A 115,343-nucleotide genomic window follows, 5' to 3' on the forward strand; every position below is an offset into this window, starting at 1 on the left:
TCGTTTATAACGCTGATACAGGTATTCTTACTCTAACGGGTAAGGCTTATCTGTTGCAGGATGGCTCAAGTATTCGTGGTAATAGCTTAAAATACAGTATGAACAAAGGTGATGTTGAAGCACAAGGTTCTTCAAGCAATCGTGTGCAAATTATTATTCCACCTTCAAGTTCAAAAAGTTTTCCAGGGGCGCGTGATTAATGGAACAATCGGTGCAGCAACCGCAAACGCTTTGTATTAAGCACTTAGCTAAAAACTATAGTAAACGTTGGGTGGTAAAAGATGTGTCTTTTACCATGCAAAGTGGGCAGATTGTGGGTTTGCTTGGACCGAATGGTGCTGGTAAAACTACGAGCTTCTACATGGTCGTTGGTCTTGTTCGTATGGACAAAGGCGAGATTCATTTAGATAACCTTGACTTGTCCGACCTCGCGATGCATGAACGTGCGCGCAAGGGCATTGGTTATTTGCCGCAAGAAGCTTCTATCTTTAGAAAGTTGACGATTGCTGAAAATATTATGGCAATTTTAGAAACGCGTAAAGATTTGAATAAGCAACAACGCCAACAACGTCTGAATGAACTGTTAAGTGATTTTAAAATCAATCATATTAAAGATTCATTGGGAATGAGCGTGTCAGGTGGTGAACGACGTCGTGCGGAAATTGCACGTGCACTGGCTGCCGATCCAAAGTTCATGCTGTTGGATGAACCTTTTGCTGGTGTTGATCCAATCTCTGTGGGTGATATCAAAGATATTATCCAGACGCTTAAAGATCGTGGGATTGGTGTGCTGATTACCGATCATAACGTGCGTGAAACTTTAGCGATTTGTGAGAAAGCTTATATTGTGAGTGAGGGTTCTGTGATTGCAGAGGGGACACCACAAGAAATTTTAGATAATGAGCAAGTGCGTAAAGTGTATTTAGGTGACGACTTCGTCGTTTAAATCAACCGATTGTCACTTTTTAAAGAAGAACCGTGAGGTTCTTTTTTTATGCCGAAATTTTTAAAAGCTTGACTTGCCTAAATGGAAATATGAATTTTTTTAAATAATATATTGATAGATAACTATTTTATAAATTGAATCATTTAGGCATAATCTATAAAAATGTGAACTGATTTACAAAAATATACACATATCTAGTGATGAAATTGTGTGTCGAACGTAGTGTTTTTTATAAAAAAATGCTTAAAATGAAAATGCTGAAATGATAACAATACGAAAAAAATATGAACTTGCAGAACGATATAAAAGTGAATAATGGATCATGGAAAAAAAGTATGGATTTTAAGTGGTTACTTTATGTAGCAACATTATCTGTGCCAATGACACATGCAACAACACCGAGTGAACAGTATCACACTTTAAAGAACAATATTTCTAAGCTTTTTGTCCCCAAAAGTAGTGATGAGTTTAAAGTGGCTCAAATGCAGAAACTGAGTAAATTTTCTGTAGATACTTCATTGGGTGGTGATTTGCCTGTCGTTGGTTCTGGGCGTCCACAAGATACAGTTCCTGCCGCTTTTTGGCAAAATCAACGGAAAGTATTGAAAGATGCGGTACAGATTGCGGTACAACGTAATCCAGAAATCTCTCAAGGGATTGCAGCATTGGCTTCGCAAAATGCAAATATTGATGTTGCAAAAGCGGGTTACTACCCGCAAGTAGGTGGTGGGGTAAGCACAGGTGATTTAGGTAAAAAAAGTACGCGTGGTCAACAGCTACTGACCTTAAGCGCCACTCAAATGATCTATGACTTTGGTAAAGTTAAGTCTGGGGTTGATGTCGAAAAAGCCAAAGTTTTGGTTGGGCAAGCCAATGTACTGGTGAAAATTGACGACATTTCCTTAGATGCTGCCCAAACCATCATTAATATTCAGCGTTATCAAAAGTTAATTCAAATTGCCAATCAGCAGATTGCAGGGATTAAACGTATTCAAGAAATGGCAAACCTGAGAGCCAATGCAGGGATTAGCAGTCAGGCCGATCCAATACAAGCACAGTCCTACTTGCAATCTGCACAATCCGCGATGATCGCGCAGCAATCCTTATTGAGTCAATACCAGCAGCATTTGTATACCTTGTTAGGTTTTGATGCGCGTAATACACAATGGACAATTTCAGATGATTTTGTGAAACAGTCCGATTTATATGCAGCGCCACAATTCAATACGATTCCACAAATGATTGCAGCACAGGCTGGAATTGAAGTTGCTCGTAATCAAAAATTACAGACACAGGTGAGTAATTATCCAACACTCGCTTTAAAAGGTGAGCTAAGTCAGGCTTTGCATGGACGAAATCCAGGCAATGATAAAGAGGGTGGATTTGATAGTGCCATTATGTTTGAAGCCAGCAGTCAGTTTTATCAAGGGGGAGCAACCTCCTCAAAAACAAGAGCTGCCAGTTTTGCTGAAGAGGCAGCAAAAGCACAAGTCAATGCAGTTTATTTAAAGGTCCTGGATCAAATCAGAACCAGTCGAGAACAAATTGAAAATAAGCAACGCCAAATGCAGGTGTTGGCAGGACAACAAGCAACAACAATACGAACCCGAGAACTTTATCAAGAACAATATAAATTGGGAACCCGAACTCTGGTCGATCTGCTCAATGCAGAACAAGCGATTCATAGTGCGAATTCAGAGGCAGAAACAGCACGTTACGACATTTACAGCAGTATTGCACAATACATCGCTGCGACAGGACGTTCTCGACAAGCCTATGACCTCAATAATATAAAAATCCAAGGATTTGAGGTACAGCCATGATTACAAAAATAACTTATCAGCCATGGTTACAAGCAATTTTAACCATTGCCAAGCATTATCGAATTGAACCCTCTGAGGAACGGATTCGTTTACAACTTGACTGGAACCAGAACCAAAATTTGGATGAAGTTCTGGTACTTATTAGTCGACAGATTGGCTTAAACCTCAGAAAGGTTGCTTTTACCAATGAGGTGATCAACCCTTGGAGGTTGCCTGTTCTCGTCGAACTGGCTGATGGACAAGTGGGCGTCATTGATAAGGCTGACGGAGCGGGTCATGTCAGTATCCAGCTCAGTGGTGATCAAGGCTTATCGCAGAAATTTGCTGTTGGTGCGTTAAAACATATTATCAAGAATGTGTATGTCCTTCGCCCTGAACAGTCTGTTCCCGATGCGCGTGTTGACGAATATATCAAGCCTTTTGAGCAGAGTTGGTTCTGGTCTATTGTATTGCAAGACTGGAAACGTTATATCGATATCATGTTGGCATCGATGATCGCCAATATCTTGGCATTGGCAACCATCATTTTTTCCATGCAAGTCTATGACCGTGTGGTGCCATCGCAATCCATTCCTACGCTTTGGGTCTTGGCGGGTGGTGTACTGATTGCAGCTATTTTTGAGTTTGTACTCAGACTGTCCCGTGTTTACATTTCCGACATTATTGGTAAACGTGCGGATTTACGCATTTCGGATCGTGTTTTTGGTCACGCACTAAGAATTAAAAACAGTGAACGCTCTAAGTCAACAGGAACCTTTATTTCACAAATTCGTGAATTAGAAGGTGTACGTGAGTTGGTGACCTCAACAACGATGGGGGCAATTGCAGATCTGCCGTTCTTCTTTTTATTCCTTGTAATTTTTGCAGTGATTGGTGGCAACTTATTCTGGGTCATGTTGTTGGTGGTTCCTCTAATGATCTTACCTGCGATTTTGGCTCAAAAGAAATTGGCGCAGTTGGCACAGGAAGGGATGCGTGAATCTTCGATTCGTAATGCAATCTTGGTCGAAGCTGTACAAGGAATTGAAGATATTAAGTTATTACGCGCTGAGTCTCGTTTCCAAAACCAATGGAACCACATGAATGAGGTGTCGGCTGATATCAGTATGCAGCAGCGGAAAATTGTGGGCATCCTCACGGCTTGGACACAAAAAATTCAAGGTTTAACCTATGCTGCCGTGATTTTAGTGGGCTGCTTTGCGGTGATGAAAGGTGATATGACGACGGGTGCATTGGTTGCTTGTTCGATTTTATCTTCTCGTATGTTGGCGCCTATTTCACAAATCACAGGTATTTTAGGTCGTCTACAACAGGCAAAAGTAGCGAAAAAAGGCCTTGATGAATTAATGAAAAAACCTGTCGATCAGGCCGATCAAGCACATTTGGTCCATAAAGAAGTATTGCATGGTGACTACGAACTAAAAAACGTTGCATTTCAATATACGGAAGATGATCCACGACCAAGCCTTGCGATTCCTCACCTTAAAATTCGTGCAGGTGAGCGTATTGCGATCTTGGGACGGAATGGTGCTGGTAAATCAACACTTCTACAAATTTTGTCTGCGATGCAATTTCCGAATGCAGGTTCGGTGCATTTAGATGATTTAGATATTAGTTTGATTGATCCTGCTGATGTCCGTCGTGATATGGGATTGCTCAACCAAAATTCGCATTTATTTTATGGCACCATTCGTGAAAACTTGACCCTTGGCGCACCTTTAGCACGTGATGAAGACATTCTGAAAGCCTTAAAAGTCACTGGGGCGCTGAGCTTTGTACATGAGAAAAAAGAAGGTTTGGACCATTTGGTTTTAGAAGGGGGCGTTGGTTTTTCTGGCGGGCAACGACAAGCTTTATTGCTTGCACGATTATTAATTCGTCAACCGAATATCTTATTGTTAGATGAACCAACGGCTTCGATTGATGATGTGGCTGAGAAACAACTGATTGATCATTTGAGAACTTGGTTAGGTTATCGAACCTTAGTCGTGGCGACGCACCGACGTGCTGTTTTGGAATTGGTTGACCGAATTATTGTCATGAATGAAGGCAAGATTGTCATGGATGGACCAGTAGACCAAGTTTTACAACAATCATCTATAAAACAAAAAATAGTTTAATATTAAGAGGAAAATGTATGAGTGAACAACAACAAAACAGCAGTCGTCCAATGAATGTAACTTATAAGGAACCTAAGTTACCTCGTTCGACACTCGTTGTTTGGATGATTGGGATTGGCTTACTTTCACTCTTAATCTGGGCGTGGTTATTTAATCTAGAAGAAGTTTCAACAGGTACCGGTAAGGTCATTCCATCTTCAAAAGAACAGATTATTCAGTCACTTGAAGGTGGAATTCTAACTAAGCTCGATGTGAATGAGGGGGATGTAGTTGAAAAAGGACAAGTCCTTGCACAGCTTGACCCAACGCGGCTTGCATCAAATGTTGGGGAGTCGAAATCTTTATTGATTTCTGCACAGGCAACCGCAGCGCGTTTACGTGCTGAAGTAAATGGTACGCCTTTAAGTTTCCCAGAAGAAGTTCAAAAAAATCCTAAACTTGTACAGGAAGAGACGGCGCTGTATTTGTCGCGCCGTGCCAATTTAGATCAGTCAATTGAAGGTTATGAACAGGCTTCTAAATTAGTGCGCCAGGAACTTGCAATGACTGAGCCCTTGGTTGCGAAAGGTGCTGCCAGTGAGGTTGAAGTATTACGCTTAAAGCGTGAAGCCAATGATTTAAGCAATAAAATCAATGACACACGCAATCAATATTATGTAAAGGCCAGAGAGGAATTGTCTAAGGCCAATACCGATATCCAAACTCAGCAACAAGTGGTGAATGGTCGAAATGACAGCTTGTCACGCGCAGTGTTTAAAGCACCTGTACGTGGTGTGGTGAAAGAAATTGACGTTACTACAGTGGGAGGTGTCATTCCTCAAAATGGCAAGCTCATGACGATTGTACCTTTAGAAGATAAATTGTTGATTGAAGCACGTATTTCACCGCGAGATATTGCATTTATCCATCCAGGGCAAGAAGCTTTAGTTAAAATTACAGCTTATGATTATTCTATTTATGGGGGTCTAAACGGAAAGGTCACGGTGATTTCACCAGATACCATTCGTGATGAGGTGAAGCAGGATCAATTCTATTATCGTGTATATATCCGTACCGACTCAGACCGTTTATACAACAAAGCAGGTAAAACTTTTAGCATTACCCCGGGTATGGTAGCAACCGTTGATATTCGTACGGGGCAAAAAACCATTATGGATTACTTGTTGAAACCGTTTAATAAAGCCAAAGAAGCGTTACGCGAACGCTAATTTCTATGGATCAAAAACCTCGCTCAATGCGAGGTTTTTTTGCGCTCGACAAAGATGAATTTTGGAAAAAAGGCATCTCAAATAACAAGATTACACCATTCAAATATTGATCAGTTCTGATAAAGTAAATTGAATTACTGGAAAATTCATGTAATTGAGAAGGAACTGAAAAGCTAAAAAAGGATGGTTATGCAAAATAATGTAATTATTGACGAACTTAAAGATGTATTGAAACCACATCAGATTCTCACCACAGCAATCGCGAAGGCACCTTATTTAAAAGGGTTCAGGGTTGGAAAGGGTGAAGCTCTAGCGGTGGTTATTCCTGACAGCTTATTAGAGCTTTGGAAAATATTGGAGTGTTGTGTCAAACATGATGTGATCATGATTCTACAGGCAGCGAACACGGGTGTTACAGGTGGTTCAACTCCAGATTCTAATCATTATGACCGTGATGTTCTGGTCATCAGTACACGAAAATTAAAAGGCTTACAGTTATTAGAACAAGCAACTCAAGTGATTGCTTTTCCTGGAACCACACTAACCGAATTGGAAAATGCACTCAAACCTTATCAGCGAGAACCGCATTCAGTGATTGGCTCTTCATGTATTGGTGCTTCCGTAATCGGTGGTGTCTGTAATAATTCAGGAGGTTCTTTAATTCATCGTGGGCCGACTTATACTGAAAAATCTTTATTTGCCCAGATTGATGACACGGGGAAGTTAATTTTAGTCAATCATTTAGGTATCGATTTAGGTGACACACCTGAAGCAATTTTTGCCAATTTAGAACAGCAAAACTATGTTACGGGCCAAACAGCTACATGGTCAGGACGAATTTGGGCAGACAATTATGCGGATAATTTGCGTGATACTACTTCTCCAACACCGACCCGATTTAATGGCAATCCTGAATATTTACACGAGAGTGCAGGTTGCTCAGGTAAATTAGCGGTCTTTGCTGTTCGATTACCGACCTTTGAAGCCGCAACACAAACCAGCACCTATTTCATCGGAAGTCATGATGCGTCGGAACTAATTCAGTTACGCAAATATCTATTGCAGCATTTGTCTGTACTTCCCAGCCAAGCTGAATATATGCATAGACAGAGCTTCGAACATACCCAACGTTATGCCAAGCATATGTACAAGGCGATTGAGATCTGGGGGGCTGAAAAAATTCCGATGCTCTTGGCGCTGAAATCACGGGTAGATGCACTTTTCAAACGTGTGCCGATACTGCCAAGCAATATGACAGATCGTTTGATTCAGTTGTTTAATCGTCTCACACCAACGTGGGTTGAGCCGAGATTACAGGCATTTCAGCAAAAATATCAGCATCTACTGATGCTGAAAATCGATATGCAGCAAAATGATGAGTTAAAGCATTTATTCATGGGTTTTTTCGAAGGGAAAACAGAGCAATTTTTTCAATGTAATGAAAAAGAAGAGAAAAATGTTTTTCTGATCCGTTTTGCTGTTGGCGGCTGCATGGTTTATTACTGTGATCGTGAAGCAATTGATCCCAATGAACGATTGGTCTCGTTTGATGTTGCATTTAGACGTAATGACCAGCAATGGTTAATCGAGCTACCTGAGCATCTTCAGCAACAGGTGATCATGGAAATTAGTGCAGGTCACTTTTTTTGTTTTGTTTTACATCAAGACTATCTGCTCAAACAAGGCGTGGATGCTCAGCAGTTTAAGAAAGAAGTGCTGAGCTATTTACAGCAACGAGGTGCTAAATACCCAGCTGAACATAATATTGGTCATCTTTATCAAGCGTCTTCTGATTATTCAGCACATTTAAAACAATTGGATCCGACCAATAGTTTTAATCCAGGGATAGGCAAAACCAGTAAATATAAGCATTGGCGTTAAGGTCTAACACAATCAGACTTTTTGTAAGCTGAGTGATCTCTACGATCAGTCCTCATCTCGTCATTTGCTAAGCCCCTAGCACTATATGAGGTTTTTTATTTAGGTCGTAAAAAGCTATAATCTTGTTTTAAATTTTATATTTATGTTTTATGCCATTCACCATTGCCAGTTCAGTTACTTTTGAAGAAGACATTAAAAAAAGTCGTTTCCAAGCGATTGCGGCAGTTGTTGAAAATGAACAGCAAGTAAAGACCTTTTTAGAAGAAACCAAAGATTTATCCACGACCCATCAATGTTGGGCATGGAAGATAGCTCATCATGTTCGTTTTAATGATGATGGTGAACCTTCGGGAACAGCAGGGCGGCCCATACTTGCTACCATTGAAGGGAATGATCTGACCAATATCATTGTATTGGTAAATCGTTGGTATGGCGGTATTAAATTGGGTACTGGCGGTTTAGTACGAGCTTATGGCGGATGTGCAGGGCAATGTTTGCTTCTTGCTGAAAAAATTGAGCTGATTGAAAAAAAACAAATCCGCTTCAGCTGTTGGTTTAATGAATGGGCCATTATTCAATATGAATTAATGCAACAACAGATTGAGTACCAAGAGAATTATACTGAAACAGGTGTTGCTATTGATGCACGTGTTCAAGTCCATCAGATTGAGCCGTTAAAACTCAAACTTCAAGATGTCACGAGAGGCCGTGAGCAAGTGCGATTGGTTGATGAGGAGCAAGATAAAAATGAGTGATCCTTTACTAAAATACCGAGAGCAACATAAGCAACGCTTGAATTATATGCCTTGGCTGTATTGGTCTTTGAAACCGAAACATCGGGAATGGGCCGAAGCATGGCAGGCAGAATATCAGGCTTATTTGATGGAAATGGAAACTGTCGAAATTGGTCAGAACTGCTTTATTTCACCTTTGGCTCATATTTTTGCAGAGCGTGGTCGCAAAATCAGTATTGGAGACAATACTTTTGTCGCTGCAGATTGCACTTTGCATGGCCCCTTAGAGATTGGCAATGAAGTGGCCATTAACCATCATTGCATTTTAGATGGGGGACGTACGGGGATTAGGTTACATGATCAGGTTCGGATAGCTGCCTATAGCCATTTATATGCGTTTGATCATGGGATGGAAATGGATCGTCCAATCTATCAACAACCTGTGACTTCCAAAGGCATTGAGATTGGCCGTGATGTCTGGCTTGGGGCACATGTGGGTATTAAGGATGGAATCAAGATTGGCGATCATGCCGTGGTGGGTATGAACAGTATGGTAACCAAGAATGTTGAAGATTATGCGGTTGTTGCAGGGAATCCTGCAAAATTAATTCGTTATCGAACTGAATAAAAAAGCGTATGAGATTCGATACATAAATTTAACCCACCACGCTTTCATCTATGCTAAGTTAAAAATAAGTAGAAGACCTAAGGTATATACCTAGAGAGAGGCGAAAATGAACCGTGTAATTGCATGTATTGATTCTTCACCCTGCATTGATGCTGTTGCAGAAGCCGCAGTGTGGGTTGCGAAACAAACGCAAAGAGAGTTGGTACTGTTGCAAATCTTGGACTATTACCCAGCTAGCTACCATTTAGGTGAAATCAGTGGCGTGATTGGCTTTGAAAGTAATGCCATGCTACTCAAAGAACTTGCGGAGTTGGAACAAAAACAAAGTGAGTTGGCACTCGATTATAGTAATAATTTACTTAAACACATTTCCGAACTAATCGAAAAACAATATGGCTTAACCAGCACCAAGATTCAGGAAAAAGGTGATTTTCTTGAACAAAGTTTTAATATCCTGAATGAAAATGATGTTGTCATCATGGGACGGGTAGGTGAACGTGCTGCCGAGAAGAACAAACCGATTGGAAGTAATGTTGAAAACTTTATTCGTGGTGCAAATTGTACGGTGATTACCGTTGGGGAACATTTCCAGCCACCGAAACGCTTTATCTTCGCTTATGAATATTCACCAACCTGCCAAAAGATGCTGCAACGTATCGCGCAGAGTGACCTGTTGAAGAAACTGCAATGTCATTTACTGTATGTTGGTGATCATCCTGAAATGCTGGCTGAGCCTGAGAAGTATCTGACGGATGCAGGATTAGAGGTAGTATCGGTTTACCGTTATGGTGATGTGGCCCAAAATATCCTTGAATATCAAAGAGAACATGATATTCAATTGATTGTACTGGGTGCATTTAGCCACAGTAAAATTCATCAATTCTTCTTGGGCAGTATCACTACAACGATCTTCCGTAATGCCAATGTTCCACTATTAGTTGCTAAGTGATTCATTTTATTCCATATAGTTATCCGCAATTCCTGTGGATAACTGTATGGAAAAGCACTGGAGATAAATATAATTTGTTGATATTGCACAACTAAATTAAATAGGTTGTTTTTTAATCTCTACTTGACGATTGCAATGGCAAAACCATCGTGGCCTTTTGAACCAACGGTTTGCAAAGCTGTACAAGAAAGCAGTTGAGGGTGATCTTTCAACGCCGTGAATGCTTCACGGATTCCTTCAATACTTGGTTTCTTGTTATTCTCATCCAGAATATCTCCTGCACGAATCACATTATCCAGTACGATAATGGTACCTGAGTGAGCAAGTTTTAAACTTAATTCAAAATACTCACGGTAACTTTGTTTATCCGCATCAATGAAAATCAAATCAAACGGCTCACTACCTTCTGCGATCAATTGGTTCATGATATCTGCACCACGACCTTTTTTGAGCTCGATTGTGGTTGGCATATTGGCAAAATCAATATTTTCCTGCGCAATGATGACATGGGTATCACGGCCTTCAACGGTGAGTAGATAACCATCTTCAGGAAGGGCCTTGGCCAGCCAAATGGTACTATAAGCTCCAAAAGTACCGAGTTCCAATACACGTTTGCATTGATTCATCTGAATCAACATTTGCAAAAACATGCCTTGATTTGGTGCAACAGCCAAATGATTAGAAAATCCCTGAGTATCAGTATTGTCTAATGCATGTTGAAGTCTTGGGTCTGTGGGAATTAAATGTGAATTGATATAGTCATCAATCTCGGTCCACATCTGTTGCATAATCAAGTTTACCTATGAATCTGTTAGCTGCATTTTAAACATTTATGCTCAGAGTGCAATTTGATTGGCACATGAAACATCATCATGAAACAAAAAAGAGATCATTTAGATCTCTTTTTCTTGTGATATCTGGTTTAGAAATTACACATTGAGCTGTTTCGGGTAAGGTCTGGCCCCCAAGTACGGTAACCTTGGGTATCGATATGGATTTGACCTGAACTATATAAACCAATGCCTAGGTCTAGGCTTTGACCATGCTGAGCCCAGAATTGGCAGAGCTTGAATTTAGTTTGCTCAATAAAAGCATAATCTTGTGGCTGTGGGTATTCTGGCCCAATACGGAAATCGATGGCTGAGTTGAATAAATGTTTTGAAGAACCTGCACCGCCAGCACACTGGTTCAGTGGCAAATCACGATAGACAGAAGTGACTTCAAAATCCGTTAACACTTTTGCTGCGACAAGATATTTAAAGGCACGTAAGGTTGGAAGGGCATTACCCCATAACTCACGGTTCGGCACCATATATTCTGAACGACCACATTTTTGCCAGTCTCGTGCAGTACGGAGTAACTCAAAACTTGGAACAATATGGGCAACATTATTACGGTTTAGGAATTGCTCGTATTCACGGACACGTGCGTAGTTATCGCCTTGATTGAGCCATTGGCGGTAAGAGGCTGGTTCAACTTTATTGGGAATCGGGCGTGTAAAAGTGACTTGTTCTTGCGGGATATAAATTCTTTTACCTTGGTTTTGATTTACTTTTGTTGTGGAACTGGTACAACCCACCATCATCACAGGGATGATAAATAATGATAATAGACCCTGTAATTTATTTCGCATCATAAAAAGGCAGTTCAAATCTGTAGGCGTATTATTTTAATGCAAAATGGCGCATGAATAATGATGTAATTGCAAAGAAATGTGTGATTCAGGTATAAGAAAGGCCAGTATTACTGGCCTTTTCAATTATTTTTCTAAATATTGCAGCTTGTCTGGTTTACCGTTCCAATCTTCACGGTCAGCTGGTTGTTCACCAATTTGCGTGATGTTATTGCCTGCCCATTTTTCTGATAATTCAGCATTGAGCTCAATAAAGACTTCTTGGCCTTCTGGTAACTCGTCTTCAGAGAAGATTGCATTTGCAGGGCATTCAGGCTCACACAGCGCACAATCAATACATTCATCTGGATTGATCACAAGGAAGTTAGGACCTTCGTAGAAGCAGTCAACAGGACAAACTTCAACACAATCTTGATATTTACATTTAATACAATTTTCAGTGACAACGAAGGTCATGGCGGCAGCTACCTAAAAAATATGGTTTTCATTTTCAATGGTGTATTTTAGGCAAAAAAGACTGACATAAACAATTCCTTTTATTGATATTTATTATTCGTATCAATGAAATGGACTTATTTATATGACTTTTGTTGATAATAACTCTCAAAAACAGACTTAATGACTCGATTTTTGTCTCTTTTTTAACCCGCCACCATCTTGCTTATTGACCGTTGCCCAAGCAATCCGTTCGGCTTCTTCTTGAGAGTGACCTTGCTCTAATTCACTTTCCTCAATATGTTTTGCTTGTCTTTTCTGTTTTGCTGTATAAGCAGATTTATCGCCACGTGACATGATTATTTCCTCTATATATAGTTTTAATACAGGATTAGCATGCTCGGTGGGGGCAGTTGGTGAGCAATTGTTCGTTTTAAGGTCGGCTATGTAAATAAGCTCTATCATGAATGATAGAGCTTATTGAAGGATATCAGCTTTCAAGTGTTTGACTTGTCTTAAATAAAGCCTTTAATTGATAGAGTTGCTCTAGGGCTTGACGTGGTGTCAGGTCATCGACATCAATATTTTGTAACAACTCTAATGCTGGAGATTTTGCTTCAACCTCAACCACTTTCTCAATAACTTGCGTTTCGATCTCATGCTCAACAGCACTGAATAAATCATTTTGCACGCTACTTTGCAAATGTTGATGCTGTTGTTTTTCCAGAATCTTCAGGCGCTTTTGTGCTTCTTTAATCACATTGGCTGGAATACCTGCCAACTTTGCCACTTGTAAGCCATGACTTTGACTCGCGGGCCCATGTTGAACTTTATGTAGCAAAATCAGATTACCATTCAGTTCTTGTGCGGTGACGTGATAGTTATCAATACCTGCTTCGCTACCCAGTTCTGTCAATTCAAAATAGTGTGTTGCAAAAAGACAGAGACATTTTACACGTTTGGTTAAATCAACCACACAAGCCCAAGCTAAAGAAAGACCATCATAAGTACTGGTGCCACGACCAACCTCATCCATCAACACTAATGACTGACTGGTTGCATGATGCAAAATTTGTGAAGTTTCAGTCATCTCGACCATAAAGGTTGATTTACCGGTCGATAAATCATCGGCAGAACCGATTCGGGTAAAGATACGGTCAATCGAACCCAGTTTTGCCGATTTAGCTGGTACGAAACTACCGCAATAGGCAAGTAAGCTAATCAACGCGGTTTGACGCATAAAGGTCGATTTACCCCCCATGTTTGGCCCTGTGATGATCGCCATACGATGTTGGGTATCTAAAAAGGTATCATTCGGTGTAAATGGAGCTTTGTTTAAAGCTTCAACCACAGGATGGCGACCTGCCTGAATTTTGATACTGGTTTCAGGTGTATACTCAGGTCTCGCCCAATTGTTGAGTCGAGCTTGATGTGCGAAGTTTGCGAGCACATCAATATATGCAATCGCAGCACTCATCATCTGTAAATGCGCGATGTTTTGACGTAATTCATCTAACAACGATTCAAACAACAGCTTTTCGCGGGCGAGGGCACGGGATTCACTGGAAAGAACTTTATCTTCAAAGCCTTTGAGTTCTGGCGTGATATATCGCTCAGCATTTTTGAGGGTTTGACGACGAATATAGTCGGCCGGTGCTTGTTCTGCTTGTGCACGAGTCAGTTCGATATAATAACCACTGACACGGTTGTAGCCGATTTTCAGGGTATTGATACCAGTACGTTCACGTTCTTTAATTTCTAAATCTATTAAGAATTGTCCTGCATGATCACGGATTTTCCGTAGCTCATCCAGTTCATCATCATAGCCTTCTGCAATTACATTGCCATCACGTAATAATACAGGTGGACTCTCAACAATTGCTGCAATCAAATGCTGGTGCAGACTTTTGAAGTCACCCAGTTCTTCATCTAATTGGGTTAACAGTTTAGATTGCTGTGTTTTTAAAACAGGCCCGAGTGCATGACGCAAGAATGGAATCTGTGCGCAGGCTTGACGCAGTTGAACCAAATCACGTGGACGGGCACTGCCTAAAGCAACTCGACTCAGTACACGTTCAATATCCCCAATTTCTTTGAGCACCAAACGTAATGGTGACTCATGGTAGCCTTTTAACAATTGCTCGGTTGCATCGAGACGCGCATCTAAAACAGCAGTATCACGAATTGGCTGCATTAAAGTACGGCTCAGTAAGCGTCCGCCCATCGCTGTTTGGCAATCATTAATCAATTGGAACAGTGATGTACCATGATCAAACAAGGGTTCAATAATCTCTAAATTGCGACGTGTGATTGGATCCAGTGCTATAAAATCGGTACTTTGTTCAATCTGAATAGAACGAATATGGGGCAATGCTGTTTTTTGGGTTTCTTTGGCATAGTGAATCAACGCTGCTGCCGCTGCTTTAGCGAGCGGGACAGGGTCTAATCCAAATCCTGATAAGGTTGATACAGCAAATTGATCACATAAGGTTTTTTGTGCATTGTTTAAATTAAAATCAACATTTGGACGCTTGGTAATTGGACAATCTAAATTTTTCTTAATTTGTTCAATAATATTCTTATCAATAAGATCTTCGTCAATCAGGATTTCGCTCGGCATTAAACGTGCCAGTTCAATCGCAAGCTGTTCTGGTTTATAGTCTTGTTGTTGAACTTTAAAAATACCGGCACTCAAGTCGAGTAAAGCAAAACCAATTTGATTTTGTTGAATACACAATGCAACCAGATTTGACGATTGATAGCTACCAAGTAGTGCATCATCAGTTAAGGTTCCTGGCGTTAAGATACGGACAACTTTACGCTCAACAGGGCCTTTGCCTGTGACTTCACCCACTTGCTCACAGATCGCAACAGTACGGCCAGCTTTGACTAAACGCGCGAGATAACCTTCAGCTGCATGATAAGGTACACCAGCCATTGGAATTGGTTGACCGCTGGCTTTGCCTCGATGCGTGAGGGTAATGCCTAAAAGTTTGGCTGCTAAATGAGCATCTTCAAAGAAAAGTTCATAAAAATCGCCCATACGGTAGAACAGCAATGCATGTTGATAGTCTGTTTTGACTTTGAGATACTGCTGCATCATTGGTGTGTGGTTGGAAAGGTCTGCTATGCTATTATTATCATTCATTGTTATTAATTCCTTTATTTTCAATATTTTTAATAGTATATGACATAAACAGGATATCCGAAGGTGTAGGAGAAAATCTAAGTAAATACAGCCTAAGCTAAAACATTAGTGTAGGTTTTAGTGTAGGTTATTTTAGTTTAAACTAGCCATCATTCCTTATCAATATTGGAAAATGGACAGCTTGAAAGGATAACAAATAATTCAATCTTCTTGTGAGGTTTAAAGTGGTTCGCTCAATAGATCAACAAACGCCAATAAAAAAAGCACTTTCAGCCAAAGCCATTGAGAAGATGAAAATTGGTGATCCTGACAAGGCAGATATTGGGGAATATGTAGGGCTACGGGTACATTGCGGAAAAACAGGAATGAAGACTTTTTTCTACCGTTACCGTAGCCCTATGGATGATTCAATTAAACAATACAAGATAGGAACTTTCCCTCAAGTTACATTGGCTGAGGCAAGGATTGAACTCACTCGTTTAAAAGCTGAAAGGAATCAGGGGATTTGTCCAAAACATAAAAAAGAGCAGGAAAAGCTTCAACAACAGATTGAACAGGAGCTTGCACAAAAAGATATGTCTCAACTCACTGTGTCTCAGATGATAGAGATGTATTTGACTGAAGTGATTGAAGATCACTGGATTACTGATCCTCGAACAGGGGAAAGGAAAAAGGTTTTGGGGGTGCGAAAGCCTAAAGGTCAATCTGAAACACGACGAACTCTGTATGGCGATGCGGTACGGGTTTTGGGAAATCGGGTTGCTTTGGAGGTAACTAGAAAGGATGTGGTGGCTTTAACCAAAGAGATTATTGATCGTGGTTCTAATGTGCAGGCTGGACGGGTATTGTCCGAATTAACATTGGCTTATGAATATGCCATCGGGTTAGAGCGATTTCCTGCCAATTTTGCCAATCCTGCCTTATTAGCAAAAATGAGTATTAAGCAGTCAAGGCTGAAAGTAACTTGTAAAAAGGGTACACGAGTTTTAAATGATCAGGAATTAAAACGTGTATTGGCTTGGTTGCCCACATCCGGATTTACAACCCATCAAAAACATATCCTTTATTTAACGTTGTGGACAGGTTGCCGTACTGGAGAATTGTGTGATGCACAATGGAGCGATTTTGATTTAGATCAAGGTATATGGCATCTAAAAGCTTCAAAAAATAGCACTGAGCGTTATGTTCAGTTATCAACCCAATGCGTTAATTTCTTATACACATTCTACAAACCTGATCAGAAATATTTATTCGCTTCGAGTCGAACAGGGCTTCCTATTCAGCAAAAGTCTTTGAGTGAAATGAAATGGCAACTGAAGAATCCAGAGAAAGTTCAAACGAAATATCGTCCTGAGCAACTTTGGTTAGAAAATATGGATGATTGGAATCCACATGATTTACGGCGGACGGTTAGAACAGGATTGTCTAGGTTAGGCTGTCCTACAGATATTGCAGAAGCAGTTCTAGGGCATTCCAAAAAGGGAATTGAGGGAACGTACAATCTGCATAATTATGAAGCGGAATGTGCGGAGTGGTTGAAGAAATGGGCGGATCATTTGGATAGCATTAGAAAGAGGTAACCCCTTGATAGAGGATTGTCGGCAATCTCGGTCTTTGCCAAACACTAAAAAACTCTTGAAGCCCTTGTATATACAAGGGCTTTTTTATACAAAAAATAGTTGTAAAATTTGTATATATTTGAAAATTTTTGATTATTTAAACTTATTAAATATTGAATAAAATAGAAGTCTTAAATTTAATTTATTTTTGAGAATTTTTAGGTTCTAAACTTGTATTTTAGAATAATTCTAATATATTTAAATCAATTGGTTAATGAGTTTTTGATATGGATTTTAATACAAAAATTAGAATTGAGAATTTTGATTTTATTGAACAGCTAAAAAATCTTTATTTAGATATTAAACTCACTGGTAACGGCGAGGAACAATTTTTAAATTTTCAAGATGCTCTTAATGTTTATCAGTTATTGGATAGAACAATGCCTGTACTCGTTTCGAGTTATGATGGAAGTGATGAGAGCCTAGAGAAATGTTTTGAAGATGAGCGAGTAGAAAAGCTGATCAGTGCTATAAAAAATGTAAAAATTTTCCCAAATACGAATTTGTATAAGATCAATCAAAATTATTTCTATGAATATAGAACTTTTTTAGAATTTGCCTCTCAGGTGCGTTCTAAAAAAACTCTAAAGGTAGCTAATGGTAATATTCTTTTATTTGATGAAACACAGGAATGTTGGAATTTTTCGGAAAGAAACTATGCAAAAGAATTTTTAAAAGCATATATTTCTGAGCGGTATAAAAATCATCTAGAAGGATCAAATTCATCCAGCAGTAAAAAAAGACTTAGTGATAAACAGGATAAGGAGATTGAAAAACTACAACTTAGATTTGAGCAAGATACTGCTTCACTACTTGTCGCTACAGGCATGCTTTATGTTGTAGCTGTCAAAGTCAGCTTTAAAGATTTAACAGGTGATCCTGAAAAATTTAAGATGCTTAGTGAAGTAATAAATATTTTGATAGGAAATTTGGAAAATATAAAAAGTATTGTTCAGATACGCTACTTACCATTCTACAATGCAAATGGTCATTCAGAATATTTTGTGATTTTTTTGGTTCAATCACCAATACCGCTTGATGAAGAAGATTGATATACGCTGAATTATCAGGAGACTTTCCCTTGGGAGATTCTAGGCAGCCAACTTATAAAAGTCTTCGGCCATTTGATTTGGTGTCTTAAAACCCAAACCCTTTTGAATTCTTCGATGATTATAAAATAACTCAATGTATTTTATAATATCTGCTTTGGCTTCTTCTCTAGTTTGATAGTTGTAATGATGAACTAACTCATTTTTCAATATTCCCCAAAAGCTTTCAATCGGTGCATTATCGTAACAGTCTCCGCGCTTGCTCATTGAACCTTGAAAACCATATTGCTCAAGTATATTTCGATATTCATGGCTGCAATATTGACTTCCTCTGTCTGAATGCACAATCAGTTCTTTGGTTGGTTTTTGATTGTGAATAGCCATATTTAGCGCATTACAAACAAGCTGTGTTGTCATGCGCTCATTTAAGCTATAGCCAACCACTTGCTTCGTGTAAAGGTCTTTTACCGCTGCTAAATACAGCCATCCTTCAACAGTCCATATGTACGTAATATCACTTGACCATGCTTGATTTGGTCTAGTCATTGAGAATTGTTGCTCCAGCAGGTTTTCATAGATCGCTCGATTATGGTCACTATTCGTAGTCCTTTTAAAACGCTTGTGTCGCTTACAATACAGGTGGTTCAGCGCTTTTATCTGACGTACAGCGTACATACTCATTTTTATACCCTGAGCTTGTAAGTATTTGGTTAATCGAATATAACCATAGCTCTGCCTTGTCTCCTCATGGGCTATTTTCACCAATATCGTCTGTTGATTTCGTTGAATCGTTCTTTTGCTCACGCCTCTCTTGAGCCAATCATAAAAACATGAAACTGAAACATGAAGTAATCGAGCCATTAAGGTAATTGGAAAAGAATATCTTTTTTGTTTCATATAGGCGTACCTTACTGACTTTCTTTGGCAAAGTACGCTGCTGCCTTTTTTAAAAATTCACGTTCCATTTCAGCTATTTTGAGCTGTTGTTTGAGTTTTTTATTTTCTTCGAGTAGAGCGTTTAGATCAGGTGAATACTGTTTTGTACCTGCTAAAGTTCCAGCCTTTGCTTTGGTATTCCAATTTGAAAGAGTTTGCATTGAAATGCTAAGTTGTCTAGCTGTTTCCGAGACATTGCCTTGATTGGCTTCAATTAATTTGATGGCTTCAGCTTTAAATTCTGTGGTGTAAGTCTTGTGTTTCTTGCTCATGGTAAACTCCTGATGAGTGTGTTTAGTTTACCAAGTTAAAACCTCCTGTTTTTTCAGCACACATCAGATTTTATAAGACAAATAAAAAGCGAATTAGAAAAAGCGGTTGTGCTACTTGAAAAAAAGAATTTGATGCTAGGTGTAGACTGTCAAAATCTAAACAATAACTTTAGACAGACTACCTTGACACCATTTCAAGAAAAGAATTTCATTCTTGTGAATGCTTTGTATGATTCAAATGAAATTGTAAAAAAATGGTTCTTTGATTTTCTATATCAATTAGAAAGATTTGGATGTTTATCAAATCAACATATATCCCCTACATCGATTGCTGAACTATACGTTGATCGGAGGCATTCCAAAAGTAAGTCTTTAGAAATAACTCATATCATGGGCTTAAAAACTCAGCAGTTTCAAACACTCTTATCTTTGGATCTAACAGCTAGAATAAAGTTTATCTGGAAGTTGGATCATTTATCACCACAGGCAAAAACGTATATCCAGCAAGTATCCATGATATATCGAGAGCAATTTGCTGTATGGGGTTTTGAGTATTACTACGATTTGGCAATTCAACTTGAAATTTTTATCTTGTCTTTACGTGAAAGTCCATTTAATGCTTTTAGTCCCATACTTGAGGTAACACGAAAAAGACCTAGGCAGGCGATAGATTTTGAAAGAACAATGATGTGTGCTGAAAAAACAGGAGGTTTTAACTTGGTAAACTAAACACACTCATCAGGAGTTTACCATGAGCAAGAAACACAAGACTTACACCACAGAATTTAAAGCTGAAGCCATCAAATTAATTGAAGCCAATCAAGGCAATGTCTCGGAAACAGCTAGACAACTTAGCATTTCAATGCAAACTCTTTCAAATTGGAATACCAAAGCAAAGGCTGGAACTTTAGCAGGTACAAAACAGTATTCACCTGATCTAAACGCTCTACTCGAAGAAAATAAAAAACTCAAACAACAGCTCAAAATAGCTGAAATGGAACGTGAATTTTTAAAAAAGGCAGCAGCGTACTTTGCCAAAGAAAGTCAGTAAGGTACGCCTATATGAAACAAAAAAGATATTCTTTTCCAATTACCTTAATGGCTCGATTACTTCATGTTTCAGTTTCATGTTTTTATGATTGGCTCAAGAGAGGCGTGAGCAAAAGAACGATTCAACGAAATCAACAGACGATATTGGTGAAAATAGCCCATGAGGAGACAAGGCAGAGCTATGGTTATATTCGATTAACCAAATACTTACAAGCTCAGGGTATAAAAATGAGTATGTACGCTGTACGTCAGATAAAAGCGCTGAACCACCTGTATTGTAAGCGACACAAGCGTTTTAAAAGGACTACGAATAGTGACCATAATCGAGCGATCTATGAAAACCTGCTGGAGCAACAATTCTCAATGACTAGACCAAATCAAGCATGGTCAAGTGATATTACGTACATATGGACTGTTGAAGGATGGCTGTATTTAGCAGCGGTAAAAGACCTTTACACGAAGCAAGTGGTTGGCTATAGCTTAAATGAGCGCATGACAACACAGCTTGTTTGTAATGCGCTAAATATGGCTATTCACAATCAAAAACCAACCAAAGAACTGATTGTGCATTCAGACAGAGGAAGTCAATATTGCAGCCATGAATATCGAAATATACTTGAGCAATATGGTTTTCAAGGTTCAATGAGCAAGCGCGGAGACTGTTACGATAATGCACCGATTGAAAGCTTTTGGGGAATATTGAAAAATGAGTTAGTTCATCATTACAACTATCAAACTAGAGAAGAAGCCAAAGCAGATATTATAAAATACATTGAGTTATTTTATAATCATCGAAGAATTCAAAAGGGTTTGGGTTTTAAGACACCAAATCAAATGGCCGAAGACTTTTATAAGTTGGCTGCCTAGAATCTCCCAAGGGAAAGTCTCCTGATAATTCAGCGTATATCATGTTGTTCTCGCCCCGCGATAAAGATATTTCCAATAGATGCCATTTTCTAACCCTAAATTTTAATTAATGATAATGATCATGCCTAAGAGAGATCACATTTTTTGTATGGTTTTGGGAATAGCATAATATGCAATCTAATTGAGAGCTATAACTCTATGTGTTTATTATTATGATTCAAAATAATATCAAATACATATTACCTCCATGAACAATCAATTTTCGTGGAGTAATTTATATGGCACATTTAGTTGAAACAATGGCATTTGTTGGACAAACCCCTTGGCATGGTTTAGGTAATCAACTCACCCCAAATCAACCGATTGAAGTCTGGGCACAACAAGCAGGAATGGATTGGCGTATTGAATCTTCTGACGTTAGTTATATGGCTCAGAATGAAAAAGGTCAGAGTATTATTATGCCTTTTGAAGAACAACGGGTTTTGTATCGATCTGATACCCATGCACCGTTATCTGTGGTTAGCCAACGTTTTCAGGAGGTACAACCGAGTTCTATCTTGGAGTTCTATCGAGACCTCACTGAACAATCAGGCTTTGAGTTAGAAACTGCTGGTGTACTTAAAGGCGGCAAGAAGTTCTGGGCATTGGCTCGGACAGGGCAGACCACAGCTTTAAAAGGCAAGGATGTCAGTAATGGCTATATTTTATTAGCAACAGCTTGTGATGGAACCCTAGCTACAACAGCTCAATTCACTTCAATTCGAGTAGTGTGTAATAACACGTTGGCAATTGCCCTAAAAGCACAGAATGGTGCAGGCGTTGTTAAAGTTCCGCACAGTACCAAGTTTGATGCAGAAAAAGTGAAACAGCAATTAGATATTTCAGTCCGTACATGGGATGAGCATATGTATGAGATGAAACAATTGAGCCAACGGAAAGTAACACAGCAGGAAGCAGCAGCTTACTTTGATGCGGTATTTAACAATACTAATCTAAGTATTGCGGAGCAGGATGAAAGCATAATTCAATTCTACCGTAATACTGCGATGTCTAATCAACCGAGCTTACCTCGATCAGATAGTAAAACTGAACCGAATGGACGAGCCATGTCTAAAGTCATGACGATGTTTAACGGGCATGGTCGTGGGGCGGAACTGAGCTCTTCCAAAGACACAGCCTATGGATTGCTCTGCGCCATTACAGAATTTTGTGATCATGAACGACGAGCCATGAGTACCGACCATCGATTGGATTCTGCTTGGTTTGGTATGGGGGCAGTTATTAAGCAACGTGGTTTGGAACAAGCGTTAAGAATGGTAGCTTAAATTCAACTCAACATATGTAAGGATAGGTTTAGTAAATGAATAGCCTAAGCTAAACCTTTCCTGAATCAACCAATTTTAATGAATAGTTTTTCCTTTTGCCGCACCTCCCCCAGGTGCGGCTTTTTTTATGCCCAAATTTTAATTTTTTACAGATATGGAGAATATGATGAATCCAAATACTCAAACCTCATCAAGTCATGCAAGCACTCATCTACCTTTAACCCTAAATCCACCGCAAACAACTTTGACTTCTAGATCACAGCAAAATTCAGCTAAACGTTTGGCTAAAACTAAAGGCATGAATCGAGAACAATGGTTACAGATACGAAAGCAGGGTATTGGGAGTAGTGATGCCGCAGCAGCTTGTGGTTTAAATCCACATATGTCGATGCTGGAATTATGGATGATTAAAACAGGTCGGATGCAAGTCCCTCCAGATCAACCTCTTAAGAACCACTATTCACCTCTGTATTGGGGTAATAAGCTTGAGCCATTGATTGCAGATTATTATCGGCAGCGCACAGGTAATAAAGTTCGTCGGGTCAATGCAGTATTACAGCATCCTGATGAAGACAAAGCCTTTATGTTGGCCAATCTAGATTATGCGGTTGTAGGTAGTGATGAAGTACAGCTTCTGGAATGTAAATCAGTCGGAGAGTGGGGAACCAAACATTGGAGGGAAGGAGTTCCTTTGTATGTGCTCATTCAAGTACAGCATCAATTGGCTGTTACTGGTAAACAAGCAGCACATATCTGTGCCTTAATCTGTGGACATGAAGCCAAGATATTTAAAGTTGAACGCAATGAAATTGTGATTAAAAGGCTGATTGCGTCAGAGAAAATCTTCTGGTCTTGTGTAGAAAATGATATGCCGCCGCATGTAGATGCCAGTGAGTCAGCAGCAAAAGCTTTACAGCTCTTATATCCTCAGCATATCCCTTTACAAACTGTGGATCTCTCCACGTTATCAGGACTAGATCAATTGTTTACTGATTTACTCATTGAGGAAAAGCATCTAGCGCATCATCAAACCAAATATGACTACCTCAAACATCGTATTCAGATATTAATGAAAGATGCAGAAAAAGCCATATTTAGTCGGGGCAGTGTGACATGGAAGAAATCCAAGGATAGTGTGGTTTTAGACCAGAAAGCATTGCTCCAAGCACAACCCGAATTATTACAGCAATATCCTCAATCCCGTAGTGGTAGTCGTAGATTTAACATTCATCCACGTCACTAAACAATTTTAGTAATACCCTTTAAACCTAAAAAAGCGCAAAGCTACCCCACTTGCCCTCCCTCCAAATAACAGAGAAAGGGCGTTGGAGCAGCTTTGCGTAAATCTTTGATGCACTCAATCTCTTGTGACCGATGAATAACGATAGGTGATTGATCAGGCTGAACAGGAATAGGTGAAGAGGAAGTGCTTTACGGTAAATACCGTGACTTCGTAAATATTTAACAAAACAAGGATTCATCTCATGATTAAAGGCCTAGCAATCACACCACCTATACTTGGACGTATCAGTATCGGCAAGATCGTAGAAAAGAATGGTAAACGACTCCCTGAAAAGGATGACCAATTTACCATTACCAGTCAAATTCAAGGAAAAGACGGATGGATTAAGCATCCATTAGATGAACAGCTACGTGCCAAAGCCCCTAACCAAAACCAGAAACTGAGAACTATTCCAGTCCGAATGCTCTTTAATGATCCTGAACTGAATCTACGAGCTGAATATACTTTATTTGACCGTCAGACAGGACGGCCCATCTGTACAGGCAATGGTGAAACCTGTCAGCGAATCGGACAAAACGGGGTTGAACAACACCCATGCCTATCACCTGATTTATGTCCACTAGCACAAGGAGGCTTATGTAAACCTTATGGACGACTCTATGCGAACCTAGATGATTCAGATGAATTTGGAACCTTCATTTTTAGAACTACAGGTTTTAATAGTATCCGCACTTTGGCAGCCCGTCTTCGTTACTACCATGCCGCATCGGGTGATCTTCTGTCATGTCTACCTTTACAACTCACTCTGAGAGGTAAAAGCACCACACAAAGCTATCGCACTCCGATCTACTACGTGGACTTAACTTTACGTGATGGAATCAACTTGCAAGAAGCAATTATTTCAGCCAAGCAAATCGATGAACAGAGCAAGGTAGCAGGGTTTTATCAGGAGGCTTTGGATCATGTTGCACGGCAAGGTTATGGGAATGCCCGTTTTGAGGTAGGAGGTGAAGAGGGCTTGGATATAGTAGAGGAGTTTTATAGTGATCAGCAAAATGCTGTTGAGGTACAGTCTGATTCGGCATCTATTCATCAGGCAATGGATGATGCTACAGGCATAAAACAAAGTCTTAGGCAAAGTGTACGAGCTGTAAATTAGCTCAAGTCTATTGGCAGAAAAATACAGAACTCGGGTTTGTATTGAGAGAACCACCTCTCGATCACAAACTGGGAGTAACACAATGATTCATTCTACTGAATACCAATACCAAGTTTTTAATATCAAAGCTGTGATTGAAATTACAGCTTTAAGCCGTTCAACCATCTATGAGCTCATTAATCCAAAATCTGATTACTACGATTCAAGCTTTCCTAAACCACTTCATTTAACTCAGAATCGAATCGGTTGGATATCTCAGGAAATCTATGATTGGTTAGAACTGAAAATCGCTCAGCGAGCAGAATAAGGGGGAATGCCCCCTTATTTTTTTGTTTTGAATAGATTAGCAAGATTAGGAGTGGTGCAACTTAAATAATCAGATCCGATGTTCAAAGGAAAAACCACTAATAAGCACGACAAATTATGTCTTTTATCTTGCAAATGTAGCTGAAAAATAATTAATTTTCGGTAAACTATTCACGTTTCATTCTTCTATGTGGATTTTTATAACAATGACCCAAGTACAACTGCAACAGCTACAAAAACAACTATGGAATATTGCCAATACCTTACGTGGCAAAATGGGTGCAGACGAATTTCGTGACTATATTCTTGGGTTTATTTTCTTTAAATATTTATCTGAAAAAGCGGTTAATTTTGCCAACGAGTTGTTGGATGGCGAAGACATTAGCTTTTTAGAGCTTGATGAAAATAACGCTGAGCATGTGCCATATATTGAAGAAATTAAAAAGAATGCCATTGAAGAAGTCGGCTATGCGCTGACACCAAAGCAACTATTCCATACGCTTGCTGAACGTGGTCGTAAAGGTGAATTTATTTTAGATGACTTGGCTGCCACGCTGAAAGCCATTGAACAAAGTACGCTGGGTTCTGACTCTGCCGATGACTTCGCCAATCTATTTGAAGACCTCGATCTAAATTCCACTAAGCTAGGAAATACGGCGAGTGACCGTAATGAGCTAGTGGCTAAGGTTCTCAGTCATTTAGACGATATTGATTTTGATATTTCCAATACTGAATCGGATGTATTGGGTGATGCTTATGAATACCTGATTGGTGAGTTTGCATCAGGTGCAGGTAAAAAAGCAGGGGAATTCTATACGCCTCAAACGGTATCGACTTTACTGGCGAAGATCGTGACGCAAGGAAAAACCCGTTTACGTTCTGTTTATGACCCGACTTGTGGTTCTGGTTCGTTGTTGTTACGTGTAAAGCGTGAAGTGCAAGATGTGGATATGATTTACGGTCAGGAAATGAACCGTACTACCTACAACTTGGCTCGTATGAACATGATTTTGCATGACGTGCATTTTGCCAAGTTCGATATTAAGCAAGAAGATACCTTGATTCGTCCTCAGCATTTGGACAAGCGTTTTGATGCAGTGGTTGCCAATCCGCCATTTTCGGCAAAATGGTCTGCTGATCCGTTATTTTTACAAGATGAACGCTTTGCGGCTTATGGAAAACTTGCGCCAAGTTCTAAAGCGGATATGGCATTTGTTCAGCACATGCTACATCAACTGGATGAGCATGGCACGATGGCTGTTGTGCTGCCACACGGTGTTTTATTCCGTGGTTCGAGTGAGGGTGTAATTCGTCAATACTTGATTGAACAGCTCAATGTGATTGATACCATCATTGGTTTACCTGCCAATATTTTCTATGGTACGTCGATTCCGACTTGTATTTTGGTGTTGAAGAAAAACCGTGAGCATAAAGACAATATTTTGTTTATTGATGCCAGCAATGAGTTTGAGAAGCAGAAAAATCAAAACAAGTTATTGCCTGAGCATTTGGATAATATTATTGGGGCATTTGAAAACCGTCAGAATATTGAAAAGTATGCCTATGTAGCGACTTTAAAAGAAGTTAAAGACAACGACTTTAACCTGAATATTCCGCGATATGTCGATACTTTTGAAGCTGAGGATGAGATTGACCTAAATGCCATTGCACAAGCGTTGCAGGCTTTGGAAGTTGAAAGTCAAAAGACTGATTCAGTGATTTCAGATTTCTGTAAAGAGCTTGGAATTGCTTCGCCGTTTGCGGAGGTGAAGTGATGTCTGTACCTAAATTACGTTTTAAAGAGTTTAATGGGGATTGGAGGGGCAAGAAAATAGGCGATATTTCACAATGTATTGTGCCGGGGAGAAATAAACCTAAATTGTTTGATGGTGATATTCCTTGGGTTACAACACCTGATCTCAAAGGAAAAACCTATGTATCAGATACTGGAAGTAACTATTATATTTCAGAAGAGGAAGCTAAAAGTGTAGGAAGTAAAATTGTTCCTATAAATTCTGTGATTATGTCATGTGTAGGTGATCTAGGCTTATTTGCAATTAATACAAAGCCAGTTGTAATTAATCAGCAATTACACGCATTTATATTAGATGATTATAAATATAGCTCAATTTTTGTATTAAATGCTCTTTCTAAAAATCAAGACTATATTGAAAAAGTAGCTACTAAAACAGCGTTACCTTACTTAAATAAAGATAACTGTAACTCTATTCCTTTGTTTCTGTGCACTTTTCAAGAACAAACCAAAATCGCCTCTTTCCTATCCGAAGTCGATGAAAAGATTAGCCAACTTACTCAAAAACATGAGCTACTTAGCCAATATAAACAAGGTATGATGCAGAAGTTGTTTAGTCAGCAGATTCGATTTAAAGCGGATGATGGAAGTGAGTTTGGGGATTGGGAAAATATTTCGGTTAAAGAAATTTTTGATGTAACTAGGGGGCAGGTTTTAGCGGTTTCTAATACGGTATCAGTTGCAGATACAGATTATAAATACCCAGTTTTTAGTTCTCAAACTAAGCAAAAAGGTTTGATGGGATTTTATAAAAAATATTTATTTGAAGATGCACTAACATGGACAACTGATGGCGCTAATGCAGGTGATGTAAATTTTAGAAAAGGCAAATTTTATTGCACGAATGTTTGCGGTGTTTTATTAAGTAAGAAGGGATACGCAAATCTTTGTATTGCTGAAATATTAAATAAAGTGACTCACAAATACGTTTCCTATGTCGGTAATCCCAAATTGATGAATAATGTGATGTCAGAAATTCCTATTACTATCCCAAGTAATTTAGAAGAACAAACCAAAATCGCCAATTTCATCTCTGCGATTGACCAAAAAATTGAAGTCGTGGCACAGCAAATTGAGCAAGCTAAACAATGGAAAAAAGGCTTGTTGCAGCAAATGTTTGTTTAAGTTTTTAAAGCCAAATCTTATAAGGAGGTTTGGCTTTTTTATTTTTTAGATGAGGGAAACATGGCTGAATTAGACGATAAAGAATTACAACGATATGAAAATTTATTGCTTAAAGCACAGCAATATAAAATTCCTGAAAGGGAAATGACAATTTTTGATACGGCGTTAAAAAATCATCACGAAAATCCAATTACTGAGCTTCTATCATTTTTTCTTAATCCAAATGAAAAGCATGGATTAGGAACGAGTTTTTATGATGGCTTCATCAATAGCTTGAATTATAAAGAAGAGTATGAAGATTTTGATTTTGGAAGCTTTTTAAAGGTATCTACACAACAAAAAACAGATAAAGGTAACTTTATTGATCTATGGGTAGAAACAGATACAGCATTAATTATAGTTGAGGTTAAGGTCTATCATTATCAGAAAAACCCTTTCCCAGATTATTTGGCATGGGGTGGAAAAAAATTAAAAGAATTTAGTAATCTAACAAAAAAAGAAGAAAGCTATTTTGAAAAAGAATTAGTCCCCCTCATTTTATGCCCAGATGGCATAAGCTATGCGGAGCAGTGGTTAGGCTTGGCATACAATGATTTGACTTTGGAAATAAGAACAGCATTGGCGCATGAGTTCTTCAAAATTTCTATAAATAAGTGGGGAATATTTGCGCGTGATTTTTTATTACATTTAGATAGCTTTGTAGACTTATTGGAAACGAATATGGAAAGTATAAATTTCGTAGTTCAGAACATGAAAAAAATTCAAGAGCTAGTGGAGTTGAGAGATAGTGTCTATCAGGAAATCATTGATTATATTAATAATGAAATAAAAAATAAGCTTGGTGAAGATTTTGAACCTATTGTGAAATGGCATACTTGGGCAGAAAACCATCCAGCTATACGTTTTAGTGGCAGTAATTGGAAAGATAAGTGGACAGATACAACTTTGAATCTACATATAACTAAAAATCCAATGAGTTGTTCAGTCCATATCCATATTGAAAATCAAAATGATGAACTTATCAAAAAGCTCAAGCAATATTTAAGGAAAGTGAAATTTCAAGCTAGTGAGCCTTGGTATGAAAGGAATAAGAAATTTTGGTGTATGAAATGGGATTTTGATGAATTTAATCTTGAAGAAATCTCCCAATTTTTAGTGTTTACTCAAGTAGGACTCAATAAAGTTGAAACAGAATGGAAAATAAAAACAGAGTGCTAATGCACTCTGTTTTTGAGTCTTATATAGTCTTTCTAAAAGCAATTAATTCTGATTTGTTAAAGACAGGAGAGAGGGCATTATTTTGATATTTCGTGGGATAGTCCATATAACGCATCCGAATGCGACCAATATCATTAAATTCCCCGTTAATAAGCATATCCAGTAATTCAATTAAGGTAGCTCTTTTAAATGTATTGCTTCCATTGATCGAATATTGAAAATATCCCTTATCTTTTCCACGTGTCACCACATAGGGATGAGTGATAACCCCTTGGGTATTAATGCCATGAACTAGGGTAAGAAAAGTAAAGCCTTTTGAATTGATTAGCATTTGAATTTAAGCATTATGTGTAAACCTTTAAATTTATACTAATCAACAATTTATTTTCAACATTAAGTGAATTAATATCATAGACATAAATGACATATAAAGAATTAAATAGGGTAAGCATGACAGCGCAAAGCGAAGCACAACTTGAAAATGAACTCATAGCACAACTCGAACGCTTGGGATTTAGCAAGGTTGTTATCAGGGATGAAGCTCAGCTTTTGGCTAACCTCAAGTCTCAAATTGAAAAAACCAACGGATTATCACCACTTTCAGAAACTGAGTGGAAGCAGGTCATTAGCTTTCTAAATACAGGCACAGTATTTGAACGCGCAAAAAATCTACGTGATCAGTTTCCTGTCAAATTTGATGATGGTTCAAGCAAGCACATCTTCTTTTTATCAGATTACCCAAGCAAAAATGTATATCAAGTCACCAACCAAATTACGGTAGATCATCGTGATTTTAATGGTCGAACCAGCCGTTTCGATGTGACATTATTGGTGAATGGCTTACCTTTAGTTCAAATTGAGCTGAAAAAGCGCGGTATGGAAATTGCCGAAGCTTTCAATCAAACGCAACGCTATATTCGTGAAGCGTATTGGGCAGGGCAAGGGCTGTTTGGTTTTATCCAGCTTTTTGTCATTAGTAACGGTGCAAATACTCGCTATTACTCAAATGGTACGACTGGGATTGAGTTTGCATTTCCGTGGGCAGATGTTGCCAATAAACATATCAATGAAATTGTCGATTTTGCTGATGCCTTTTTAAATCATAAGCATCTTACAGACATGCTGACTCAATACATGGTAATGCTGGAAACCAGTAAAAGTTTGATGGTATTACGCCCATATCAAATTTACGCCGTGCAAAAGATTATTGCCCATGTACAGAATTCAGAGCAAAACGGTTATATCTGGCACACCACAGGTTCAGGTAAAACACTGACCTCATTCAAAGCCAGTCAGCTCATCATGAAAATGCCTGATGTTGAAAAAGTACTGTTTGTGGTGGATCGTAATGACCTTGATACCCAGACTTCACGTGAGTTTAATGCTTTTAAAGCCGAGAGTGTGGATAGTACAGACAGCACGCATACTTTAGTGAAGCAACTCGATCAACGCCATGACAAACTGATCGTGACCACCATTCAAAAGTTAAATCGAGCCATCAGCACTGATCGATATTTAGAACACATCAATTATCTAAAAGACAAAAAAGTGGTGTTTATTTTTGATGAATGTCACCGTAGTCAATTTGGTGATACTCATCAAAACATTAAAAAGTTCTTTAGTAATGCGCAGATGTTTGGATTCACGGGAACACCGATCTTTGAGGAAAATAGTCAATCCAAAGCAGGTTTGAGACTCACCACAGATTATTTATTCAATCATTGTCTGCATCAATATGTCATTGTAGATGCAATTCGAGACCGCAATGTATTGCAATTCCAAATAGATTATCGTGGCAAGTATACTGCTAAAGGTATGCAGAATAACCTCGATTATGACGAAGATGTTGAGGGGATAGATACCAAAGAGCTTTATGATAATCCACAGCGATTAGAAATGATTGCCCGTTATATCGTTGAGACACATGACACCAAAACCAAGAACCGTGAATTTACGGCGATGTTTTGTGTCAGTTCAGTAGATACCTTGACGCAGTATTATGAACTGTTTGAAAAGGTACAAGCTGAGAAGCAGCAGCAAGATGAAGCACTAGGTCGATTATTTAAACCTCTCACCATTGCGACTATTTTTTCCTACGGTGCGAATGAAGCTGTTGAGCACAATGACCAAAATGGATTGATTCAAGAAGAATCAACTGATGCTCCGAACCAAATAAATCAGTCTAGTCGTGATAAATTGGATCGCTATATTGCCAATTATAATGCTCAGTTTGGCACTAACTATAACTCTGGTGATGGATTCTATGCTTATTACCGTGATATTGCTGATCGAGTAAAGAAAAAGCAGATTGATATCTTACTGGTTGTGAATATGTTCCTCACAGGTTTTGACTCAAAGCCTTTAAATACCTTATATGTCGATAAGAACCTTAAATATCATGGTCTAATTCAGGCTTTTTCACGTACAAACCGTGTCTATAATGATAAAAAGCCGTTTGGGAACATCATTAGCTTCCGTAATCTTAAACGTGCAACAGATGAAGCATTAGCATTATTCTCAAATAAAGAAGCCAGAAAAACGGTTCTTGTCCCAAGTTTTGATGAAATCAAACAAGATTATGAACAAGCGGTAGAAAAGCTGTTTGCCATTACTGCTGATTATCAAGCCGTGGATGACCTGCTGACTGAGGATGAGCAACTAGAGTTCATCAAGGCATTCCGTGAAGTGATGCGCTACAACGCCCAGCTACAGACCTTCATTGAGTATGATCAAGACGACACTAGGCTTGATAAACAGCACTTTGCGAATTTTGCATCTAAATATGCCGATCTCTGTCGTGCGATTCGAAAAACGACCAAGAAAGAAAAAGTCTCTGTGTTGGATGATGTCGACTTCCAATTAGATTTATTGCACAGTGATCGTATCAATGTGGGGTATATTCTGACTCTGCTACAGATGGCAGTGAATGCTGAAACAGATGAGCAGCGTAAGAAATACGAAGCCCAAGTACATGATCTGATCGGCAGTGATATTAGCTTGCATGATAAGCAAGACTTGATACAAAAATTCATCGAAGAAAACATGCCAAAAATGATTAATGGGCAAAGTGTACAAGTGGCTTTTGCTCAGTTTTGGGATGCGGAAAAAGAGCAAGCCTATCAGCACTTTTGTGAACAAGAAAATCTAAAGCCTGAAGTAATGAAGCAAGTGTTAGATAATTATGAATTCAATAAACGCTTACCAAGAAAAGAAGAAATGAAAGAGTTGCCAAACTATAAAGTCAAGTTGTTTGAAAGAGACAATGTGTTGAGTAGTTTATTGATTAAAACACGTCAGTTAATAGAAAAATTTGATACAAGTTCTTAATGTGAGTAATTTAAGCACTACTTTGATGGTTGAATTACTTAAATATATATTTAAGAAGGTATGGTAAGGAAGTTCTTAACTCGGAAAGTGTGCTCTTATTTGGGTCAAATTCATTACTTACTTATTTTGTATTTTATAGATTAAATTTGATGGATATATAATTTAAATGAAAACAATGGATTATTACAATATTTATGCAGAGGAATTTGCGGAATCTACGTTTAATCTAGATATGGAAAGTTTGTATCAGCCATTTTTAGAGCACTTACCAAACGCAGCAAAAATATTGGACTTAGGCTGTGGATCGGGGCGAGATAGCTTTGCTTTTAAAAAACAAGGTTATGAAGTTGAGGCGAGTGACTACGCTGAAGAACTTGTAAATAAAGCGCATGAATTAACTGGTATTAATGTGCGCCATTACAGTTTTTATGATCTGGACGAAGTTGAGCGTTATGATGGTATTTGGGCTTGTGCATCATTGCTACACTGTGAGCGAGATCGATTGGCTGAAGTGCTTCAAAAAATGCTTTGTGCACTAAAAACAAATGGCGTGATCTACATGTCATTCAAATATGGGGATTCAGATCGAGAGAAAGATGGGCGGGAGTTTACAGATTTGAACGAAATACAAGCTGAAGCACTACTTAGACAATTTAATAATGTCAGCTCGATAAAGCAGTGGCTTACAGTAGATCAGCGTCCTGATCGGCAAGAGCAATGGCTCAATTTGCTTTGGAAAAAATATGCGTAGTGTAATTCCTACAGCACAAGAGCAACTTAAATTTCTAAAGAATATTCAGCTAATTCTCCAGTCAGGTAGTTTTAGTAGTACCTATAAATTTGCTTTACTAATTAGCCTAAGCCGTTTGAGTATTGAAAAAGGTGAGGACGAGGGTGGTACTTTAATTCTAGAGTACATAGATATCGCTGAAAAATTTATAGAGTTATATTGGAAGCAAGCCGTCCCTTATGCCTTTCATGAAGATGGGCAACTGATTTTGAATCAGAATAATGGTAAGCAAGCAGCGATCGTAAACCAAATTATTTTACTGAGACAAAGTTATTCGTCACTTGGTTTGTTGCGTCGGGACACATCTGTTTGGTTGAAGCTACTAAAACAGGTGGCAAAAACTGTAAAAGAAATGCCAGTACGATATTTGCAAAATATCAACAGTCAAAACTTTGAGTTTTTATATCGACTAGAATACTCGAATACGCAATTAACACTTTTGCCGCAAGTCATGTATTGCTTAAGGCAATTTAGTGAAATTATTGAAGAACTTTGTCAGAAGCGATGGATTGATTACATTCGTAAGAATAACTGTAATGCGCCTATCCTAAATAAGCTGCCAAACCTTGAACAGTTTATGTTTGAGCCGAGTCGTAATCAGCTGAATGCTGTTGCTAATGTATTGGTAGAACTACAGGAATGTAAGTGCTTTTACTGTAATAAAGAAATTAAAAGAAATAATTATGCTGTCGATCATTTTATCCCTTGGTCGATGTACCCATCTGATACTGGGCATAACTTTGTATTAGCTGACTCAAGTTGTAATTCTAAAAAAAGTAATTTGCTAGCTTCAGATGAGTTTCTGCATAAATGGCAGGAGCGGAATGAAGAGCAAGACTTAATTATTGTAGATAAGATATCTGTACTCGGTTTTCTAACAGATAAAGAACGATCATATAAAGTGGCGGAATGGGCTTATGAAAAAGGAAAAGAAAATAATTATTTAGTATGGTATGGCTTATAAATTTTAAAATGATTGTTAATTGAACAATTGGATGCTTCGCTGGAATTTTATGTATCATTATTAAAACATCTATTTTTTCTATCTAAATAGGAATTATTTCAATTTATTTAAGGAAATAATGTCCTATATAAACTTAACTTCGGTTGTTGCTGAGATTGCTACGACACTTTGTGTCGTATTGAGCTTTTATGATTATTTAAAATTTAAAAATATGATTTAAATTAAGATTATGTTTTCCAAAAGTTAAAAAATTAACAGTATTATAGTCAATACGTAAATTTCCTATAAGTTGTACTTTGCAGCATTGGAAAACAAAGCTGCTATTATCTGAGCAAGTAAAGCAAATGCTTTTGAAATGTTAACTTTTACTTGTTTATTAATTTATAGCTTTTAGTATTTATAAGATTAAATTATTTAGAGGACTAGAGATGTTAGCTTTTGCTGAATTTCTACAAAATTATTTTATAATTCCAATATCAATGCTTATTTTTGTTTTGTGGATTGGATTTAGATTCTTTACAAAGTATATCCAACCTGCAAAAAATCTAAATAATAAATTGTTGACGATAATTAACGCATTACAGGCTGCTAAAAAAGATGCGAGCTCAAGTAAAAATATCCTAGATTCAGAGTTTGAACATGATACCCCTCTACAACATGCTTGGTTAAATTATAAGAACTCTTTTCATGATATTTATGAAACAGTAGATGGTGAAGATTTATTGGTATCTTCTAGAGCTACAGCTTCTAGTGATGTTTTCTTTTCTCAAACAGTTATTGTTGATACCCCTTTAAAAGTTGAATTTTATAAGCACTTACCAGGAATTATCACAGGTGTTGGTATCATCGCCACATTTGCTGGTCTTTTATTTGGTTTGTTAGCATTTGATCCTGCAGGAGATCCATCAAAAGTTCAAGATAGTTTGGGTCTATTATTGGCTGGTGTGAGTGAAGCATTTATGGCTTCAGGTTTAGCGATTGCAACAGCTATGATTATTACTTGGAGAGAAAAGTCGTGGTTAAGAAAGTGTTATGAAAGTCTAGAAACTTTAACCACTGAAATAGATCAAATTTTTGAAACGGATGCTACTGGTGAAGAATATCTAGCTAAGCTTTTAAGGTCGTCAGAAGCAAATGAAACAAATGCACGTCAGTTAAAAGATAGTCTTGTGAATGACTTAAAGGCAATGATGACTAATTTGGTAGAGGAGAACAAGAAGAATCAATTAGCATTTACTGCACAATTAAGTGAAAGTTATACAAAAACAAGCCAAGATATGGCGACACAAATTGGGCAATCAATTACCGATACTTTACAAGCCCCATTAGATAAAATTGCTGCAAGTGTTCAGCAGGTTAGTGGTGATCAAGGCTCTGCAGTACAAGAGTTAATGACCGATGTACTAACTGCATTTATGAGTAAATTAGAGTCAACATTTGGCAGTCAAATGACAGGTATGAGTGAGATGATGACTCAATCTGTGTCTGCAATGAGAGAGATGCAGTTCGGTTTTTCTCAATTGTTGACAGAAATGAAGACGAACAGTGAAGCTTCGACCAAGACTTTAGAAACTCAGATGTCAAAAATGATCGAGGAAATTCAAGTAAAACAAAATCTAATGTCTGACCAGATGAATTTAATGGTTGAGCACTTATCTCAGAGTACTGTTAAAATTGGAGAACAGGGTCAACAAGCTATTGAGCAGTTAAATTATAAAGTATCTGAATTGATGATGGGACTTGGTGGCACTATGTCTGAATTAATGTCAGATGTTGCTAGGCAACGTATGGAACAAGACCGTGTAGTTATAGAAAATCAGCAAAAACTTCATGAACATTCATCAATTTTGATTGATAACCTTGGCTCTGAGATTAAAGATCTTATTGTTCATAGTCAGGATGCAGTTCAAGCATATAAAGAAAATATTCAAAAAATTGCTCAAGTAACGACAGAAAGTATTACAGGCATGAACAATGGTGCTGAAAAAATACGTTTAGCCTCTGATAAGTTTAATACAGCAGGTGAATCATTAATTACTGTGGCTGATAAAACCACTCGTTTAATTGGTGAAGTGAGTACTACATCAACACATTTAACAACAGCAAGCAGTAATTTAATCACTTTATTAAATGAATACAAAAATTCGCAAGACAGTATTAAGCAGGCAATCAGCACCTTAGATAGCTTGATTAAACAGGCCCAATCCGAAGCGAGTATGAGTACTGAAATGCTTAAAGATATGAATCAGATGACAGTTGCTCTTAACCAAGTTAAGAAAGAAATGCAGGATTATCTTGAACAGGTCAATGATGTATTGGTTAAAAGCTTTGAAAGTTTTGGTGCCTCTGTTGAGACGAGCTTAAATCATTCTTTGGGTGCTTTTGATAATACATTAGATCAAGCAGTAAAACGTCTTTCTACTGGTGTAGATGCCTTGAGTGAGTTTGTTGAAGATCTGGAAGATCTTGTACATAAAAAGAAAAACTAATTTTGGAGTGCATGATTAATGTTAGGTAATAGGTACTCTAAAAAACCACGCATAAAAGATGAGGGTGAAAAACCTTTTTGGATTTCTTTTGCAGATTTAATGACTGCGCTCATGACATTGTTTCTAGTGGTGATGGCAGTTTCATTGATGGTCGTAACCAAAAAAATTAATGAAGCAACACAAGCGGAGAAAGAGAGGAGCTCAGAGATTTTAGATATTTGTACGAGTATCCAAAATGATGCAGCGTTAAAAAATAAAATTATTACTGTAGATTGCAAAGATAATCGAATCAATTTTGGTGAGGCTGGGCGCTTTGGTCATAACGATTACAGGTTGAATGCTGCAGGGATAGAAGCTTTAAATACTCTAGTACCAATAGTGTTGGATGCTGCGAATAGTGAAAATGGAAAAAAATGGTTTAAGCAAATTGTCATTGAGGGTTTCACAGATACGGATGGTTCTTATCTCTATAACTTAAATTTAAGTTTACGTCGTTCTGAATGGGTGATGTGTAGTTTACTTGATCCAAAATTTAGTCAGGGACTAAGTTTGACTGACACACAAAAGAATCTGGTTAAGCAATTATTCTTAGCAGGTGGAGTTTCTTTTAACTCAGCAAAAGATAGTAAAGAAGCTTCACGGCGTGTTGAACTTCGTATGCAGTTTTATGGTTTAAAAGAAAAAGATAATGCTGAGCCTCAACCACATTTTGTTTCAGCACCTGTTGAAACATGCCAATTAGCAAGGTGATAAGATGAGCATTGTTAATTTAAAAATGCGGATGCAAGAAAAAATAAATCAGATGTCTGAACCAAATCACATACAAAATAAATTTGTTAAACCGCAACGTTTATTGAAAACACTTTCAGCTATAGAAAAAAAAATTGATGATTATGAAAATGCTCAGCCATTGGATGAAAAAATATTTAAAACGATTAATCGCCTAAAAAAATATGGATTTAGGGATTTGACTAAAAGGGATCTAAAAAACTTAGCTTGGGCATTAGGGAAAAAATTGCCAAGTGATAATGAAAAAATGTTATTTAGCCAATTGGGCAAAGAAATAATAAATTATTTTGATCAAGCTGATTTTGAATTGTTGCGTTTCGTTTATTTTCCATTGCTTTATACATACTTTTCTTTTGAAAAAAATGAGATAGAAAAGACTCCCACTTCATGGATTCAGTTAAGAAATATTCTTAGCCAAAATAAATCTAAAATATTTAATTCTGTACCAAAGCCTAAAAAGTGGATGAATACCCTGATAGATCATTCAGAAATACTATCTGATCAACCTGCAAAGAAGTTTGTACGAGATTTTTTACAAGATAATCATCAAAATAAGATTTCTCCCGAGCTTGAAAGTTTAAGAATATCAGCTAGTAGCTGGTTTTGGGATGACTTAATACGATCTTCAATTAAGTCTATTAAAGATATGAAAGAAGATGAGTATTTTAAGATTATTCCAAGATTTTTAGAACTTATAGAAAAAAATAAAATATATACAACTGATATTTTGGTAGCACTTCTTGAACGTTATGCTAACAGTTCAGATCGAGCAAAAGTACATGAGGAGCTGAAAAATATTGCTCTTAATCAGTGGGGAAATCCTCAATATGAATCATCGGCAGGGTGGAATAATGTGAATACAGATACTAAAAAAATGGTAATTCAATGGTTCGTTAGGGCTGACTTGGAAGCTTTCTTTAGATTGTTTAGCCGTACAGCTGACGTTGATAGATTTAATTATTGGATTAAATTTATTGATAAAATATCAGTTTCTCAGATATTTCTTGGTCCAGCAGCTACTAAATCTACTCAAGCTGAACATCGTAAATTTCGAGAAATAAATAGGGGACGTTTGAAAAGACTTTCAGGATCAACACAAACAAACAATGCCTTTATGTTGAAAATTGAGAATATTTATGTGTTTGACTTTTCAGATATTGGTAATGCATGTTATATATTAAATAAAATTCCTTATAATCAAGCACGTGCTGAAGTTCATATTGATACCCTTAAACCTTGGGAACATATTCTTAAATTAAGTCATACGTCAGGATGGCAAAGAAAATTTGATGAGAAATTAGCTGAATTAGGTATTTTTGCAAATCGAAATATAAATTCACGATATGGCAGATAAGTTAAAAAGGGATAGTCATGAAGTTAGCATTCTGGAAAAAGGAAAAAGATACTAAATTTGTTACTGAAATTAATTTGGTAGACAGTGTAATAACGCCTTTACAATACGATGAAGTTGGATTGCTCTATACTTATAAACAAAATGCTAAAAATGATGCAGACTTTTATTGGCAAAGCCTAGAAGAAGAAGATATCGCTTATCGTATTGATGGGCAGTATGTATTGCCTTGGGAGGATTTTTTTCAACTTCAACAAGATCCTGATCATTCGAATGTACTTCCTTTATTAAATTTGCCCAAGCAAACAAAGTTGTATCCAGTTCTTCGTAGTGAAGGGGGGTTAAGCAACTCTGATTTTAAAATTATTCTTGATGGGTGGCGTGACCAAAATGGAATTAAACTTAAAGGGATAAAACGAGGAGGTGCAGTACTTGACGTTGAAGGTGAAGAGCAGTTAATAGATGAAATAACTTGGAAGCTAGTTGAGAAAATAAAAGAGTTTTCTCGGTTAGTAGATAAAAATTATAAACAAAATCAAAAATATTGGGCACAAATACGAAGCTTAGCTAATCGTAGTCAAGCAAATCTAGATGATTTTCTGAAAAAAACAGTGGTACTTGCACCTGAAAAATTACAATTAAATTTGCGTAAAAATGAGATTAGCACAGAGTCAGTTGTTGAAGTACAACCAGATTTTGAGGAGGCACCATCAAACTGGCTACAAGTATTTGATAAATATAATCAAGTGCAAGACCAGTACAGTATAAGTTTACCTGATGGTGGGATAGCTCATGTAGTTATTGATCCTCAAGTAAAAAATGTACTCAATGAAATTAAAAAAATGCCGAATAGGCGAGTATCTGGTGAGCGTGCACAAACTTTTTTACATAACCCTTTTGCACAATTAGGGGATGATGCCTCAGAGGTTATTTCTCCTGAAAGTTTTGAGCAATCCAAGCAAGAAGCAAAAATTTATAGTTATAGTTTGCAATTAGATAAACGATATAATGAGGTAGGGCATTATGTTTCTTCTCATCTGCATCTTAATGAAAATTCAGATCGTGATCAACAACCTATAATATTAGAGCTCGTTAATCTAGAACAAACAAAATATTTTATTGATGCTTTTGATAAGCCCTCACCAGTTTTCCTTTGGGCAGGTTATGCAATAGATAGAACAAGCTATCTTGATCATCAAATTCAAGATCTTAAAAGTGACATATTAGAAATTCAAAAATTCCAAGATGAATTGCAAGCTAAACAAATACTAGATTTATCAAATTATAGTGAGCGTGTGATTGGTATTGGGGAGGCTCAAAAGTTAAATCCAGGATTTGTCCAAAAAGACAGTGGTGAATCAGTATGGTTACCGCAACATTTGGTGGAGCTAGAGCAGCACTTACAAAAGAGCTCTGAAGATCAAACATTTCAATTGCTTGAGCAGCTTATAAAACAGGCTGAACAAGTAGGCAAAGCTCGTGTTGTAATTCCAAATACAGATACTGAAGTTTCTATCGATGAAGCCAAGGAATTATTAAATAAATTAAAAACTTCCAAAAAAAATAGTCTTTTAGAGCTGGAAAAAGAGCCTTTAGAAAATCTTCAGAAAAAAAAGAAAGATACTTTGCTTATCGCAAGTAATATTGAAGAAGCAGAATTCACTAAACAAAGAATGGAACTGCTAACTTTGGATAAGGTAAGTTTTCCACCACCAAGATTACCTTCAAGTTTTAGAAAGCAGGAATTTAGTTTAAAGCAGCATCAAGAGTATGGTATTTCATGGTTGCAGAATCTCTATCAATATGCACCAGAAAATGTGAGTGGTTGTCTCCTGGCTGATGACATGGGGTTAGGTAAAACACTTCAATTGTTGTGCTTTATTGGTGAGTATTTAGAAACTGCAAAACAGAAAAAGCCAGTATTGATCGTCGCTCCAGTATCTTTGCTTGAAAATTGGGAGGCTGAAGCAAATCGTTTCTTTAGTGCAAAATTTGCAAAAATTCTAAGTTTGTATGGAGAAAATTTAAAAGATCGAAAAATTCCTAAACTTTTGATTTCTGCTCAACTTCGTGAAGATCATGGAATTACAAATTTACTTGAGGAAGATTGGCTAGGCGATACAGATATTGTATTGACGACTTATGAAACTATGCGTGATCTAGAGTTTTCTTTAGCACGAGTTGATTGGTCAATTATGGTGTGTGACGAAGCACAAAAAATCAAAGTACCTACAGCCATGGTCACAAAAGCAGCTAAAGCTCAAAAAGCTGATTTTAAAATTGCTTGTACTGGAACACCTGTAGAGAATTCCTTGGTAGATCTTTGGTGTTTGTTTGATTTTATACAGGAAAATTTACTTGGATCATTAAGTGCATTTAATAAAACGTATCGTCGCCCGATTGAAAGTGGTGAAAATGCAGATAGCCAATTATTAGAGCAACTACGTGAGTTGATAAAACCACAAGTTCTTAGACGTATGAAGAAAGAAGTAGCTGATTTACCGAATAAAAATGAAGTTAGTGATTGTAAGAAAATTGGAATTTCAATGCTTCAGCGTCAATTATATGCTGAAGTAATTAATCGTTATCAGAAGTTATCTACTGAAGGTAATCAAGGGGCAATGTTAGCATCATTGCACAGCATGAGGATGATCTGTGCACATCCTTTACAAATTCGTCCTGATGCTTCGATTCAAGATTCACCTAAAGTTGATTGGTTAATAAAAACCTTAGAACAAATCAAAGCAAAGAATGAAAAGGTAATTATTTTTACTGAATTTAGGGATATTCAGGTTTTTCTCAAACGTATTCTTTTAGAAAGGTTTGGGTTGAATATTACTACTGTTAATGGTGATTCAAGTACAAGCAGTAAAAAAGGTTTATCACGTCAAAATTTAATCGATAAATTTCAAAATACAGTTGGCTTTAATGTCATTATTTTATCCACTGTTGCTGTGGGTTTTGGTGTGAATATACAAAAAGCTAATCATGTTATACATTACACGCGGAGTTGGAATCCTGCTAAGGAAGATCAGGCAACTGACAGAGCGTATCGTATAGGGCAAGACAAAGAAGTATTTGTTTATTATCCATCCATATCGGCTCATGATTTTGATACATTTGAAATTAAGTTAGATTACCTTTTATCAAGTAAGCGTGCTCTTGCAGATGACATGTTAAAACCAAGTACTGATTTAACTAAAGAGTTGAGTAAATTAATCTAGGGTAACTCGAGCTAATATTCTTTAAGATTTGACCAAAACCCGGAATTAAAATACTTCATAGGCTCATTTACTATTCTAATTCATGCTACATAATCAATTGTTTTAGCTAGGCTTTGGTTAGAGTTATTTTTACATTCCACATATTGTAGTTTACTGTAGCTGATTTAAAAAATTGTGAATCGATTGATCTTTGTTCAGTTATTAAGGTAGGTTTTTTTCTGACTAAAAAGCGAGTTTATCAGATGCGAATTTGTACTTTAGGCAACAGAAAAGGATATTCATATTAAATATATTCAACCTTTCAAGTTGCTATTAGCTTAACCTGATACCTCGTATTTCTTCCTCCTCCTTCAAGTTTCACAATACAGCCTTTTTCGAGTAAATCAGTGAGATGGCGAGTTGCAGTAGCTCGACTGACTTTCGCTACTTTCTGATACTGGGATGCACTTATTCCGTGCACAAAACCATTCTCCCCTCCATCAAGTAGTCGATTTAAAACTTTGCGTTGTCCTTCATGCAAATCCAATTCTGAAAAAACCTGCCAAAATGTACTTTTAAAAAGAGTTCTTTCAATACGCTCTAATGTCTGCTCAAGGCTTTCATTAAGTGCTTGTAAAAACCAAAGTAACCAGTCAGTAATATCAGAACCACTTTTTTGAGTGGCTTCAAGAATTTCATAATAGCTTTTACGCATATTTAAAATGATAGGTGACATCGCATATAGACGAATACTTTGCTGATCCATTTGAGCTAGAGCTAAGTCAGTCAGTGTACGTGTAATACGTCCATTACCATCATCAAAAGGATGGAGTGTCACAAACCATAGGTGAGTAATACCAGCTCGAATCAATGGATCAAGCAGACTATCGTCTCTACTGTTATTAAACCATTGTATAAATTCATTTAAACGTTGTTCTAAACCTTCTCGTGGAGGAGCTTCAAAATGCACTGTAGGGTAGTCCATCCGTCCAGATACTACCTGCATAGGTTCATGTCCACGTAATTGACCGATTCGAATACGCTGTGTTGTCCAGTCACTTTCATTGAATAGCCATTGGTGCCACTGAAATAATCTTTCAGCAGATAGGTCTTGTTCAAAGTTATTTAAGGCATCTAGCATGATATTGGCTAGACCATCTGATCGTTCTGAGCTTGGATAGGGTTGTTCTAGTGATACACCTAAACGCTTTGCTAAAGATGATCGAAGTGAATAAACATTGAGAGTTTCATTCTCAATCGCTGAAGATGAGACAAGATTGGCAATCAGGTTGTCTAAGGTAAGGTGGTCTTTTTCTGGGTTATATTGGCTTTGCCCAAGTAGAATTCCAACTTTTTGATGAATATGTCTGGTGAGTGGAAGAATCTTTTCCTCTTTCCATGTAAAGGTTGTCCAGTCAGGCTGTTTCCAAATCCAGTCATCATACATATTTGGCCATTCCTTGAAGTAGTTAGAAATAGGAGTGAGCAGATTATAGTGTATATTTGACTCAATAAATGAGTCAAATAAAATTGTGATTCAGCTCATCTAATTATTCAATCTAATGACTTATTTTGTGGGCATAAAAAAGATGGTGTAGGTTGCTTGAATGATTTTGAAAAAGTGTAGGTTGTTGTATAGGTTTTGAAATTTTGTTAAAAATTTATGTTATAAATCAATGTAAAGGTATTTATGCATCATCGGCGTATGAGATGAAAGATCAGCCATGATTTCAGCGCTATTCATTTATGTTAAATCCTTAAATTTAAATAATAAATAAGTTTAATTCTAAAGCTCAGCTGCCTTACTAATGCGAACAGCCAATGCACAATTTCGACTTGAATGAAGAAAGAAGTATACCTTTCTGTGTACTTCTTTTCTGTCAAAATCGAGTCAACAGTGTATGAGAAATTGAATGATTTACTCAGTATGATCATCTTAACAAATTGAGAAAGATTCACAAAAAGGAATCCATGACGTGTGAAGAAATAAACAACAAAAAAAGTTGCTCAGTCAGCTTTTATAATAGAAAAGTTTTAGCGCATGAAAAAATGGCTATGGATCGTCAGTGATGTAACACATGAATTTGAAGCTCTTGAGGTGGAGGAGATCCAAACAGAACATATTCATTAATGTAAAAAATTGCATTTTTAAATATTTCAGAAGATTGGAGGCGCTTAGTTGTTCTAATCACTTCCAATCACATATTTTAAAAGAGCGAAAATTAGAAATACTTCAGCAGAGTGATATGTTTATTTCTATGTTTAAATTCAGAAAATTTATAAACAAGAGGGTACAGTAATACACTGAGGACAATAGCAATCGTCCAAAGCGTTGAAACGCTTTCTACACCGTAATATTCGCCATAATTTGTACCAAAAATATTGACAGCAATAAGGTATAAAACTTTTAACACATATAAGTGGACGATATAAAAAAACATGGGCACAGAGCCAAATACAATGAAAGGTTTAACCCAATGCTTATTTTCAACTTTGTGCAATAAAACTAATAGAATCAGTCCAATACCTACATTGAAGAGCGTGAATAGAAGTGAAGGTGGGTATTTAGTAAGATTTATAAAACTCATCGCAGTATCAGTAAATGAAGGCATCGAAATCCAAGCTTGATCGCCATAAAAATTCAAATACCGTAAAAGAACAAAGGTTCCGACACTCGCTAGACCAAAGCTGAGTAATATCTGGTTCTTCTGATGCATTGTTTTGGATTGATGAAATACTGTTGTACCAATGCAGTATCCTAGTGTAATGATACCGATCCAAGGCAAAACAGGATAAGAAGTCCTAAAACGAATGACATCTCCAAAAATAATCCAGCCTCTTTCATGGAGGATTAACCACAAGTGATGCAGAATTGGAGCATTTTCAAATGAAAGATGATCGAGTAAGTTGTGACCAAAAATGATCAGCAAGCTAATGAACCAAAGCAATTTTTTTGGTAACCCAATGAGAGCTGCTAGAGCGAGCATGCTAATACCAATTGCCCATATGACTTGTAAATAAACAACGTCAGGCGGGAAGGTTCCAGTCCATGCAAAGTTAATGACAATTAATTCGAGGAAAATTAAGAATAATCCCCGCTTTAAAAGAAACTCTCTTGTCATCGCTAGATTATTCTTAGCTTGATAAAGATAAGCGGATAACCCAGTTAAAAGTACAAAAACAGGTGCACATAAGTGTGCCAATATTCGACTTAAGAAAAGCGGGTCTTCAGTATCTGGGACAAGCATTGGATCAGGTACTTGATAGTGAAGGTAAAAAGTTTCTCTAACGTGATCGACCATCATGATTAAGATAACCAAACCTCTAAGAGCATCAATTGCTTGTAAACGTTGAGAAGATATAGACATAAATTAAGTAAGAAATTAATGGTATGTTATAATGTATCATATTGTGATTTAAGATCGTTTAACAAACAATAATTAGTTTCGAGAGAGAAGATGAGGTAGATATAGTTGAGGCGTTTTATATGGCTGAGTTACTGCAAAAGTAATAGGCTTTACGATATTTAAAAGTGCTTGTTGCGGCTAGCCTGGGCTTTGAGTTTTTTGTTTAATTCCGATTAGATCTTATATTAAATCAATGTGATTAGCACCTAACAGCGAAATAAGAATGTTAAGCCTTATGATGAGGTGTAATAGCGTAAAAATTTACGCAAATTTTACGCGGCCAATTTTTTAAGTTTATTAAAATACACTTTGCAATCGTTCTTATGGATAGGTTAATGGGTTTCTTTAATACGTCTGATCAAAGCAATCATTTTCATAACATGCTTCTTAATAAAAAAGACATATTCAATGGTTATAGCGTAGAAATGCTGGCTGAAAAGTACGTAGATGCACCGAAAGAAATACAGCAGATTATTGTTCAGATTCTTAAAGAGAGAGGGTATTCTTCACAAGAAATAGAGCATATGCTTAAACAAACGAATGAAAAAAGTTTTGTCCTATAAACGCTAAAGAAAACTAAATATGCAGAGTACTACAAAAAAAGCAGCATTGCCTGCCACAGCTTTGGCAGCCCTCGGGGTCGTGTTTGGAGATATTGGAACAAGCCCGCTATATGCATTAAAAGAATCCTTCCATGCCGCCCATGGTTTAGGCATTCAACCTGATAATGTCTTAGGTATTTTGTCTATTATTTTTTGGTGTTTAATGCTGATTATAAGTATTAAATACATCGCTATCGTCATGCGTGCTGATAATAATGGTGAAGGCGGGATCATGGCATTATTAGCATTGAACCTGCGTAAAGCGAAATTATCAGATACAAAAAAGATCTATCTCATCGCAATCGGTTTTATCGGGGCATCTTTATTTTTTGGAGATGGGATCATTACTCCAGCAATATCTGTTCTTTCTGCGGTTGAAGGCTTGTCCATTGCGACCAATGTGCTTGACCCCTTTATTTTGCCGATCGCGATTGTGATCGTAACCACGCTATTCATCATGCAAAAACATGGTACAGCCTTTGTGGGTAAGTTCTTTGGACCCATCACCTTAGTCTGGTTTCTGTCACTTGGTATTTTAGGTATTGCCAGTGTAGTACAGACACCTGTTGTACTGGGGATGGTCAGTCCACATTGGGCAATACAGTTTATTTTTACTCATCCTGTACAGTCTTTCTTTATTATGGGGGCAGTGGTATTAACGGTCACTGGTGGAGAAGCACTCTATGCGGATATGGGACACTTTGGTCCACGACCCATTCGTTTTGGATGGTTCAGTGTCGTGTTGCCTTGCTTGGTCTTAAACTATGCAGGCCAAGGTGCATTATTACTGCGTAACCCAACCGCGATTGAAAACCCATTCTATTTGTTGGTGCCAAGTTGGGCGCTCTACCCGATGATTATCTTGGCGACGATGGCAGCGGTAATTGCGTCACAGGCGGTTATTTCTGGGGTGTTCTCATTGGCACGCCAAGCCATTCAATTGGGCTATTTACCACGATTAAGTATTAAACATACGTCTGACTCAGAAGAAGGGCAGATTTATGTGCCTTTTCTAAACTGGTTATTGTTGATTGCAATTTTAATTCTGATTTTAATTTTTCAAACCAGTTCAAACCTTGCCAGTGCTTATGGTCTAGCTGTGACATTAACCATGCTGTGCGATACGATTTTGGTTGCCGTCTTTATTTACTATGCTTGGAAATGGAGCCTGCCAAAGGTATTTCTCCTTATTATTCCATTCTTCATTCTTGAGTCAGTTTTAGTTGCGGCTGCATCTTTAAAAATATTCGCAGGCGGTTGGGTGCCATTATTAATTGGCGCTGTTGCAATGGTTATTCTAATGACTTGGAAGCGAGGTCGTGAACTTACTTTTGCCAAGCTTGAACATGACACCTTATCGCTCGATTTATTTTTAAGAAGTATTGGTGATAATGTGCATCGTGTACCTGGTGATGCAGTATTCCTAACAGGTACGCCGAATGTGGTTCCACATGCCATGTTGCACAATATTAAGCATAATAAAGTGCTACATGAGCGTAATATTCTGGTGACTGTGGTGATTGAGGATGTCCCGTTCGTTCCACAAGAACAACGGATTGGTGTTGAAACTTTAGATAATCATTTTTATCGGATCAAAATTTTCTATGGCTTTAAAGACGAGCCGAATGTACCACGAGCATTGGCTCAAGCTTATGAGCAGCTAGAGTTTGAATATGATTTGATGCAGATTAGTTTCTTTATCTCACGCGAACGTATCATGCATAGTGTCGGGGATGGGATGGCGCCTTGGCGGGAACATCTCTTTATTTCAATGCAACGTAATACCAGCCCTGTCAGTGATTTCTACCAAATTCCTACCAATCGAGTGGTAGAGTTGGGTAGTCAGATTGAAATTTAAAAAAATGACATGCTCAGTTTTTTCTGAAGTGGCGGTAAAAGCCTCCACTTCATTTTTGCTGTAGAAACATTGGATAATAAGTCCTATATCGAGACTGTTTTATTTTCTAATAAATGGCCTGAATTGGTTTTATAAAGAGTCTTTATTGTTTTTTGGTTGCGTTTAATGTGTAACAAATTATTCAAAATTTAATTAAACTACAAACTTGAAATCTACATATCATATTGATATTTAATTTTTTTTATTATTTTGTTTAGCTTATATATGATTCTTAAAAAATTAAACTCAATTCTGAAAGATTAGGCATAATCGGAGCAACTATTGTAAAAAAGGTCTATATACATGGATCCCTCGTCGGGTAAAAAATTAAAGTACAATTTCATAACTCCTTGTTTTTGTAAAAGGAGTAAATAATGGAATTTTTATTAGATCCAGGGATTTGGGTAGGTTTGCTTACTCTGATCGTTTTAGAGATTGTTTTAGGAATTGATAATCTCGTCTTTATTGCCATTTTGGCAGACAAACTTCCTCCTTCACAACGTGATAAAGCCAGAGTCATTGGTTTATCTCTCGCATTGATTATGCGCTTGGGCTTGTTGTTCGCCATTTCTTGGTTAGTGACATTAACGAAGCCGCTTATTTTTATCTTTGATTGGTCTTTTTCTGGTCGTGATCTCATCCTTTTGTTTGGTGGTTTATTTTTACTGTATAAAGCCGTCAGTGAATTGCATGAGCGGATGGAAGGAAAAGCTGAAGTCAAAATTACCACCAATGTTGTGTATGCAAGCTTTACTGCAGTCGTAGCACAGATTGTAGTGCTGGATGCAGTCTTCTCATTAGACTCGGTGATTACTGCCATCGGTATGGTGGACAATATCTACGTCATGATGGTGGCGATGGTCGTGGCCATGCTGGTGATGCTACTCGCTTCTAAACCATTAACTGAGTTTGTGAATCGTCATCCGACCGTCATTATCCTTTGCTTAAGCTTCTTACTGTTAATTGGTATTAGTTTGATCGCGGAAGGTTTTGGTTTCCACATTCCTAAAGGTTATATCTATTCGGGTATTGGTGTCGCGATTGTGATTGAAGCGTTCAATCAGTTTACACAGCGAAATAGATCCAAACATGAGTCGAAGATCCCTTTGCGTAATCGAACTGCAGATACGATTTTAAAGCTGATGGGTGGCAAGGCAGAAACCACTGCGGTCAATCCGCTGCAACATTTGGAAGCGCAAGATACCTTTGATGATCAAGAACGTTACATGATTGGTGGCGTATTAATGCTGGCAGAACGATCTGTGGCATCAATTATGACACCACGCAGTCAAATTTCTTGGATTAACATTGATGAACCGCCAGAGAAAATACGAGAGCAGGTTCTATCTGTACCCCATAGTTTATTTCCGGTATGTCGAGGTAGCTTAGATAAGGTTCTGAGTGTCGTTCGCGCCAAGGAAATTTTGGATGTGCTGGATGATGAAGCGCAATTAAAATCTTTGATCAAAGCACAGCGCCCGATTTTTATTTTCGAAAAAATGAAAGTGATTGATGTGATCAATACACTGCGTACATCGAAAGGTTCACTGGTATTAGTTAATGATGAGTTTGGAAATGTGCAGGGTGTAATTTCGCCGTTAGATGTTTTTGAAGCGATTGCAGGTGAATTTCCAGATGCAGATGAACAACTTGAATTGATTCAAGTGGATGAAAGCATTTGGAAAGCTTCAGGGACTTTAGATCTGTACCAACTCGAGTTACAGCTGGGCGTTGATTTAGTCGATGAAGAGACGGGTTATATTACGGTGTCTGGACTTATTCTAGATAAAAGTAATGGCTTAGTGGATGTTGGTTCAATGTTGGATTATCAAGACTTACAGTTTGAAGTGGTTGAGATGGAGAGCAATCGCATTAAAACCGTTATGATTCGATTAAAGTAAATCATCTTGCTCAAAGCACGGTTCATAGTTTGATAAAGTTTTGAACTTGAATGCAACGAAGCTGAGCAGAAGGGGTAGTTTGTCATCGGCAAACTGCTCCTTTTTTAAATATACAAGAAGTAAAATAGTGAACATCGAAGGCCTTTAACAGCTATGATTGCTGATAGAAATAGATAATGACAGTCTTAAATTGGACGCTTAAAAATGAAGAATATCCTTGTGGCATTTTCTTTCTTGATTCAAATGTCGAGCTATAGTCTAGCCAATGACTCAACAGGTTATGTCGGCACGGGTGGAGTTGCATATCTCAAAAATTCGCATATCGCGATGCAAAGCGAAGACTTATTTATTAGTAAAAAGCTGATTAAGGTTGATTATCTGTATAAGAATTTAAGTGCTAAAGATGTCACTGAAACCATTTTATTTCCATTACCACGTATTGATAACTTCTTTGAGGCAGATTTTGCCCAGACTGAACAGCTTTTAAACAGTTTTAAGATCATTGTCGATGATAAAAATATAAAACCAGAACTACATGTACGCACCTTTATCCAGAAAGATGAAACGTCTCCGCTGATTGATGCAACAGATGTATTTAAACAATGTGGTTTTACTGAAACAGAAATGCTGAACCCTTGGATGCGTAACAATGATAACGCTGCCTATTATGTCAATAAATTAAGGCAATGTAAGCAGCCAAAAATGCAGAAGATCTTGGCGGATTTTAAACAAGATGAGGAGATTCCATGGTCTGCTCAAGTGGTCTATAGTTGGAAGCAAACCTTTAAGGCGAATGGTTTAACCAAAATTCAGCATCAATATCGACCTTTGGTGGGTGGTTCTGTTGCGCTATATCCTGATGAATACAATCAGAACTTTTGTATGGACACTCAATTTAAACAGGGCTTAAAAAAAGCCAGAGCTGAACATTCACCTTTTAATGCATTGAGCTATATTCTGACCACAGGTGCTAATTGGGCTAAACCGATTGAAAATTTTAAGTTGACCATTGAGCGTGATAAAAACGAGTTGGTCTCTTTTTGTTGGAATGGCAAAGTCGAAAAAATTAGTCCAACTCAATTTCAAATGACCAAGCGCAACTTTGTTCCTAAACAGGATCTAGACATTATCTTTGTAAGGGTGAAATAAACTACTCTGAAAATAAGTTTGAAGAAAAATCAATAAATAGATAGCTTAATCAGGGTTTTCCCTTTCATACTATATGAGTTGAGAGGGACGTGTAACTCAGGATTGAACGTGAATTTAAAGAATCTGGAAGCATTTTATTGGGTTGTGATGCTAAATAGTTTTAACAAGGCTGCGGCAAAATTACAAACTACTCAGCCTGCGGTATCACAAAAAATCACTGCTCTTGAAAATGACTTAGGATTTAAAGTCTTGGATCGAAGCTTTCGTCAGCTCAAACCGACGCATAAGGGCATGACTTTGTTCAAATATGCTGAAAAGTTGATGCGCTTGGAAACTGAACTCATTGCAGAATTAACAGACAATCAGCATCTTACAGGCACAATTCGCTTGGGTGTTTCAGAAACGATTGTCTATACATGGCTAGTGGAATATATCGAAAAGGTACAGCAAGAATATCCAAAAGTTTCAGTCGAAATTGTGGTTGATCTGACACCTAATTTACAGGAAGGTGTCCGTACAGGTGATCTGGATATGGCCTTTTTACTCGGACCAACTTTGGCGTTTGAATGTATTGAACAGGCACTGTGTAATTTCGAATTGAGCTTCTTGGCTTCGCCTTCATTTAAAGGCGGTGTTGGACAAATGTCATTTAAAACTTTGATGTCGCACACGATTTTAACCTATCCAAAAATTACCTACCCCTATAAAGAGCTCAAGGCAAAAATGAAGGAACAGGGGTTAGATGAGCCGCTTTCCATAACCAGTTATTCTTTAGCCACACTGTTACGTTTGGCTGAGCAAGGTTTAGGTATTGCTGTGGTACCGACCTTAACCGCTTTAAAAGAAATCACGGATGGCAGATTAGAAATATTAAATACCCCCATTCAGTTAAAGACTTTTCATTTTACTTCGATTTACATTCAAGGCAACGATTCAGCTTTAAAAGAAAAATTAACTGATGTTGCCGTGATGGTGTCCGAAAGTGCGATGCAACGACTGAATGGACAAATCAAAAAATAGAGGCTTATTTGCTTACTTCCCAGTATATTTCTCTGCTGCAGAAAAGGTTGTTTATTGGAGAAGCCATAAAAGCAGCTTATGGAACGTGATAAGTAAAATTTATATTGAAAAGTTTTAAAAATAAAAATTAAATAAATTCATGGTCTTAGTTTTATTTGTTTCTATAGAAAGTCGTATTGTTCAGCAAGCTCGCTTATGTTTTCATTTTAAATAGAAGATTTGATGACCCTGCACTTTGTGGGAGAACAGGGAATCTTTGTTATTTAAAGGGATTGAAAAAGATCATTTGTAGAAATGGTGTTTCTGGATCAAGTTAAAAATAGCGTTATGAAGCTCAAATGGATGAGGAACGCATTAATATGTCTTTACTGAAATCTTCTTTTCTATCAGATCGCCAATGGGCCATTGTTGCTTCGATTTTTATGATGGCAACCTCGGCAATGGGACCAGGATTTTTAACCCAAACGGCTGTATTTACGGTGAAGTTAGGTGCTGCATTTGGTTTTGCCATTTTAGTTTCCATTTTGATTGATTATGTGGTGCAGCAAAATATTTGGCGTGTGGTGACCCTCACGCAAATGCGTGCATCTGATATTGCCAATAAGGCTTTACCAGGCAGTGGTTATTTACTCGCATTTCTGGTCATTTTAGGCGGCTTTTTCTTTAGCATTGGGAATATTGCAGGCGCGGCTTTAGGTCTGAATGCACTATTTGGTCTGGATACCAAATGGGGGGGAATTCTGAGTGGTGCCTTGGCGATTTTGATTTTTGCTTCAAGAAAGGCAACGCTTGCGATGGATAAAAGCATGATCGTGTTGGGATTGCTGAAAATCATACTGATTATCATCGTGGCGGTGATTGTGATGCCTCCTGTTGGACAAGCAGTACAACAAACCTTTGCACCAAACCAAATTGATTTTGCCATTATTACCACGATTGTCGGTGGTACGGTGGGTGGTTATATCTGTTATGCGGGTGCGCATCGTCTACTCGATAAAGGTGCAGTTGGCCCTGAAAACATTGATGAAGTTGCGAAAGCTGCGACCAAAGGCATTGTTGTCGTTGGTATTATGCGTTATGTACTATTTCTAGCCTTCTTAGGCGTGGTGGTCAGTGGTGCAAGCATTGATCTCGCCAGTCATAATGCCAATCCAGCTGCACAGGCATTCCAGTATGCAGCAGGTACATTGGGCTATAAATTATTTGGTTTGATTTTTTGGGCAGCAGGTATTAGTAGCACCATTGGCGCAGCATATACTTCAGTTTCATTCTTTACTGCATTTAAAAAGAATTTAACGCCAAAACAAAGCAATTACACCACCATCACCTTCATTGCCTTGGCCTTATTACTCTATGTGGTCTTGGGTGCAACCCCAGCAGGGTTGTTAATTTTCGTAGGTGGTTTTAATGGTTTGGTGTTGCCGATCGGACTTACCATTTTCGTCTATGTTGCAGCATGCCGCAAAGATTTAATGGGGAATTATGACTATCCAGAATGGTTAATTCTTCTAGGTGGCTTAACCTGTTTGTTGACGTGGTGGATGGGCTATATGTCGTTTACAACCGTGTTTAACTATTTGACCAAGCTGTAAGCCAGATGACTGTGAATTGATAAAGGAATAATGCCATGTTTGTAGATTTAAATAGTGATTTAGGCGAAAGCTTTGGTTCATGGAAAATGGGCAATGACGATCAGATTTTGTCTGTGCTGAGCAGTGCCAATATTGCTTGTGGCTTCCATGCTGGTGACTCACTCGGCATTTTAAAAACAGTGCGTAAAGCAGTTGAGCTGGGTGTGACTATTGGCGCTCATGTGTCTTATCCAGACCTTGTTGGTTTTGGTCGCCGTAATATGGATGTGTCACGTGACGAACTGATTGCCGATGTGCTTTACCAAATTTCTGCACTCGATGGCTTGGCGAAAGTGGCAGGCTCAAAAGTGCAATATGTTAAACCACACGGCGCACTTTATAACACCATTGCGCATGACCATGTTCAGGCAGCAGCCGTTATTGATGCGATTAAAATGTACAACCCTCAACTGGTTTTAGTGGCTTTAGCAGGGTCGAACTTGGTCGAGCAAGCACGAGCTGCTGGCTTAAAAGTCGTGTCTGAAGCATTTGCAGATCGTGCATATAACAGCGATGGTTCACTGGTGTCTCGTCGTTTAGAAGGTGCTGTTTTACACGATTCGGCATTTGTGGCGAGCCGTGTGGTTTCAATGCTTAAAAATGGTGGGGTCGAGTCAATTGACGGTGTCTTTACGCCAATTCAAGCCGACACCATTTGTTTACATGGCGACACAGATGGTGCGCTAGAGATGTCGGCAGCCATTAAAGCCGAGCTTGTAAAAAACAAGATTGAAATCCGCCCATTTGTAAACAAAGCATAAGGATGAGCACATTGTATAAAGATATTAAAGTCGACCAAGCTCAACTTGAAGCCGCTTTAGATGCGCGTTTAAAAATCCGTGCAGGTTTTGATCAACCGACAGCAGGTATGGCGGCTGGCATGACGCAGGTCAACATGATTTCGGTGCCAAAAGAGTGGGCATATGACTTTTTGCTCTATGCACATCGTAACCCACAAAGCTGCCCAGTGCTTGATGTGCTCGAAGAAGGCATTTATGCAACTCAGCTTGCAGTAGATTCAGATATCCGCACTGATTTTCCGCGTTATCGCATTTGGAAAGAGGGTGAAATGGTGGATGAAGTGACCGATGCGAGCGAGATTTATAATGCCCATCCTGATTTGGTGACTTTCTTGATTGGTTGCAGTTTTTCATTTGAAACCGCTTTGCAAGAAGCGGGGATTGAAGTTCGCCATATTCATGACGGCACCAATGTACCGATGTATTTGAGTAATATACAGTGCCAGTCAGCAGGACGTATTTCAGGAAATATGGTGGTTTCCATGCGACCAATTCCTTCGCATCAAATCAGTGAAGCGGTAAAAATTACATCGCGTATGCCCAGTGTACATGGTGCGCCTGTACATATTGGCCACCCTGAAAGTTTAGGAATTTCAGATGTAAATAGGCCTGACTTTGGCGATGCTTCTCGTATTGAAGCGGGTGAAATTCCAGTGTTTTGGGCATGTGGGGTCACACCACAAGCGGCAGTGATGAACTCAAAAATTCCTTTTGCGATTAGTCATGCACCGGGTCATATGTTGATTACCGATATTCCTGACCGTGCTTGGATGGGCTGAGTGGGCTAAAGAACAATTAAAAGGATAAGCAAATGCGTTTTTTATCGGTAAATGCCGATTGTTTCCTGATTGAGCTTGCGAGCCTCGAAGAAACCTTGGCGTTGTACAATAAATTGCAAAATACGCAATTGAATGGAATTAAAGACTTAGTCCCTGCTGCAAAAACAATTTTGGTTTTTTTTAACGAGATCGAAACTGACTTTAAAACACTGGTTGCTTCAATTCAGAGCCTAGAATTTGATTCAGGGTTTGAGCGTAGCAGCCAAGAAGTAATTGTGCCGATTCGTTACGACGGTGAAGACCTTGCACAGGTTGCTGAGTTACAAGGGCTGTCTGTAGCCGATGTGATTAGAAAGCATCACCAAAGCGTGTGGAATGTGGCTTTTATTGGTTTTGCACCGGGCTTTGCTTATATGAGCAGTCCCGACAGACCTTTTACTGATATTCCACGTTTAACGGTTCCACGTAAAAAAATACCGTCAGGCTCTTTGGGCTTGGCTGGAAAATACTCTGGTATTTACCCGAAAGACAGTCCAGGTGGCTGGCAGCTGATTGGTACAACATCGGAAAAAATGTGGGATTTAGCGCGTAAAAATCCTGCGTTGTTGTTACCAGGCATGACTGTTCATTTTGAGAATGTTACGCATCGCCCAATAACTGTGAATGTACCGCAGCAAATTACGCGTAAGGTTGAACCGAAACAATCTGTGCCACTGTTTACGATTACTGCACCAAGTTTACAGATGCTCATTCAAGATGAAGGGCGATTCAACCAGACCAATATTGGGGTTGGGGTCGCAGGTGCAATGGATTTGTCTGCTATGCAAAGTGCCAATCGTATTGTAGGTAACCCAACCGATACACCCATCATTGAAGTTTTAAATGGTGGCTTAAAGGCCAAAATGCAGCATGCAGGTGTTCTTGCAGTTGCAGGTGCCATGTCAAATATCCGTGTGAAATTTGCCGACGGTCAAACCATAGACTTTGCAAGCGATCAGCCGATTGATCTAGATGAAGGTGATGAATTTCAGATTCTACCACCTACAAAGGGGTTGAGAAATTATCTTGCCGTTCGAGGTGGCATCGATATTGAACCAGTGCTCAATAGTGCTTCATTTGATAGTTTGGCGGTGTTAGGGCCAGAACCTTTAAAGCTCGGAGATACCATTTACCAAGGACAGGTTCAAGCAGCCAACATTAGCGTAAATGAAGTGGGCAAAAGTGATTTGCCACAAACTGGTGAATTGGTCGAGTTAGATATTGTGATGGGGCCACGTACCGACTGGTTTGAACAAGACAGTATTGAACTGCTCTGTCAGCAAGAATGGTTGGTGACCAATGAAAGCAATCGCATCGGGCTCAGATTGTCAGGTAAGCAACCTTTAACTCGCAAAATTACCCATGAACTGGAAAGTGAAGGCGCATGCATTGGTGCCTTGCAGATTCCACCGAGTGGTCAGCCCGTTTTGTTTATGAATGATCATCCTTTAACGGGCGGATATCCAGTCATTGCTGCTGTTGCCAAGCACCATTGGGACTTGGTGGCACAGACTCCAGCAGGTTGCCGTATCAAATTTAAAAAAATTGCCGAATTTACAGATTTTGAGAATAAATGATGAATACAGAAAAATTACTGATTGCGAATCGTGGTGAAATTGCCGTTCGTATTATTCATGCTTGCCGTGATATGGGAATTGCATCGGTCGCGTTATATGCAGATGACGATATGGGTAGTCTGCATGTCGAACTTGCAGATGAAGCATGGGGCTTGGCTGGTGCGACTGCCAGTGAAACCTATTTAAACATTGCTGCCATTATTGAAATTGCAAAGAAATCAAAAGCGACTATGGTGCATCCAGGTTATGGCTTTTTATCTGAACGTGCCGAATTTGCCCAAGCAGTCATTGATGCAGGCTTAAAATGGGTGGGGCCGTCACCAACTGCCATTGAAAAACTGGGCGATAAAATTGAAGCGCGTAAAATTGCCGCTTCGGTTGGAGCTCCGTTAGTTCAAGGTACGCAAGTCCCACTTAATAATGCAGAGGAAGCTTTAGCATTTGCCAAGCAATATGGTTTGCCGATTGCGATTAAGGCGGCATTTGGTGGCGGTGGTCGTGGTTTAAAAGTTGCATGGAAACTCGAAGAAGTCAAAGCGCTTTATGAGTCCGCAGTGCGAGAAGCGAAAGCTGCTTTCGGCCGTGGTGAATGTTTTGTTGAGCAATACCTCGATCAACCTCGTCATGTCGAAGCGCAAGTGATTGCCGATCAACATGGCAATATTGTGGTACTCGGCACACGTGATTGTTCATTGCAACGCCGTAACCAAAAGCTAGTCGAAGAAGCACCAGCACCATTTATTAGTGATGAGATTTATCAGCAAATTTTAACCTCGGCAAAAAAAATTTGTCAGGCCGCAAACTATGTGGGGGCGGGAACAGTTGAATACTTACTGAGCCGCGATGGCAAGCTGTCATTTTTAGAAGTAAATACCCGTTTGCAGGTTGAGCATCCCGTGACCGAAGAAACAGCAAAAGTCGATTTGGTGGTTGAGCAAATTCGTGTCGCGCAAGGCCATGAACTTTCGATTAAAGAGACACCTACAGTTCAAGGTCATGCTATTGAGTTTCGTATTAATGCTGAAGACCCAGCACGTGGTTTTATTCCTGCATTTGGTATATTGAGTTTGTTTGAAGCACCATTTGGTCATGGGGTGCGCGTCGATACAGGGGTTCGCACTGGGTCCTTGGTCTCTAGTCATTTTGACTCGCTGATGGCAAAACTGATCGTGACGGGTCCAACCCGTGAGGTTGCGATTGCGCGTGCAAAGCGTGCTTTGCAGCAATTTAAAATTGAAGGTGTCGCCTCAGTTCTAGACTTTCATCGTGCAGTCTTAAATGAGCCTGATTTTAGCAATGAGTTTAAAGTACATACCCGCTGGATCGAAAATGACTTTAAACAAGAGTTAAAGCCGACCAAACGTGGTATTCCAAGCCATCAACAGCCGATGTTGCTGAGCTACATTGAAATTGATGGCAAATTACATCGTTTAGGTTTACCTGCGGGTATGTTTGCACAAGGTTCTGTAACAACGGTAACTCCAGCAGTATCTACCGAACCGGAAATAAGAGTTGAGCATTTACTTGCACCCATTAATGGTGTGATGAGTGCCTGGAAAGTTGCACAGGGTGAACAGGTCACAGAAGGACAAGTGGTTGCCATTATGGAAGCCATGAAAATGGAGGTGCCTGTGTTGGCACACCGTAGTGGCATGATGAAAATCGAAGCAGAACAGGGGGCTACTTATCAAGCGGAATCAATTATTGGGGTGATTGAGTGATACTTGAAATACCTCTTTATTCCTGAAATGAAACAGTAAAACGAATAATAAAAGAGGCAGGGATTTGCCTCTTTTATTATGTCTATCGAATGAAGAGTTATTTAAGTTCGTAGTCAGCTAAAAGACCTTCATGGTTATAGTGCAGAACAATATTTTTGGAATGTTGAATTTTTGATAGCTCATCCATGGGAATCAAAAAGCCCTCAGCCAGAATCGAATGTGTCACATTATTGATGGTGATTTTTTTCGCCTTACGATATCGCAACCAGTTATAGCTTGCCCATAACAGCAGAGAGGTACAACAGACTGCGACCATGAGTGCGAGCCAAAAGAAATTATGCAGCTGTACACTCATCTGCTCTGCAAAAATATAGTTTTTAATCAGTTTGCCTTGATATAGCCATAAAAATATTGCCAATAAGGGTAAAAATAATAGGGTCCAGAGTGCCCAGCCAATTCCTTGCAGCAAATAATGTGCGCCTTTATTTTTCACATAGCTGTGTTGATCAATATATTCAGGGATATCGAGTTGTGATACGTCCTCAATGATATTCAATTGTTGTTTGTTCATTCTGCCTCACCTTTAAAACCACGATCTGGACTGACCCATCTCGCTCTTTTTTTACGTGTAAATAACGCTTTTGGAACCGCAACCACGGTTGTCATTGCTCCCAGCATCCAAAAAAACAAGGGGTACCAAATGACCCAAAAATAATTTCTAAAAAAACGATTTCCGTCATATCGCTTGTCGATGAACAAGCTAACAAAAAATTGAATTAGACAGGTGATTGCTAAAATGACACCGTACCACTGGGGGAATAGAGACTTAATGTGCCATTCTGCCGATAGAGGAATAAATAACCCGATGAAAAATAGAATGATGATCAGAAAAATGACATATGCCCAGATCATGCTGATGATTGCTTCAAGGGCGACAGGCCACATTCTGAGTGCTGAAATTTTAAAGAGCTTGGGCAGGTAAGTTTTGATGACTTCGACACCACCTTGAGCCCAGCGCAATCGTTGCTTCCACAAGCCTTTAAATGTTTCAGGCATATAGATGTAACACAGGGCATTAGGAACATAGTGAATATCCCATTCTGCAAGTTGCAGTTTCCATGAGATATCAATGTCTTCGGTGATTTTATCATCTGACCATAAACCGACTTGCATGAGTGCTGTTTTTCGAAAGCCAGCAATGACACCTGAAACTGTAAAAATACGTCCATAAGTACGTTGAGCACGTTTAATTAAGCCAATAATTGAGGAAAACTCTCCCACCTGTAATTTCCCTAAAATACTTGAGCGGTTTAAAATCCGAGGATTCCCAGTCACTGCACCAACCTGATTAAATGCGGTCAGTTGATGCATCATCCAAATGGCCGCATGTGGATGCAATAAAGCATCTCCATCAATACAAATCAGATATTCATATTGGCTCACCATCATGCCAGAACGTAAGGCAAAGGCCTTACCCTGATTTTCTGCCAAATGAACGACCCGTAAACTTGGATGTTCAAGCATCAGTTCATCCAAAATCTTTGCAGTGTTATCAGCACTACCATCATTGACAGCGATGACTTCAAATTTTGGATATTGTGTTTGTAGCGCGAAACGTATGGTTTCTCGAACTTGATCTTGTTCATTAAAACAAGGAATGATAATGCTGCATCCTTGCTCTGAAATTGCAGGTAATCTGTCTTGCTTATATTCACGTTTAAAGTAGAACCATAATCCACCAACCATCCATGTCCATGCCATGACCAATGGATAGAGAAAAGCAAATAAAAAAAGGGTTTCCATTAGGGTCATGGGTGTGCTCCATTTACGTGTTGATTGATAAATGGATTGCGATAACTGATCGGGCTCTCATTTAAACTGAGTGGTGTAAATAATTGTTCATGCACCGCTTTTGCATTATCAAAGCGGTAATTGCTTAAAACCAATTTTTGGATTCCATGTCTTTGTAAGTTTAAAAACTGTTGTCGCAGGATCTGTAACTCCTTTGCAGAAGTCTGGTCTTGGTTCACTAAGGTGACCATCAGTCTGGCTTTTTCTGCGGCCGTTAAATAATCAACTTGCGCTATAAATTTTTGATACGTATTTAGATTACTCAGACTATCTATTTCAATATTTAGTAATGATACGAAGGGCAGATAGGTTTTAACAATTTGCGCTAAGCCCTGATCTGTTAAATCAGAGAGTGAGAGTTGTAGCGTTAAATGAAAGGGATTACTTTGGTTGAGATAAGGTGTGACAGCCGCTTTGACCTGTTGGGTTAGCTTTAAAATTTGAGCTTCTTTTTCCAGACAAACTGAGTTCACAACAGTGCTATAACGACAAGCAAGTTGTTGATCTGTTTTTAAAATAATGCCATCCAGATTGGGATTATTTCGAATCAGGTCTCTACTTAAATCGACTGCTAAATGAGTTCGCTTCAGATCGGGGAAGATCGGCATTTGTGCATAAACCCGATGGAAAACCCGCGTTCGTGTTTGCCAATGAGTACGACTTAAAATATCTTGAGCCAGTTTTAGATGGGTTGTTGGAAAGTAGGCTTGATCCTCGGTATTTTCCTTTTGATTGGTCAAGGCATTAACGATTAAGGTATTGGTTCTTAATGCACTTAAATTATTTAATAAATCGCCTAACTGCTGATTGTATAACGTGTTGTCCTGTGAAAATTGAGCCAAGTCAAATTGTAAACCTCGTATCGGGTCATAATCTTGACGTTGACCGTACTCCATAAAGCCTGTGAGTTGTTCACGTAAATTTTCCGCCGTTGGATTATTCGAAACAATGCCGCGTTGAAAAGTCGCATCATTGGCATTGTTTAATTTTTCAGTTCCCAAACTAAAAGACAGCGGAAAACCTGCCTGATTGGCAATTTGAGTGACTTGTTGGTTGACCGCACCATAGGGCCAGATGATTGCAAGCGAATCTATTCCTAATTTCTGTTGTAAGACCTGCTTGGATTTCACTAAGTCGTTGTAGATGCGTTGGTTATATTCTTGTTCAGATTCATAGCGTTGTTTGCTTGGATCATATTGTCGAGTCAAAGCCGCAGGTTTTTCATTTTTCTGTATATTGGCCAGTACACCTTTATGCAAATCGTGGCTATGGCTAGCAAATTCAACTAAACCAGATTTTTGAATATCTTGCAGTTGTTTCCAGCTCATCAAATTATTTTGACCATAGGCTTCATAAGCGGCTTGCGTATTGCCCTCGGTCCAACTGGTGACCAAAGCAAAGACAACAGGGATTTGATATTGCTTGATTAATGGATAAACATGGCTATACCCACTCAGCGCCCCATCATCAAAACTAATCAGAACTGCATTTTTAGGCAATGGAGTCCCATGTTCCCGAGATGCCATAATTTGTTTTAAGGTAATTGGAGTCCATTCCGAACGTTTCAGCCATTCAAAAAATTGCACTAAATTTTGAGTATTAATGGCATAAATATCTTTGTCACCATTCTTGCGTACATCGTCGCGGACATCATGAAAGGTCAGGCTAACAAAATGATGAGCATCAAATTTTACTTGCTCTGATGCAAAACTGTGCATAGGAAGGAGAAATACGCATGCAGAGAACATTTTAAAAATATTGAAAAACGTCATTAGAATCGCCCCCCAAAACCGAACAGGGCATAAGTTTGTTTTTCATTGATGCCATCATAGGGATGTTGTCTCCAACCAATGCCATAATGCAGTGCCCAGATCCTTGACAATTGCCATTCATGTCGATATTGCGCATCAAAAATGGGCTTGGAGCCATAATCTTGTTGGTGAAACATCCCCGCATTGATCGAGAAATTTTGATTGAAGTGACGTTCGTAATTTCGCCAAGTCAACCAGTCATGGCTCAAGTTGATCGCCAAGCTATAACTTTGTTTAGGACTAAAATAAGCAACATTATCTAAATAATTTTTCCCTAAAAATGTTGAAAAACCAGCTTGTGTAGTGTGATGAGCGGTTTGGAAAACACGTTGGTTGTAGTTTGCAAAAAAATCATGGCGCTTATTACCATCACTGATATCCGTGTAACTATATCCAGCATTGGCTTGTCGGGATTCATTTTGTTGCCACCGAACTCTAGCAGCATAAGATTTGCCATTTTCACCTTGATCAATGGCTTGTAAGGGAATATTGGCTTGGGTGTTGATGGATAATGCGTATTGCCAGTAATCATTGAGTTGATGTGACCATTCCGCTGTTAAGCCTTGACGCTGCCCGTCAAGATTTTGAGAGGCAACCAGTGCCAAAGTTTTACCTTTGTCTTGCCATTCTAGTCCCAAACCAAAGCGTTGCTCTTGTAAGTTTCCATCTGCATATTTTCCCCAAATATCCTGATGTTCAACAAATATCCGATAATTGTCTGCAAGCCATGGTGAATATAGCGAGGTATTGGACTCGCGATCACGTGTCCCTTTGAGTGATTGTAATAACTGGTTTTGCTCTGCACGGCTACGTGAAAAGCGGCTTTCATGGATGATACTGGCATGATTGCGATCATCTAATTCTTTATTACTTTTGATGACACTACTATCACTAGGGTAGTTTTTGATAAGTGCTTGGGCTTGATTGCGCCAAGACTGGATATCACCAATGGCCTGAGTATTTTGCATGTTATTGATACGTGTGTATTTTGAGTGAGGTTCTAAACCATTTAAGCGGTCAATGCTTTGTTGGGCTTGACGAGGATTTTCTCGCCAACGTTGGATCTTGGCTAAATCGTTTAAATATTGAGCATTATTCGGAGTTTTGCTGACGATCTGATTGAGATATTGTTCAGATAAATCTAATCGATTCCGATAAGCCATATCTAATGCAACTAACGATAGATATTCATTTCGATCTGGGTGGACATTCTTATCGATGCCTTTGGCTTCACTATATTCATATGTGGGAATCAGTTCATCAATCACGATAACCAGTGTATGTGCATCTTTATATTTTTCTTGTTCAATCAATGAGTAATAAAGAGATGTATAGAGACTAACATCAGGATAGTTCTTTTCAGCCAATAAGCTGCGATAGATCTTCTCAGCTTCGGCTGGTTGTTTATTTGCAAGGTATGCATCTGCAATGGCATGGCGCGTATATACTGGCATTTGTTCAATTGGCGGCAAGGAGACTAGTTTTAAAATGCTAAAAAATTGTTGTTTTTTGCCTCGATAATTTAGAGCGTAGAGATAGTCATAATAGAAACGATTGAACATAGGTTGATTGGTTGGAATTTGCTGGGAAATATGTTCAGCTTCGTTTAGGACTTGATCAAGTTGCTCAAAACTTCTGGCCTCACTTTCAGCACGTGAAGATAAATATTTTTGCTGTTTGATCGCTTCATTTACATTCTGTGAAAATTTTCCAATTCTATTTTGCCAAGCTAAATTCTCAGCATTCTCTTTGAGTTGATGCTTTTTGGAAAAATCGGTTGCCATGTCGTAACTGCCAAGAGCAACTAAAACATTGAAATACTCTTTTTGAATGGCGACATTGATGGGATATTGATGATAAGCCAGCTGAATTGTTTGTAAGGCATATGTGTATTGTCCCAATAGACGGTAAACGTATGCGACGATGCTCAACTGTTCTGCATCCATCTCTGCTGTATCAAGATTTTTTAATATCTTTGCTGCTTCAACCAGTTGCTTATTTTCTGCACGTAATGCAGATTTTAGAATTGCAACTTTCATACGATTATGTATCTGATAAGGCTCAAATTTTTCGAGTAGAACTAATGCAGAATTAAACTGTTTTTGATCCCGTAAAAGTTTAACCGTCATGAGTTGAGCATATTCAGGATATAACTTTGGCTGAATTCGTTGGGTTAAATCGGTTAAGGTAGCTTTGGGGATAGCTTGAATCTGGGAGGCTGACAATAGGTAATCAGCTAGAATATTCTGTTGATCAGGATATTGTTGTAACAACGATTCAAGGGTTGTCAAACCTTGTGTTACTTGTCCATTTTTAATTTGATAAATAGCTTTTTCTCTTAAAAAATCAGATGTATGGGCATGTGACATATTCGCAATTAATAGAAACAATAGACTGGCTGGGAAGAGTGGCTGAGTTTTTTGCATAAAGTGTTTGGGTTGTTAATTATTTCTCTTTTTTATTTTAATATGTGATTTAAATCACATATTGTCTTGCTTATGTACAGCTATGCTGATTGATCTTTAATTTAATAAGTTTATATCTATCAATATTTTATTTATTTTTTAAATTTCCACCTGCTGATATGGACATGTTTTTTTGTTTTTTCTATCTATGTGTTTGTGTATTTTATGTTTTGTATTCTAATGGCATAAATTGAGCAAGAAATTAATATTCAAATAAAGAAATTCTCATTACAGTAAATATCAAAAATATTGAGTTAAATTTAATTAAAAATATTTTTAAGTAAAATCATACAATTGTATAGAGCAATCTTTGTTTATATGTCAGATATCAATGAATGAATAATGAAAATAGATTGGAAATATAAAATAAATGAATCTATAGATTATAATTACAAAAAATACACTTACTAAATTTGAGATTTAAATTTCTGTAACCTTTTGGTGTTGGATTAAGTGGTTGTATTCTAAGTATTTTATTTTTATTTTTATCTTTTTTTTGTATGGATGAGATTGTTTTACGACTAAATTTCAAGGTGGTTGTAGCATTTTTTTCTTGTATATATATGAATTCTTTAATAAATATTTTTTGACTTTTGATTGTTTTAATAACTTTATGAAAATAATGCTAATTTTTATGTGCTAAATGATAATAAATTTAGATTTAAAGGGGGTAAGGTCTATTTTTATAATAGAGTCAAGGGGCGGGTGTGATCTATAAGAAAACGTTAGTGCTAGATTTTGATAAAATGAATGAGAAGAATGAAGATAATGGTGTGAATTTATTTTTAAGGAATGAACAGGTTTTTGTTCTTACTATGTGTTTATGGAATACAAATATTAGCTATGTTTTTTTATTTTTGTATTTACTTATTTTTTTTGTGGAAAAAATAGATGATTTTTATTTTGTTGTAAGTTTTTCTTTAATATTTAGTCTTGTTATTATTGTTTTACTATTTTTTTTAATATTTTTTGTTGAGTTAGCTTTCTCCTATCGTTAGATAAAGTAAGAAAAAATAGAGTTTATAGAAAAATAATAAAAGTATAAATCTACATTGTAACAAATAATCGTGAATTAGTTGAAGTCAATCCATTATTAAATATTTTTAGACTTGTCAGTGCTTATTGATTTGGATGAATTTGTTTTGCTAGTAAAACAAAAAAGTCAAATAATTATTAATTTCTCTTTTCGTATAACCTGTTTAAAGATTTGAATACAGAATAAAAATAAATTTGTACCACTCCTTATGTTAAAGACAGCTTAACAATCTCCAAACTTTCCCTGAAATGATAATTTTTCTTATTGAAATGATAATTTTTTTATTCAGTTTTCCAGTAGATTTTTAACACTATATGTGACTAATATCACAAAAAAAAGTTTTTTTGCCGTATTGGTAAGGGGGCGAAATTGCTGACTATGAAGGTTTTTTTAATTTGATTAAATAATGTACTTGCATGAGTGGTTTTTGATTCCTTCTTGGAGGTGTGGTTCTTGATATGAGATAGAGTGGGTGAAATGGTTTTGAGTAAGTCTAATCAAGTTAAATTAGTTTCTAGTGCGATGCAAAACCTATTGATTTATTTTTGTGTAAAAAATAATCTTAAAAATGCAAAATATTTGAGTGACTATAAAACCAATGAGTTAATTCCACTTTGGGATTGGATTGAGTTATTGGAGGAAATTAATCAAAAATATCCAAAGCCAACACTTGGACTAGATATTTCAAAATATGCACAACCTAAACATCTTGGTATTTTAGGTTATATTGCGCTGTCTAGTGAGAATATACTAGAAGTTCTAAATTCCTTTATAAAATATCAAAGATTATTCTGTGAAACTAAACCTGCAAAAATGTCAGTTTGTGATGATTTTCTTGTCATTAGTTGGAGCGAAGACCCATATATAAAAAATAATCATCTTGTGGATGAGTTGTTGATGGGGGTTTTTTATGTTTTTTTAAATCAATTAGTCCATCCAAATATGATTCATGTACATAAAATAAACTTTAGTACGAAAAAAAATAAATTTTTCTATAATTATGAAAATTTTTTTGGATGTTCTGTTGAGTTTGAAAGTGAGAATGTAGAAATATATATTTCTATGAGTAGCCTTGAACTTACGGTTCCAAATGCAGACCCCGTATTGAATGATATTTTAATCAAGCAAGCGAATATATTGCTATCAAAGCGTCCCCATCTCGATGTTTTTGATGAGTTAGTACAAAAAACAATAATACAGGCCGTGAGTAAAGGTAATATTAGCGTGGAATACGTAGCGAACCAGATTGGCTTACCATCGCGTATTTTTCAAATGAGATTAAAACAGCAAGGATACACTTTTAAAGAAAAATTAAATCAAGTCCGTAGAGATTTAGCTTTTGATTACCTAGCTGATTTAAATTTGAGTATTTTGGATATTTCAATGTTATTAGCTTATCAAGAGCAGACTTCATTTATTCGGGCATTTAAAACTTGGACGGGGATGAGTCCATTACAATATCGAAAGAAAAAAATTTTAAATTATCGTTCATAATTTTATTCTTTAAGCTTTTAGTCATCATTCTCATCCAAAACGAAGTCGCAATGAGAGTTAAGCCTTGCTTTTGCGCTATAACTTTTCGATCGTATTTTATCCTGTCTGTCGCTTGATCAATATCCTCGATGTTGAACGCCCTATTTATAATGCAAGAGGTGACTTTCACGAATAAGTTGGAAATTTGATTGATTATCCTGAAAAATAGAGAAGTTATTTACAATTTGATAAATGTAAATGATAATTAATATTATTTGTGGTGTTTGCATACTTCAATGATTAATCCTCTCCCAACGTATGATAGACAGCCGTTGATTCAAAATCGTGACCCCAATTACGATGTCGCACTGAGCCGATGCCTTAACTCTTTCATTGCTTACTTTAATATTGAAGAAGTTGACTGTTGCAGAACACTAATATTTTGATTTTATTGTTTTTATTTATTTAAATCCTTAATTATTTTATCGCCTCTTTAGGCAGACGATGAATTTTTATCTTTTGGTGATGATGTATGTTTCAAGCTATCTCTCAAAAAACGGTGATAAAGCCACTTAACCTAGCTATTGCTTTATCTATGAATGTCTTAACTGTACACGTCTACGCGGAGATTAATACAACAGTTTTGCTGAATTCGAACAAAACTGTAGCATTGCCTAAAAGCTCATCCACAGCCAATGATCAGAACCAAATTTATCAGATGACACCCATCGTGGTACAGGCAGAAAAAGAAGATACCATTCAGTTTGGTCAGAGTGTATTAAACCAAAAAGCCATTGATCGTTATCAGGCAAACAATGTTGCTCAATTACTCGATAACATGCCAAGTGTGGGTTCCGCTGGTTCGCCAAGACCAGGTGGGCAAACCATTAATATCTTGGGAATGGGTGGAGTAGAAGATGTTCCGATTAGCTTGGATGACTCGGTTAAAAGCTTTGATAAATATCGTCAAGGTTCAGTCTTTATAGAGCCTGAAATTTTAAAGAAAATTACGGTAGATAAAGGGCCACATAACGTTGAAGTTGGAAATGGTGGTTTTGGTGGAAAAGTCACATTGGAAACTAAAGATGCAACAGATCTGCTTCGAGATGACCAAAGTATAGGTGCTTTTTTAAAGTATTCACGTTTTTCCAATAATGCGCAAAATACTTATACTGGTGCAGTATATGGTAAAAGTGAAAATGGATTTGTAGATGGTATGCTCTATTATACCAAGCGAGACAGTGGTGATGTTAAGCGTCCAGATGGCAGTAAGTTTTTATATTCTGCACAAGAACAAAATACCTATTTGGCCAAGCTGAATTTTTATCCGACTGACAGCCAAAAAATCACCTTAAATGCGATGCAGGGTGGACACAAAGGCTGGGAACCATTTGCAGCGATGCGCGACCAAGATGCTGTACCCACTGAGGCGGATATTAAAAAGTATGGTTACGATGAGGCTTGGAAACGTCGTTTGGTTTATCGTGATCAGAATGATACCAGCTATTCGATGGGATATGAGTTCAACCCAGAATCAAATCCATATATCAATCTAAAAGCGACGGCATCTTATTCAAAGACGGATCAACATGATCAAAGACTCCCCAGCGTTAATGGTTCAGCGGCAACCTTGGGCAATGAAAGCTGGGTAACGTATACCAATACGGCTTTTAAACTCAGTAATATTAGTGATATTGCGACTGAATACGGTACGCATAAATTAAAACTGGGGGCACAATATCAAAAGATGGAGCAGAACTCCCTGATTTACGATAAAAACAATGCCGCTAAGCCAGATTATAACTTTGGTTATTATGAACCAAATTATATGCCCTCTGGGGATCAGCAAATGCTAAGTGCCTTTGTGGAAGATCAATATCAGATTAATAATTTTACCATTACACCATCGCTGCGTTACGATCACATCAGAAACACAGGTAACCCGAACCGTGCGCCACGTTATAACGATCCAAGTGCAGGGCATGACTATTCAAGCAAAACTTATACAGGCTGGTCGCCACGTTTAGGCTTGGCTTGGAAGCAGGCGGATTATCTGACTTGGTTTGCCAATATTAGTAAAACATGGCGTGCACCACGCGTAGATGAACAATATTATGTGCAATCGGCAGTAACATCTTTGTCTTCGACCAGTCGCTACTTATTGCCTGAAAAAATGCTGGCGATGCGTATTGGTAATGAAATGAATTTTGATGATGTTTTTGCTACTGAAGATCATTTACAGGTACGTCTTACTTATCATCGCAATCGTGGTAGTGATGAAATCTTCCGTAATCGTTCAGTCTTCTGCAAGGCACAGGCGGAAATCAATGCCAATGGTGGAAATGGCAGTATGAGCGATTGTAATGGTAAGTACGATCCTGGTTTCTATCGCAATGTGAATGATTATACGATCAAAGCTTATGAAGCTGAGCTTTTCTATAATCAGCCGACCTGGTTCACTGGATTGACCTATTCATATATTCGAGGACGTCGTGACAATTCTCCGGTTAATCCGTGGTTTGATCAAAAAACATGGATGACGGATATTCCACCCAAAAAAGCTACGGCAACGTTAGGAATAAATGTACCAGAACATCATTTGACCATGGGGTGGAGAGGGATTTTTGTAGCAGCACAGGACCGGAGTTTATCTGACAATGATAAGTCGATTGCAGCATCCTCTTTTTCTTTGCCAAAAACCAAAGGCTATTCACTGCATAGTGTTTTTGCCGACTGGCAGCCTGTGGGTGACAAAGGACCAAAGTTAAATCTCTCAATTGATAATCTGTTTAATCGAGATTACAAAATGTATTTAGGTGAGTATATGACGGGCACGGGTCGTGATTATAAGCTGAGCATCTCTCAATCATTCTAGTTTGAACGGTGTCCTGAATCTAAGTTAGACATTTGTAGTGCGTAAAAAAGATACAGATGCTGAGTTTAACTGAGTATCTGTACTTATCTGTAAAGATAATGAAAGTTATTTAACTATAGAAACGGGCAAAGGTTTATTTATTTTTATATCTAATACCTTGAGCTTAACCATGGATACAATAAGCTAATCACGGAAATAAAGTGAATAGAAATCTAAATTTTCACTAAATGATAATTTTTTAATGATTTACTGTTAATTATTATGAAAAATAAAATCCTATAATAAGCCTGAATTATTATTGAAAGTTATCATTAAGGAATTTTAGTGAAGGACTGGATCTGTAAAAAATGTAGAAAATATAGAAGATTTAATCCTGAGCATTTAAGATTAGGGCAAATTATTTGCTTTCTAGTCTTTGAAATAGAAGGTGTGGAGATTAAAAAAATAATAAAAGAAGGGGTTCTGTTAAAAAGAATGAATACCATCCTAATGGTATTGGATCATGGGAAAATTTTCTATTTAAAAGAAAGCGATGTTTATCCTATCGATGCGCCTGCTGATTTTGTTTATAATATGTTTGGTGAGTGTTTTTGCTTTTCAGATTATTGATGTTAATTGTTTTTTGAAGAATAGCATTTTAGTTATCGAGTCATTTACATAACTCTTGTCGTAATAGTGGAATTGAAAAATCTAAAAAAAGTTTTGTTGCTAATAAGACATTCTGCCGTGTTGGTATGAGTGCATTTACAAGCGAGTCACGCAAGAACCATTGCGTATCAGGCTCAAAAACCTCTACCAATTGACCAGATTTTAACTCTTCAATGCATAGGTACTTTGGCACGATTGCTACGCCTAAATCTTGCAGAACAATTGATTTTAAAATAGACATATTTCCACAGCTTACATACGGCTCGAGCTGCAAGTTAAATAGCTCATTATTTTGATGCAGAAATTCTCTATGGACAAGTTTTTTATGAAATTCTAGAGCAATAAAGTTCATGGTTTTAAGTTCTTCTGGATGCTTAATCTTTTGTTTTTCTCGCATGTAATGGGGACTTGCGACCAAGAGCATGGATAACTCACAGACTGGACGAATGATTAAACTAGAATCTTGTAGTGGCTTTGATGAAATTCTAAAAACCAGATCCACTTGTGCACTGATTAAATCGATATTGTGATCTGCGGTATTCAGAATAATTTTGATTTTGGGATATTGGCGCATAAATGAATGAAGGATAGGAACCAAAGCTGCTTGTGCAAAGGTCGGAGAGCAGCCGATTCTTAAAGTTCCTTTAGGATCACCTGCAAGGTCTGTTGCAACTGCAAATGCATTATGTGCTGCTTGTTTTAAGGCTTTTGCATGGATATATACTTCTTCACCTGCTGGGGTCAGAACCACATTCCTTGTATTTCTATGGAATAAACGGACACCAATCCGATTTTCTAGTGCCACAATATGTCGACTTAGTTTTGAACGTTGCAAACCGAGATGACGTGCTGCTGCGGAGAAGCCTGCTTGCTCCACGACTTCAGCAAATAATAATAAGTCATCCAGTTTTTCCATCATATTTTTACATCCATTGTTGCCAATTTTAGGACAGTATATTGTGAATTTTGTGGATTTTATCGTGTTGCTTAACTTGCTAGATTGATCTTCGGAATAGTAGTGAAGGTTTGAAGTATGCGTACAATTAAAAATCAAAGGATTAGAACATTTATAACCAATAAAATTTTTGTAGCATTATTGATATCACTGCCATCCAGCTCCATTTTTGCACAAGATAATGGTCAATCTGTTGACCTGTCGGCTTATCAAAATCGTAGGGTTTTAAATGATTTTACGGCTGCATCGTGTCCTGAAAATCCGAAAAGTTTAACCCAAGTGAGAGGCAATCTTTATCGGCATACCACAGGTGCAGGTTTAGCGGTACATAGTGGCTTAGTCCTCATTACAAAGGAAGGAGCTTTAATCATTGACCCAGCAATGACATGTACATCTGCATGGTTAAAAGAAGAAATCAAAAGACGTTTCGGTGTATCTGTGAAATATGTGGTTTATACCCATGCGCATGCTGATCATATTAGTGGTGGGCAAGTCTTTAAGGCAGATGGTGCAACGATTGTTGCCAATCAACGCAGTATTGAACCGATTGTGGGAGAAAAATTAGCAACAGCATTACCTGATCGAGTGTTTGATCAGGATATGAAAATTAGCTTGGGCGGCGAAGAAGTCTTGTTGCATTACGTGGCACCTAGTCATTCAGACAGTATGGTGATGGTGCTTTTCCCTAAATATCAGGCACTGCAATGTACGGATGTTTGTGAAAGTAAAAGTATGCCCTATAACGATTTCCTCGACTTTTACTACACAGGCTGGATTGATACTTTAAATTGGGTTATCCGTCAGGATGTCGACATTATTGATGTTGGGCACTATACACCTGCAACTCGTGAAGATCAGATTGCCCTTCGAAATTATCTCGTAGACTTGCATCAGCAAGTACTGGACTTGGTTCGCGACGGTCAGTCTTGGGATCAACTCTACCGTAACGTAAAATTTAGCCCTGAAGTTCAGACTTGGATAGCGTTCAACACAATGAAAATGCCGAATATCCAAGGCATGTATCGATGGGTGAGTAACCATCGTAGAGGCAACTGGTAATCGCCATAAGCCGACAAAGCCAAGATTTTATTTTTAGGACATGACTTGTACAGCCCATGTTGCATGACTCAGCTAGAAGCTTCTTCTAAATAATCAAAGCGTACATAGATTTGGTATGCATTTAAATAAGATATGAATGAGTGTGAATGTGTTAGATATTAGAGATTTAAAGATTTTTATATATGCTGTTGAAAATTCATCTTTAACAGTGACGTCAGAAAAGCTTGGTATTGATCAGTCTACTGTCACGAAGCGGATTAATAGTATTGAACAGAAATTAAAAGGCAAATTATTCAACCGTAAAAGTAGACCTCTGCAATTAACGCATTTTGGCGAAAAAGTATATTTCAAAGGGCGTCATATTCTCGAACAGATGGAGCAGCTAGAAAATTTCCATCAACAAAAAACGGAATCATTTCTGGAAAAGATAAAAATAGGTCTTCCAATGACCTTGGTTGATGACTTATATGAATATATTGATGATAGATATAAGTATGATCATTATTCGACTGAAGTTGAAATGCAAAGTGGATGGGGACGAAGCCTTATCCAACAAGTAGATGAGCGGGAACTTACACTTGCTATTGTGATGATTCCCTCCAATCTGCATCTCTCTGAGCATTTATTTTTCAAAAATATTGGAACGTTACCTTTGGTTGTGGTTGCGCTCAAGAATGGTGTCAAAGAATACAAAACGCTGGAGCGGTGTAGTAAAAAGGGGTGGGTTGTGCATCCCGAGGGTTGCTGTTTTAGAGAAAGCCTAAATAAAAAACTCAATGAAAAAGGATCCGTTTTTTATGCAAATAAGGAGGTTTTCGGGATAGAAGCTCAATTAAATAGTGTCGTAAACGGTGATGGATTGGGGATATTTCCTAAACCTTTTTTTGATAAGTATTCTGAGACGAATACCAATCTGGAAGTTGTACCAGTCAATGATTTTGATATCAGTCTTAAAGTGGGCATTGTGTATGCCGATAAAAAAGATTTAGATCAAGTAAACTATTTTGCAAAAATTATAAAAGAGCGCTATTTCATTCAATTTGCTATCATTTTGAATTTAGGATTTTATTTTTTAGATAGTTTTACCATTACTTTTATCTAAGTGTAGTGCTGAGGAGATATGGTGCACTTAAATATATCGAAATGTAGCATAGGATAGGTCGATGATTTATTGTATAAACATAAGTTATTTGAAGTGTTAACAAGATATATAAAACATGTGTGCAAAGAGGATAGGGTAAAATTAGGCATTAAAAATTAAAAAATCAATTAGGACTTAACAATGAGAAACATACGAGGGTGGATGCTTGCTTTGATAACGTCTACAGCTGTTTTTGCAGTTGAAACTTCTGGGGGAGATGTCAATGCAGTAGCACAAGTAAATCTTGGCAATGTATCATCAGGAAAAAATAAAAATTATCTTATTAAGCAATCTACAAAAAGGGCTGATATTGATGCTGAAGTTGATACACAAGCATTAAAATTAGGGGGTATTCATCGGCGAGAAGATGCGCGAGAATATCTTGAGTTAAAAGATAAAGAAGAAAGTATTGCGAAGCCGAATGAGAAAACTAAAAATAAGAATGAAATGTCCAATAATCTGATAGCCGAGTAAATTATCTTTTTTGCGAAATCTAAGTCTATATTGAATTTACGCAGTGATGCATTCTGAAATGTTTTCCACATAACTGTAACTGATCAGTTAAAAAAATATTAATGGAATTTATTTATTTGAAGGTAATTTCAAGCACTTAACTGACGAATTAATAAAAGTCTAATACTTATAACTCTTGTTACAACCATTTAGTCGACAAGCTTAAAAAAATTTCCCATAGTCCTATGAACAATATTATTGGGAGAACTGTTATGGATAAAATTACAGTGATTGTGAAAGACCAAGAAGAAAATGAGTCTATTGTCGTAGCCCAGTTAAATGATTTAGAAGACCATGATATTCCTTTTTTTAAACGGGTTGAACATATTGAAGTAGAAGGGAATATCATTTTTCCAAATATTGACTTACTGTTCGAGAGTGATGTCGATGGAAAAATCTATAAGTTGGTTGCACCTGTGAACGATAAAAGATTTATTTGAATTTAGCCCTGTCTTTAAGCCGTGTAAAAACCCACTTATGCTCAAATCCAATAAGTGGGTTTTTATTTGAGAGGGGTTAGCATTCGGTAAAACCTGACTCAGTCTATAAGAAAAAGTAAAGAGCTTATGGGCTAGCTGTTACCTAAGCTCTTTATATATGAAAGTCATCTCTTTTTTGTCTCAGTTAGATCAATGAATGGGATTAAGCCCTTTCACAATATCATTAAATTCAGAACCATTGAGCCAAAAAGATTTCTTTAAAAACAGGGTCGTCATAATACTTTCTGCGGCTTCACTATTTGGGCTTTCACAGAATAATCCGTAGCAATTGCCAAGGACTGTATCATTTTCAATAAGACGAATAAAATAAGCATGTTGTTCGTCAGCATAACCAAGAATAGCATCACGTTGATTGTTCATTTTTCATGTCTCCACATCAAAAATATTTGAATAGAATCTAACTGCCAAGAGATCAAATAGATTAATGAATTAGATCAATAACTTAATATCTTTTATTTGCATAAGTTATTCATTTAAAACATTAATTTTGATTTGTCTTACATCCTTGTCTAAGTTAAACAAGCCAAAATCTGATCTATGGATTCATTGTTATGCAAAATTAATTGTACGTCAACTTGAATTTGTAACTTTTTCAAGTTAAATTATTTGAAAGTATTTTAAGCTTGGGTAGGGGGAAGGTATGTCCAAAAAAAATGAATTTGAGCATGGGGGCGCAAGAACCAATGCAGGGCGGAAGGCACAATTCAGTGAGCCGACCAAAGTCATCCGTGTTCCTGAGTCCCAAGTTGATTTCATCAAAAATTGGTTACTGAATAATGTCAAAACTGATCAGCAAACTGATTTGGCCACTTCAATGAAAATACAAAATGTTCAAGCGAAGAATGATCGACTTTATCATATTCCATTGGCAACGGAACGTGTCGCAGCTGGTTTTCCGTCGCCTGCACAGGACCATGTTGAACAAGCTTTGGATTTAAATGAGTTTTTAATTCGTAATGAAAACTCAACTTTTATTGTGAAAGCAAACTCACTCTCGATGTTAGATGCTGGTATTGATATTGATGATCCTTTGGTGGTGGATCGTAGTCTTTCAGCGAAGTCTGGGGATATTGTGATTGCTTTGATTGATAATGATTTTACCGTTAAACGATTGATGATTGATCATCATTTCAGTCCACCTAAGGTGTGGTTAAAAGCAGAAAATCCTGACTATCAAAATATTTATATTACAGAAGGGCAAGAACTGTTGATCTGGGGTGTGGTGACGTATAACTTGAAGCCGATGAGGTAAACCAATGAGTTTGCCACAACGTATTTTTGCTTTGATTGATGTCAATAATTGTTACGTCAGTTGTGAGCGTGTGTTCAATCCAAAGCTAGAAAACCGTCCTGTGGTGGTGCTCTCAAATAACGATGGTTGTGTGGTTTCCCGTTCTTATGAAGCAAAAAGACTTGGTATTCGAATGGCGGTGCCGTTATTTCAGATTGAAGAAATTATTCGTCAACACCAAGTGGAAGTCTTTTCTAGTAATTATGCTTTGTATGCAGAAATGTCACGCCGTTTTATGAACATATTAGGCAGCTTTGTGGATCCATGTGAACAGGAAGTTTATTCGATAGATGAATGCTTTTTAGAGTTGACTGCATATCAGCATAGCTACGATTTAACTGAATATGCGCATCAGATTCTGGATACGGTGAAAAACTGGTTGGGCTTGCCATGTTGCATTGGCATTGGTTATTCCAAGACCCAAGCCAAACTTGCCAATAATCTAGCCAAGACACATGCTTGTTTTAATAGTGTGTGTAATCTAGTGAATGAAGACCCATGTGTGATTGAAGACTTGTTAGGGCATATGCCTGTAGGTGAGGTTTGGGGTGTCGGACGAAAGATTCGACAACGTTTAGAAAAAATGAATATCTATTCGGTGATGGATTTGGTTCAAGCTGATCCGAAAATGATGGGTCAGTACTTTTCAGTACTGATGGAAAACACGGTCAAAGAATTACAGGGAGTGACCTGCTTAGAGATCGAAGATGTTGTGACAGATCGGCAGCAGGTACTAAGTAGCCGTTCCTTTGGTCAGCCGATTGAGGACAAAACCAGCCTGAGTGGCGCTTTAACTGAGTTTAGCTTACGTGCCGTCGAACGTTTGCGAAAGCGAAACTTACTGTGCAAAGCGGTTGGAGTGAGTATCCGTACCAATCGTTTTAATAAGGAAGCATATTATCGACCTTTTACCGTGGTGTATCTCTCTGACTATAGTGATGATCGTTTAGAGATTATCAAAGCGGTACAACAAGGGCTTGATCGTATTTATCAGACAGGTCATCGCTATAAAAAGGCAGAAGTGATTCTGCTCGATATTATTCCTCAACGCAGCCACGCAGTCGATTTATTCCATGATACGGATGAACTCATTGCTCGAAGAAATCTTTCAGTCGCTTTTGATGATATTAATAAAAGATTTGGTCGGGATTGTATGACGCTAGGGCGATTAATTACACCGCATGGGCGAGCGTGGCGTATGATCCAGAATCACAAATCTCCCAGTTATTTAACCAAGTGGGATGAGGTGTTAAAAGTGGTATAAGCTGGCTCTTTGCGGCCAATCATTACTAAACCCTTATTTACTCATGATTATTGGCGTGATAAATCTTGAATCAAAGCATTTTATTGAATTGAAAAGCTTATTTGGTGTGATGTATTAATATTTTATGATCAATACATTGGTTATATTCCTAACCTTTATTTGGATAAATTAATTTGCTATGGCGACTTCTGTTGAAAGAAATGTGAATATGGAACAGTTGATTGATGCTGTTTCCTGTTTTACTGAGCACTCAGATGATCACATTTCAGTGATTCCTCAACTTTCTTTTCATCGTCGAATGCGTCCTACAGATAGCACCCATTGTATTTATCACCTAGGCATTGGCATTATTTTGCAGGGGCAGAAACAAGTCGTGATTGGGGAGCAAGTCTATCAATGCTCGGAAGGGCAAAGTATGCTGACCACGATTGATCTGCCAGTCACATCCCATATTGTTCAGGCTTCACCGCAGAAACCCTTTTTAGCAGTTTTACTGTTACTTGATTTACAAATGGTGAATCAGGTCATTGCTGATATGCCTCAAGAGTTATGGATGGAATCAGACCATAATCATCCTTCATTTTCCGTAGAGTCGGCCGATGCGCCATTGGTCGATGCATTTTTGCGACTGGTGAAAGTGCTAGATGAATCTATAATGATTCCTCATCTGGTTCCCCTGATTCAGAAAGAAATTATTGTACGGATACTGAATGGTCCGCATGGAATTTATTTACGGCAACTGGTGAAATCAGGTTCGGCACATCATAAAATCCATCAGGTGGTGAGCTGGCTTAAGCATAACTACGTACAACCCATGCGTATGGATGATTTGGCGGATAAAGCGTTTATGAGTCCATCCACATTTAGACAGCATTTCCGTGCTGTAACAGGGATGAGCCCGTTGCAATATCAAAAGCAACTGCGTTTACAGGAAGCACGACATTTGATGTTTAATCAAAATATAGATGCAGGACGAGCTGCGGGTCTGGTTGGTTATGAAAGTGCTTCTCAGTTTAGCCGTGAATATAGCCGTTTATTTGGAGAGTCACCACAGCGGGACATTCAACGTATGCGACAAGGGCTATAATCATTTGCTTAAAAAAGATCATGTTCATATTTCATATGAAACTAGATGTGTGATGAGATAGGTTGTGCTATGTATGCATCGGATCAAACTAAAGAACTTGTGAAAACACTTGCTGATAAAGTTGCTGGGCTGGTTCAAGTTGAAGATTTCCAAACTCAGATTCCAGGTTTTTCTTTACATCGCCGTACTGCCAAACAGTCTATTCATTGCATTTATGGACTTGGTTTAGGCATTGTCTTACAGGGGCAAAAAGAAGTCCTGATTCGCGATAAAGTGTATTGCTATGGTGCTGGTCAAACTATGTTGACCACCATCGATTTGCCTGCCATTAGTCGGGTGACAGAGGCATCTTATTATCAACCTTTTTTGGGAATGATGCTGTCACTGGATCTAGATCTGATTATTGAAACCGTACAACTATTAGATTGTCAGGTAAAACTCAAAAATCTACCTGCATTTTCAATTGAGTATCTCGATAGTGCATTGATCGATGCATTAACGCGTTTAGTGAATTTGATTGAAGAGCCAACAATGATTGATCAGCTTGCACCGATTATCAAGCAAGAAATTGTGCTTCGTTTACTGGTCGGGCAACATGGTGTCTATCTACGTAATTTAGTCAAGGCAAGTGGCTCGGATAAAAATGTTTTTACGTTGATTCATTGGGTGAGAAATAATTTTCTTCATGAGAATTGCATACAAGATGCTCTTGACCAGATGAATATGAGTGCAGCGACATTAAGAAACCATTTCAAAGAAATCACGGGTATGACACTTCTGCAATACCAGAAACAGTTACGCTTGCAAGAGGCTAGAAAGTTGATCTTATCTCAATCAATGAATATGCAGCAAATTGCTGATCTAGTTGGTTATGAAAGTCAGTCACAATTTACTCGAGAATATTCTCGACTATTTGGCAACACGCCTAGCCGAGATGTACCACAATAAATCCTCAAAATAGGCAAACTTTTTTTAAAAATAGGCAACTTTGATTTGACGTCGGTTTCTAAACTGGAAACATCAGCAAAGAGATCTTTGCTTGCTTTTTCCTATATTCAAGAGGTGATGAAATGGAAGCAGTCAAAATCAGAAATACTTATTGGGATATTGCCGCAGATTTATATTTCCCACCTGCATTCGATCAAACTAAAAAATATCCAACGATTATTAGTGCACATCCCATTGGGAGTTGCAAAGAGCAAACCTCAGGCAATGTCTATGGTGAAGCGCTGGCTAAAGCTGGTTTTGTGGTGATTGCATTTGATGCCAGTTTTCAGGGTGAAAGCGGTGGAGAACCGCGCTATATCGAAGATCCATCACTGCGTGTTGAGGATTTTCGCGTTGTTGTTGATTATTTGGTCACGCTTGATTATGTCGATGAAAATCGAATTGGTGTCTTGGGAATTTGTGGCGGTGGTGGTTACTCGATCAATGCTGCCATGACCGAACGCCGTATTAAAGCGGTGGGGACTATTACAGGTGCAAACTATGGTCGTGTTATGCGTGAAGCCAGTGGCGGTAATCCGATTGCGTTTTTAGAAGCGATTGCGGCTCAACGTACAGCCGAAGCAAGAGGTGCAGCACTTCGGGTGGACCAAGGTTTATATCCAACGGTGGAGGCAGCAAAAGCAGATCATGCCGATATTGATCCATTAGAAGCAACTGAGTATTACCGTACAGCACGCGGTGAAAAACCGAATGGCGTAAATAAAACATTGTTCTCTCACAATGCTGTTGCTGTCGGTTGGGATGCATTCCACTTGGCAGAAATTTTATTAACTCAACCGTTGATGATTGTGGTGGGAAGTAAACCAGGTGGTTTTGGTGCCTATCGTGATGGCTTTGAAATTATCAATCGCGCTGCATCAAAAAATAAAGAACTGGTTGTGGTGGATGGCTGGTCTCATTACGATTTATATGACAAGGCAGCACCCGTCAAAATTGCGTTAGACAAGCTGATTCGGTTCTATCAAGAAAATCTTTAATTCTAAGGTGTTGCTTTAGTGGTTTATGTTCTTTGAGTTGGGCAGATTACTGGCCAATTCACTGTATTTCTCAATATCCTATCTAAAATGAATAGTGGTGTCGTCGGTGAATTCTAAATTATTCCAACCTTTTCAATTAACTTCAGCTCTGAGTTTGCGTAATCGGATCGTCATGGCGCCCATGACAACTTGGTCAGCAAATGAGGATGGTACGATCTCAACTCAAGAGCTCGAATACATACGTAAGCGTGTTAAAGATGTCGGGTTAGTGATCACGGGCTGTACGCATGTACAGGAAAATGGAATTGGATTTACCCGTGAATTTGCAGGCTTTGATGATCGTTTTACTACGAGTCTCGCGCAATTGGCGCAAGCTGCTAAAAGTGGTGGTGCATCTGCAATCTTGCAGCTTTTTCATGCAGGCATCAAGGCCATCCCAGACCTGATTCCTGATGCAGATATTGTGAGTGCCAGTACTTTAGCTATTACAGCAGGACCATTTAAACATCAACAGCTTGCTAGTCGAGCATTATCCCATGATGAGGTTTTGCAATTGATTCATGATTTTGGTGAGGCTACTCGTCGGGCAATTGAAGCTGGATTTGACGGTGTCGAGTTACATGGTGCGCATGGTTTTCTGATCCAGAACTTCTTTTCACCTTTGTATAATCAGCGTAATGATGCGTGGGGTGGGTCATTAGAGAAGCGGATGGCGTTTCCTCTAGCTGTGGTACAGGAGATTAAGCGAGTAATTCGAGAATATGCGCAACGTCCTTTTGCATTGGGGTACCGTATTTCTGTTGAGGAGTATGAAGATAATGGTCTAGAGATTACAGATAGCCTAGTGCTGATTGATCAGTTAATTGCAGATGGTATTGATTATCTGCATGTGTCATTAACTGATGTACTACACGCGGTTGCTAAAAATAGTTTTGAGCAGAACCTGACCATTCAGCAGGTATTGCAACGTGTTGCGAACCGTATTCCAGTAATCGCGGCAGGTCTGTTACGAACACCGCAACAGGCTGAACAAGCTTTAGCTTTAGGTTTGCCGCTTATAGCAATTGGTAAAGCATTGGTGATGAATCCGAACTGGGTTGAGTTGGCTCAGCATGGACAAGTCGATGATATTGCCCTTAAGCTCAATCCTGCTGATGTACCTAAGCTGAATATTCCCGATTATTTATGGCAGGAAATACAGCTAAGAGAAGGCTGGTTTAGCTTAGGTCAAGCTGAACAGGCTTAAGCTATGGGAGAATCGGACAATGAGGACAGAACATACCCGTGATGTCATTGCTTTATTATCAAGTACTGTAAATCGTCTGATTCAAAGCGATGGTGATCATCAAACTGCGATTTCCCCTTTATCATTACACCGCCGTTCGGTAGCCAATACGACACATTGTATCTATAACTTAAGTCTGGGGATCGTGTTGCAAGGTGAAAAGCAGATTATGATTGGTAATCAGATTCTGACCTATACTGCAGGTCAATCGATGCTCACGACAATCGACATTCCTATCATTAGTCATACACGCCAAACAAGGAATCACCAACCCTTTTTGGGGGTGATGTTGTTACTTGATGTGCCAATGATTACTGAAATGGTTATGGAAATGGGACAGGTTCATCTGAAAGAAAAAGTTCAGCCTTCATTTGGTATTCAAACGATTGATTACACACTTCTTGAAGCAATCAACCGTCTCGTGAATTTACTGGATGAACCCGTTTTATTGCCACAATTAGCTCCTATTTTGCAACAAGAGATCATGATCCGTTTATTGACTGGGCCTAATGGGATTTATTTGCGCCAATTGATTAAAACAGGCTCAATCAGCCAAAAAATTGCTCAAGCAGTATCTTGGTTAAAGCAAAATTTCGTGCAAGAGATGCGGATGGATGAGTTGGCTGAGCACGTCTATATGAGCCCTTCCACATTTAGACAGCACTTCCGAGAAATGACGGGTATAAGTCCTTTACAGTATCAAAAGCAGTTGCGCCTTCAGGAAGCACGTCACTTGATGTTAAATCAACATTTTGATGTAGGGCATGCTGCTGGATTGGTCGGCTATGAAAGTGCTTCACAATTTAGCCGCGAATATTCAAGATTATTTGGTAATGCACCGCAAAGAGATATTCAGGACTTACAATTCATCTAAATGTTGTATATCTTTAGAAAGATTTAGCCCACTTCTCGGGGAGAGGATGGGATTTTATTGTTATATCTATTTGAAAATTAATATTAAAATTCTGATGCGGTTAAATAAACAAAATAGGCAAATATACCGTCAAAATAGGCAATTTAAGCGAGTTTTACGCCTCTATACTCAAAGCATGAAAAGTAGATATCCAATCTAAAAACGGATTGTTGTTATACATAATCATCTAGTGAGGAACTCAACATGCAAGCGGTTCAATATAAAAACTTGGCTTGGGAATCGGCGGCAAACCTCTTATTCCCGAATGATTTTGATCGAAGCAAAAAATATCCTGCGATTGTGAGTGTTCATCCAATCGGAAGTTGTAAAGAACAAACATCAGGAAATATCTATGGTAAAGCCTTAGCCGAAGCAGGTTTTGTGGTTCTAGTCATTGATGCATCATTCCAAGGTGAAAGTGGAGGCGAACCACGTTTTATTGAAAATCCATATCACCGTGTTGAGGACATTCGCTATGCGGTGGATTATTTGGTCACTCAAGATTTTGTGGATGAAAATCGTATTGGTGCTTTAGGTGTCTGTGGTGGCGGTGTTTATGTACTCAATACGGCAATGACAGAGAAACGCATTAAAGCCGTGACTTCAATTACTGGTGTGAACTTTGGTCGCATGACACGTGAAGGCTATGGTGGGACAGGCACGGCTTTGATTGAGGGACTTGAAGCAATTGCACAACAACGTACTGCCGAAGCTCGTGGTGCAGAGTTATTAGTCAACAACTTATTACCACCATCCGTAGAAGAAGGCAAAAAAGCTGGAATTACAGATATTGATCCACTTGAAGCAACGGACTACTACAAAACTGCTCGGGGTCAGCAACCGAATGGTGCAACCAGTGCATTATTTTCTCGTATGAGTGTGGCGTTGGGCTGGGATGCATTTCACTTATCTGAAGTTTTGTTAACTCAACCAATCTTAGTGGTAATTGGCGATAAGCCTGGTGCATTTGGTGCATACCGAGATGGTCATGAAGTAGTACGTCGTGCCGCATCGAAACAAAAAGAGCTATTGGTATTAGAAAATACATCGCATTACGAATTATACGATCAACCTGAGCCTGTTGCTAAAGCACTGGCAAAAGCAATCCCATTTTTTAAAGAGCATCTTTAAGTTTTTTAAAATTAAGTTGTTCAATCAAGGAATATAAAAATGTCAAAAGAAATCAGTATTCAAAATCTCAATGGTCAAGGTATTACACTTGCAGCAGTGATCAACTTTCCTCAAGGTTTTGATGAAAGCAAAACTTATCCTGCAATTGTAGTGAGTCATCCAGGCGGTGGTGTCAAAGAGCAAACTGCAGGTTTATATGCACGTAAGTTGGCTGAGCATGGTTTTGTAACGATTGCTTATGATGCATCTTATCAAGGCGCAAGTACTGGATTACCCCGCCAGTTAGAAAACCCATATGTTCGTACAGAAGATGTCAGTGCAGTGATTGATTATTTAACAACATTACCTTATGTCGACAATAACCGTATTGGTGCAATGGGTATTTGTGCCGGTGCAGGTTACACCGCAAATGCAGCAATCAATGATCGTCGTATTAAAGCTGTGGGCATGGTGAGCGCTGTGAACATTGGTTCAATGTTCCGTAATGGTTGGGAAAATACAGTCAAAGATGCAGATGCGATTCCGTATATTCAAGCTGGTTCAAATGCGCGTAGTGTAGATGCCAGTGGTGCTGAAATTGCCACAATTCCACTTGCACCTTTGAGAGAAGAGGATGCACCAAATGAAGAATTACGTGAAGCATGGGAGTATTACCATACCCCACGCGCAGAGCATCCAAATGCACCAGGCTTTGCCACTACGCGTAGTTTAACTCAGATCATTACTTATGATGCTTATAACAAAGCTGAAGCTTTCTTCACCCAACCTTTATTGGCGATTGCAGGAAGTGTAGCGGGTAGTAAATGGATGAGTGAAGATTTAATTCATCGTGCGGCGAGTACCGATAAACAGCTTTATGTTGTGGTTGGCGCAAACCATATGTCTCTCTACGATAAACTAAATTTTGTTGATGAAGCTGTTCAAGTGTTAGTAACCTTTTTTAGTACAAAGCTCTAATTGAAGCAGATTTTTAAAAAGACAGGTATAGCCTGTCTTTTTATGCCTCATTTTATTTAGCAGATGTTTGAATAGATAATTACTGAGCCAGATGATTAATCAAGTAATCAATCGCCAGACGTGTTTTTAATGGCATATAAGCTAAACGGGGCCACACTACATGAATCGGAAAATAAACACTGGAAAACCGTGCCAAAACTTGAACTAAGCTTCCATCATGCAGTTCGTTATGAATGAGCCAATCGGGTAACCATGCAATACCATGATGGGCTAAAACAGTATGCTTAATTGCTTGCATATCATTTAACATGAATTTGGCATTTGGTTTGACCGCATAATCCTGTTTGTTTTCATCTTGTAGATACCACTTTTGCAAATGACCTGAATGGGGGTAAGCAATGGTTGTATGGGATTGAAGATCATCAAGTGTATGTACTGGTCCTGATTTTTGCAGATATGTTGGTGTTGCACAGAGTAGCATTCGATGATCACCCAATTTTCTCGCAATTAAATGGCTGGTGTCAGCTAAAGTTCCGATACGGATGGCCAAATCAAACCCATCTTCGACCAGATCTATAGTTCGGTCATTCAAGGAAAGTTCAACCTGTAAATCTGGATGCTGTTGTGCCAGTTCGACCATCAGTGGGGCAATATAAAGCTGCCCAAACAGCACAGGCGCTGAAATTCTTAATAGACCTGTTGCACTAATCTTGCCTTGATCCAATAAAGTTTCGGCAGTGTTGATTTCAGTAAGCGCGCGACGGCTATGCTCATAAAACAAAGTCCCTTCATCAGTTAGGCTCAGTGTTCGAGTGGTGCGTTTAAAGAGCGATACGCCTAAGCGCTCTTCTAGACGGGCAATACTTTTACTCACTGCCGAACGGGTGAGATGTAGTTGCTCTGCGGCATGACTAAAGTTGCCAGCCTCAACCACCGTTACAAAAATTGAAATCGTGCTGAGTTCAGTTTGCATGATTGTAGAATTTTAGGAATCAATTAATTGAAATATTATCACTACTGGTGATTTAGTTGTAGTAGTAACATGTCTCCATTAAAGATTTGGAGAACGAACATGGCTAAAGTGTTGGTATTGAAATCAAGTATTATGGGTGATGATTCTCAGACTAGTCGTTTGATTCATGCATTTCTGCAACAACGTGCTGAAAGTGGCTTACAAGATGACATCATTATTCGTGACTTGGCAAAATTAAATCTGCCTGTACTTGATGCCGAGATTTTCCAAGCGTTACGCGGCGCAGAAAATGTCGCTGAACCCATTCAAAAAATTATTCAATTATCTGATGAATTAATCGCAGAGTTAAAAGCCGCAGATCTGTTGTTGATCGGTGCGCCAATGTACAACCTGAATGTTCCGACACAACTAAAAAACTGGTTTGACTTGGTTGCTCGTGCTCGTCATACCTTTAGATATACGGAAACCTATCCGCAAGGCTTAGTAGAGGGTGTAAAAGCAATTGTGATGAGTAGTCGAGGTGGTGTGCATCTAGGACAAGTGACGGATGCTGTAACACCTTACCTGAATGCTGTTTTAGGTTTGATGGGAATTCATGAGGTTGAGTTTGTATATGCAGAAGGTTTAGATATGTCTGCTTTAAGAGAGGATGCACTCAAAGGTGCATATCAAAAAGCCCAACAAGTCGCTATTTAACTTCGTACCCTTTACTGCTGATCTTGGCAGAATCGGGCAATCAGGTGCCTGGTTGTCCGATTTTTTCATATTTACATAAAATAAGGACGATTTGCATCTGTATTGGGTTTGTTCACCCCTAAGTTATCCCGAGATGCAAAGCTTGGTGTCTGAATGATTTTGACCACTAGGGCTGCGACACTTTTACGTGAAACAACCGTCCCTTTAAAGTCTTTATCACGGTCAGTGGTTTCATAATCAATTTCATCTTCGTCCATGAGCCATGCTGCACGTAAAATACTATAGTCTAGATCAGAGGCTTCTAATAAATCTGCTGCTTTACGATACGGGCCAAGATAAGTACCAATTTCTTGGTGATTCCATTCGCCAAATTTACCTTTAACTTCATCATAGATGCCTAGTGAATTAATCAAAATAATCCGTTGAACGCCTGCTGCGTGCATGGCTACAATAATATTTTGAGTTTGTGCTTCTAATTCTCCCGCCAAGTTTGCATAAACAATATCTTGACCTTGAACGGCTTGCTTCAGTTGTTCTAAATTTAAAACATCACCTTGAATAATTGTGGCATTTGTAGGCAGACTGATCGGCAGTTTTTTGGTATCGCGAACAAACAGGGTTTGGGTGAGTTCAGGCTCATTTGCCAGCATCTGAATTGCCCATATCGCAATCTGTCCAGTTGCACCGAGAATTAATACTTTTTTCATTTTGAACGACCTTTTATCCAAAACAGTCTACTTTTAAGCGGACTTGTCTTTATCTTTGATGTTTTTATTTAAACGTAAATCTATCGTGCCGCTTGACCTGAAATGCTCAGTTGTTTGCCTAATTTGATTAACTTGATTTTTCAAAATGTGCAATAAAAAAGCCTCATATGTAAATGAGGCTATCCATAGATCGATATTATTTAATTAGCGGATATTCTTCCACCATTGTTTAAATGCTTGTTGATCATTATCCAGTTCAACCAATTCACCAATCATTGGGGTTGCCAGCCGATAATTTCGTGTGCTTGAGTATTCTGTAATACGGGTGATTGGTTCATACCATGCATGCTTGGCCAGACTGAATTTTGAGTGATGCACAGGAATCATATTGCGTGCATTCAGTTCTTCTGTGGCTTGAGCCACTTCATCTGGATGGCAATGTACTGAACGCCAAGCAGCATCATATTGACCATTTTCCATCAAAGCCCAATCAAAAGGCCCATATTTCTTTCCAATCTCAAGAAAGTGTTTGTCATAGCCGCCATCACCTGTATAGAAGATCTTTTTATGAGGGGACTGAATGACAAATGAGACCCAAAGATTTTTTCCGCCATCAAAAGCACGTCGAGAATCGTGGTGTGTTGTCTCGGTGATGATAGTAATGCCATCATCAAATTCAATGCGATCACCCCAATCTCTTTCGATCAGCTTATCTTTTGGATACCCCCAATATTCAAAGTGTTCACCTACACCTAAACCTGTAATGACGTATTTGACTTTGTCTTTCAGTTTGAGTGTGGTTTCGTAATCTAGATGATCATAGTGATCATGTGAGATTAGCAAATAATCTATCTCTGGTAAGTCTTCCACCGTATAGATATCTGTTCCTTTATAAGCACGTGTACCCCAAGGAAAAGGGGATGCTTTACCACTCATCACTGGATCAATCAAAAACCTCTTGCCATGGAGCTGCATAAATACAGAAGAATGGCCAAACCAGATGATGACATCTTGTTGTGGATTCAGTGCTTTCAGGTTGGTTTTAACCGAAGGGATTGGATCGATTGGGTTGCGATGCGGAATGGTTTTAATAAATGTTTTATAGAGTTCTACAGCGATACTTGAGCCTTCACTCATTCCCGATTTCTCGATGAGATTGCGGAATTGGCCTTGTCGATAATTGGAAGAACTCTCGATTAATTGTAGGCGTTTACCAGAAGGAATTTTACCAAAGAGGGGTTGTTGGGTATACATGGCACTGCTAACAATGAGCAGAACGACAGCGATAGCAAAAAGAATAAGCATAGATAGCATCAACCTTTTCATTTGAGCATTCGATACAACATTAATAAAAAGTAAAAGCGACAAAATGATGAAATATTGTCTAAAAGTCGACGAATGAAAACTTGCCTATTGCTGCTGAATATTTGCCTAAACTAACGAGAAGTGATTTTTGATCATGCAATTGGATTTGTATTGATGTGATTGAGCAAAAGGAAGCCATTTAGAGAGACTGGGTTTATGCTAGACTATGAGGACATTACAGTCATGACAATGGCTGTAAGTTTACAGAACGAGTAGGTAAGATGATTGGGCAGCAGAGAAACATACTAGCAACTTTGGGAATCGATGTTTGGATTCCTAGGGAAGTCGTGTGTCAAAAAAATACTGCACCCAGTCTATGGCGAGATCAAGTGGTTGATGAGGTTTCGCAATCGACAGTACTTGCGTTTGATCCAGCACCGATTGTTCAAGATATTCCTGTTACGCCAGTACATACGCCACCGATCACTGAAATTGAAAGTCCTCAACAAGTCAAGGCTGTTGCAGAACCTGTTGCTAAAGTAGCTGCGGTTGAAAAAGAACAGATTGTTATTACGGCTCAGATTCAGGCGCTTGAACTGCAAATGTACGTTTTGGAAAACTGTGCCATTTTATTAGAAAGCAGTCAGTTGAATGGTGCACAACACCAGTTGTGGCAAAATATTCAAAAGGCAAGGCTAGGTCAGTACGCAGAGTTGAAATGGCCATTTCCGTTGGCTGCTTTTCAGGAAAGTCGAGGACTCTCTTCCTATATTCAAGGTTTTATTGATGCCACCGCAACCAATAAAAAGATATTATGCTTAGGTCAACTGGACTTTATCCAGCATTCTAATATATTACATTTAGCGAGTTTAGAAGAAATGATTGCTCAACCGTTATTGAAAAGACGATTGTGGCAACTTATGCAATAAAGATCGGAATTTAATAATGAAGAAAGTCGTTGTATTCAGTCAAATAGATCAGGATGTTTTAGCGAAGTTAAAGCAAGATTATCAGGTGGTGGTCCTTAACCCGAAGCTTGGTGACATCAACGAGCAGATTCGAACGGAAGTTGTTGATGCTGATGCCATGATTGGCGCAGGGCGTTTATTGAATGAAAGTAATTTAGCCCCAGCACAAAAACTAAAAGTCATTTCTACCGTTTCCGTTGGCTATGATAACTACGATGTCGACTATCTCAATCAAAAGAAAATTTGGCTTGCCAATACCCCACACGTACTGACAGAAACGACTGCTGATCTTGCCTTTACATTATTGCTCAGTGCCGCACGTAAAATTCCGTCTTTAGATGCATGGACCAAGCAAGGTCAATGGAAACGCACGGTATCGACTGAACAATTCGGTGTAGATGTGTTTGGGAAAACCTTAGGCATCATTGGTTTGGGAAATATTGGTGCTGCGATTGCCCGTCGTGGTTTCTATGGTTTCAATATGAATATTTTGTACCATAATCGCCGTGAAAAAATCGAAATTGCACAAGCCTTTAATGCCCAATATCGTGACTTGGATCAGTTGTTGCAACAGTCTGATTTTATTGTGGTTGCAGTTGATTTAAATACTGAATCTAAGGCACTGATTGGTGTAGAAGAATTTGATTTGATGCAGAAGCATGCGGTATTTGTGAATATTGCGCGTGGTTCGGTTGTCGATGAAAATGCATTGATTGAAGCATTGCAGCAAAACAAAATCTTTGCTGCTGGGTTGGATGTATATACCAAAGAACCTTTGCAAAACTCACCTTTATTCGAACTACCAAACGCAGTCACAGTACCGCATTTGGGCTCGGCAACCGCAGAAACACGTAAAAAGATGGTTGATCTTGCTTATCAAAATCTGATGGATGCCTTAGAAGATCGAACCCCACGTTATCTGGTCAATCCAAAGTTTGAATAATTGCTTACAATGCTGACAACTTGATTGCTGCATTATTGTGCGAGTCCATCTTTTTAAGCTGATTAATATTGGTACACTTGCGCCCTTTGTGATTTCGTGTCGGGGTGTCTGTGTTCGAGAAATTAGCTGAGCAAAGTTTGGGCTTGATGGGATGGGAAATTGACAATCATTGGGATTTAGATATCGATCAATGTGTCATGATTGCCGCACCACATACCAGCAATTGGGATGCTTTATATGCGCGTTTGGCATTAAAAGCATTGGGCGTGAATGTGCGCCTGACCATTAAAGACAGCTATATGAAACTTCCATTTGGCCCATTTGTACGTGCTATGGGAGGTATCGGGATCGATCGCAGTATTAAACAACAAGGGCAAGAGCGACCGAGTATGGTTCAGCTCATGACCGACTTGTTTAAAACACATCCTAAACTGGTGATGTTGGTGACGCCTGAGGGAACACGTGCCAAACAAGAACAGTGGAAAACTGGTTTTTATCATGTGGCAGTCGCTGCAGGTGTACCCATTGCGCTCGCGTATATGGACTATGCCAAGAAAAAAACTGGCGTTGGAAAAATTGTTTATCCTACAGGCGACTATGAAAAAGATATGACTGAAATTATGTCTTTCTATGCTGAAATTAATGCCAAATTCCCTGAAAATTTTAGTGTAGATCAGCGTTACATCGCGAACAAATAATTTAAGTCACTTGCAAAAAACATAAATTAAGGCAGGATTTTCCTGCCTTTTATAACACTTTGTTGCAAATTTCTCCTTTTTTCAATGCTATAGTGAATTTCTTTATTAAAATCATAGAGAAACCGCTTGAGATCGTTGCTGCTCGCATGTGGCTTATTGGCCACAACTCAATTGAGTCACACTGAGGTCTTTTTACCTTCCCATACGGCTGGGCAAACTGAAGTGCCTGAAATTGGAAGTGGCATAGGTTTACTCGATCAACAAAAAGAAAAATTCATTGGCGAAAAAGTCTATCGTGAAGTACATCGCCAAATGCCCACAGTGCAAGATGCATGGTTGGAAGATCAGTTCTTTCAGGTATTTTCAGGCATTCTCAGTCAGACTCAACTGGGTCAACCGATTGGCTTAGTGATTATTAAAGATCCTCAAATTAATGCCTTTGCAGTTCCAGGTGGTCTATTTGCATTAAATACAGGTCTGATTACTTCAGCTAAGAATCTGGATGAAATTGCTGGTGTTATGGCGCATGAGATTGCACATGTATCACAACGCCACTATAGCCGCTCTCAAGAAGCATTTAAGGGACAGGGCTTGCTTGCATTGGCGGGGATTCTTGTCGGGGCTGCTATTGCATCTCAAGCCGATGGCAATGCGGGTGCAGCCGTAATGATGGGTACTCAAGCGGCATTGATGGATAAGCAGTTGAGTTATAGTCGTAATCAGGAGCGTGAAGCGGATCGTATCGGTATGCAGTTTATGTCTGCGGCAGGTTATAACCCACAAAGTATGGCGGATTACTTCGAAACCATGCATCGAGCGACCAGCCGGGTTAGTTTTTTACCTGATTTTTGGTTTACTCATCCATTAACCACAGAACGTATGAGTGAAGCGCGTCTGCGCGCGAATCAACTTCCTAAAGTGAAATCTAAAATTTACGATCTCGATTTTGAAATTCTAAAACTTTACACCTTGGTGGTATCGAATCAGGCGACTGAAATTCAATTACAGTCACTGGCAAATCAGAAAAATACAGCTGCACAATTAGCATTGAGCAAGTTTTATCTGGAGCAGGGAGATTATGCACAAGCTCAGGCCAATTTAGATTTGGTGAAGGCTAAACTTCAGAATCATGTGTTGGTACCGCTGATTCAAACAGATATCTATTTGGGGCAAAATAAATTGGATCAAGCTTTTAATAGTATTAATCCAATTCAGAAAACCATGCCTGAGAATCGAGCTTTATCTTATAAATTGGTAGAGGTGCTGATTAGACAAAAGCAAGTTGCACAGGCACAAATGTTGGTGCAACGTTTTATTCATAAAAACCAACGTGATATTGAAGGTTGGCAATTGTTGCAACAGGCCACTAATTTAGATAAAAGTTCACCATTACAAGCGGTCAATGTATTGGGTTATCGAGCCGAGGCCGAATATTGGTCAGGCTATGAAGAAAATGCGATTAAGTCAATGTTACATGCGCAGCGTTTGGCAAAAGGCAATGTCGCGATGTCGGCGAAGATTGATGCTCGGTTAAAACAAATGCAAGATGAGCGCCGTATGAAGCTCTAAATGAATATTAAAACAATTAAAGGCATGCATATGATCAAAGGACAATGTTTGTGTGGGGCAGTGCAGTACCAATATCATGGGGAAATTGAAAACAGCATTTTATGTTACTGTACCGATTGCCAACAGGCACAGGGTTCTATCGCAGGCTGGAATAGTGCCATTGATCAGACTCAATTTGAGCTCACCTCTGGGCGAGAGCAACTGAAAGAATATTTTCATACCCCAAATAAGGCGCGTGTATTTTGTCAAAACTGCGCCAGTCCACTTTATTCTTATCGTAAGGATTTGCCTGATATCATTCGTTTACGTCTGGGGAGTGTGACTGAAGGCGATATACCCGCTCCAAAAGAAGAATTTTTTCTGGAGCATAAACCAAATTTTATTGAATTAAGATAAGATGGCGTGCGTAAGCAATCGCTGAGAAGTTAAAAGATTTATGAACAAAATTTTAGTTTTTATTTTTGCGATAAGCAGTGTGGGGATCAGCTCGGCAGCATCTGTTGAGCAGTATGCAAATTCGGTTGAGAAAATTCGTGGTGTGTACGCGCAGGATATTCGTGGTTTTTTGCGCAGTTTAAATCCTCAAATTTCACAATTTACGCCTGAGCAGCAAGCGAAATATTGTCAGATTAATCAGCGTTATATTCAGGACATGTCAGATGCGATTGAGCAAAACCGCTCATCATTACCAACCCAATATGCGAGTATGAGCAAACAAGATTTAATCAAGCAAGTGGTTGAATCTAAAGAGATGCAAATGCTTGCGAAATATAATGTTCAGTGTGATTTTAAATAAAAGAATACTTTGGGTTCATTGTTGAAATGAATCCAATTCTTTAATAAAGCGAAATATAGAAAGGAGAGTTAAGCAGATTAGCTTAATTTTGCTTTGATTTTAGCAGATACTTGTGCAGGATCGGCACGCCCGGCTATGATCGGACGTAGAGAATTCATCACCTTACCCATATCTTTCATGCTAGTAGCTTCTTGAGCAGCAATCGTTTGCTCAATGATGGAATCAAGTTCTTCCTCAGTCATAGCGGCTGGTAGAAATTGAGAAATAACCTCAACTTCGGCTTGTTCCTTACTAGCTAAATCATCTCGAGCAGCGCCAGAAAAGGCCTTGATCGATTCTTTACGTTGTTTAATTTGCTTTTCAATGACCGCAAGAACCTGAGCATCGTCAAGCTCAATGCGCTCATCGACTTCGATTTGCTTAATTGCTGCCTGTACACCACGAAGAACCGTTACTGTTGCCATATCTTTGGCACGCATTGAGTTTTTTAATACGTCAGTAATCTGGTTTTTTAAAGTATTCATAGTATTTTCAGCAGTCAATCACAAATTAATTAGTAAAGGCGAGTAGTACGTACAGATTCGCGAGTCAATTTCTTTTGATAACGCTTAACTGCAGCAGCTTTTTTACGCTTACGTTCTTGAGTTGGTTTCTCATAGAATTCGCGCTTACGAACGTCAGCTAAAACACCCGCTTTTTCGCATGAACGTTTGAAACGACGGATAGCTACGTCTACTGGTTCGCCTTCTTTCAACTTAACTTGTGGCATGTAAAATCCTCTAAGATGATGGATATGATCTAACGCACTATTGCACTAGATCGCAAGTGAAGGTCAGTATTTTACTCATTTACAACTCAGATCACAAGTCTATAATAGCTCCGATATTATTTTTGATCGTTGTAAAGGCAGTTTAATGATTGTTTTGGGCTTAGAAACTTCGTGTGATGAAACTGGGTTAGCACTCTATGATAGCGAGCTCGGCTTACGTGGACAGGTTCTATATAGCCAAATTAAACTGCATGCTGAATATGGTGGTGTAGTACCCGAGCTGGCTTCACGTGACCATGTTCGAAAAATGATTCCCTTGATGAATCAACTGCTTGAGCAAAGTGGTGTCAAAAAAGATGAGATTGATGCAGTTGCTTATACCCGAGGTCCAGGCTTAATGGGTGCATTAATGACAGGTGCATTATTTGGTCGTACTTTGGCATTTGCATTGAATAAACCTGCAATTGGTGTGCATCATATGGAAGGTCATATGCTTGCACCATTACTTTCGGAAACTCCACCGGAATTTCCGTTTGTCGCATTGCTGGTTTCTGGTGGGCATAGCCAATTGATGGCAGCTTACGGTATTGGTCAATATGAATTACTGGGTGAGTCGATTGATGATGCTGCGGGTGAGGCCTTTGATAAAGTCGCAAAAATGATGAAATTGCCTTATCCGGGTGGTCCAAATATTGCGAAGTTGGCCTTACAGGGCGATGCACAAGCTTTTGAATTCCCACGGCCAATGTTGCATCAAGGTTTAAACTTTTCATTTAGTGGCTTAAAAACTGCTGTTTCAGTACAGTTGAAAAAATTGGGTGAAGAAAATCGAGATGCAGATGTAGCCGCGTCTTTCCAAGAAGCGATTGTGGATACCTTAGTTAAAAAATCCGTGAAAGCTTTAAAGCAAACAGGTTTAAAACGTTTAGTGATTGCCGGTGGTGTGAGTGCCAATTTGCGATTACGTGAACAATTAGAAACCTCATTGGCAAAGATTAAGGCGCAAGTTTATTACGCTGAACCTGCTTTATGTACCGATAATGGTGCCATGATTGCTTTTGCAGGATATCAGCGTTTAAAAGCAGGGCAACAGGATGGCTTGGCTGTGACGACTACACCGAGATGGCCGATGACAGAGTTAAAGCCAACCTAAGATGTACCCGTAATTTTGTTTGGATGCTGTGTGTAAACTTACAGCAAATCCTCATTATTATTTTATTTAAAAATCAGATTATTCATTTTTATGCAGAGTGGTGGTGACGGTTTCTAGTCAGCGCTATCTTATTAAATTATCAGATAAATTATTTATTTTGATGAGCTCAAACTCATCGTGGAGTATAGACGTTGAAAATTTCTTATATTTTTACATGTGGCCGACTAGAATCTTTATTCAAGATTCTATGCCTCACTCAAAAAGGTGAGGAGAAGGTTGCATCAAAAGAAAAAGTAGTTGAACAATATAGAAAAGACATCGCTTTAGGACGTCCTTTTGAAGAAACTGAACTTTATCAAATAATTGAGAAAAGTGAAGAAAAAATTGTCATTAATCGCTTGAGTAATATTCTTCGAGAAAAACCTACTCAGCAGAAGAGTAGCTATGATGCAGACGAATATAAGACAGGTGCATGGTCTGAGTTTAATGATTATAAGCTAGCAGTTCGATTCTCAAATGCGAAAACCGAGTTAAGTGAAAAGCACTTTGCGAAAACTGGTGAATACATGACTAGTCGTGGTATCGCAAAATTGACTGGTTTTAATCCAAGCAATATTAAGAATATGTTGCAGCATAAAAGAAGTGTAGTGAAAAAAATGCTCGCGACATTAGAGAAGTTAGCAAAAGAGTATTGATTTAAATTTGATTATCGATGCAGGGAAGTTTTTTCTGCATCGATAGGCAGATTTATGCAGAATCCCATATTAGATGAGATTTTTGATATTAAATAAAATGGTTTACACACATTTTGACTTTTTTTAGTGCTAAATTCGTACACCCATGATGAATACATTTCTCTGCTGAAAATCCATCGTGGCTAAGAACTGCCAGAAATTGTTTGACTGCTTTAATTTCATTGTCAGATAGAACATGATCTTTAGTATCTAACTTAATTCCGAATATTGGGGATGAGCTCTCTGTGGGCGAGCACTCAAAATACCACCATTGCTGACATACTGAACATTGATAGCACGTAATAGAATAATCAAAATTAGGTATAACTTCATCTGTAGGGATTTCTTTTTTGAAGTACTCTGGAAAGCTATAACTTGCCTGATAATCAAAACTGAAAAGATCCGTAAAATCATCAGGGCATGCAAAAAAAGATTTTACCTCTTGGCATTCACACATATTCAAGGCTCTTATAAATCGGTTAATTATTTTTAGATAGCACCGCCAGACAAACAAAAATTAAGGTCATACCAACCCAACCAATCGGGGCCAATTGTTCTCCAACTAACAAGACGGCAAACAATGCTGCAACCAGTGGTTCAAATAAGGTAAGTGTCGTTGCGGTGCTGGCTGAAATGGTCTTTAACGCATAACCAAATAGCAGATAACCAAGAAACATTGGAATCAGCATCATATAGCCAACCACATACAAATTCACAGCTTCATCAAACAGATTCGCACCTGTAAAAAATAGGGTGGGCAATAAAATTAAAGCACCGAAGCCAAAAATTAAGCCCATCGATGCTTTTGAGTCGACCCCACGATCAATCATCTTTTTGGCAGCCCAAGAATATAAAGAATAGGTGAGTGCAGCGATCAATCCGAGAATAATCCCTATGCTTTTCTGGTCAGTTGCAATGTTCTGGCTAGTGCTATCAGAATGTGATTCGCCCATCGATAAGAGCAAGACCCCAGCGATGCCAAAAACGAAACTGATAAACCATTTTCTAGAGAGTGCTTTTTTATCAAAGAACTTTTCTAGTAGTGCGGTAAATAAAGGGGCCGAACCAATTGAAACAACAGTGCCAATAGTGATTCCTGCCATACGCATCGACGAGTAAAAGGCCAGTGGATAAATAGCAACAGAGACCATCCCAATCAACAGTAAAGGATAGTAAGAGCGAATTTGAGGTAAATGACTGCGGATATTTTTATGGGCCAATAAGGCTTGTAATAATCCGCCACCACCCATGGCGATTGCGCCAATGGCTAAAGGGCTGAGATTGGGTGCATAAGAGGCGGCAGTACCCGTAGTTCCCCATAAAATAGAGGCGACTAAAACAGCGATAAAACCAGAGTGTGAACTCAGGTTGAAGGACGTACTACTCACTTTGCAACCTCTTGTTCTAATAAGCTTTGGGCCATGTGCTTTGCAGCAAAGACTTTGTTACTGGAGCTTTCTAAACCTGCACGGGCAATAGATCCTTCCAAAATAAAAGAAAGCAGCAGTGCCAGTTCTTTTACGCGCTCGGGATCGTCAGTTAATTGACTCAAATGCCCAGCTAGAATCGCTTCAATTTCATCTTTATGATTTTTGACAGCTAAACGCTCAGGACTGTGTGCAGGAAATTCTGCCGCGGCATTGAGTAGACCGCAGCCACGGAAGCCTTTTTCATAAGCGAATTCAGCATGATCTTGGTAGGCATCGAAAACAGCCAAAATACCGTCAATGGGTGTTTGGATTTGAGCTTTTCTCTTGTGATATAAATCCAGCCATTCTTGATGACGTGCTTCGATATAACAGCTAATCAGATCTGATTTGGTGGCAAAGTTATTGTAGAGGGACATCTTTGCCACGTTGGCTTTCTCTGTAATCGTATTGATTCCTGTATTGCTGATGCCATCGTTATAAAACAAGGTTGATGCTGCATCTAGGATTTTTTGTTTTGCTGATTTAGTGCTCATAGTAAAACTGTTTTATATATACCGACCTACCTAATTTTATTGAAAAGTAAATTATTTGCAAGGGGAAATTGGAATTTCATTGAATTCTGATGAGCAGGATGGCATCGATTAAAACGCTGACATTGCGCTTTAATCGATAGATAGGTTATTCAATATTTTTCTTACTGTGGATAAAAGCCAATCCATACACAGGCCATTTCTTTTCTGATTTTAGATTGTTGACCAACCATGCAACCAATACCAAGGCAATTGAACCTAAAAGCACGGGGAAAAATAAGAAACTCCAATGATATTGAATGCTATTTGCCGTCAATAAGGTGACCAATGGGTTTGCGCCCGCAGGTGGGTGGACACAACGCAAAAGTTGCATGACTGCAATTGCGCAACCGACAGAGAGAGCAATGCTCAAAGCCGATGTACCAAAAAGTTTAAGAAACAGTAACCCAATAAAGGCTGAGACGAAATGCCCCAAAATTACATTGCGAGGTTGCGCTAGAGGCGATTGCGATACGGCATACAAGATCACACAGGTTGCACCAAAAGGAGCCATGATAAATAGATTGTGGGTGAATTTACTGAGCAGGATTAAGATCAAGATACTTAATGTGCCGCCAATTAAACTTCTTATAATATCAATGGATTGAGGTAAGGGGGCAAGATGTTCTCTACCGTTGAATAAAGATAACATGGTGATCTCACTACAGGGTTGCTTTATGGCAATGATAGAACTAAAATTCAAAATAGTACAGATCTGTACTATTTTGAATGAGTAAATTTTTATGTCAAAGTCAGCCAATAAAATTTTGCATACAGCAGAAAAATTATTTTATGAAAATAGTTTTGTTGGAGTGGGTGTTGATCTTATTCGGGATGAATCAGGTTGCTCAAAAACTACCATGTACACCTATTTTAAAAATAAAAATCAATTGGTGAAGTCAGTTTTGGAAGCGCGGGATGAAAAGTTTAGAAACAGCTTGCTGGATTATGTCGCTGATGAAACGGGAAGGGCTGCACTGAATCGGTTGATCGATTGGCATTTACTGTGGTTTCAAGAAGATAACTTTAAGGGATGTTTATTTGTCAGAGCAGTGGCGGAATCACATTTGGGTGATCAAGAGATCATCGCGGTATCAAAAGAGCATAAAGTCTGGATTAGAAATTTGATTACAGAATATCTGCAATCTTATCCCAATGCAGAGATGTTGGTTGAAGTGACGTATACACTGATAGAAGGGCTGATCAGTCGCTTTCTGGTCGAAGGTTATGATGCAAAAGTGGCAGCCGAGATTAAGGATTCAATTCATCAAATCATTGATAATTTAAATCGTTTTAACAGTTAGAGCGTATGAGTATGTTTTAGATAGATTAGCCTTTGATGTTTCAGCAAAGGCCAATCACGGTGTTCATTTAATCTTTAAATGCATTTTGATTCTCGACGTCTACATATTCGATATAGCCACGGCCTTGGGTTGGCTGATTCAGATATTCACCTGTAAAGGTATAGGCACTGGCATAGCCAATACCATGTCCATAACGAAACGGACTGTCGATTTCAGCAGTGATAGCTAAAATTTTCTGATCCGCATCATCTTTCACCGACCAAGAGAACAAGTGTGGTAAGCGCATTTTCTTGCCGCTTGGTGAAACATAATCCTCAACTTGATGCGCAATCACCTTGAACTCAACATTGGTATAGACCTCTGCTGTTTTGTCAGTATGGCGAACATGTAAGGTATACGCTGCTGCTTGACCCAAAATATCAGCTTTGGTGAGCAATAATTGGGTGGTATCCGTCAAATTGATAATTTGATAGGTAAAGAAATCGAGTGGTAATTTATAAGGTTCAGGCAACAGCTTTTTCACCACGCCATGTGCACCAGTTGCTCGGGCATATTCGTAAGTACATAAACCTTCGGCTAGGGTAATTTGACCTTGATATTCAAGCTGACCTTTGAAGTTTGCCAATAAACTAAAATGATCATAAATCGGTGTTTTAATAAACCATGAAACTTGGTCTGTGACATCCAAATCAAACTCAAAGCTGAGTCCATGATAAGCACCTTTGAGGTGAATATTTGGTAGAGTTCCTTGAATTGAGACTTCTTGACCTAGCTCAATGATTGTTCCATTGTCTTGAATATTGGTTTGTTCTGGAATGAGATACGCTTTTAATAGATGCTCATCTACCGCCGCAGTACTGGAGAAAAAAGTTGCAGTCTTTCTTGGGTCGCCTAAGGTAATATCATCATGATCAAATGCAAGTGCTCCTGGGGTACCCAGTAAAATCATAATATTTAAATAACGATGTGGCCCGGGAAGCAGCGGAAAGAAGATTCCATAATGCGTCCACGTATAAAAATTCCCATCCGTGCGTGGGCGAATGATGTCTGGATCTGAAAATGGTGTTGTTGAATATTGTATTGCTTTATCGAGCGTACCTTGTGCCAATAACAGGCTTTTACCCAAGATTTTGCTAGTCAGGGAAGTCGGTGGCAATTGTTTCTTCATTTTGTTTCCTAAACTCGATCCATGTTGAAAAGTAGATTATGAGAAACAATTGCCTGTGCTAAGCGGAAATAAGGACAAAGCTACAGCTTTTCAGGACATTTATACATGGGCTTTGTTTGACAATTTCTCTAAGGTCTGTGAGCCGATCCAGTGTTTTGAAAACTGGTAGGCAGCCCGTCCAGAACGTTGACCACGTGCTTGGCACCACTTTAAACTTTCACCACGAACCAGATCGTTATATTCCAAGCCCGCTTTTACAATGTAATGCTCTACGATGTGTAAATACAACTGTTGATCCATTGGGTAGAAGGATAACCACATCCCAAAACGGTCGGAAAGTGAAATTTTTTCTTCAATCGCTTCTTGTGGATGTAACTCGGTGTATTGTGGTACGTCGACCTTCCTTACGGGTGTATTTTCGTGCATAAACTCAGGCAGTAAATGGCGACGGTTACTGGTGGCATAAATAATAAAATTACTTGAACCAGATTGCAGTGAACCATCCAGCACACTTTTCAAACTTCGATAATTTTCATCTTCGGCATTGAAGGCCAGATCATCACAATAAACAATGAATTTTTCAGGACGATTTTCAATCAGTTTTTGAATTTTGGGTAAATCGGATAAATCATCGCGCTCAATTTCAATCAAGCGTAAGCCTTGTGCTGAATACTCTGTGAGTAGGGCGCGGACAATCGACGATTTTCCAGTACCGCGAGAGCCTGTCAGTAAGACGTCATTGGCTGGTAAGCCGTTCAGAAATTGTAAAGTGTTTTGGATAATTTTGTCTTTTTGGCGTTCGATGCCTTTTAAATCTTCCAGATACATCTTCTTGGGTTGTTGTATCGCGACCAGTTGTTGATTTTCCCAGCGAAAAGCGATTGCTGAAAAATCAGTCGGTTGTCTCAGTGCGGGTAGAACTTGCTGGAGTTGTGTTAAAACACTGGATAACGATTGGATAATAGATTCGGGTAAATCAAGGATAGCCATAAATACAAACCAAACTCAATGATGAATAGGGATACTATCACTGCTATTACGGAAATAAAGAAAATATCATCAGAAATATCGAAATATATCGATTTACCCCTTGATTGTTGTGGCTGCTTTTTGCATTGTATAGGTGCAAGAATATAAAAATATACTGAAAATTGGAATTGCGAATGTTCAATAGAGTTCAAGAGAAAAAGAATACATATCAGACACATAGGGTTGATGTGTTACAAGAACACTTACGACATGCGCACTCTTATGATGAATGGAAAGAAATCGCACTAAAACTGGATGAGGAATCTGGTCATGAGGCATGGAAATATGACAATGAATCGTCTTATTTTGATGCAGAAATTTTATCTAAACGTTATAACTTGTTAAAAAAATATCGAATGCAGCATCGAACCTTAGATCTGATCTATGTGTTAAGAGAAGGTCTGTCTTATGACTTTGCCAATATTGGGCATCCCATGTTATTTGCACAGACCTATATTGGAACTAAAAAAATTATCGAAAACTATGTTGAGGAAATGAGTGACTGTTTACGTTATTTGGCCTCAAGTGAATGTATTACGTTTCAGCTTAAAGAAAAAATCCAATTTTTTGAAGAATGCCAAAAAGCTTATGGGCAACCCGCACTCATGTTTTCTGGTGGAGCGACCTTAGGCCTATTTCATACTGGAGTCTGCAAGGCACTGATAGAGCAAGATTTAATGCCGCAAGTGTTATCAGGTTCCAGCGCAGGGGCGATTATGACAGGGATGCTCGGCGTTTCACCACCTGAGAAAGTACCTGAATTGCTTAAAGGGGAATACTTTTTTAGTGATGCATTTAAATTTAGAAAGGTTACAGAACTGATTCGGGGACGTGGCGGTGTCGCTGATGTCATGTATTTGAAAAAATTCCTGATGCAGAATCTTGGAGACGTCACTTTTGCAGAAGCTTATAAGCAATCCAAACGTCATATTAATATTGTTGTCGCACCTTATAACACTGCACAAAATCCAAGAATTATGAATGCACTGACTGCACCGAATGTTCTGGTGTGGAGTGCAGTACTGGCTTCTTGTGCGGTACCTGTTTTATTTCCACCTGTGCATCTGACCAGTAAGCGTTATGATGGGCAACATACGCCTTACCTCGCCAATACCAAATGGGTGGATGGCAGTATGCGCAGTGATTTTCCGCAGGAAAAGATGGCTCGGCTATATAATATTAATTACACCATTGCCAGTCAGGTCAATCCACATATCGTGCCGTTTATGCAGAGTGATAGCAACCGTTTCCGACGTGATGTACTGAGTTGGCCTGAACGTATTATTCGTCATCAAGGTAAAACTATTGCCATGGATGTGATGGATTTAACCCGTAATTATATGGGCAGTTTTTTTCCGATTCGTCGTATGCTCGATCATGGCTATGGTATTTTGGGGCAACGTTACTACGGTGATGTGAATATCATTGCCAAGTATGGTCTCCGGCACTATAGCTATATGCTAAAAAATCCACGACCAAAACTGTTCAAAATTCTGCAACAAGAGGGCGAGCGAGCAACATGGCCTAAAATCGCCTCGATTGAAATCCATGCACGGATTGGTAAAACCATTGAGCATTGTTTAACATCATTGCGAAAGCAGGAAGAAAAGCAGCAGAATGAGTTTTACTACGTGGATCTTTGATCCCAAAATTCCATTTGAAAATTTAAGTCTCGCCACCAAAACGCAGAGTTATGCATTCGGACGACGTATATATGCCTTCCAAGCCAATCAGCAAACTTATTGGCTGAAACTCCATCAAGCAAACAGTCAGCATGTTTTGGCGAAGGCTTTTCAGCGTGAACTTAACTTTTACCTGTTGCATGAACATACACAACAACCATTTCTGTTGCCGTATCAAATTATTCAATTCAGTGATGTTGTGAATCAGTTGGATGCAACGGAGGGCGGTGTAGGGCTGTTAACTGCCAATTCAGATGCTTTTTTTACGGATTTAATAGACGAGAACGACATTAAAAGCATCCAGCAGAAAATTCTTGCTGCTTTAGACACACTTGATGCTTTACATCAACTGGGGTGGATTCATGGTGATTTGAAGACAGAACATTTCCGTTTCTATGAAGATTCATGTCGGCTGATTGATTTTGAGCAATGTTTTAGGATTGGGTTTCCCATTCAGACTTTGGATGCAACACCACATTATATGGCGCCAGAGCTTTTTCGAGGGACAGGAAAAACGATTCAAAGTGATTTATATGCTTTGGGTATTATTTTATATGAATGGTTGACTCAATCAACGTTAAAGACAGGCAGTTATCATGATTGGGCTGTTTTACATTGCCAGCAATTGAAAATTCAGCTTCCATCGACACTGCAATGCTTTTTGCCTTTGCTTAAAGGCTTGTTGAAAAAGCATGTCGAACAGCGGTTTAGCTCAGTTTCAGCTGCAAAAGCAGCTCTAAATGTCAGAGATTTGCTTGAAAATAAAAATAAATAGTTGATTTGAATATTATATGTTCATTTGATTGGTTTTTTTAGCAGAAACACTTGTCAGAATGAATGTTTCTCACTAATATGCATACCCATCGGGGGCGTGGCGAAATTGGTAGACGCACTGGATTTAGGTTCCAGCGCCGCAAGGTGTAAGAGTTCGAGTCTCTTCGCCCCCACCATATTTAAAAAGCAAGAGTATCTTGCTTTTTTTATGATTAAACAAAATATAGTTTAATCATGTGGTTATAGAGGATTGGTGTAATGGTAGCATGACGGTCTCCAAAACCGTTCGTCAAGGTTCGAGTCCTTGATCCTCTGCCAAATAAATAAAAAAGCCCTTGTGAAAACAAGGGCTTTTTTATTGTCTAAATATTTTTAATTTATGATTATAAAACTTAAAAATTGATGAAGATGAATAAAAAAAGCATTTAAAGTCAAAACTTGATGATTAGAGTCAATATTAATAACAGATAGTCGGACTATTTTGATCAGAGATTCTTAAGTAAATCAAAGTTTTCTCTCAGTTCAAAATTAGTCAGTAGGTTTATATATGTCAGACTCCAATATACATTTCCAATTAGATGTCGAGCCAAACTCAACCAAAGATTTTGGTTTATTCGGCCCTGATTCAATTACATGGAAGGTGTGGTCTCATCCTGCAGCTTTTGTTGGACTCACTCGATCTTTTTATATTGAAGTCTTGGGGAGTATGGATGCAGCGGCTGCTTTGGCAGATCGAGCAACTTATAAGTCTGATCCTGTAGGGCGATTAAGCCGTACAATGTCGTATTTCCTTACGGTCATTTTTGGGGATACGGAGACTGTAAAGAAAGCCAATAATAGGTTGTTTAAACTACATTCTCATATCAAAGGTAATGTGCCATTAACTGGGAGACATTATAGTGCACATGACCCGCTTCTCGTTGTCGGTACCCATCTCATCACTTGGCATTCCGTCTACTATGCTTATGAGAAATTAGTTGGAAAACTGCCGATTGAAGAAGAGCAGCAGTACTTTAAAGAAAGTATTCGATATCTGGAATCCTTAAAGGAATTTTATCCAGATTTAAGTATTGCATCTGTAAAAGAAAGTGCATTACAGCATGGTTACGATATGACAAGTCTTAAAGACATAGAAAAGCTTCCTGATACGCGTGAAGAGTTTAGACGCTATATAAGATTAACCAATTCTAAAGCCGTAATTACACAACAGACCCGTGACATCATTAATACTTTATTAGATCCTTCTTCTGTAGAGACGGATGATCAGCTTATGAAATTAATACTTAAGTTTTATCCTGTATTGAAGGTTGTTGTGGTGACTTTAACCCCCAAGGAAATTTGCAATTTAGCAGGTTTACCTCGATCTCCGAGAAAAGATAAATTTGCAATATTATTGGGTAAGCTATTTGTGAGAGCTGTTTCGATCGAGATGATTAAGGAGCTGTTTGAGAGCAGAATTGGAACGCATGGATACGTTCAAATGAATCATGCAATGATAGCAAAATCATGAGGCTAAGCGTTTCTTAATAGTGAGAGTTATGAAGAGTGATAAGTAAATAACTTATGATATAGTTTTAAGAAAATATTCTGTCAAAGTTATGAATAAAAATCCGACTATCAATGGTTCTATTGCTGGGATGTTTCTTGAATTTATTTCAGAAAATCATCTCGATATACCTTTGGGGAAAACTTATCTTGAGAGTTGGAAAATTGATGGCAGAGTCCCACTTCTAGAGCTTGGATTATGTTTGCGATTAATTCAGGAAAAATGTCCTGAATCTGGGCTTGGAATGAAAATTGCTCAATATTTCCAACCTGTATATTCAGGTTTATTGGGCTATTTGATATTACCATGTCAAAACTTTAATGAAGCAATCATGCAGTTTAAGAAATATTATGCATTAATGTGGGATGGTTTTTCAGTTGATATTATAGAGGATGATGAATCCGTTACCGTAAGTTGGAATGTCCCATCTTTAGAAATATATAAAAATCATACTGGGCTTTTAGAAATTATAAGAATAGGTTATGAGCTGGGAATAAGTTGTTTTATTAAGATGTTACATCAACTCACAAATGCATATAGCGTTTTACAACCTACTCTGATTAAACTTCCAGGAAATCAGCCTGAAAATACCAACATTTATCATGAGTTTTTTCAATGCCCAGTTCTCTTTGATGCTAGTCGTGGTGCTGTGAGCTTTAATGCGGCGATATTAAAATTTCCTATAAATTTAAATAATACGTATTTCTTGGAGCTGCTCGATAGACAAGCTGAAGCGTATCTAAAATCAATCAATCTTGAACAGAAAAATATTCACACTGATTTTGTTCTTAAATTTCAGAAGGTCCTAGGTCATGGGATTGAGGAGGGAAATCCAACACTTGATTATGTGGCAAAAGAGTTGGCAATGTCTAAATCAACTTTGCATAAAAGACTATTAGATCAGGATCTAAATTTTCAAACTCTTTTGGATAAGGTGCGATTAGAGTTGGCTAAAATGTATATGACTGATCAATTACTTTCTTTGGCGGAAATTTCAAATTTATTAGCTTTTTCTGAACAAAGTGCTTTTAACCGTTTCTTTAAAAGAGTCACTGGGCTGAGTCCTAGCAAATATAGAAAGTCTTTTCTGTAACTTATAGAGCGTAAGTAAATCACTAACAGAATTTTAATGACCCATAGCAGTTTTGTGCATGCTTCTGACCTAAATCTAATGGGTTAATATAAATAGGTTGATTAAACAATATACCTCCAATCACATCTGATGCTGCAACTTCAACTTGTTGTTTAATATCTAAATTACTTATTTGGAGATTAGGCAAGGAGATCCACCAGCCAGATTGTGCTTGTGGATTATCAAAGCTTTGAGAGCTCAATTTTTGCCAAGTGATTGGCATCGATTGTAATGATAAATAGAAGTCACTGGTTGGAATATTTCCATCTTTATCTTTTGCAAGCAATAATCTATGAACCGTACTCAATGGCTGGTTTAAGACATTAATATTATTTAAGGTTAACCCAATTGGAAAACCTACTACAGACGTTGTGGTAGCTTGTAATCCAGTCAGATCTATAGTTTTTGCCCGATTCACGCTTATCGATGTGTTATAGGGTGCTAAAGTTCCTGTGAAAGGTAAACAGACGAGAAGTCTGACACATCCATTACTAAGTTTTGAGTCAGTCACGCTTATATTTAAATCCCCAGTGATTGTTCCTATCCCAGTGTCATCCAAGATATTTTCAGAATCAGGATTTGAACCAAGAGAAAGCAACCCCAATACGGATTCTGCACCCAAGCGTAGGCCGACTATTTCTCGTAATGCAGCAGAGTTAGGATGCTTTATGGCGAACTCAAAAAAAGGATTTTTAATTTTAGCGTCTGTACTGGCAAAGTTATTGTCAATTGGATTTACACCCGTCAGACTTACATTGGAGAGATCTATATCACATCCAGCTCCTTTTACTCCACCACATCCAAGTTGCAAGCTTTTTATGTTTAGATTGCTTTCCATTTCGACTTGCATTGCTAATCGATAAAAACCAATATTTTGATTTGGGTTCCCATTGGAATCAGGGGCAATAGTTTGAATACTAAAAAGTGCCTGACCTGTTTCTTCGGACAGCTCTTTATCAGTCATTGAATCCATTGCATTGGTATGGTTTAAGCTGATTGTAAAGAGAAAAGCCAAAATGGTCTTTTGACGTATTTTAGTAAACATAAGGTTGTTCTTTGTGGAAAAGAATATCTTTCTAAAATATGGAGTTATTTATAAGAATGATTGATTTAAAATTTTGTTTTTTGATAATTCATGCATTTTTTATGACAAAAGAGCTGAAAAATTCAAATCTAGTTAAATAAGGCTAAATCGTGAAATAGGGGTGTTTTTATCTTTAGTTGTAAAAACATTAATGTAGTAATAAGAATTATGAATTTTTCTGATTTTATGAGTTTGGGGATAGCAAAACGTGTTTATCAAGCTTAAACAATTCGATCAATAGTTTCCATATTGTCACTGTCAATCAATAAAATGCTAAAAAACAGTACATTTTTTGCATAATTTTAAATTTTTTGTGCCAATTAGTTTTTGAATAATAGAGTCATCAGCATTGTTGTTGATCATTTTAGCTTATTCAACTTTGATTTCAGCTTGATGAAAGAAGTCACAAAAGACTTAGATAAATAAAGCCAGCTCAGCCAGGAATGGATTGTCGCTAGGGAAAATGAATAATTAAGGAATAACAAATGTTTGTAATGTGTATGGTTCAACATAGAAAAAGTGAGTTAGGCAGTCTTAGCCAGCAAAGTAACACGCGGAGTCGATGCTTCATTGATTGTGATTCAAAATAAGGGAGAAGCCATATGATGATCATCCGTTATATTGAACAGAAGGATATCCATGATTTGTACCAGCTGGCGCAAAAAGCGGGTTTTGGCTTAACTTCTTTACAGCCAGATATGGAAATATTGGCTGCGCGTATCGATCGTGCTGTCAAGACCGTTGAAGGTCAATTGGACAAAGCGGAGCAGGGCTACTTATTTGCGTTGGAAGACACTGCAATCAATAAAGTTGTTGGGGTTTGTGGAATTGAGGTCGCACTGGGACTAAAAGAACCTTGGTATAACTTTCATGTGGGGACACAAGTGCATTCCTCGGAGCCTTTGAATGTTTATAAGGCTTTGCCAACTCTGTATCTGAGTAATAACCATACCAATTGCAGTGAACTTTGTACTTTATTTTTAGATCCAGATTATCGTTTAAATAAGAATGGAAAGTTTCTCTCCAAAGTTCGACTGTTGTTTCTATCTGCATTTCGCCAATATTTTGAAGAAACCATTGTGGCAGAGATGCGAGGTTTTTCAGACGAAAATGGACATTCGCCATTTTGGGATGCAGTTGGACATAAATTTTTTGATATGGAGTTTAGCAAAGCAGATTATTTAAGTGGTACTGGCAAGAAAGCTTTTATTGCAGAACTGATGCCACGACATCCACTTTATGTCGATATGTTGCCAGACGATGCCAAAGCCGTAATTGGTACTGTACATCCGAATACGGTACCTGCTTATAATCTTTTAATTGAAGAGGGGCTACGCTATAAGAACTATGTCGATATCTTTGATGGCGGAGCTACCTTGCAGGCTGATATCGAAAACCTGCGAGCAATCAAAGACAGTCATATTGTCAGTGTAAAAGTTGAGTTGGCTGAACAGATCACTTTAGATGATGAGGCTTATATTGTTGCAAATGATGACTATGCAAATTATCGAGCCATTCTGGTTTATAGCCAGCCTGATCAGCATGTGGTGAAGTTGACTCAAGCACAAGCTCATCAATTACACCTGAAGGATGGTGAATCAGCCCGAATACTGAATATCAATATTAAAGGCAATAAAAAGAATAAATAAATGCTTTATAGCTATCTAGGCAATATTCAATAAACCAAGCTTATGAGGTTCATATGGCATTTTAATCGCAGTATGAACCTGCTTGGTGTTGAAAATATCGATGCAGTTATAATATAAAATGATAGCTGCTTAAAATATGAACTTATTTAAGGGTGTTATTCTACAACCTGTTGGTGATTAATTGTACGTGTATGCCGAGTGTTATATTCAATAGAGAAAAGAATAGGATATGATTTCTGCGCCTAAAATAATGTTAATGAATCGCTTAGGGAGAATAACGAGTCTTAGGAGAGCTTAGATAAAAAGTGGATTGAATATATTGATGAACGAGATCATTTGGATAACAAATTAATTTGATAATAATTTTATGCAACAAATGGATTTCTCTATTAAAGGTAGTTTGAAAATATTTATTTTTATTAAGCATTGATAACGGTTGTTGTAAACTGGAGTAAGGATTACATGAGTCAGAATAAAGGAACGCAAACTCTGGATGAAGATTTGCAGGAAAGTCCGCAAGATGAAGAAAAATTACAACGCTCTTTGACCAATCGTCATATCCAAATGATTGCGATTGGCGGGGCAATTGGTACAGGACTATTTATGGGTTCTGGTAAAACCTTAAGTATTTCAGGTACCTCTATTGTTTTAACTTATTTAATTATTGGTTTTTTCTTTTTCTTCGTCATGCGGGCAATGGGTGAGTTGCTGCTAGCGAATACCAATTTTAAAACCTTTGCCGATTTTGCAACAGCCTATATTGGCCCTTGGGCTGGCTTTTTCCTTGGCTGGTCATATTGGTGTAACTGGATTATTACCGCAATTGCAGATGTGATTGTCATTGGGGGATATATGCAATTTTGGTATCCCGATATTCCAGTCTGGATCCCAGCATTTACCTCTCTTGCTATTTTGACCATCCTGAATTTTGTTGCGGTTCGAATGTTTGGAGAGCTCGAATTCTGGTTTTCTTTGATTAAAATTTCCGCCATTATTTTATTTATTCTGGCTGGGATTTATTTAATTAGTACAGGCTTTACTTCTCCTAGTGGCGTCAAAGCATCTATGAGCCATGTATTTGAAACGCAGTCCATGTTTCCATATGGAATTACAGGCTTTTTGGCGGGTTTCCAGATCGCTATTTTTGCTTTTGTTGGGATAGAGTTAGTGGGAACAACAGCAGCTGAAACCAAAGATCCACATAAATCACTGCCTAAAGCCATTAATTCAATTCCATTGCGGATTCTGCTGTTTTATGTGGGCGCATTGGTTTGCATCATTGCAGTAACCTCTTGGGCAAAAATTTCGCCAGAAAAAAGCCCCTTTGTTGAGATGTTCACTTTAATTGGTTTACCGATTGCTGCTGGACTGGTTAATTTTGTTGTCGCAACTTCTGCATTATCTTCTGCAAATAGCGGCATCTTCGCGACCAGTCGTATGCTATACGGTTTGGCATTGGATAATGATGCACCTAAAAGCTTTAGTAAATTATCGAAAAAGAAAGTGCCAATTCGAGGTCTGATTTTCTCCATGACCTGCGTCACCATTGGAACTTCTATTCTATTTATTGTGCCGAATGTAATGACGGCTTTTACGATTATTTCAGCACTAACATCTATTTTATGTGTTTTTACTTTTATGCTGATTATTCTTTCCTATATTGGCTATCGTAAAAAATTTCCAGAGTTACACCAACAGTCTCAGTTTAAAATGCCAGGTGGATTATTCATGGCTTGGTCGACCATGTTATTCTTAATTTTTACCATCGTTATTTTGGCTTTAGATCATGATACCTTGATTGCATTAGGGCTTTCACCTGTCTGGTTCATTGGTTTATTGATTGCGTATCGCTATAAAAAGAAAAAAATGCTGCAACTTGATATGTTAAAAACCAGTAGGGTGGATTATGTTTAAGTTGAATTGATCAACTGCTACATCCCAACGTATTTTTAAATAAAGCAAAGCTTCGGCTTTGCTTTTTTAGATTATTTTTAGAGTTGGATGATTTGAGTACTGTTTTATCCCTATGAAGATAAAAGTATTATTTAAAGCCTAGAAATTTGGGTGACGAAAAATGTCATAAACAGACCATACTGTATAGACAGAAGCGTATTGCTATCGGTAAAATGCCCTAAATTTAAGCAAAAAAATTTATAAAAATGTTGAACAACATCTATCAAGCGTTAGAGAGTCTCGGCCTTACAGCACAAAAACGTGCCATTCATATTCAATTTTCGAATCAAAATTTAAATACTCAAGTTTTTCTGCAACGTATTGATGGACAGCATCAACTCAATGCAGGCCTTAAAGCAGAATTAATTTGCTTGTCGACTAATGCGACTATTCCCTTAAAACAATTTATTGGCAGTCAAGTTGCAATTGATACGGTGACCGATCAAGGTCAATTGACCCGTGTTACGGGGATCATCACCCAAGCCTTACAAGGACAATCAGACGGTAGCCTAACTTTATATAAACTGACTTTAGAAGATCCAACTGCACTGTGGAAACAACGCCGTAACAGCCGCGTGTTTATGAACAAGAGCGTGCGTGATGTCATCGAAATCATCTTCAAAGAATGGCAGAGCAAAAGTCCGTTATTTGCATCCAGCCTCACTTTAGACCTAAGCGGACTCAGCCAAGACTACGATGTCCGTCCCTTTATTATGCAGTCCAATGAAAGTGACTATGACTTCTTAACGCGTTTGATGCGTAGTGAAGGCATCAACTGGCTGATTGATGAAGCAGCACACACAGTTCCACTCAGCAGTGCAGCCATCCAGGCACAAAAACTACGTCTCATTGATGACAATAGCCAATACCAAGCCTTAGACCGTCGACAGATTCGCTATCACCGCAGCAGTGCCACCGAACAATACGACAGCATGACCAGCTTGATCGGACAACGCACACTACAGCCAAGCAGCGTGCATGTACAACGCTGGCAAGCCGATGCACTGGAACAGGAAGAAGGTGCAGGCAGTGTCCAAAGTACGCATCAACACAGCGAACAACATGACAATGCCAGCCTAGGCTTAGAACAGGCATGGCATTTTTCACCCGCTTGGATGCAAGACCTAAATGGAGAAGATGGGGCGACCCAGTCAGGCAATGCCCAGATTGAAAAGCTCAATCAAAACCTAGGACAATACCACGACCTACAATCGAAACAGTTTATTGCCCATACCACAGTACGAGATACCCATGTCGGTTACTGGTTTGAACTGGCAGAGCACCCTGAAATCGATCAACACAGTGGCGCAGACCAAGAATTCCTGATCACAGGCAAGCAGTTCTATAACCAGAACAACTTGCCTAAAGACCTCAATCAGCAGATTAATCAACTGTTGGCACAAAGCAATTGGCAACCCACTCAATACAACAACGCAGAAGAACGCCAAGCCAACCAGTTAATCCTGCAACGCCGCAATATCAAAACTGTCCCTGAATATCACCCACTACAACACCGTCCAGCAGCCTCTCCACAACGCGCCAAAGTGGTTGGACCCAGCGGTGAAGAAATCCATGTGGATGAATGGGGACGCATCAAAGTCCGTTTCCTGTTTACCCGCAATGACGATCATAGCCACGATGGTGGTGCAGGCGCGAATGACAATGACACCGATTCAGCATGGGTGGATGTACTCACGCCTTGGGCAGGTGAAGGCTATGGTGCACGCTTCCTGCCGCGTATCGATGAAATCGTGGTGATTGACTTCTTTGATGGCAACATTGATCGCCCATTTGTGGTGGGGCGCATTCACGAAGCCCATCGTAGCCCGACCAAGTTCGACAATGCAGGCAAGCTTCCAGACACCAAGAAGCTGGCAGGGATCAAGTCCAAGGAATATCAAGGCGAAGGTTTTAACCAACTGCGCTTTGATGACACCACTGGAAAGATCAGCGCACAGCTACAAAGCAGCCACGCTGCTAGCCAACTGAACCTCGGTAAACTCAGTCATCCCAAAGACAAAGCGGAAAGTGAAGACCGAGGCGAAGGTTTTGAGCTACGCACAGACCAATGGGGCGCAGTCCGAGCTGGAGAAGGTCTACTCGTTTCCACGCATAAACAAGATCAAGCGCAAGGCGAACACATGGATGCCCAAGTTGCCAAGCAACAGCTTGAAGGCAACCAAAGCAATGCCAAAGCCTTAAGTGAAGTGGCTAAGAATCAGCAAACTGATGAAATTGAGTCCGTTGAGCAATTGAAAGCATTCGCAGAACAGATTGAAGCAAAAATTGCTAAGTTTAATAAAGCAATGCTGTTACTCAGTTCACCTGAGGGAATTGGTCTAAGTACCAATGAAGATATTCATTTATCGGCAGATGGGCAGATCAATCAGTTTGCAGGTGACAGTATTAATCTAAGTACGCAGAAGAATTTGATCGCACATGCCAGTGCTAAGGTGAGCCTGTTTGCCGCACAAAATGGAATTAAACAGGTCGCTGCCAAAGGTAAGTTTGAAGTTCATGCGCAGTCGGATGGCATGGATTTACTTGCCAAGCAAGGGATTCAAATTATCTCGACCGAAGATCGTATTGAGATCACCAGCCCAAAAGAGATTGTGATTACCGCAGGTGGTTCTCAAATCAAGCTGAATGGTGCTGGTATTTTCCCAACCACAGGTGGAAAGTTTGAGGTAAAGGCGGGGCAGCATTTGTTTATGGGTGGGGCACAAGTGAGTGCACAATTACCAGCTTTGCCTAAATTTGATAATAAAAATTGGATTGCTTTAGAACATCTAGATGTAGATCGCCAACCATTTGCAAATTTGGGTTATAAAATCTTTTTTGAAAATAATCAGGTTATTGAAGGAAAATTAGATGAGCATGGTAAAGCTCATCATGACAATGTTCCAGAGAAAGCAATTAGAGTTGAGTATGAGCAACCTAAAATGGAAGAAGATAAGCCTTGGGATCAGTTTGATACAGTCATGGCAGAATTAGACAAGATTGATAAGAATAAGGGGCAATTTTAATGCCAGATTTTTTACCATCTAAGAAAGAGCTAACCAATGCTCTAGCGTGGTTCACAGCCCCAGTAAATGATGCAATCAAGAAAGGGAAAGAAACTGCAGCGGATATCGCAGAGTGGCTTTGGGTTGTGTTACAAGGAGACTTTGCAGAGGATCAAACAACTGCACAAATTGTCACTGGTACAGTGATTTCAATGATCCCTTTTGTAGATCAGATTTGTGATGTTCGGGATATTTGTGCGAATGCGACAAAGATTAAAGAAGACAGTAATAATCCGTGGGCATGGATTGGGCTAATTCTAACACTGATTGGCTTATTTCCAGTATTGGGTTCATTATTTAAAGGGGTTTTCAAAGTTATTTTGGCTCCTATTAGACGCTTTATGCTTAAGCCTGCAACCAAAGGTTTAAAGTTTACGGGTGGAAATATATATAAGTTTGCTGAACCTGCGATTGAAAGTGGAATTACAGAGTTAAATAAATTTCTTGCACGCCCTGCGGTAAAAAAGGCCATTAAAAACGCAAA

At 38.5% G+C, this 115,343-nt stretch carries 97 protein-coding genes, 2 tRNA genes and 2 pseudogenes (2 of these 101 cut by a window edge); 75 read left to right on the forward strand and 26 right to left on the reverse strand.

What is annotated here, in order from left to right; translation table 11 throughout:
• From lptA to F909_RS17690, 9 genes are all read left to right on the forward strand, one after another.
• Positions 1 to 200, forward strand: partial view of a lipopolysaccharide transport periplasmic protein LptA gene (gene lptA / locus F909_RS17730; RefSeq protein WP_005145580.1) — the final stretch only. 349 nt of this gene lie to the left of the window's left edge; 200 of the gene's 549 nt are visible here — the last part of the coding sequence; the start codon falls outside the window, past its left edge; the stop codon is at positions 198 to 200.
• The gene (gene lptB / locus F909_RS17725) at positions 200 to 946 is read left to right on the forward strand and encodes an LPS export ABC transporter ATP-binding protein (RefSeq protein WP_004652734.1); all 747 of its coding nucleotides are present in this window, start codon (positions 200 to 202) and stop codon (positions 944 to 946) included. Before lptA ends, lptB begins: the two co-directional genes overlap by 1 nt.
• A 335-nt stretch (positions 947 to 1,281) precedes the next feature.
• Positions 1,282 to 2,769, forward strand: a complete 1,488-nt coding sequence (locus F909_RS17720; RefSeq protein WP_005145581.1) for a TolC family protein — start codon at positions 1,282 to 1,284, stop codon at positions 2,767 to 2,769.
• The gene (locus tag F909_RS17715) at positions 2,766 to 4,889 is read left to right on the forward strand and encodes a type I secretion system permease/ATPase (RefSeq protein ID WP_005145582.1); all 2,124 of its coding nucleotides are present in this window, start codon (positions 2,766 to 2,768) and stop codon (positions 4,887 to 4,889) included. Before F909_RS17720 ends, F909_RS17715 begins: the two co-directional genes overlap by 4 nt.
• A gap of 17 nt (positions 4,890 to 4,906) precedes the next feature.
• Positions 4,907 to 6,097, forward strand: coding sequence for an HlyD family type I secretion periplasmic adaptor subunit (locus F909_RS17710; protein ID WP_005145584.1), 1,191 nt, complete (start codon positions 4,907 to 4,909; stop codon positions 6,095 to 6,097).
• A 189-nt stretch (positions 6,098 to 6,286) separates the two neighbouring features.
• Complete coding sequence (dld, locus tag F909_RS17705; RefSeq protein WP_005145586.1) at positions 6,287 to 7,978, forward strand: D-lactate dehydrogenase; 1,692 nt, start codon at positions 6,287 to 6,289, stop codon at positions 7,976 to 7,978.
• Positions 7,979 to 8,127: 149 nt separating this feature from the next.
• Positions 8,128 to 8,733, forward strand: a complete 606-nt coding sequence (locus F909_RS17700; RefSeq protein ID WP_005145587.1) for an IMPACT family protein — start codon at positions 8,128 to 8,130, stop codon at positions 8,731 to 8,733.
• A complete protein-coding gene (locus F909_RS17695) occupies positions 8,726 to 9,340 on the forward strand; it encodes an acyltransferase (protein ID WP_005145589.1) in 615 nt (204 codons plus the stop codon). Before F909_RS17700 ends, F909_RS17695 begins: the two co-directional genes overlap by 8 nt.
• A gap of 106 nt (positions 9,341 to 9,446) precedes the next feature.
• The gene (locus tag F909_RS17690) at positions 9,447 to 10,289 is read left to right on the forward strand and encodes a universal stress protein (protein WP_005145591.1); all 843 of its coding nucleotides are present in this window, start codon (positions 9,447 to 9,449) and stop codon (positions 10,287 to 10,289) included.
• A 119-nt stretch (positions 10,290 to 10,408) separates the two neighbouring features.
• Here F909_RS17690 and F909_RS17685 read toward each other — a convergent pair whose 3' ends face one another.
• The 5 genes from F909_RS17685 to mutS all read right to left on the reverse strand — a co-directional run bounded on the left by F909_RS17685 (position 10,409) and on the right by mutS (position 15,505).
• On the reverse strand, positions 10,409 to 11,077 hold the full coding sequence (locus F909_RS17685) for an O-methyltransferase (RefSeq protein WP_005145593.1): 669 nt from the start codon (positions 11,075 to 11,077) through the stop codon (positions 10,409 to 10,411).
• 134 nt (positions 11,078 to 11,211) lie between these two features.
• Positions 11,212 to 11,925, reverse strand: coding sequence for a D-Ala-D-Ala carboxypeptidase family metallohydrolase (locus F909_RS17680; protein WP_005145595.1), 714 nt, complete (start codon positions 11,923 to 11,925; stop codon positions 11,212 to 11,214).
• 123 nt (positions 11,926 to 12,048) lie between these two features.
• Positions 12,049 to 12,378, reverse strand: a complete 330-nt coding sequence (gene fdxA / locus F909_RS17675) for a ferredoxin FdxA (protein WP_005145598.1) — start codon at positions 12,376 to 12,378, stop codon at positions 12,049 to 12,051.
• 159 nt (positions 12,379 to 12,537) lie between these two features.
• Positions 12,538 to 12,714, reverse strand: coding sequence for a hypothetical protein (locus tag F909_RS21215; protein WP_005145601.1), 177 nt, complete (start codon positions 12,712 to 12,714; stop codon positions 12,538 to 12,540).
• A gap of 133 nt (positions 12,715 to 12,847) precedes the next feature.
• Entirely contained in the window at positions 12,848 to 15,505 is a 2,658-nt protein-coding gene (mutS, locus tag F909_RS17665) for a DNA mismatch repair protein MutS (protein WP_005145603.1), read from the reverse strand.
• A gap of 224 nt (positions 15,506 to 15,729) precedes the next feature.
• Here mutS and F909_RS17660 point away from each other — a divergent pair, with 224 nt between their 5' ends.
• The gene (locus tag F909_RS17660) at positions 15,730 to 17,085 is read left to right on the forward strand and encodes a tyrosine-type recombinase/integrase (RefSeq protein ID WP_005145605.1); all 1,356 of its coding nucleotides are present in this window, start codon (positions 15,730 to 15,732) and stop codon (positions 17,083 to 17,085) included.
• Positions 17,086 to 17,351: 266 nt separating this feature from the next.
• A complete protein-coding gene (locus tag F909_RS17655; protein WP_005145607.1) occupies positions 17,352 to 18,176 on the forward strand; it encodes a hypothetical protein in 825 nt (274 codons plus the stop codon).
• 39 nt (positions 18,177 to 18,215) lie between these two features.
• Here F909_RS17655 and F909_RS17650 read toward each other — a convergent pair.
• A protein-coding gene (locus F909_RS17650) for an IS3-like element ISAba22 family transposase (RefSeq protein ID WP_085940844.1) occupies positions 18,216 to 19,381 on the reverse strand; the annotation gives its coding sequence in 2 pieces (ribosomal slippage) (positions 18,216 to 19,123 and positions 19,123 to 19,381; 1,167 coding nt in all).
• A gap of 183 nt (positions 19,382 to 19,564) precedes the next feature.
• On the opposite strand from F909_RS17650, the gene F909_RS17640 reads away from it, so the two are divergent.
• From F909_RS17640 to F909_RS17595, 10 genes and pseudogenes are all read left to right on the forward strand, one after another.
• The gene (locus tag F909_RS17640) at positions 19,565 to 20,110 is read left to right on the forward strand and encodes a hypothetical protein (protein WP_212749607.1); all 546 of its coding nucleotides are present in this window, start codon (positions 19,565 to 19,567) and stop codon (positions 20,108 to 20,110) included.
• Between the two features lie 22 nt (positions 20,111 to 20,132).
• Positions 20,133 to 21,298 (forward strand): IS3-like element ISAba22 family transposase gene (locus F909_RS17630; RefSeq protein ID WP_085940844.1). Its coding sequence is split into 2 segments (ribosomal slippage): positions 20,133 to 20,391 and positions 20,391 to 21,298, totalling 1,167 coding nucleotides; the frame shifts between segments, so codons are not numbered across the junction.
• Positions 21,299 to 21,576: 278 nt separating this feature from the next.
• On the forward strand, positions 21,577 to 22,623 hold the full coding sequence (locus F909_RS17625; protein WP_005145610.1) for a DUF932 domain-containing protein: 1,047 nt from the start codon (positions 21,577 to 21,579) through the stop codon (positions 22,621 to 22,623).
• Between the two features lie 166 nt (positions 22,624 to 22,789).
• A complete protein-coding gene (locus F909_RS17620; protein WP_005145612.1) occupies positions 22,790 to 23,866 on the forward strand; it encodes a YqaJ viral recombinase family nuclease in 1,077 nt (358 codons plus the stop codon).
• 241 nt (positions 23,867 to 24,107) lie between these two features.
• Positions 24,108 to 25,025, forward strand: coding sequence for a recombination directionality factor (locus tag F909_RS17615; RefSeq protein ID WP_005145614.1), 918 nt, complete (start codon positions 24,108 to 24,110; stop codon positions 25,023 to 25,025).
• Positions 25,026 to 25,107: 82 nt separating this feature from the next.
• A complete protein-coding gene (locus tag F909_RS17610; RefSeq protein WP_005145615.1) occupies positions 25,108 to 25,332 on the forward strand; it encodes an AlpA family phage regulatory protein in 225 nt (74 codons plus the stop codon).
• A gap of 205 nt (positions 25,333 to 25,537) precedes the next feature.
• A complete protein-coding gene (locus F909_RS17605; protein WP_005145616.1) occupies positions 25,538 to 27,106 on the forward strand; it encodes a type I restriction-modification system subunit M in 1,569 nt (522 codons plus the stop codon).
• Positions 27,106 to 27,591 (forward strand): annotated as a pseudogene (locus F909_RS21715) (restriction endonuclease subunit S); the annotation flags it as partial. The gene F909_RS17605 and the pseudogene F909_RS21715, both read left to right, overlap by 1 nt.
• Positions 27,583 to 28,269: pseudogene (locus tag F909_RS21720) on the forward strand (restriction endonuclease subunit S); the annotation flags it as partial. The pseudogenes F909_RS21715 and F909_RS21720, both read left to right, overlap by 9 nt.
• Before the next feature lie 60 nt (positions 28,270 to 28,329).
• Complete coding sequence (locus F909_RS17595) at positions 28,330 to 29,487, forward strand: PD-(D/E)XK nuclease family protein (protein ID WP_005145621.1); 1,158 nt, start codon at positions 28,330 to 28,332, stop codon at positions 29,485 to 29,487.
• A 19-nt stretch (positions 29,488 to 29,506) separates the two neighbouring features.
• On the opposite strand, the gene F909_RS0120110 is transcribed toward F909_RS17595, so the two are convergent.
• Positions 29,507 to 29,818, reverse strand: a complete 312-nt coding sequence (locus F909_RS0120110; protein WP_005145623.1) for a hypothetical protein — start codon at positions 29,816 to 29,818, stop codon at positions 29,507 to 29,509.
• Between the two features lie 119 nt (positions 29,819 to 29,937).
• Here F909_RS0120110 and F909_RS17590 point away from each other — a divergent pair, with 119 nt between their 5' ends.
• From F909_RS17590 to F909_RS17560, 7 genes are all read left to right on the forward strand, one after another.
• Entirely contained in the window at positions 29,938 to 32,814 is a 2,877-nt protein-coding gene (locus tag F909_RS17590; protein WP_005145624.1) for a type I restriction endonuclease subunit R, read from the forward strand.
• A 166-nt stretch (positions 32,815 to 32,980) separates the two neighbouring features.
• Positions 32,981 to 33,565 (forward strand): class I SAM-dependent methyltransferase, encoded by a 585-nt coding sequence (locus F909_RS17585; RefSeq protein WP_005145626.1) that lies wholly within the window; start codon positions 32,981 to 32,983, stop codon positions 33,563 to 33,565.
• Entirely contained in the window at positions 33,558 to 34,568 is a 1,011-nt protein-coding gene (locus tag F909_RS17580; RefSeq protein WP_005145627.1) for an HNH endonuclease domain-containing protein, read from the forward strand. Before F909_RS17585 ends, F909_RS17580 begins: the two co-directional genes overlap by 8 nt.
• Positions 34,569 to 34,996: 428 nt before the next feature.
• Positions 34,997 to 37,057: an anti-phage ZorAB system protein ZorA gene (gene zorA / locus F909_RS17575; protein WP_005145629.1), complete on the forward strand. Its 2,061-nt coding sequence runs from the start codon at positions 34,997 to 34,999 to the stop codon at positions 37,055 to 37,057.
• An 18-nt stretch (positions 37,058 to 37,075) separates the two neighbouring features.
• Complete coding sequence (zorB1, locus tag F909_RS17570) at positions 37,076 to 37,807, forward strand: type I Zorya anti-phage system protein ZorB1 (RefSeq protein WP_005145631.1); 732 nt, start codon at positions 37,076 to 37,078, stop codon at positions 37,805 to 37,807.
• A gap of 4 nt (positions 37,808 to 37,811) precedes the next feature.
• The gene (locus tag F909_RS17565; RefSeq protein ID WP_005145633.1) at positions 37,812 to 39,200 is read left to right on the forward strand and encodes an EH signature domain-containing protein; all 1,389 of its coding nucleotides are present in this window, start codon (positions 37,812 to 37,814) and stop codon (positions 39,198 to 39,200) included.
• Between the two features lie 17 nt (positions 39,201 to 39,217).
• A complete protein-coding gene (locus tag F909_RS17560) occupies positions 39,218 to 42,421 on the forward strand; it encodes a DEAD/DEAH box helicase (protein ID WP_005145634.1) in 3,204 nt (1,067 codons plus the stop codon).
• A 301-nt stretch (positions 42,422 to 42,722) separates the two neighbouring features.
• Here F909_RS17560 and F909_RS17555 read toward each other — a convergent pair whose 3' ends face one another.
• Positions 42,723 to 43,847 carry a Fic family protein gene (locus F909_RS17555; protein ID WP_005145636.1) on the reverse strand — a complete coding sequence of 375 codons (1,125 nt, stop codon included), beginning with the start codon at positions 43,845 to 43,847 and terminating at the stop codon, positions 42,723 to 42,725.
• A gap of 775 nt (positions 43,848 to 44,622) precedes the next feature.
• Positions 44,623 to 45,768 carry an acetyltransferase domain-containing protein gene (locus F909_RS17550; RefSeq protein WP_005145638.1) on the reverse strand — a complete coding sequence of 382 codons (1,146 nt, stop codon included), beginning with the start codon at positions 45,766 to 45,768 and terminating at the stop codon, positions 44,623 to 44,625.
• A 374-nt stretch (positions 45,769 to 46,142) separates the two neighbouring features.
• On the opposite strand from F909_RS17550, the gene F909_RS17545 reads away from it, so the two are divergent.
• From F909_RS17545 to F909_RS17500, 10 genes are all read left to right on the forward strand, one after another.
• Positions 46,143 to 46,370, forward strand: coding sequence for a hypothetical protein (locus F909_RS17545; RefSeq protein WP_005145641.1), 228 nt, complete (start codon positions 46,143 to 46,145; stop codon positions 46,368 to 46,370).
• Between the two features lie 19 nt (positions 46,371 to 46,389).
• The gene (locus tag F909_RS17540; protein WP_005145643.1) at positions 46,390 to 48,267 is read left to right on the forward strand and encodes a potassium transporter Kup; all 1,878 of its coding nucleotides are present in this window, start codon (positions 46,390 to 46,392) and stop codon (positions 48,265 to 48,267) included.
• Between the two features lie 413 nt (positions 48,268 to 48,680).
• A complete protein-coding gene (locus tag F909_RS17535) occupies positions 48,681 to 50,207 on the forward strand; it encodes a TerC family protein (RefSeq protein WP_005145646.1) in 1,527 nt (508 codons plus the stop codon).
• A 204-nt stretch (positions 50,208 to 50,411) separates the two neighbouring features.
• Entirely contained in the window at positions 50,412 to 51,356 is a 945-nt protein-coding gene (locus tag F909_RS17530; RefSeq protein ID WP_005145652.1) for a DUF4424 family protein, read from the forward strand.
• 108 nt (positions 51,357 to 51,464) lie between these two features.
• A complete protein-coding gene (gene mumR / locus F909_RS17525; protein WP_005145653.1) occupies positions 51,465 to 52,376 on the forward strand; it encodes a LysR family transcriptional regulator MumR in 912 nt (303 codons plus the stop codon).
• Between the two features lie 338 nt (positions 52,377 to 52,714).
• Positions 52,715 to 53,968 (forward strand): NRAMP family divalent metal transporter, encoded by a 1,254-nt coding sequence (locus F909_RS17520; protein ID WP_085940846.1) that lies wholly within the window; start codon positions 52,715 to 52,717, stop codon positions 53,966 to 53,968.
• Between the two features lie 35 nt (positions 53,969 to 54,003).
• Positions 54,004 to 54,768, forward strand: coding sequence for a LamB/YcsF family protein (locus F909_RS17515; protein ID WP_005145661.1), 765 nt, complete (start codon positions 54,004 to 54,006; stop codon positions 54,766 to 54,768).
• A 2-nt stretch (positions 54,769 to 54,770) separates the two neighbouring features.
• Complete coding sequence (locus tag F909_RS17510; RefSeq protein WP_005145675.1) at positions 54,771 to 55,586, forward strand: putative hydro-lyase; 816 nt, start codon at positions 54,771 to 54,773, stop codon at positions 55,584 to 55,586.
• A gap of 32 nt (positions 55,587 to 55,618) precedes the next feature.
• A complete protein-coding gene (locus F909_RS17505; RefSeq protein ID WP_005145676.1) occupies positions 55,619 to 57,202 on the forward strand; it encodes a 5-oxoprolinase subunit B/C family protein in 1,584 nt (527 codons plus the stop codon).
• Entirely contained in the window at positions 57,202 to 58,923 is a 1,722-nt protein-coding gene (locus F909_RS17500) for an acetyl/propionyl/methylcrotonyl-CoA carboxylase subunit alpha (RefSeq protein WP_005145677.1), read from the forward strand. The genes F909_RS17505 and F909_RS17500 overlap by 1 nt, the downstream gene beginning before the upstream one ends.
• Positions 58,924 to 59,020: 97 nt before the next feature.
• Here F909_RS17500 and pgaD read toward each other — a convergent pair whose 3' ends face one another.
• Genes pgaD through pgaA form a run of 4 tightly spaced genes read right to left on the reverse strand, consistent with a single transcriptional unit; the run spans position 59,021 to position 65,011 of the window.
• Entirely contained in the window at positions 59,021 to 59,494 is a 474-nt protein-coding gene (gene pgaD / locus F909_RS17495; protein WP_005145684.1) for a poly-beta-1,6-N-acetyl-D-glucosamine biosynthesis protein PgaD, read from the reverse strand.
• Positions 59,491 to 60,735, reverse strand: coding sequence for a poly-beta-1,6-N-acetyl-D-glucosamine synthase (pgaC, locus tag F909_RS17490; RefSeq protein ID WP_005145685.1), 1,245 nt, complete (start codon positions 60,733 to 60,735; stop codon positions 59,491 to 59,493). The genes pgaD and pgaC overlap by 4 nt, the downstream gene beginning before the upstream one ends.
• Entirely contained in the window at positions 60,732 to 62,546 is a 1,815-nt protein-coding gene (gene pgaB / locus F909_RS17485; RefSeq protein WP_005145686.1) for a poly-beta-1,6-N-acetyl-D-glucosamine N-deacetylase PgaB, read from the reverse strand. The genes pgaC and pgaB overlap by 4 nt, the downstream gene beginning before the upstream one ends.
• The gene (gene pgaA / locus F909_RS17480) at positions 62,546 to 65,011 is read right to left on the reverse strand and encodes a poly-beta-1,6 N-acetyl-D-glucosamine export porin PgaA (RefSeq protein WP_005145687.1); all 2,466 of its coding nucleotides are present in this window, start codon (positions 65,009 to 65,011) and stop codon (positions 62,546 to 62,548) included. Before pgaA ends, pgaB begins: the two co-directional genes overlap by 1 nt.
• 746 nt (positions 65,012 to 65,757) lie before the next feature.
• Here pgaA and F909_RS17475 point away from each other — a divergent pair.
• From F909_RS17475 to F909_RS17460, 4 genes are all read left to right on the forward strand, one after another.
• Positions 65,758 to 66,048, forward strand: a complete 291-nt coding sequence (locus F909_RS17475) for a hypothetical protein (protein WP_005145689.1) — start codon at positions 65,758 to 65,760, stop codon at positions 66,046 to 66,048.
• 515 nt (positions 66,049 to 66,563) lie between these two features.
• On the forward strand, positions 66,564 to 67,580 hold the full coding sequence (locus tag F909_RS17470) for an AraC family transcriptional regulator (RefSeq protein ID WP_005145690.1): 1,017 nt from the start codon (positions 66,564 to 66,566) through the stop codon (positions 67,578 to 67,580).
• Positions 67,581 to 68,091: 511 nt separating this feature from the next.
• Complete coding sequence (locus F909_RS17465) at positions 68,092 to 70,434, forward strand: TonB-dependent hemoglobin/transferrin/lactoferrin family receptor (protein ID WP_005145691.1); 2,343 nt, start codon at positions 68,092 to 68,094, stop codon at positions 70,432 to 70,434.
• A gap of 324 nt (positions 70,435 to 70,758) precedes the next feature.
• A complete protein-coding gene (locus F909_RS17460; RefSeq protein ID WP_005145692.1) occupies positions 70,759 to 71,043 on the forward strand; it encodes a hypothetical protein in 285 nt (94 codons plus the stop codon).
• Positions 71,044 to 71,083: 40 nt separating this feature from the next.
• Here the strand turns inward: F909_RS17460 and F909_RS17455 are convergent, their stop codons facing one another.
• Positions 71,084 to 71,998 carry a LysR family transcriptional regulator gene (locus F909_RS17455; protein ID WP_032877594.1) on the reverse strand — a complete coding sequence of 305 codons (915 nt, stop codon included), beginning with the start codon at positions 71,996 to 71,998 and terminating at the stop codon, positions 71,084 to 71,086.
• A 117-nt stretch (positions 71,999 to 72,115) separates the two neighbouring features.
• Here F909_RS17455 and F909_RS17450 point away from each other — a divergent pair, with 117 nt between their 5' ends.
• The 4 genes from F909_RS17450 to F909_RS17435 all read left to right on the forward strand — a co-directional run bounded on the left by F909_RS17450 (position 72,116) and on the right by F909_RS17435 (position 75,190).
• Complete coding sequence (locus F909_RS17450; RefSeq protein WP_005145694.1) at positions 72,116 to 73,096, forward strand: MBL fold metallo-hydrolase; 981 nt, start codon at positions 72,116 to 72,118, stop codon at positions 73,094 to 73,096.
• Between the two features lie 136 nt (positions 73,097 to 73,232).
• On the forward strand, positions 73,233 to 74,198 hold the full coding sequence (locus F909_RS17445; protein WP_005145695.1) for a LysR family transcriptional regulator: 966 nt from the start codon (positions 73,233 to 73,235) through the stop codon (positions 74,196 to 74,198).
• A 180-nt stretch (positions 74,199 to 74,378) separates the two neighbouring features.
• Positions 74,379 to 74,711, forward strand: a complete 333-nt coding sequence (locus F909_RS17440) for a hypothetical protein (RefSeq protein ID WP_005145696.1) — start codon at positions 74,379 to 74,381, stop codon at positions 74,709 to 74,711.
• Between the two features lie 251 nt (positions 74,712 to 74,962).
• Positions 74,963 to 75,190, forward strand: coding sequence for a hypothetical protein (locus F909_RS17435; protein ID WP_005145697.1), 228 nt, complete (start codon positions 74,963 to 74,965; stop codon positions 75,188 to 75,190).
• A 189-nt stretch (positions 75,191 to 75,379) separates the two neighbouring features.
• Here the strand turns inward: F909_RS17435 and F909_RS17430 are convergent, their stop codons facing one another.
• Positions 75,380 to 75,610 (reverse strand): hypothetical protein, encoded by a 231-nt coding sequence (locus F909_RS17430; protein WP_005145698.1) that lies wholly within the window; start codon positions 75,608 to 75,610, stop codon positions 75,380 to 75,382.
• A gap of 280 nt (positions 75,611 to 75,890) precedes the next feature.
• On the opposite strand from F909_RS17430, the gene F909_RS17425 reads away from it, so the two are divergent.
• From F909_RS17425 to F909_RS17385, 9 genes are all read left to right on the forward strand, one after another.
• On the forward strand, positions 75,891 to 76,502 hold the full coding sequence (locus F909_RS17425) for a LexA family protein (RefSeq protein WP_005145699.1): 612 nt from the start codon (positions 75,891 to 75,893) through the stop codon (positions 76,500 to 76,502).
• A gap of 4 nt (positions 76,503 to 76,506) precedes the next feature.
• On the forward strand, positions 76,507 to 77,805 hold the full coding sequence (locus F909_RS17420) for a Y-family DNA polymerase (RefSeq protein ID WP_005145700.1): 1,299 nt from the start codon (positions 76,507 to 76,509) through the stop codon (positions 77,803 to 77,805).
• 178 nt (positions 77,806 to 77,983) lie between these two features.
• The gene (locus F909_RS17415) at positions 77,984 to 78,892 is read left to right on the forward strand and encodes an AraC family transcriptional regulator (protein WP_005145702.1); all 909 of its coding nucleotides are present in this window, start codon (positions 77,984 to 77,986) and stop codon (positions 78,890 to 78,892) included.
• Between the two features lie 45 nt (positions 78,893 to 78,937).
• Entirely contained in the window at positions 78,938 to 79,840 is a 903-nt protein-coding gene (locus tag F909_RS17410) for an AraC family transcriptional regulator (RefSeq protein WP_050559981.1), read from the forward strand.
• Positions 79,841 to 79,962: 122 nt separating this feature from the next.
• Complete coding sequence (locus F909_RS17405) at positions 79,963 to 80,877, forward strand: alpha/beta hydrolase (RefSeq protein WP_005145706.1); 915 nt, start codon at positions 79,963 to 79,965, stop codon at positions 80,875 to 80,877.
• A 94-nt stretch (positions 80,878 to 80,971) separates the two neighbouring features.
• Positions 80,972 to 82,123 carry an NADH-dependent flavin oxidoreductase gene (locus F909_RS17400; RefSeq protein WP_081401894.1) on the forward strand — a complete coding sequence of 384 codons (1,152 nt, stop codon included), beginning with the start codon at positions 80,972 to 80,974 and terminating at the stop codon, positions 82,121 to 82,123.
• Positions 82,124 to 82,142: 19 nt separating this feature from the next.
• Positions 82,143 to 83,036 carry an AraC family transcriptional regulator gene (locus tag F909_RS17395; RefSeq protein WP_005145709.1) on the forward strand — a complete coding sequence of 298 codons (894 nt, stop codon included), beginning with the start codon at positions 82,143 to 82,145 and terminating at the stop codon, positions 83,034 to 83,036.
• Between the two features lie 243 nt (positions 83,037 to 83,279).
• Positions 83,280 to 84,206, forward strand: a complete 927-nt coding sequence (locus F909_RS17390; protein ID WP_005145711.1) for an alpha/beta hydrolase — start codon at positions 83,280 to 83,282, stop codon at positions 84,204 to 84,206.
• Positions 84,207 to 84,245: 39 nt separating this feature from the next.
• Entirely contained in the window at positions 84,246 to 85,163 is a 918-nt protein-coding gene (locus F909_RS17385; protein WP_005145713.1) for an alpha/beta hydrolase, read from the forward strand.
• Positions 85,164 to 85,242: 79 nt separating this feature from the next.
• On the opposite strand, the gene F909_RS17380 is transcribed toward F909_RS17385, so the two are convergent.
• Positions 85,243 to 86,136, reverse strand: coding sequence for a LysR family transcriptional regulator (locus F909_RS17380; RefSeq protein WP_005145715.1), 894 nt, complete (start codon positions 86,134 to 86,136; stop codon positions 85,243 to 85,245).
• A gap of 99 nt (positions 86,137 to 86,235) precedes the next feature.
• Here F909_RS17380 and F909_RS17375 point away from each other — a divergent pair, with 99 nt between their 5' ends.
• Positions 86,236 to 86,832 carry an NAD(P)H-dependent oxidoreductase gene (locus tag F909_RS17375; protein WP_005145716.1) on the forward strand — a complete coding sequence of 199 codons (597 nt, stop codon included), beginning with the start codon at positions 86,236 to 86,238 and terminating at the stop codon, positions 86,830 to 86,832.
• A gap of 71 nt (positions 86,833 to 86,903) precedes the next feature.
• On the opposite strand, the gene F909_RS17370 is transcribed toward F909_RS17375, so the two are convergent.
• Positions 86,904 to 87,539: an SDR family oxidoreductase gene (locus F909_RS17370; RefSeq protein WP_005145718.1), complete on the reverse strand. Its 636-nt coding sequence runs from the start codon at positions 87,537 to 87,539 to the stop codon at positions 86,904 to 86,906.
• A gap of 204 nt (positions 87,540 to 87,743) precedes the next feature.
• Positions 87,744 to 88,844 (reverse strand): MBL fold metallo-hydrolase, encoded by a 1,101-nt coding sequence (locus F909_RS17365; protein ID WP_005145720.1) that lies wholly within the window; start codon positions 88,842 to 88,844, stop codon positions 87,744 to 87,746.
• Between the two features lie 281 nt (positions 88,845 to 89,125).
• On the opposite strand from F909_RS17365, the gene F909_RS17360 reads away from it, so the two are divergent.
• The 6 genes from F909_RS17360 to F909_RS17335 all read left to right on the forward strand — a co-directional run bounded on the left by F909_RS17360 (position 89,126) and on the right by F909_RS17335 (position 93,818).
• Entirely contained in the window at positions 89,126 to 89,773 is a 648-nt protein-coding gene (locus tag F909_RS17360) for a hypothetical protein (protein WP_005145722.1), read from the forward strand.
• 16 nt (positions 89,774 to 89,789) lie between these two features.
• Positions 89,790 to 90,755 (forward strand): 2-hydroxyacid dehydrogenase, encoded by a 966-nt coding sequence (locus tag F909_RS17355; protein WP_005145724.1) that lies wholly within the window; start codon positions 89,790 to 89,792, stop codon positions 90,753 to 90,755.
• Between the two features lie 110 nt (positions 90,756 to 90,865).
• Positions 90,866 to 91,453, forward strand: coding sequence for a 1-acyl-sn-glycerol-3-phosphate acyltransferase (locus F909_RS17350; RefSeq protein ID WP_005145725.1), 588 nt, complete (start codon positions 90,866 to 90,868; stop codon positions 91,451 to 91,453).
• 156 nt (positions 91,454 to 91,609) lie between these two features.
• Positions 91,610 to 93,022 (forward strand): M48 family metalloprotease, encoded by a 1,413-nt coding sequence (locus tag F909_RS17345; RefSeq protein WP_228129387.1) that lies wholly within the window; start codon positions 91,610 to 91,612, stop codon positions 93,020 to 93,022.
• Positions 93,023 to 93,052: 30 nt separating this feature from the next.
• Positions 93,053 to 93,418 (forward strand): GFA family protein, encoded by a 366-nt coding sequence (locus F909_RS17340; RefSeq protein ID WP_005145729.1) that lies wholly within the window; start codon positions 93,053 to 93,055, stop codon positions 93,416 to 93,418.
• Positions 93,419 to 93,458: 40 nt separating this feature from the next.
• Positions 93,459 to 93,818 (forward strand): hypothetical protein, encoded by a 360-nt coding sequence (locus F909_RS17335; protein WP_005145734.1) that lies wholly within the window; start codon positions 93,459 to 93,461, stop codon positions 93,816 to 93,818.
• A 77-nt stretch (positions 93,819 to 93,895) separates the two neighbouring features.
• Here the strand turns inward: F909_RS17335 and F909_RS17330 are convergent, their stop codons facing one another.
• Together F909_RS17330 and rpsU are read right to left on the reverse strand one after the other, a co-directional pair.
• On the reverse strand, positions 93,896 to 94,342 hold the full coding sequence (locus F909_RS17330; protein ID WP_005145741.1) for a GatB/YqeY domain-containing protein: 447 nt from the start codon (positions 94,340 to 94,342) through the stop codon (positions 93,896 to 93,898).
• Between the two features lie 29 nt (positions 94,343 to 94,371).
• Positions 94,372 to 94,587, reverse strand: a complete 216-nt coding sequence (gene rpsU / locus F909_RS17325; RefSeq protein WP_004652785.1) for a 30S ribosomal protein S21 — start codon at positions 94,585 to 94,587, stop codon at positions 94,372 to 94,374.
• A 145-nt stretch (positions 94,588 to 94,732) separates the two neighbouring features.
• On the opposite strand from rpsU, the gene tsaD reads away from it, so the two are divergent.
• Both tsaD and F909_RS17315 read left to right on the forward strand, forming a co-directional pair.
• Positions 94,733 to 95,740 (forward strand): tRNA (adenosine(37)-N6)-threonylcarbamoyltransferase complex transferase subunit TsaD, encoded by a 1,008-nt coding sequence (gene tsaD / locus F909_RS17320; protein WP_005145743.1) that lies wholly within the window; start codon positions 94,733 to 94,735, stop codon positions 95,738 to 95,740.
• A 191-nt stretch (positions 95,741 to 95,931) separates the two neighbouring features.
• Complete coding sequence (locus F909_RS17315; protein WP_005145745.1) at positions 95,932 to 96,435, forward strand: hypothetical protein; 504 nt, start codon at positions 95,932 to 95,934, stop codon at positions 96,433 to 96,435.
• 518 nt (positions 96,436 to 96,953) lie between these two features.
• Here the strand turns inward: F909_RS17315 and F909_RS17305 are convergent.
• From F909_RS17305 to F909_RS17295, 3 genes are all read right to left on the reverse strand, one after another.
• Positions 96,954 to 97,862 carry a DMT family transporter gene (locus F909_RS17305; protein ID WP_005145759.1) on the reverse strand — a complete coding sequence of 303 codons (909 nt, stop codon included), beginning with the start codon at positions 97,860 to 97,862 and terminating at the stop codon, positions 96,954 to 96,956.
• Complete coding sequence (locus F909_RS17300; RefSeq protein ID WP_005145760.1) at positions 97,859 to 98,437, reverse strand: TetR/AcrR family transcriptional regulator; 579 nt, start codon at positions 98,435 to 98,437, stop codon at positions 97,859 to 97,861. The genes F909_RS17305 and F909_RS17300 overlap by 4 nt, the downstream gene beginning before the upstream one ends.
• A gap of 145 nt (positions 98,438 to 98,582) precedes the next feature.
• Positions 98,583 to 99,125 carry an HPP family protein gene (locus F909_RS17295; RefSeq protein WP_005145761.1) on the reverse strand — a complete coding sequence of 181 codons (543 nt, stop codon included), beginning with the start codon at positions 99,123 to 99,125 and terminating at the stop codon, positions 98,583 to 98,585.
• A gap of 91 nt (positions 99,126 to 99,216) precedes the next feature.
• Between F909_RS17295 and F909_RS17290 the strand changes: the two genes are divergently transcribed.
• Entirely contained in the window at positions 99,217 to 99,777 is a 561-nt protein-coding gene (locus F909_RS17290) for a TetR/AcrR family transcriptional regulator (RefSeq protein ID WP_005145762.1), read from the forward strand.
• 67 nt (positions 99,778 to 99,844) lie between these two features.
• On the opposite strand, the gene F909_RS17285 is transcribed toward F909_RS17290, so the two are convergent.
• Positions 99,845 to 100,945, reverse strand: a complete 1,101-nt coding sequence (locus F909_RS17285; protein WP_005145764.1) for a DUF6670 family protein — start codon at positions 100,943 to 100,945, stop codon at positions 99,845 to 99,847.
• 99 nt (positions 100,946 to 101,044) lie between these two features.
• Positions 101,045 to 101,935: an ATP-binding protein gene (locus tag F909_RS17280; RefSeq protein ID WP_005145765.1), complete on the reverse strand. Its 891-nt coding sequence runs from the start codon at positions 101,933 to 101,935 to the stop codon at positions 101,045 to 101,047.
• Positions 101,936 to 102,108: 173 nt separating this feature from the next.
• On the opposite strand from F909_RS17280, the gene F909_RS17275 reads away from it, so the two are divergent.
• From F909_RS17275 to F909_RS17250, 6 genes are all read left to right on the forward strand, one after another.
• Positions 102,109 to 103,617, forward strand: coding sequence for a DUF3336 domain-containing protein (locus F909_RS17275; protein ID WP_005145767.1), 1,509 nt, complete (start codon positions 102,109 to 102,111; stop codon positions 103,615 to 103,617).
• On the forward strand, positions 103,592 to 104,431 hold the full coding sequence (locus F909_RS17270) for a protein kinase domain-containing protein (RefSeq protein WP_005145768.1): 840 nt from the start codon (positions 103,592 to 103,594) through the stop codon (positions 104,429 to 104,431). Before F909_RS17275 ends, F909_RS17270 begins: the two co-directional genes overlap by 26 nt.
• A gap of 90 nt (positions 104,432 to 104,521) precedes the next feature.
• Positions 104,522 to 104,606: transfer RNA gene (locus F909_RS17265), tRNA-Leu, on the forward strand.
• A gap of 68 nt (positions 104,607 to 104,674) precedes the next feature.
• Positions 104,675 to 104,748: transfer RNA gene (locus F909_RS17260), tRNA-Trp, on the forward strand.
• A gap of 229 nt (positions 104,749 to 104,977) precedes the next feature.
• On the forward strand, positions 104,978 to 105,940 hold the full coding sequence (locus tag F909_RS17255; protein WP_005145770.1) for an oxygenase MpaB family protein: 963 nt from the start codon (positions 104,978 to 104,980) through the stop codon (positions 105,938 to 105,940).
• Positions 105,941 to 106,028: 88 nt separating this feature from the next.
• On the forward strand, positions 106,029 to 107,069 hold the full coding sequence (locus tag F909_RS17250; protein ID WP_005145771.1) for a helix-turn-helix domain-containing protein: 1,041 nt from the start codon (positions 106,029 to 106,031) through the stop codon (positions 107,067 to 107,069).
• Between the two features lie 22 nt (positions 107,070 to 107,091).
• Here F909_RS17250 and F909_RS17245 read toward each other — a convergent pair whose 3' ends face one another.
• Positions 107,092 to 108,153: a hypothetical protein gene (locus F909_RS17245; RefSeq protein WP_005145773.1), complete on the reverse strand. Its 1,062-nt coding sequence runs from the start codon at positions 108,151 to 108,153 to the stop codon at positions 107,092 to 107,094.
• A gap of 641 nt (positions 108,154 to 108,794) precedes the next feature.
• Between F909_RS17245 and astA the strand changes: the two genes are divergently transcribed.
• From astA to F909_RS17225, 4 genes are all read left to right on the forward strand, one after another.
• Positions 108,795 to 109,841: an arginine N-succinyltransferase gene (gene astA, locus F909_RS17240; protein WP_005145775.1), complete on the forward strand. Its 1,047-nt coding sequence runs from the start codon at positions 108,795 to 108,797 to the stop codon at positions 109,839 to 109,841.
• A gap of 462 nt (positions 109,842 to 110,303) precedes the next feature.
• Positions 110,304 to 111,755 (forward strand): amino acid permease, encoded by a 1,452-nt coding sequence (locus F909_RS17235; RefSeq protein ID WP_005145777.1) that lies wholly within the window; start codon positions 110,304 to 110,306, stop codon positions 111,753 to 111,755.
• Positions 111,756 to 112,000: 245 nt separating this feature from the next.
• Positions 112,001 to 114,820: a type VI secretion system Vgr family protein gene (locus F909_RS17230; RefSeq protein ID WP_005145778.1), complete on the forward strand. Its 2,820-nt coding sequence runs from the start codon at positions 112,001 to 112,003 to the stop codon at positions 114,818 to 114,820.
• Positions 114,820 to 115,343, forward strand: partial view of a hypothetical protein gene (locus tag F909_RS17225; RefSeq protein ID WP_005145779.1) — the start only. The gene runs 979 nt beyond the window's last position; 524 of the gene's 1,503 nt are visible here — the first part of the coding sequence; its start codon is at positions 114,820 to 114,822; its stop codon lies beyond the right edge, outside the window. The genes F909_RS17230 and F909_RS17225 overlap by 1 nt, the downstream gene beginning before the upstream one ends.

Origin of the sequence: Acinetobacter sp. ANC 3929, from assembly GCF_000369405.1 — a bacterium.
Taxonomy (GTDB): domain Bacteria; phylum Pseudomonadota; class Gammaproteobacteria; order Pseudomonadales; family Moraxellaceae; genus Acinetobacter.

What these genes read in the sequence shown, in the direction of transcription:
- pgaD (WP_005145684.1), bottom strand. Translation starts at nt 59,494, where the DNA reads ATGAACAAACAACAATTGAATATCATTGAGGACGTATCACAACTCGAT.
- F909_RS17295 (WP_005145761.1), bottom strand. Translation starts at nt 99,125, where the DNA reads ATGTTATCTTTATTCAACGGTAGAGAACATCTTGCCCCCTTACCTCAA.
- F909_RS17380 (WP_005145715.1), bottom strand. Translation starts at nt 86,136, where the DNA reads ATGCAAACTGAACTCAGCACGATTTCAATTTTTGTAACGGTGGTTGAG.
- F909_RS17425 (WP_005145699.1), top strand. Translation starts at nt 75,891, where the DNA reads ATGTCCAAAAAAAATGAATTTGAGCATGGGGGCGCAAGAACCAATGCA.
- F909_RS17235 (WP_005145777.1), top strand. Translation starts at nt 110,304, where the DNA reads ATGAGTCAGAATAAAGGAACGCAAACTCTGGATGAAGATTTGCAGGAA.
- tsaD (WP_005145743.1), top strand. Translation starts at nt 94,733, where the DNA reads ATGATTGTTTTGGGCTTAGAAACTTCGTGTGATGAAACTGGGTTAGCA.
- F909_RS17360 (WP_005145722.1), top strand. Translation starts at nt 89,126, where the DNA reads ATGATTGGGCAGCAGAGAAACATACTAGCAACTTTGGGAATCGATGTT.
- F909_RS17530 (WP_005145652.1), top strand. Translation starts at nt 50,412, where the DNA reads ATGAAGAATATCCTTGTGGCATTTTCTTTCTTGATTCAAATGTCGAGC.
- dld (WP_005145586.1), top strand. Translation starts at nt 6,287, where the DNA reads ATGCAAAATAATGTAATTATTGACGAACTTAAAGATGTATTGAAACCA.
- F909_RS17440 (WP_005145696.1), top strand. Translation starts at nt 74,379, where the DNA reads ATGAGAAACATACGAGGGTGGATGCTTGCTTTGATAACGTCTACAGCT.
- F909_RS17580 (WP_005145627.1), top strand. Translation starts at nt 33,558, where the DNA reads ATGCGTAGTGTAATTCCTACAGCACAAGAGCAACTTAAATTTCTAAAG.
- F909_RS17655 (WP_005145607.1), top strand. Translation starts at nt 17,352, where the DNA reads ATGGATTTTAATACAAAAATTAGAATTGAGAATTTTGATTTTATTGAA.
- F909_RS17330 (WP_005145741.1), bottom strand. Translation starts at nt 94,342, where the DNA reads ATGAATACTTTAAAAAACCAGATTACTGACGTATTAAAAAACTCAATG.
- F909_RS17470 (WP_005145690.1), top strand. Translation starts at nt 66,564, where the DNA reads ATGGTTTTGAGTAAGTCTAATCAAGTTAAATTAGTTTCTAGTGCGATG.
- F909_RS17430 (WP_005145698.1), bottom strand. Translation starts at nt 75,610, where the DNA reads ATGAACAATCAACGTGATGCTATTCTTGGTTATGCTGACGAACAACAT.
- F909_RS17385 (WP_005145713.1), top strand. Translation starts at nt 84,246, where the DNA reads ATGTCAAAAGAAATCAGTATTCAAAATCTCAATGGTCAAGGTATTACA.
- F909_RS17685 (WP_005145593.1), bottom strand. Translation starts at nt 11,077, where the DNA reads ATGCAACAGATGTGGACCGAGATTGATGACTATATCAATTCACATTTA.
- mutS (WP_005145603.1), bottom strand. Translation starts at nt 15,505, where the DNA reads ATGAATGATAATAATAGCATAGCAGACCTTTCCAACCACACACCAATG.
- F909_RS17560 (WP_005145634.1), top strand. Translation starts at nt 39,218, where the DNA reads ATGAAGTTAGCATTCTGGAAAAAGGAAAAAGATACTAAATTTGTTACT.
- F909_RS17270 (WP_005145768.1), top strand. Translation starts at nt 103,592, where the DNA reads ATGAGTTTTACTACGTGGATCTTTGATCCCAAAATTCCATTTGAAAAT.
- F909_RS17395 (WP_005145709.1), top strand. Translation starts at nt 82,143, where the DNA reads ATGAGGACAGAACATACCCGTGATGTCATTGCTTTATTATCAAGTACT.
- F909_RS17710 (WP_005145584.1), top strand. Translation starts at nt 4,907, where the DNA reads ATGAGTGAACAACAACAAAACAGCAGTCGTCCAATGAATGTAACTTAT.
- F909_RS17515 (WP_005145661.1), top strand. Translation starts at nt 54,004, where the DNA reads ATGTTTGTAGATTTAAATAGTGATTTAGGCGAAAGCTTTGGTTCATGG.
- F909_RS17465 (WP_005145691.1), top strand. Translation starts at nt 68,092, where the DNA reads ATGTTTCAAGCTATCTCTCAAAAAACGGTGATAAAGCCACTTAACCTA.
- F909_RS0120110 (WP_005145623.1), bottom strand. Translation starts at nt 29,818, where the DNA reads ATGCTAATCAATTCAAAAGGCTTTACTTTTCTTACCCTAGTTCATGGC.
- astA (WP_005145775.1), top strand. Translation starts at nt 108,795, where the DNA reads ATGATGATCATCCGTTATATTGAACAGAAGGATATCCATGATTTGTAC.
- F909_RS17595 (WP_005145621.1), top strand. Translation starts at nt 28,330, where the DNA reads ATGGCTGAATTAGACGATAAAGAATTACAACGATATGAAAATTTATTG.
- F909_RS17370 (WP_005145718.1), bottom strand. Translation starts at nt 87,539, where the DNA reads ATGAAAAAAGTATTAATTCTCGGTGCAACTGGACAGATTGCGATATGG.
- F909_RS17540 (WP_005145643.1), top strand. Translation starts at nt 46,390, where the DNA reads ATGCAGAGTACTACAAAAAAAGCAGCATTGCCTGCCACAGCTTTGGCA.
- F909_RS17340 (WP_005145729.1), top strand. Translation starts at nt 93,053, where the DNA reads ATGATCAAAGGACAATGTTTGTGTGGGGCAGTGCAGTACCAATATCAT.
- F909_RS17500 (WP_005145677.1), top strand. Translation starts at nt 57,202, where the DNA reads ATGAATACAGAAAAATTACTGATTGCGAATCGTGGTGAAATTGCCGTT.
- zorB1 (WP_005145631.1), top strand. Translation starts at nt 37,076, where the DNA reads ATGTTAGGTAATAGGTACTCTAAAAAACCACGCATAAAAGATGAGGGT.
- F909_RS17290 (WP_005145762.1), top strand. Translation starts at nt 99,217, where the DNA reads ATGTCAAAGTCAGCCAATAAAATTTTGCATACAGCAGAAAAATTATTT.
- F909_RS17335 (WP_005145734.1), top strand. Translation starts at nt 93,459, where the DNA reads ATGAACAAAATTTTAGTTTTTATTTTTGCGATAAGCAGTGTGGGGATC.
- lptB (WP_004652734.1), top strand. Translation starts at nt 200, where the DNA reads ATGGAACAATCGGTGCAGCAACCGCAAACGCTTTGTATTAAGCACTTA.
- F909_RS17720 (WP_005145581.1), top strand. Translation starts at nt 1,282, where the DNA reads ATGGATTTTAAGTGGTTACTTTATGTAGCAACATTATCTGTGCCAATG.
- F909_RS17605 (WP_005145616.1), top strand. Translation starts at nt 25,538, where the DNA reads ATGACCCAAGTACAACTGCAACAGCTACAAAAACAACTATGGAATATT.
- F909_RS17590 (WP_005145624.1), top strand. Translation starts at nt 29,938, where the DNA reads ATGACAGCGCAAAGCGAAGCACAACTTGAAAATGAACTCATAGCACAA.
- F909_RS17520 (WP_085940846.1), top strand. Translation starts at nt 52,715, where the DNA reads ATGGATGAGGAACGCATTAATATGTCTTTACTGAAATCTTCTTTTCTA.
- F909_RS17450 (WP_005145694.1), top strand. Translation starts at nt 72,116, where the DNA reads ATGCGTACAATTAAAAATCAAAGGATTAGAACATTTATAACCAATAAA.
- F909_RS17255 (WP_005145770.1), top strand. Translation starts at nt 104,978, where the DNA reads ATGTCAGACTCCAATATACATTTCCAATTAGATGTCGAGCCAAACTCA.
- F909_RS17355 (WP_005145724.1), top strand. Translation starts at nt 89,790, where the DNA reads ATGAAGAAAGTCGTTGTATTCAGTCAAATAGATCAGGATGTTTTAGCG.
- F909_RS17625 (WP_005145610.1), top strand. Translation starts at nt 21,577, where the DNA reads ATGGCACATTTAGTTGAAACAATGGCATTTGTTGGACAAACCCCTTGG.
- F909_RS17420 (WP_005145700.1), top strand. Translation starts at nt 76,507, where the DNA reads ATGAGTTTGCCACAACGTATTTTTGCTTTGATTGATGTCAATAATTGT.
- F909_RS17455 (WP_032877594.1), bottom strand. Translation starts at nt 71,998, where the DNA reads ATGGAAAAACTGGATGACTTATTATTATTTGCTGAAGTCGTGGAGCAA.
- F909_RS17680 (WP_005145595.1), bottom strand. Translation starts at nt 11,925, where the DNA reads ATGATGCGAAATAAATTACAGGGTCTATTATCATTATTTATCATCCCT.
- F909_RS17285 (WP_005145764.1), bottom strand. Translation starts at nt 100,945, where the DNA reads ATGAAGAAACAATTGCCACCGACTTCCCTGACTAGCAAAATCTTGGGT.
- F909_RS17230 (WP_005145778.1), top strand. Translation starts at nt 112,001, where the DNA reads ATGTTGAACAACATCTATCAAGCGTTAGAGAGTCTCGGCCTTACAGCA.
- F909_RS17445 (WP_005145695.1), top strand. Translation starts at nt 73,233, where the DNA reads ATGAGTGTGAATGTGTTAGATATTAGAGATTTAAAGATTTTTATATAT.
- F909_RS17410 (WP_050559981.1), top strand. Translation starts at nt 78,938, where the DNA reads ATGTGTGATGAGATAGGTTGTGCTATGTATGCATCGGATCAAACTAAA.
- F909_RS17550 (WP_005145638.1), bottom strand. Translation starts at nt 45,768, where the DNA reads ATGTCTATATCTTCTCAACGTTTACAAGCAATTGATGCTCTTAGAGGT.
- F909_RS17565 (WP_005145633.1), top strand. Translation starts at nt 37,812, where the DNA reads ATGAGCATTGTTAATTTAAAAATGCGGATGCAAGAAAAAATAAATCAG.
- pgaC (WP_005145685.1), bottom strand. Translation starts at nt 60,735, where the DNA reads ATGACCCTAATGGAAACCCTTTTTTTATTTGCTTTTCTCTATCCATTG.
- F909_RS17585 (WP_005145626.1), top strand. Translation starts at nt 32,981, where the DNA reads ATGAAAACAATGGATTATTACAATATTTATGCAGAGGAATTTGCGGAA.
- F909_RS17505 (WP_005145676.1), top strand. Translation starts at nt 55,619, where the DNA reads ATGCGTTTTTTATCGGTAAATGCCGATTGTTTCCTGATTGAGCTTGCG.
- F909_RS17700 (WP_005145587.1), top strand. Translation starts at nt 8,128, where the DNA reads ATGCCATTCACCATTGCCAGTTCAGTTACTTTTGAAGAAGACATTAAA.
- F909_RS17555 (WP_005145636.1), bottom strand. Translation starts at nt 43,847, where the DNA reads ATGTATGATGACTGGATTTGGAAACAGCCTGACTGGACAACCTTTACA.
- F909_RS17715 (WP_005145582.1), top strand. Translation starts at nt 2,766, where the DNA reads ATGATTACAAAAATAACTTATCAGCCATGGTTACAAGCAATTTTAACC.
- F909_RS17280 (WP_005145765.1), bottom strand. Translation starts at nt 101,935, where the DNA reads ATGGCTATCCTTGATTTACCCGAATCTATTATCCAATCGTTATCCAGT.
- F909_RS17610 (WP_005145615.1), top strand. Translation starts at nt 25,108, where the DNA reads ATGATTCATTCTACTGAATACCAATACCAAGTTTTTAATATCAAAGCT.
- F909_RS17275 (WP_005145767.1), top strand. Translation starts at nt 102,109, where the DNA reads ATGTTCAATAGAGTTCAAGAGAAAAAGAATACATATCAGACACATAGG.
- F909_RS17250 (WP_005145771.1), top strand. Translation starts at nt 106,029, where the DNA reads ATGAATAAAAATCCGACTATCAATGGTTCTATTGCTGGGATGTTTCTT.
- F909_RS17245 (WP_005145773.1), bottom strand. Translation starts at nt 108,153, where the DNA reads ATGTTTACTAAAATACGTCAAAAGACCATTTTGGCTTTTCTCTTTACA.
- F909_RS17535 (WP_005145646.1), top strand. Translation starts at nt 48,681, where the DNA reads ATGGAATTTTTATTAGATCCAGGGATTTGGGTAGGTTTGCTTACTCTG.
- rpsU (WP_004652785.1), bottom strand. Translation starts at nt 94,587, where the DNA reads ATGCCACAAGTTAAGTTGAAAGAAGGCGAACCAGTAGACGTAGCTATC.
- F909_RS17365 (WP_005145720.1), bottom strand. Translation starts at nt 88,844, where the DNA reads ATGCTTATTCTTTTTGCTATCGCTGTCGTTCTGCTCATTGTTAGCAGT.
- F909_RS17695 (WP_005145589.1), top strand. Translation starts at nt 8,726, where the DNA reads ATGAGTGATCCTTTACTAAAATACCGAGAGCAACATAAGCAACGCTTG.
- pgaB (WP_005145686.1), bottom strand. Translation starts at nt 62,546, where the DNA reads ATGACGTTTTTCAATATTTTTAAAATGTTCTCTGCATGCGTATTTCTC.
- F909_RS17435 (WP_005145697.1), top strand. Translation starts at nt 74,963, where the DNA reads ATGGATAAAATTACAGTGATTGTGAAAGACCAAGAAGAAAATGAGTCT.
- F909_RS17415 (WP_005145702.1), top strand. Translation starts at nt 77,984, where the DNA reads ATGGCGACTTCTGTTGAAAGAAATGTGAATATGGAACAGTTGATTGAT.
- F909_RS17620 (WP_005145612.1), top strand. Translation starts at nt 22,790, where the DNA reads ATGAATCCAAATACTCAAACCTCATCAAGTCATGCAAGCACTCATCTA.
- F909_RS17390 (WP_005145711.1), top strand. Translation starts at nt 83,280, where the DNA reads ATGCAAGCGGTTCAATATAAAAACTTGGCTTGGGAATCGGCGGCAAAC.
- F909_RS17545 (WP_005145641.1), top strand. Translation starts at nt 46,143, where the DNA reads ATGGGTTTCTTTAATACGTCTGATCAAAGCAATCATTTTCATAACATG.
- F909_RS17375 (WP_005145716.1), top strand. Translation starts at nt 86,236, where the DNA reads ATGGCTAAAGTGTTGGTATTGAAATCAAGTATTATGGGTGATGATTCT.
- F909_RS17405 (WP_005145706.1), top strand. Translation starts at nt 79,963, where the DNA reads ATGGAAGCAGTCAAAATCAGAAATACTTATTGGGATATTGCCGCAGAT.
- zorA (WP_005145629.1), top strand. Translation starts at nt 34,997, where the DNA reads ATGTTAGCTTTTGCTGAATTTCTACAAAATTATTTTATAATTCCAATA.
- pgaA (WP_005145687.1), bottom strand. Translation starts at nt 65,011, where the DNA reads ATGCAAAAAACTCAGCCACTCTTCCCAGCCAGTCTATTGTTTCTATTA.
- F909_RS17690 (WP_005145591.1), top strand. Translation starts at nt 9,447, where the DNA reads ATGAACCGTGTAATTGCATGTATTGATTCTTCACCCTGCATTGATGCT.
- fdxA (WP_005145598.1), bottom strand. Translation starts at nt 12,378, where the DNA reads ATGACCTTCGTTGTCACTGAAAATTGTATTAAATGTAAATATCAAGAT.
- F909_RS21215 (WP_005145601.1), bottom strand. Translation starts at nt 12,714, where the DNA reads ATGTCACGTGGCGATAAATCTGCTTATACAGCAAAACAGAAAAGACAA.
- F909_RS17510 (WP_005145675.1), top strand. Translation starts at nt 54,771, where the DNA reads ATGAGCACATTGTATAAAGATATTAAAGTCGACCAAGCTCAACTTGAA.
- F909_RS17300 (WP_005145760.1), bottom strand. Translation starts at nt 98,437, where the DNA reads ATGAGCACTAAATCAGCAAAACAAAAAATCCTAGATGCAGCATCAACC.
- F909_RS17615 (WP_005145614.1), top strand. Translation starts at nt 24,108, where the DNA reads ATGATTAAAGGCCTAGCAATCACACCACCTATACTTGGACGTATCAGT.